Source organism: Rhodococcus koreensis (genome assembly GCF_900105905.1).
GTDB classification, from domain to species: Bacteria; Actinomycetota; Actinomycetes; order Mycobacteriales; family Mycobacteriaceae; genus Rhodococcus_F; species Rhodococcus_F koreensis.
In genome coordinates this window covers 1,826,855-1,940,780 of sequence record NZ_FNSV01000005.1, presented here as the reverse complement: position 1 = coordinate 1,940,780, position 113,926 = coordinate 1,826,855, and the positions used below count along the sequence as shown (strand labels likewise).

Here is a 113,926-nt window from a genome sequence, read left to right as displayed (position 1 = left end):
CTCCGCATCGGCGTGCGGGAACTGTTCGAGGCCCCGACGGTCGCGGGCCTGGCCGCCCGCATCGCCACCCCGGACGAGAACGTCCGGCCACGGCCCGTCCTCGCACCACGGGAGAGGTCTGCCTTCGTCCCGTTGTCGCTGGCGCAGTCCCGGATGTGGTTCATCAACCGCTTCGACCCGGACTCGCCCGCCTACAACATCCCGCTCGCAGTCCGGTTGACCGGCGCGCTGGATGTCGACGCACTGCAGTCCGCGGTGTTCGACGTGCTGGGGCGGCACGAGTCGCTGCGCACGATCTACCCGGATTCGGCCGACGGCCCGCACCAGGTGATCCTCCCGGCCGCGCAGGTGCCGATCGACGTCGCACCCGTTCCGGTCACCGAGACCGAACTGCGTGAGCAGCTGGTGGAGATGGTGTCCACCGGATTCGACGTCACCGCCGATGTGCCGCCGATCCGGGTGCGACTGTTCGAAGCCGGTCCGCAGGACTACGTGCTGGCACTCGTCGTGCACCACGTGTCGACCGACGGCGAATCGACCGCCCCCTTCGTGCGTGACGTCATGGTGGCGTACGCATCCCGGGCGGCGGGCCACGAACCCGGCTTCGCGCCGCTTCCGGTGCAGTACGCGGACTACGCGATCTGGCAGCGGGAACTCCTCGGCAGCGAGGACGACCCGGACAGCCTGATCGCCGCCCAGCTGGGCTTCTGGACGAAGACCCTCGCGGGCGTGCCCGACCTCCTCGAGCTGCCCGTGGACCGGCCGCGCCCGCCCGTGCAGTCGCTGCGCGGGTCGCGGATCGATTTCACCGTCGACGCCGAGGTGCACCGCGGACTGGCCGCACTGGCCCGCAGGCACAACGCCAGCGTCTTCATGGCCGTGCACGCCGCGTTCGCGGTGCTGCTCAGCCGGCTGTCCGGCACCGAGGACATCGCGGTCGGCACCCCGATCGCAGGCCGCGGCGAGCGCGAACTCGACGACGTCGTCGGCATGTTCGTCAACACCCTCGCGCTGCGGGTGCAGGTCGACGGGCGGCAGACGTTCGACGAGATCCTCGATCGCGCCCGGGAGGCCGACCTCGAGGCGTTCTCGCACGCGGACGTCCCGTTCGAGCGCCTCGTCGAGGTCCTGAACCCGGCACGCTCGATGGCCCACCACCCGATCTTCCAGGTGGGCTACTCGTTCCAGAACACGACGAAGGCCGAGCTGGAACTGCCCGACCTCACCGTCGCGCCGCTCGACGTCGAGGGCGACACCGCGCAGTTCGATCTGCATCTGATCCTGGGGGACAGCCCCGAGGGTGAGCAGATGTCGGGTGTGTTCACGTTCGCCACCGACCTGTTCGACGCCGCCACCGTCCAGCGCTTCGCGGACATGTTCCGCCGTGTGCTGGCCGCCGCGGTGGATTCGCCGCGGACAGCGGTCGGCGACCTGCCGCTCACCGGCAGCGACGAGCGCGCACTCGTGGTGTCCGGATGGAACGACACCGCGCAGGCACTGCCGGAGACGACGCTGGCGGACATGTTCGCGGCCGCCGCCGCGGAGAACCCGGGCGTCACCGCTCTCGTGTTTGACGGCGAATCTCTCACGTACGCCGAGTTCTCGGCGCGGGTGAACCGGTTGGCCCGGCATCTCGTGGGCCGCGGTGTCGGCCCCGAAACCGTGGTGGGCCTGGCCATTCCGCGTTCGGTGGAACTGCTGGTCGGCATGTACGCGATCGCCGCGGCAGGCGGCGCGTACCTGCCGATCGACCCGGACCATCCGGCCGAGCGCACCGCGTACGTGCTGGAGAGCGCGCAACCCGTCTGCGTCCTGGCGACCCGCGACGTCGTCGGGGGACTGCCCGGTGGTGTCGACTACCTCCTCCTCGACGAACTGGATCTCGGCGATATCGACCCGGCTCCGCTGACCGACTCGGAGCGGACCGCACCGCTGCGGCCGGAGAACGCCGCGTACGTGATCTACACGTCCGGCTCGACCGGACGGCCGAAGGGCGTGGCGATCGCGCACGGTGCGATCGCGAACCAGTTGCGGTGGAAGCAGTCGGAATACCCTCTCACCGCCGAGGATTCGGTGCTGCTCAAGACGGCGGCCACGTTCGACCTGTCGGTGTGGGAGTTCTGGTGGGCGCTGACCGCGGGCGCACGGCTCGTCGTCGCCGCACCGGACGGCCACCGCGACCCGTCCTACCTGGCCGCACTCGTCGCCGAGCAGCAGGTGTCGACGGTGCACTTCGTGCCTTCGCTGCTGTCCGCGTTCGTCGCGGTGGCGGAACCCGCGCAGCTGGCGTCGCTGCGCCGGGTGCTGTGCATCGGTGAGGCCCTGCCCGCCGACACGGTGCTCCGGTTCCGGGACGTCTGCGACGCGGACATCTTCAACCTGTACGGCCCCACCGAGGCCGCCGTCAGCGTCACCCACTACCGGTGCGGCGACGAGCGCGACGGTTCGGTCCCGATCGGCAGGCCCGAATGGAACACGCAGACCTACGTTCTCGATTCGCGTCTGCACCCCGTTCCCGCCGGCGTCACCGGTGAGCTCTATCTCGCGGGCGAGCAGTTGGCGCGCGGGTACTTCGGCCGCCACGACCTCACCGCGGAACGATTCGTCGCCGGCCCGTTCGGCGAGGCCGGAGCGCGGATGTACCGCACCGGCGACCTCGTGCGGTGGAACCGCGACGGCAACCTCGACTACGTCGGCCGCAGCGACTTCCAGGTGAAGGTCCGCGGTTTCCGCATCGAACTCGGCGAGATCGAGCGTGCCCTCGTCGCGCACCCGGCGATCGCGCAGGCCGTCGTCGTGGTGCACAGCGACCGGCACACCGGCGACCGCCTCGTCGGTTACGTCGTGCCGGAGGCACGCGGTCACTCCGTGCCGGAGCCGGGCGGTTCCGTGGCCGACGCCGACGTCCTCGCGTTCGCGGGTAGGTCGGTACCCGGCTACATGGTGCCGTCCGCGCTGATCGCGCTCGACGAGTTGCCGCTGAACATCAACGGCAAGCTCGACCGCAAGGCCCTTCCCGAGCCCGAGTTCGGCGGCGCCGCGGACCATTACCGGGCTCCGCGCACCCCGGTCGAGGAAATCGTCGCAGGGGTCTTCGCGGACGTCCTCGGCCACGAGCGGGTCAGTGCCGACACGAGCTTCTTCGACCTCGGCGGCAACTCGCTGGTCGCGACCCGCGTGGTCGCCCGGCTCAACGCAGCCCTCGACACGTCGATCGGTGTGCGCGAGTTGTTCGAGGCGCCGACGGTGATCGCGCTGTCGGCTCGCGCCGAGCAGTCCGATTCGGCGGGTGCGAACCGGCCGGCTCTGGTGCCGCAGTCGCGTCCCGCCCGGATTCCGCTGTCCCCGGCGCAGTCCCGCATGTGGTTCATCAACCAGTTCGACACCGCGTCGGCGGCGTACAACATTCCGCTGGCGATCAGGCTGACCGGCCACCTCGACGTCGCCGCGCTCGAGCAGGCACTCGGCGACGTCGTCGAGCGGCACGAGACGCTGCGCACCACCTACCCCGACACCGGTGACGGACCGGGCCAGGTCGTGCTGTCGCGGGCCCGGAGTTTCACGGCCCTGGACGTCGAGGACGTCGCCGACGAGACTGTGCTGCGCGAACGCGTGATCTCTCTCGTCACCGCCGGATTCGACGTCGCGACGGCGGTTCCGGTCCGCGCCCGGCTCCTGCGGATCGACGCCGACCAGCATGTGCTGGTCATCGTCGTCCACCACATCTCGTCCGACGGCGCCTCGACGGCACCGCTGGCACGCGACGTGGTGATCGCCTACAGCGCCCGCGCCGCCGGTTCGGAACCCGCCTGGGCTCCGCTCGACGTCCAGTACGCGGACTTCTCGCTGTGGCAGCACGAGTTGCTCGGTGACGAGAACGCTCCGGATTCGCTGGCCACCCAGCAGATCGACTACTGGCGGACCACGCTGAGCGGTCTGCCGGACGTGCTGCCGTTGCCGACGGACCGGCCGCGGCCGCCCGCACAGTCGATGCGCGGCGCCAACTTCGACTTCGAGATCGACGCGGCACTGCGCGACCGGCTCGGGGCACTGGCCCGCGAACACAACGCGTCGCTGTTCATGGTCGCGCACGCGGCGCTGTCGGTGCTGCTCGCACGGCTCAGCGCCACGGACGACATCGCGGTGGGTACCGCGATCGAGGGCCGCGGCGAGGCCGCACTCGACGACCTGGTCGGCATGTTCGTCAACACGCTGGTGCTGTGCGCGCAGGTCGACGTCGACGCGACGTTCGCCGACCTCCTCGCGCAGGTGCGTCAGCACGACCTCGGCGCGTTCACGCACACCGACGTGCCGTTCGAGCGGCTGGTCGAGATCCTGCAGCCGGAACGCTCGACCGCATTCTCGCCGCTGTTCCAGGTCGCTCTCGCGTTCCAGAACATCGAGCAGGCGCACCTCGAACTGCCCGGCCTGACGGTCGAGGGACTCGACGGTGGGATCAACGCCGCCAAGTTCGATCTGCAGCTCACGCTCGCCGACGCGGCAGGCGCGGACGGGGACGCGCCGATGCGCGGCGTGTTCACCTATGCGACGGATCTGTTCGACGAGCGCACCATCGCGTCGTTCGCGTTCCGCTTCCAGCGCATCCTCGAGGCGATCACCGCCGACGCGTCCGTGCTGATCGGCGACATCGACGTCCTCAGCGAGAACGAGCACGCCGTGCTGGCTCCGGTGCGCGGCGCGGACACCGCCGCACCCGAGCTGCTGGCGGGCATCCTCGCCGCTGCCGCGGCGGTGAACCCCGACGCTGTCGCCGTCGTGTGCGGCGACGACCAGGTCACCTACCGCGAACTCGACGAGCGCTCGAACCGTCTCGCCCGCGTTCTCATCGGCAGGGGCATCGGCGCCGACGACTTCGTGGCGCTGGCACTGACACGCTCCGTCGAATCGATCCTCTCCATCTGGGCGGTCGCGAAGACCGGGGCGGCGTTCGTCCCGGTCGATCCGAGCTACCCGTTCGACCGGATCCTGCACATGGTCACGGACTCCCGCGTGGAGATCGGTCTCACCACCGGCGCCCACGTCGCCGAACTCCCGGACACCGTGCGCTGGCTCGTGCTCGGCGCGGACGAGATGGACGAACTGTGCGCGTCCGTGTCGGACGAGGCCGTCACCGACGCGGACCGCATCCGTCCGACCCGGGTCGACGACGCGGCGTACGTGATCTACACGTCGGGATCGACGGGTCTGCCCAAGGGCGTCGTCGTCACCCACACGGGCCTGGCGAACGTCACGACCGAGCAGGTCGAGCGGCTCCGGCTCACCCCGCAGTCGCGGGTGCTGCACTTCGCCTCGCCCAGCTTCGACGCCTCCGTCTTCGAGTTGCTGCACGCCGTGGCCGCCGCGTCGACGATGGTCATCGCGTCCGGTGTCGTGTACGGCGGAGACGAACTCGCCCGGTTGCTGAAGAAGCAGAAGGTCACGCACGCCTTCATCACACCCGCCGCGCTCACCACGGTGGACCCGGCCGGGTTGGAAGGCATCGAGGTGCTGTCGGTGGCCGGTGAGGCCTGCCCGCCGGAGCTCATGCAGAAGTGGGCACCGGGCAGGCGCATGTTCAACCTGTACGGCCCGTCCGAGGCGACGATCTGGAGCACGTCGAGCAACCCGATGACGGCGGATCGGCCCGTCACCATCGGCGGTCCCACCCGGGGCGTCGACGTGGTCGTTCTCGATTCCCGGCTCACGCCCGTCCCGGTGGGTGTCGCGGGTGAGCTGTACGTCGCGGGTCCGAGTGTGGCCCGCGGCTACCACAACCGGTTCGCCCTGACGGCAGAGCGATTCGTCGCCAACCCGTTCGGCGGTCCCGGTGAGCGGCTCTACCGCACCGGCGACGTCGTCCGCTGGGTGCACGACGACGAGACGGGCGACCTCGTCCTCGACTACGTCGGCCGTTCCGACTTCCAGGTGAAGGTCCGCGGATTCCGCATCGAACTCGGAGAGATCGACGCCGAACTCGGCAGGCACCCGAGTGTCGACTTCGCGGTCACGCTCGGCCACCACCGCGAGCAGACCGGGCAGACCGTGCTCGTGTCGTACGTCATGCCTGCATCGGGCGCGTCGATCGACGTCGCCGAGCTGTCGGCGTTCGTCTCCGAGACCCTGCCCGGGTACATGGTGCCGTCGTCGATCATGGCCATCGACTCGGTTCCGCTGACACCCGCGGGCAAGCTCGACCGCAAGTCGCTTCCCGAGCCGCAGTTCGTGTCGGTCGCCAGTGAATACACCGCGCCGTCGACGCCGATGGAGAAGGCCATCGCCGACGTCTTCGCGCAGGTCCTCGGTGTCGACCGGGTCAGCGTCGACGATTCGTTCTTCGCTCTCGGCGGCGACAGCATCGTGTCCATCCAGCTGACAACCCGGGCGAAGAACGCCGGGGTGCTGTTCACCGCGCGCGACGTCTTCGAACGCAAGACCGTGGCGGCGCTGGCCGAGGTGGCCGCCTGGGCCACCGAGGTCGACTCGGTGAAGCTCGAGGAATTGCCGGGCGGCGGCGTCGGACCGATGCCGCTCACCCCGATCGCGCACTGGCTCGTGGAGACTGCAGGAACCTTCGAGAAGTTCTCGCAGGCCGTCCTGCTGACCACCCCGCCCGCCGTCACGCGAGATCAGCTGGCGGACACGGTGGACGCGATCCTGGCGCGCCACGACATTCTCCGCTCCCGGCTCACGCGGGTCGGGGACGACTGGTCGTTCGAGTCGCTGTCCGTTCGACGCGCGTTCGACGCGGACGAGCTGATCGAGCAGATCGAGTTCACCGACAAGCCGGGCACCGACGAGTTCGAGCGGCTGGCCCGCGCGGCTCTCAGTCGTGCCGCAGACCGCCTCGATCCGGCGGCGGGCCGGATGACGCAGTTCGTGTGGTTCGCCCCGGCGGAGTCGTTGCCGGGTCAGAGCGGACGCCTGCTGGTGCTCGCGCACCACCTCGTCGTCGACGGGGTGTCCTGGCGAGTGCTGTTGCCGGACTTCGCGACCGCGGGTTCGCAGATCATGGCGGGAGCGCCCGCGCAGCTCGAACCGGTCGGATCCTCCGTCCGGGCGTGGGCGCACGGACTCGCCGAGGAGGCGAAGTCTCCGCACCGCGTGGCCGAACTCGACTTCTGGCGCGGCATGCTCGCGGGAACCGATCCGCTGATCGGACGGCGCGCGTTCGATCCGGAACGCGACGTGATCGCCCGGACCGACCGCCTGAGCATGACGTTCTCGACGCAGGTGACGCAGGCGCTGCTGACCACGATCCCGCAGTCCGTGAACGGCGGCGTCAACGACGGCCTGCTCGCGGCGCTCGCCCTCGCGGTGTCGCGCTGGCGTGAACTCCGCGGCGGCACCACGGATCGTTCGGTGCTGATCAACCTGGAGGGACACGGCCGCGAAGAGTCGACCGTTCCCGGTGCCGACCTCGCCCGCACGGTGGGCTGGTTCACCAGCCTGTACCCGGTGCGGCTGGACGTGTCGCGGGCCGATCTCGCCGACGCGTTCGACGGCGGCATCTCGGCGGGTTCTGCGTTGAAGGCCGTCAAGGAACAGTTGCTGGCCGTGCCCGACAAGGGCATCGGCTACGGCCTCCTGCGCTACCTCAACGACGAGACCGCTCCGGCGCTGGCGTCGCTGCCGACTCCGCAGATCGGGTTCAACTACCTCGGCCGGGCGGGTTCGGTGGATCTGCCCGCCGAGATCCGGGATCTCGGCTGGATTCCGGACAGCGACTCGGGTGAGTTCGGCGGCGCCATGGACGACGAGATGGTGGCGCCTGCGGTGCTCAGCATCAACGCCGTGACGTCGGAGACGGCGTCCGGCCCGCAGATCGAGGCCAAGATCGCTTTCGCCACCGAGATTCTCGACGAGGCGGACGTGTGGGAGTTCGCGGAGCTGTGGCACGCCGCGGCGACCGCGCTCGCCGAGCACGCGTCCGGGCCGGGGAGCGGCGGTCTCACGCCGTCCGACGTCCCGCTCGTGACCGTGACGCAGGACGACCTCGAGGCGCTCGAACGGCGCTACCCCGCCGCGACCGACGTGTGGCCGCTCGCTCCGCTGCAGTCCGGAATGTTCTTCCATTCCGTTCTCGCCGAGGACGCGGTGGACGTCTACACCGCTCAGGTGGTGCTCGACTTCCGCGGCGTCGTCGACACCGGCCGCCTCCGCGGCGCGGCGGAAGCGTTGATCGCCCGGCACGCGAACCTGCGCACCGCCTTCGTCCCCGACGATTCGGGGACCGCGGTCCAGGTGGTCGTCGACCACGTTGCACTGCCGTGGGAAGAACTCGACCTGTCGGCGCTGTCCGAGGCCGACCGCGAGGAGCGGATCGGTTCCGTTCTGAGCGAACACCGTTCGGCGCGGTTCGACATGGGCCGTCCGCCCCTGATGCGGTTCCTGCTGATCCGCACGGGGGAGAGCAGCTACCGGTTCTCCATCAGCAACCACCACATCCTGCTCGACGGATGGTCGATGCCGTTGCTGATGAAGGATCTGCTGGTGCTGTACGCGACCCGCGGAGACGGCTCGGTGCTGCCGCGAGTCCGCGGCTACCGTGACTTCCTCAGCTGGCTGTCCGAACGCGACGCCAACGCCTCGCGCAGCGCCTGGGCGCACGCACTGGCCGGGCTGGACGGGCCGACCGTCCTGGCCCCGGCGCCTGCCGGCGAGGACCGTCCCGAGCCCGCCGAGATCGCACTGCATCTCGGTGAGGTGGTGAGCGAGAACCTGGCGCGCATCGCGCGGGATCGCGGCCTGACGATGAACACGATCGTCCAGGCGGCGTGGGGTCTGCTGCTGGCCCGGATGACCGCGTCCGACGACGTCGTCTTCGGCGCCACCGTGTCGGGCCGCCCACCGGAGGTCGCGGGCATCGAGTCGATGGTGGGTCTGTTCATCAACACCATCCCGATCCGGGTGCGCGTCGATCCCCGCGAGTCGATCCTCGGACTGCTCGAGCGGCTGCAGGCGGAACAGTCCGCTCTGTTCGACCACCACCACATCGGTCTCCCCGAGATCCAGCAGATCGCCGGAATCGGCGGGCTGTTCGACACGTTGACGGTGTTCGAGTCGTACCCCGTGGACCGGGCCGGACTCACCGAGGACAGCGACATCGACGGCCTGCGGGTCGCCGGGGTGCAGATCAGCGACGCCTCGCACTACCCGCTGAGCCTGCTGGCGCAGTCGGACAGCGAACTGCAGTTGGTCCTGAAGTACCTTCCGGACGTGTTCGGCGCCGACACCGTCGAGCGCCTCGGTGCCCGGCTGAACCGGATCCTCCAGACCATCGCGGCCGGAAGTTCCACTCTGGTGGGCGATCTGGACCTGCTCACGCAGGACGAGCGCGACCTCGTCCTGTCCGGATGGAACGATTCCCGCCGCGATGTCGCGGAAGAATCCGTGGTGTCGATGTTCGGTGCCCAGGTTGCGCGCACACCCGACCGGACCGCCGTGGTGGCGGACCACGTGCGGCTCACCTACGCCGAGTTCGACGCGCGGGTCAACCGCCTGGCGCGGCACCTGATGGCGATCGGGGTGGGACCGGACACGGTGGTGGGCATCGCGATGCGGCGCTCGCTCGACATGCTGACCAGCCTCTACGCCGTCCACGCGGCGGGCGGCGCGTACGTGCCTATCGACCCCGAGCATCCCGCCGACCGGACGTCGTACGTGGTGGACAGCGCCACGCCGGCCTGCGTGCTGAGTTCGGCCGACGACATCGCGAACCTCGACGTGGAGGTCCCGGTGTACCTGGTCGAGGACTTCGACCTGTCCGGGTATGGCGACGGTCCGATCGAGGACACCGAACGGCTCGCCGACCTGCGCCCGGACAACCTGGCGTACGCGCTGTACACGTCGGGTTCGACGGGACGTCCGAAGGGTGTGGCGATTCCGCACTCGGCGCTGGCCAATCAGCTGGCGTGGATGCGCGATGTCTACGGCATCGACGCGCAGGACGTGGTGCTGCAGAAGACGCCGTTCACGTTCGACGCCTCCGTATGGGAGCTGTTCCTGCCGTTGGTGGTCGGCGGAACCCTCGTGATCGCGTCACCGGACGGTCATCGCGATCCCGAGTACATGGCCGCGACGGTCGACACGGAATCGGTGACGGTGATCCAGTTCGTCCCGTCCGTGCTCACCATGTTCCTCGACGCCGCGACCGCCGACGGGTGCGGTTCGCTGCGGCTCGTGTTCGCGGGTGGTGAGCCGCTGCCGCAGTCGGCCGCCGAGCGGGTTGCAGGACTCGGCTCCGCGGAGCTGGTGAACCTGTACGGCCCGACCGAGGTGACCATCAACTCGACGGCCCACGTGGTGGACCGGTCGGGGACGGCGACGATTGCACCGATCGGTTCGCCGGCCTGGAACACGCGGGCCTACGTGCTCGACGCCCACCTGAACCCGGCGCCGATCGGTGTACCCGGCGAGCTGTACCTCGACGGCGCGCAACTCGCGCGCGGCTACGTCAACAGCGCTGCGCTGAGTGCGGAACGGTTCGTCGCCGACCCGTTCGGTGATCCGGGTGTGCGGATGTACCGCACCGGTGACCTCGTCCGGTGGAACGAGAGCGGTGCCCTCGAGTTCGTGGGCCGCACCGACTTCCAGGTGAAGGTGCGCGGACTGCGCATCGAGCTCGGCGAGGTCGAGGAGGCCTTCGTCCGGCACGGCGACGTGGCGCAGGCAGCCGTGATCGTGCACACCAGTGAGGTGGGCGCGCGGCTCGTCGCCTATCTCGTGCCGAGGCCTGACGCGGCCATCGACCAGGCGGCGCTGAATGCCTTCGTCGCGGAATCGTTGCCCGAGTACATGATCCCGGATTCCGTGATGGTTCTCGCGGAGCTTCCGCTGGGCACCAGCGGCAAGCTCGACCGGCGCGCGCTGCCGGTGCCGGACTTCGCGTCGGCGGCCGAGTTCCGCGCGCCGCGCACCGACACCGAACGGGCACTCGCCACCGTGTTCGGGGAGCTGCTCGGCCGGGAGCGCGTCGGCATCGACGACTCGTTCTTCGAACTCGGCGGCGACAGCATCGTGTCCATCCAGTTGGTGGCGCGGGCGCGTTCGGCCGGTATCCACTTCACGGCGCGCGATGTGTTCGAGCGGCGCACCGTTGCCGAGCTGGCAGCAGTGGCCGATTCGGGCGAGTCCGCGGCAGCGGTACTGGCCGAGTACGAGGAGGGCGGCGTCGGAACGGTGCCGCTGACCCCGGTCGCCCGCAAGATGGTCGAGCGCGGCGGCGACTTCGACCGATTCGTCATGCCGTTGTTGCTGACACTGCCCGCCGGGATCGAACGCGAGCAGGTGATCGCGACGATCACCGCGGTGGTCGACCGGCACGACGTGCTGCGGTCGACACTGGTCACGGACGGTGCCGGGGACGCGCTCGAGATCGCACCTGCGGGCAGCGTCGATCTCGACGCCACTGTGCAGCGGGTGGAGATCGCGGCCGGCGCCGAGCCCGGTTCGCCGGAGTTCGACGCGGTGGCGGGCGGGGCATTCGATGCGGCGCTGGATCGTCTCGATCCGCGCACCGGGTCGATGCTCCAGTTCGTCTGGTTCGACCCCGCCGAGGCGGATCGGCGCGGACGGCTCCTCGTCGTGCCGCACCACCTCGTCATCGACTCCGTGTCGTGGCGGATCCTGGTGCCGGACTTCGCGACCGCAGGCGCCCAGATCGCCGCAGGCACGACGCCGTCGCTGGAGCCGGTCGGAACGTCGCTGCGGCGGTGGACCGACGGTCTGCTCGAGGCGGCGGCGACACCGGAGCGGGTGGCCGAACTCGCGGTGTGGGAACGGATGCTGACCGCTCCGGATCCGCTGCTCGGATCGCGTGAGCTGGACCTGCGCACCGATCTGGTCAGCACGCTGGAACGGACCCGGGTGGACGTGCCCGCACCGGTCACCGAGGCGTTGCTGGGCGGCACGCCGGGTGCGCTCGACGGTGAGATCGGCGACGTCCTCGCGGCGGCCCTCGCGTTGGCGGTGGCCGCGTGGCGGCGCGACCGCGGAGTCGAGGCCTCGTCGACGGTGGTCACGCTCGAGGGTCACGGACGTGAAGAGTCCGCGGTGCCGGGTGCGGATCTGTCGCGGACGGTCGGCTGGTTCACCACGATGTACCCGGCACGGCTCGATCTCGCCGGGGTCGACATCGCCGACGCCCTGCGGGGCGGTGCGGGCGCCGCGGACGCGGTGCGCGCGGTGCGGGATCAGCTGCGTGCGATCCCGGACCGAGGAATCGGATACGGACTGCTGCGGTACCTCAACCCCGACACGACGTCGGTGATGAGGAACTGGCCGGAACCGCAGATCGTGTTCAACTACATCGGACGCGTCAGCGCCGCCGAGGTTCCCGAGGCGGTCCGCGGACTCGACTGGCTGCCCGACTTCGAATCTCCCGTCACGGGTGGGTTCGAGAAGAGTGCGATGCCCGCCCAGGCCGTTCTCGACATCCAGTCGGTGATCTCGGAAACTGCTGAGGGCCTGCAGTTGTCGGCGTTCATGTCGTTCCCGCCCGGCATCCTCTCGGCGCCGGACGTGGACCGGTTCGGGCAGTTCTGGGTGGCGGCGCTCACCGCGCTCGTGGCTCAGGCCGAGGAGCGGTCCGGGAACTGATCTCCGAGCGCCCGTGGTGGGAAGGCTCCGCGCCTTCCCACCATGGGCATCGTCAGTTCAGGGGTCCGCCTCAGCGGCTCACCGCGGTTTCCCGCTCGACCCGCGACAGTTTCTCGGGGTTGCGCACGATGTAGAGCCCGGTGATCTTGCCGTCGTCCATCCGCACCGCCACGACGTCGTCGATCTCCCCGTCGAGCCGGACGATCAGCGCGGGGGAGCCGTTCATCTGCACGGGCTCGACCGATACCTCGCCGCCGATCCGGGGCAGGCCGGCCGCGAGCAGGCGGCCCACCTTGTCGGCCCCGACGATGGGCCGCAGCACGGCCTGCTTGACTCCGCCGCCGTCACCGAGGAGGACGACGTCCGGTGCGAGCTGGTCGAGCAGGCTCTGCAGGTCGCCCGTCTCGAGCGCCCGTTTGAACGCGTCGAGCGCATCCCGTGACTCGGCCGGGGAGACGACGCCCCGCGGCCGGCGCGCAGCGACGTGGGTCCGCGCCCGGTGCGCGATCTGACGGACGGCGTCCGTGCTCTTGTCGACGGCGGCCGCGATCTCCCCGTACTCCAGAGCGAACACCTCACGGAGCACGAACACCGCCCGCTCGGTCGGTGCGAGCGTCTCCAGCACCAGCATCATCGCCATCGACACGCTGTCGGCCAACTCGACGTCCTCGGCCACGTCGGGGGCGGTCAACAGCGGCTCCGGTAGCCAGGGGCCGACGTAGGACTCCCTGCGCCTGCCGACCGTGCGCAGCCGGACCAGCGCCTGGCGGGTGGTGATCCGCACTAGGTACGCCCGCTGATTCCGCACCGTGCCCAGATCGACGCCCGCCCACCGCAGCCACGTCTCCTGCAGGATGTCCTCCGCGTCGGCGGCCGAGCCGAGCATCTCGTAGGCGACGGTGAACAGCAGATTGCGGTGGGCGACGAACGCCTCGGTGGCGGGATCGGAACGGGCATCCGTGCTCCCGCCGCGATCGTCGGGCGTGGTCTGCGACGTGCCGGCCATGGCTGGCTCCTCTTCGTTCTCGACGGTGTCACACACCAGACACCGGGCCCCGCCGTTCTGTGACAACCGGACGGGAGCGGCTGTCACGGAAATCGGGCGGCTTCCCCGCGACGTCAGGCCCACTCGTAGGACATCTCGCCCGCGACCCCGAGGTGCTTGCACAGTTTGTGGATGCCACCGAAATCCTGGACCAGCGCGGATCGCCGGGTGTCGTGTTCGGCGTCGTCGATCATCGCCTGACCGCCCTCGAGGTCCAGAATGTCGACGATGGTGTGCCAGGTCGAGTAGTCGTTGCTGCTGAAGGCGGTCATCGCGTCGACCAGCCGGTCGAGGAAGAGCCGCCGGTCGCCGGGGTTCAGGGTGTCGTAGACGACGCCCGCGATGTCGTCGGCGATCGAGGCGTGACAGTACTCGTCGCGATTGTGCAGCCGGACCGTCGCCCGGTTGACCGGCTGGATGACGTCGTTCTCGGAGATCAGGTCGAGGTAGGAGCTGATCGAGATCTCCGCCACGGTCATGAAGGCGAACGTCGTGATCGCCCGCTGCCTCGGGTCGGCGGCCTCGGTCGTCGCCGCGCGCTGGCGGCGCAACGTCAGGACGTCGGGCAGGGCGTTATTGGGCATCGCCCAACCGCGTTGACGGCGCGTGACCGCGCTCGCGTTCAGGTGCATGAGGGTGTGGTACTGCTCGTCCACCATCGCCTGGTGGACGGCCACGGCGAACGTGTCTCCGAGCCCGGTGTCGAGGGCGTCGTGCGCGACGAGGTCGAACCCGGGATTGACCACGTACTGCTCGATGTCCATGACGTTCTTGTTGAACGCGATCCAGGCCCACGCCCGCAGCTGGTTCCGTTGCTCGCCGCCCATGCGGAGGAACCGGTCGTGATCGGCGAACGGCAGCAACTCGTTCGGGTAGTCCTGCTTGCCGAGGTCGAACAGCGCGTCGAGGTCCGGTTCCGGCTTCTTCACGGTCGCCCGCTGCCCCCAGTTGCGGGCGAGCCGCGTCACGACGGCACTCTCCACCGGATCGGACGGGTCGTACTCCGGGAGCGAGGGAAAGTTCCGGGTCGTCATGACGTATCTCCGTTCCGCGGCTGTCGGTGAACGAGATCGGTGAAGAGGTCGGCGCACAGCCGGGCGAGGGGTTCGTTCCGGTCGCCGAGGGGGGACGTCGCGCGGGACATGAGCGCGGCGAAATCGTCTTCCGAACCCTGCTCGACGGTGTCGGTGAGCGTGGCGAGCGCGGCGGCGAGCGCGCGGCGGGCGTCGCCGGCGAAGGGATTGCCGGCCTGGATGTCGTGGTAGACCTCCGGGACGCCGCCGCCGACCCGTGCGAGGAGCGCGAGCGAGACGAGATGCGGAGGGGTGCCCACCGCGGTGAGTTCGGCGCCGTCGACACCGAGTTCCGCGAGAGCGAGGCCGAAAGCGAGGACGCCGGCGTGTGTCAGTGCCTGGGTCGCTGCCGTGAGCCGGTCGTGGTGTTCGGCGTCCAGGCGGACCACCGAGGATCCCCAGCCGGACAGTGCGGACAGGAACCATTCGACCCCGGCGCCGTCCCGGTAGGTCACGGCCGCGACGGGGCGGCCCTCCGGTCCGAGGGACGGCGCGAACATCGGGTTGATGCCCACCGCGCCGCCCCGCAGTGCGCTCTCCCGCAGGGCCGCATCGAATCGAGATTTCACGGACAGCGTGTCGACCAGCAGGGCCTGCTCGCGCAACTCCGCGACGACGAACGGAATCGACTCCAGCGCGACGCTTTCGGGTATCGCGAGGATCACCGCATCGGCGTTCTGCACCACCGCCCGCATTTCCGGCGTCGGGTCGGTGACGTCGCCCTCCATCTGATCCGAGTCGGACCGGTCGGTGAACCGGATATCAATGGTGCGCACCGTGTTTCCGTCGGTGCGGAGCCGGGTTGCGAGCATCCGGCCGACATCGCCCGAACCGCCGATCAGTGCGACGGTCCTGGCGGATGCGGCCGGGGCGTTCACTGCCCGATCTCGTTCGGCCGGTCTGCCGTCACGGACAGCGCCCGCAACATGGTGGCGGCCTTGACCATTGCCTCGTCGAACTCTTCCTCCGGGTCCGACAGCGCAGTGATCGCACCGCCGATGCCGAATGTCACCTCGGTGTCCGTGGCAACGATCGTCCGGATGACGATGGACAGGTCGGCCGTCCCCGTCAGCGAGAAGTAGCCGATCGAACCGGAATACACACCGCGCGGCCCGGACTCGAGCCGGTCGATGATCTCCATCGTCCGGATCTTCGGGGCGCCCGTCATCGATCCGCCGGGGAAGGCGGCCCGGACACACTCGACGACGGAGGCGTCGGCGCTGAGGGTTCCGCGCACGGTCGACACGAGTTGATGCACGGCCGCGTACGTTTCGACGTCGAACAGCTTCGGAACGTGCACCGAGCCGGGAACGCACACCCGGGCCAGATCGTTCCGCGTCAGATCGACGATCATCAGGTTCTCGGCGCGATCCTTCTCGCTGTCGAGCAGATCCTGCCGCAGCGCCGCGTCCTTGGCGGGGGTGGCACCGCGCGGACGGGTCCCCTTGATGGGTTTGGACTCCACCACCCGGTCCGCGCCGATCCGCAGGAACCGTTCGGGGGAGGCGCTGAGAACGGACAGTCCGGCGAACTGGAGGTACGCGCTGTACGGAGTGGGGCTGATGGAGCGCAGCAGTTCGAACGTGTGCAGGGGATCGATCGACTGGTCCACCGTCGCCATGTTGGTCAGGCACACCTCGTAGGACTCGCCGGTCCGGATCTCGCCGAGCGACGTCGCGATGTGGTCGAGGTACTTGTCGTGGTCGTGCCGCAGGGCGAGTTCGGCGGATTCCGGTTTCCGGATCGGCGGCACCGCGGTCGGCGGCTGGTCCGGCTCGGCCAGCCGGTGCAGCGCCGCCTCCATCTCGTCGAGCCAGCGGCGCAACTCCGGATCGTCCTGGTGATCGCTCAGGCACAGCGCGTACGTGCGCTCGTTCGAATGGTCGATGACCACGGCGCGGTCCGCGAACACCAGCGCGGCGTCCGGGGTGGGCGACTTGTGTGCCGCCGTTCCGCCGGTCTCGGCCTTCAACTCGTAGCCGAGGTATCCCACGTAGCCGAGGCCGAACGGCACACCCGGGAGTCCGGGCACCGACCGTGCCTGCAGTTGCCGTTCGAGGTAGTCGAAGAACGGTGCGTGCACCTGTTCGACCGGTAACCCCTCGCGCGTGATCCGGACGATCGCTTCGCTGACGTCGTACGTGATGTATTCGGCGCGCGGACCGGAACAGTTGCCCATGATCGTGAAACGCGAAGTCGGTTCCGACGCCGACGTCCCGTCGAGCCAGAACGCGTTGGGTCCGGACGCGAACAGATCCTCGAACGTGGTGCGGGGGTCGACTTCGTGGTCGACCCGCACCTGCTGGACCACGTACGGCGCGTGGGGGATCGGGATTCTGAGCAGGGAACCGTGCGTGGGTGTCCCGGAATGCGTCTGCGTGAGGTCGCGGAAGTTCGCGAGCAGTTCGTGGCCGAAGGCGGTGCTGATCGATTCGGGATGGAACTGGACTCCCCACAGCGGGCGGGTGCGGTGCCGCACGCCCATCAGGAGTCCGTCGGCCGTCCAGGCGGTGGCCTCGAGGTCGCCGGGGAGATCCTCGACGATCAGCGAGTGGTAGCGAACCGTCGGGAACGGCGACGGAATGCCGGCGAAGAGTTCGGAACCGTCGTGGTCGACGAGGGACACGCGGCCGTGCATCGGTTCGGGCGCGAGCACCACCTTGCCCCCGAACAGCTGGCACAGCCCCTGGTGGCCGAGGCACACGCCGAGCACGGGGAGTTCGGTTTCCCTGATGATGCGGGCACTGATCCCGAAGTCGCGTTTCCGGTCCGGCCGGCCGGGGCCGGGGGAGATGACGATGTTGTCGAAGTCGGACCAGGGGATCGAACCCCACTCCACGTCGTTGTGCACGACCGTCGGCGGTTCCCCGTTCACCTCGGCCAGCAGGGTGAACAGGTTGTAGGTGAAGGAGTCGTAATTGTCGACCAGCAGCGTCCGGGTACTCATCACGACTCGACATTCGCAGACGGCACGGAACTGTGGCGAACCTGGTGGTTGCCGGCGTGGCTGTGGCTGCCGTTGTGGTTGCCATTGTGGCGGGGAGCCTCGTCGACGGTCTCCGCGTTGATCACGAGGTCCTCGAGCCGGCACGTCTCGGCGATGAGGAGGTCGTAGAGCGAATCGAAGAACTCCGGGGAGAGGGAGTGGCTGTCGGCGTACTGGCGCGCCCGTTCGTGGACGATGTGGATCCGTCCCGGCTGCATCATGGCGATGTGCTCGCGGCGCTTCAGTTCGCCGATCCGCAGGCACACTTCCAACCGCTGCCGGACCGCCTCGAGCAGGGTCGCGTCGACGGCGTCGAGTTCCGCGCGCAGACTCTCGAGTGCGTGCTGCGCCGAGGCGTCAGTATGCTCTCCGGAATCGTCGCCGTTCCGCTGTTCTACGGAGAAGTACATAATCGCCCCACTCACTCGATCGGCAGTAGCTCTCTCATCCCGACTATCGTGTGTCGTTGGTGGTTCGTTTCCATGAGCCTTCCGGATGGCCGGGAGTGCCGTGGTCGATCGGCCGAAAACGAACCTGGTGGGTTATCACCCCCGGGAGTCTCGATCTCAGGTTGAGACTTTGATGGACGGTTGGCTAACGTAACCTGAAGTCTATTTCCGCACACTCAGGATACGAGGAATATGCGTATATCGTCGGCCACTAGGGCTCTGTTGTGCGTGCTGGCAGGCATCGTGATGCTGGGCAGTGCGGCACCGGCGGCAGCGGATCCCGTGGAAGCGGAACCCGCGCCCGTGGTCGATCCGTCCGCGCTTCCCGGGGCCAACGACTGGAGCTGTAAGCCGTCCGCGGCGCACCCCCGTCCCGTCGTGCTGGTGCACGGCACCTGGACCGGCATGGTGGGGACGTGGAAGGACCTCGCTCCGGAGCTCAGCGCGGACGGCTACTGCGTCTTCGCCCTCAACTACGGACAGGCGGCCGGTCTGACCAAGGGCAACATGATGCGCATGTTCGGCGGCGCCGACATCGAGGAGTCCGCTCGGCAGCTCGCCGGGTTCGTCGAGCTGGTCCGCACCGCCACCGGTGCTCCGCAGGTCGACATGATCGGGCATTCGCTCGGCGGCACGGTGTCCCGTCAGTACCTGCGGTTCGAAGGCGGTGCCGACCGGGCGAACCCCGCGCTGAACAAGGTGCACTCGCTCGTCACGCTCGGCGCCACCAACCACGGCACCAGCTTCGGGGACGTCCAGTCGCTCGGTGCGATCGCGCAGGCACTGGGTGTGCCGGTCACAACGCTCGCCGGTGTCGCGGTCGGGCCGTCCTACATCCAGCAGATGGTGGGCTCGCCCTTCCTGCAGCTCCTCAACGCGGCGGGCGACACCGACCCGGGCATCGACTACACGGTGGTCGCCAGTCGCAGCGACACCGTGTCCACCCCTCCCGAGAACACGTTCCTGACAGCCGGTCCCGGGGCCGCCGTGCACAACATCTGGCTCCAGGACGGCTGCGACACGAACACCGCGGACCACGGCCAGCTGACCACCGATCCGCGGGCCGTGTACATCATCCAGCGGGCACTGGACCCCGGTTACGGAGACCGCAACCCCGCACCGTGCTGACCCGGCACGGGTGATCGGCGGCGCCGGTCAGTCCCAGATGCCGACCTCGTCGAGATGTGCGACCAGTCGCTGGGCGCCGTCGATGAAGTGGGCCTTGTTCTCGGCGCCGACCACGTCGGCCTTCCCGTCGGCGAGCGCGGCGATGAGGCGCCGGTGGCTCTCGACCGCCGACTCGCCCCAGGCCGGATCGGACGAATAGAACTGCACCGGCGTGTACCGGGTGGCGCTGAGCAGGAACCACGACAGCTTGCTCGCGTCGGCGAGATGGTTGATGACCCGGTGGAAGGAGAACTCGAGATCCTCGATGCGGTCGGCCTCGCCGTCCTCGACGGCCCGCCGCAGCTTCTCATTGATCGCGGTCAGCTCCTCGACGACCTCCGGGGTGACGGACCGCGTCGCGCGGACCGCGAGTTCCTCGGCGATCTGGCCCTGTAGCCAGAAGAGGTCGTGAATGTCGTCCCGGCTGAGCGGGGCGACCACGTAGCCGCGGTGGGGAACCAGTTCGACGAGTCCCTCGCCGCGCAGGGTCAGGAGCGCCTCGCGGACGGGTGTGACGCTGACACCCAGGTCCGCCGCCGTCTCGTCGAGGCGGATGAAGTCACCCGGGCGAACGCCCCCGGACATGATCAGGTTGCGGACGTGCACGGCGACGTCGTCCGACAACTGGGGTCGGCGGCGCAGGGTGCGGCCCGCTGGGGATCGTGACACGGAGGGCGATGCCATGGAGAACTCCTTCGATGCGGCAAACCAGCATAAACCGCAGTGGATGTTTACAAGCCGTAGGTCTTGCCGATGATGTCGCGCTGAATCTCGTTGGTACCGCCGTAGATGCTCGAGACGATGGTGGCGCGGACGTGCTTCTCCATGTCGAACTCGGTGGCGTAGCCGTACCCGCCCATCATCTGTATGCCCTCGAGCGCGACCTTCTTCGCCGTCTCCGTGACCTTCAGCTTGGCCATCGACGCTTCGCGGGCCAGCATCTTGTCGGGGTTCGCGTCGACGTCCTTGGCGACGCTGTACACGAGCAGTTTGCAGCACTCGATCTCCGTCGCGAGATCGGCGATGCGGTGGCGTAGCGCCTGGAACGATCCGACGGGACGCCCGAACTGCTTGCGCTGGGTGACGAAATCGAGGGTGTCCGCGAACGCGCGCTGCGCGGTGCCGAGCATCATGGCGGCGAGGATCAGGCGTTCGAAGTTCAGTCCGGTCATCAGCTGGCGCCAGCCGTTGCCGACCTCGCCCACCACCGCGTCCTCGGGGAGGACGCAGTCGGTGAAGTAGAGGTCGTTGACCTCCTTGCCGCCCATCGTGTCGATGCCACTGATCTTCAGTCCCGCGGTATCCGCGGGGACGTGGAACATCGTGAGGCCTTCGTGTTTGCCGTCGCCGCGCCCGGTGCGGGCCACGAGCAGGATGTTGTCGGCGAAGTGCGCATTGGAGCACCACGTCTTCTGGCCGTTGATCACCCAGCCGTCGGCGGTCTTCTCCGCGCGGGTGCTGAGGTTGCCGACGTCGGAACCGGCCTCCGGCTCGGACATCGAGATGGACTGCGACCGGCCTGCCACGATGCCGCGCAGCACGACGTCCTTCTGTGCGTCGGTTCCGAACTTCGCGTACGCGCCGCCGGTGATCAGGGTGGGCCCGATTCCGCCGATGGGCGCCATGCCCTTGGCGGCTTCCTCGAGCAGGATGCACATGTCGACGTGGCTCGCGGCCGAGCCGTCGTACTCCTCGGGGATGGTGATGCCCAGCCAGCCCAGCTTCGCCATCTTCTCGTAGAGGTCCTGATTGTGGTTGTGCTCGCCGTGATTCGTCAGCCTGTCGCGTTGCTCGCGGGTGCCGCTCTCCCGCTTGCAGAAATCGGCGATCGCCGCCGCGAAGTCCTTCTGTTCACTGGTGAATTCGACGCTCATGTCCGGGGAGCTCCTCGTGGGTGATGCGGGCGGCGAACAGGCCGGCCGGGGGTGACTGTGTGGGGCTTGCCGCGATGGGGTCAGCCGCATACTGTGATGTCCACTACATTACATCACATCACATATATTTGATGTGATCTCGAGGGAGGATATCGACCATGCCACAGCAGGCGGAGACGACCGAGACGACGGCAGGCGCTCAGCCCACGGCTCCGACGGGGCCGGCGGAGCCGGCGCCGAAGACGTTCGCGTCCCTGGACCCGCGCGACGGCACCGTCCTGGCCGAGTACCCGATCGAGGGGGAGCGGGAGGTGCGCGCCGCCGTCGACGCGGCCCGGTCGGCCGCGCAGTGGTGGAACGCCCTCGGCTTCGACGGCCGCAAACAATGGCTCCTGGACTGGAAGAAGTCGATGGCACGGGACGGCGAGCAACTCGCCGCACTCGTCGCCGCCGAGACCGGCAAGCCCTACGACGACGCGCTGCTCGAGGTGATGCTCGCCATCGAGCATCTCGACTGGGCGGCGAAGAACGCGGGCAAGGTCCTGAAGCGGCGCAAGGTGCCCTCCGGTCTGGTCAGCGCGAACCAGGCCAGCAGCGTCGGGTACGAGCCGATGGGTGTGGTCGGTGTGATCGGGCCGTGGAACTACCCCGTCTACACGCCGATGGGCTCCATCTCCTACGCGCTGGCAGCGGGCAACACCGTCGTCTTCAAACCCAGTGAACTGACCCCCGGGGTCGCGGTGTGGCTCGCCGACAAGTGGAAGGCACTCATTCCCAATCAGCCTGTCCTGCAGGTGGTCACCGGCGACGGGTCGACAGGTTCCGCCCTCGTCTCCGCCGGCGTCGACAAGATCGCCTTCACCGGGTCCGCCGCCACCGGCAAGCGCGTCATGGCTGCCTGCGCCGAAACGCTCACGCCGCTGGTCGTCGAGGCGGGAGGCAAGGACGCCATGCTCGTCGACGCCGACGCGAACCTGGACGAGGCGGCCGGGTTCGCCGTGTTCGGGGCGATGGGCAACGCCGGACAGACGTGCGCGGGCGTCGAGCGCATCTACGTCGTCGACTCCGTCTACGACGAGTTCGTCCGGCTGGTCGCCGAGAAATCGAAGGTCCTGCGCCCGGGGCCACGGGACGCGGCGTACGGCCCCATGACGATGACCAGCCAGTCCGACGTGGTTCGCAGCCACGTCCAGGACGCACTCGACAAGGGTGGATCCGCGGTGGTCGGCGGACTCGACTCCATCGCGGACGGGTACGTCGGGCCCATCGTGCTGACCGGCGTTCCCGAGGACAGCACCGCGATCCGCGAGGAGACGTTCGGCCCCACGGTCGTCATCAACAAGGTCGCCAGCCTCGACGAGGCGGTCGCGTTGGCCAACGGCACCACGTTCGGTCTCGGCGCATCCATCTTCACCAAGGACGCGACGAAGGCGATGCAGGCTGCGGAAAAGCTCAGGGCCGGTGTCGTGACGATCGGTTCGGTGCTCGGGTTCGCCGGCGTGGCGGCGCTGCCGTTCGGCGGTGTCGGAGATTCGGGCTTCGGCCGCATCCACGGCGCGGACGGTCTGCGTGAATTCAGCCGGGTCAAATCCATCGCCCGGCAGAAGTTCGCGGCTCCGCTGAACCTGCTCACCATGCAGCGCAAGTCGCGGGACATGAAGATTTCCGCCTGGATGTTGAAGAACCGACACGGACGCTGATCGCGGGAGGGCATCCACATGCTGACGAAGACCATGCGCACCGGCACCGGTGCGCCGGGCGGGGTTCCACGGGGCAGGCACGGCTGGCAGCGCCGGATCGAGGAACTCGACCCGGTCAGGGACCACGAGGAGATCCACCGCATCACTGCCGGCTACGAGTTTCCGTGGGACTACCAGCGGTCCCTCGAGTTCGCACTGTTCCGAACGTATTGCGTCCCCACGATTTCGGAACTGCTGCAGCGCACCGGCGAGTTCGAGAAGCGGCCGCAGAAGCGATACGACGACACCGCGTTGCTGATGGCCGAACTCGTCGAACACGGCTACGACTCCGAACGCGGCGTCGAATCACTGCGCGTCGTGAACCGCATGCACGGCAAGTACGACATCGACAACGACGACATGCTGTACGTGCTGACCACCTTCATCTACGAGCCGATCGACTGGATCGACCGGTTCGGGTGGCGGCGGCTCACCCCGAACGAGCGTCTTGCGTGCTTCCACTTCTACCGTCAGGTGGGGGTTCGCATGGGGATCAGGAACATCCCCGAGACCTTCGAGGACTTCTACCGGTTCAAGGCCGAGTACGAGCGGACACACTTCCGGTACACCGACGATAACCATCGGGTCGGCACGTACACGCTGACGCTGTTCTGCTCCTGGTTTCCGGCGGCACTCCGGCCGCTCGTCGCAATGGGGGTCTACGCGCTCCTCGACCCGATGATGCTGGCGGCGTTCGGATTTCCCGCAGCCCCGCGCTGGCTGCAGAACGCGTCCCGACGTGCGCTGCGGATCCGGGCGCGTTTCGTGCGCCTCCTGCCACCGCGCCGCGAATCGAAGGCCGCACGCGATCCGCGCAACCGGACCTACCCCGGATACCCGGTGGGCTACCGCCCCCGTGACCTCGGCGCGGACAACGACAAGCAACGAGGAGCCCGCCGGCGGGCAGCATGAGAACTGTGTCCCTGGGCGATTCGCCCAGGGACACACGCTCAGTGACCCAGCAGCACGGCCGTCATCAGGGTGTGGAGCCGGGCACGCGACTCCTCGCGGGTGTCGAAGTGGACCAGTCGGCCGATGTCGAGAACCAGCCCCAGCGCCGCGTGCACCAGAAACCGTGCCTCCGGCGCCGAGAGTTCGGACCGCACGGCGGTCACCAGGTGGACCCATTCCTCGACGTGCAGGCGCTGCACGTTGCGGAGATTGGTGCGCTCGTTCTTCGGGAGGTTCCCGATCTCCGCGAAGTAGACCGACAGCACTTCCGGGTTCCCGAACGAGAGTTCCAGGTACGACTCGGCGAGTTTGCGGAGCGCATCTTCGGGGCCGGTGGCGGCGGACAAGGCCGCCGAGGTGGCTACGGCCAGCCGGTCGGACGCGCGGTAGAACACCGCTGCGAGAAGATCTGCCTTGCTGGGGAAGTGGCGGTACACGCTCGACGCGTTGATGCCGGCCGCGGCGCCGATCTCTTCGATGCTCGAGTCGTGGTAGCCGTGCCGGTCGAAGATCTTGACGGCCTCGTTGATGAGCAATTCACGCTTGGACGTCACGGCCAGGCCGCGCACCGCACCTGCGCCTGCGTTCTCTCCTTCGGTCGGGACGGCGGGAGGCAGTGTCGCGCGCAGGATCGATTCACAGGCAGACTTCAGAAGCGCGTCGAGTCGGCGCGTCGCGAGGGTGGTGCGATGTGCGCTGATGCTCGCCATCACGCTCAGTGTCGACGCCCCCAGCGTCGTCGCGTCGACGGCGGTGAGTTCGGGGCGAATCTCGCGCAGCGGCGCGGCCACGCACTGCGTGACGTGCACGAAGACGTCGCGGATGCGGGTGCGATCGTCGGCCTCGAGGTACCGGCCCTCCCAGCGGTAGAGCCCGGCGACCTTGCGGTTCTCGATGCTGATTGCGACGAGCGCGGAGATCAGATGGTCGAGTCGGTCTCCGGGCTCGAGGTCGGCGACGCCGCCCCGTGCGCCGTCCGCGGTTGCCTGGAGCGCGTCGGCCGTCGTCGTCGCCGCGTGGACGAACAGCGCGTACTTGTTGGGATAGTGCCGGTACAGGGCGGGACCGGAAATGCCGATGGTGGCAGCGATCTCGTCGACACCGACCGCATGGTAGCCGCGCTCGCTGAAGGCTTCGGCTGCGACGTTCGCGATCTGGGCCTTGCGATTCTTGGGGCGGCGGCGGATCGGCCGGTCGGTCGCGGCACCGGCCGCCGTGCTGGTCCGGGCCACGGTCACCTCCAGTAGTGGGCAGTCGTCTGCCAATTCCTCTGCCGGTCATCTTAACCGAGACTCCCGCACCGACGAGCCTCGGATGGTCACCCTGCGCTGGAGTGTTCGCCCGGCGTCTCGATGAATCGCCAGTAAGACAGTACGAAAAGTGTTCCGAGAGGTATTGACACGTACCGAACGACACTAATAAGTTAACAGCAATTCGCGTGCGACGATGGCTTCTTCCGTCGCCCGCCTTCCCCCGGCCTCGCAGGTCGATTCCCTCGGAGGTAGCTGGCGTCATGAGTGCACCACGGCAACTGTCGACCGTCCCCGCCGTCGCAGCCGACGGTCTCCGGGTGGTCGTGGACGGCGGGATCCTCCGGATCACGATCGATCGGCCCGACCGGATGAATGCACTCGATCTGGCACACATGACCGCACTCGGCGACGTGCTCGAAGGCGCGCCGGCGGATCCTGCCGTCCGCGTCGTCGTCCTCTCGGGTGCGGGCGCGGCATTCTGCACCGGCGCGGATCTCGCGGCGGCGGCCGCAGCGGGCGGCCGGGAGGCGCCGCCGCAGCGCGCTGATCGCCGCCTCGATCGGCAGGGCCAGGGCCAGGGCCATCGCGCTGACCAAGCAGGCTCTCACGGCGACCACGCTGACGGAACTGGACTCGGCGCTGGGCCGCGAGAAGGCCGGCCAGACCGAATTGCTCCAGTCGCCGGACTTCGCCGAGGGGGTCACGGCCATGCTCACGAAACGTGCTCCGAACTTCGGCAGCTGATGCGAATTGTGGTTAACAAGACCGTTCCGATAGACGTCGACATCTGTAATACTCGTCACAGCCTCCGTGTGGGGCCGAGGGGCGAACTCGAGTACAGCGAAGGGACCACCACCACATGTCATCACGTAGCGAGACGCTCACGCAGCCACTGCAATCCCGCCGCAACCACTGGAACAACTGGGTTGCCACCCACGCCCGGACGAAGCCCGGCCATCCCGCGTTCCGCCATCTCGGGCAGAGCACGTCCTGGCGCGAACTGCACGAGCGTTCGCAGGCCCTCGCGGCGGCGCTGTCCCGGCGCGGGGTGAACTTCGGCGACCGCGTCCTGCTGCTCACGCTCAACCGCACCGAATTCTTCGAGGCGGTGCTCGCGATCAACGCGCTGGGCGCGATCGCGGTCCCGGTCAACTTCCGGCTGACACCGCCCGAGGTCGCCTTCATCGCACGGGACTCGGGCGCACGAGCCGTCGTCACCGAGCCCGCGCTCGCGCCTCTCGTTTCCGCTGTGCGGCAAGATGTTCCCGATCTCGGCCTCGCGATCGTCATGGGCGCGGAGACCGAGGGCGACGTTCTCGGTTACGAGGACCTCGTCGCGGAAGACGGTCCCGCCTTCGCCCCCGTCGACCTGCCGGAGGACACGCCGTCGCTCATCCTCTACACCTCCGGCACGACCGGAACACCCAAGGGTGCGGTGCTGTCGCACTCGAACATGGTCGGGCAGTCCATCACCTGCATCCGGGCGATGCGCTACGACAGGGGCGACGACGTCGGGTTCCTCGCGTCCCCGGTGTTCCACGTCGCCGCCCTCGGTTCGGTGGCCCCGATGCTGATGCTCGGCGCGACGACCGTGATCAACCCCCTCAAGGCGTTCGACCCTGCCGAGATGCTCGACGTGTGGGAGCGCGAGCGCATCACCACGGCGTTCCTCGTTCCGGTGCAGTGGCAGGCCGTTTGCGCCGACCCCACTGCCGCGGGCCGCGACCTCGCCCTCCGCGTCATCAGCTGGGGTGCCGCACCCGCATCGGACACCGTCCTGCGCGCCATGGCGGAGACTTTCCCGAAGGCTCTCGTCGTGGCGGTGTTCGGGCAGACCGAGATGTCCCCGATCACGTGCGTGCTCGACGGCGACGACGCGATCCGCAAGCTGGGCTCGGTGGGCAAGCCCGTCCCGACCATCCAGACGCGGATCGTCGACGACGAGATGAACGACGTCGCCCCCGGCACCGTGGGCGAGATCGTGTACCGCGGCCCGACCATGATGCAGGGCTACTGGCAGAACCCGGCCGCGACGGCGGACGCGTTCGCCGGCGGGTGGTTCCACTCGGGCGACCTGGTGCGGCAGGACGAGGAAGGCTTCGTCTACGTGGTGGATCGCAAGAAGGACATGATTATCTCCGGCGGCGAGAACATCTACTGCGCCGAGGTGGAGAACGTCCTGTTCGGGCATCCGAGGATCCGGGAGGCCGCCGTGGTCGGCAGGCCCCACCCCAAGTGGACCGAGGTGCCCGTGGCGATCGTGGCGCTCGACGACGACGGCGACGATCTGACGGTCGACGAACTCGCCGCGTGGCTCGAAGACAAACTGGCCCGTTACAAGCATCCGAAAGACGTCGTCGTCGTCGACGCCCTCCCCCGGAATGCCAGCGGCAAGGTCGTCAAGGGTGAGCTTCGAAAAGCCCACGGCGCACACGACGTCGCGGTCGTCTGACCCCGATTCCCATACTGCTCGACGCCGGTCACCGATCGCAGGTGACCGGCACCGGGGGAGGACCGCGTGACATTCCAGCTGCCACCCGCCAAAGGGCCCGTCAGCCATTTCGCCAACGAAGTCGGTGCGCTCATCGGGTTCTCGATCGCGACCACGGTGGCCGCCGTCCGAGTTCTGGTGCGGCGCAAACTGGCCTGGCGGGAACTGCTGGACCAGGCCTGGCGGATCGCCTCGGTTACGTCGGCGCCGGCCCTGCTGCTGATGATCCCCATCGGAGTCCTCATCGCCGTCACGATCGGCAGCCTCGCCGGTCAGCTCGGCGCCGAGGGGTACACGGGGGCGGTCGTCGGGTTCGTGATCGTCGGGCAGGCGTCCGCGCTGGTCTGTGCGCTGATGCTGGCCGGGGTGGGCGGGTCCGCGATCTGCGCGGACCTCGGCTCGCGCACGATCCGCGAAGAGGTCGAGGCCATGGAGGTCCTCGGACTCGATGTGATCGAGCGGCTCGTGGTTCCGCGGGTGCTCGCCGCGGTGCTGGTCGGCGTCGCACTCTGCGCCATGGTCACCGCCGTCGGAGTGTCGGCGTGCTTCCTTTTCCAGGTGGTCGTCCAGAACAGTTCGGCGGGAAGTTTTCTCGCGGCACTGTCCCAGTACACGCGGCTGTCGGATTTCGTGGTCGCCCTCGTCAAGTCGATGGCGTTCGCGGTGACGTCGGCGCTCGTCGCCAGCTTCAAAGGGCTGCACGCCAAAGGCGGACCCAGCGGTGTCGCCGACGCCGTGAACGAGGCCGTCGTGCTCGCCTTCATCCTCGTGTTCATCGTCAACACCGTGCTCAGTCAGCTCTATTCCGTTCTCGTCGTCCCCGTAGGTGGTTACTGATGGTCGTGAGTACCCGATCGCCCGCAGCACACTGGGTGCGGTCCAGGGTCCGGCAGCCCCTCGAACTGATGACGGGACTGGGCCGGGAATTCACGTTCTACGGCAGCGTGGTCGCAGGCGTCCCCCTCGCGGTCGTAAAGTACTGGCGGCACATCATGCGGCAGATCGGCGACATCAGTTTCGGTGGTGCGACCCTGCTCGCCGGCGGCGGAGCGATCGGAGTCGTCTTCGCGATGTCCGCGGTCGCGGCGACGCAGGTGGGCATCGAGGGGTTGCGCGGACTGGACCTGCTCGGAATGGGGTCGCTGTCCGGGCTCCTGTCCGCGATCCTCAACACCCGCGAACTCGCGCCCGTCATCGCCAGCATCGCGCTCGCCGCGAAGGTCGGGACGGGGTTCACCGCACAGCTCGGCGCCATGCGCATCTCGGAGGAGATCAGCGCGCTGGACGCGATGGCGATCCCGTCGCTGCCGTTCCTCGCGAGCACCAGGCTGGTCTCGTGCCTGGTCTGTGTGGTGCCGCTGTACGTCGTCGGGCTGCTGTCGTCCTATTTGGCTTCGCGACTGGTGATCGTCACGTTCAGCGGGCAATCGGCCGGAACCTATGACTACTACTTCCACCTCATGCTCACGCCCACCGACGTCGCGTACTCGTTCGTGAAGGCGGTTGTGTTCGCGACGATCATCGCGCTCGTGCACTGCTCGTACGGGTATCACGCCTACGGCGGGCCCGAGGGCGTCGGCCGGGCGGCCGGGCGCGCGCTGCGTACCAGCATCCTCGCCATCGGCATCGTCGACCTGCTGCTGACGCTCACCCTGTGGGGTCTCGTCCCCTCCGCCCCCGCTCTGGGGTTGCCGTGATGCGCGGCCGCCCGGGAGGTCCGGGCAACGGTGCCCTCGCGGTGCGGGGTGTGATCGGAGTGGCGGTCCTGGCCGTCGGATCGGCGCTGCTGGTCGGTTTCGGCACCGGTGCGATCGTCACCGACCCCGTGGTGACGGCGACGCTTCCGGCGGACGCCGGTGCGGTGAAGGCGCACACCACGGTGTCGTACAACGGCGCGACCGTCGGCACCGTGTCGAGCGTCGACCCCGGACAGGACGAGACGGGCATGGACATCAGTCTCCGCCCGGAACAGATACAGCGCATCCCGGCGTCCGTCCAGGTGCGGGTGGTGCCCCGCACGTTGTTCGGCGACCAGACCGTCGAGCTGGTGTCCACCGCGGGAACCGGCGGTGCGCGGCTCGAGGCCGGTGCCCGGCTGCAACCCGACACGTCGGCCGAGACCGTCCAGATGTACGACCTGTACTCGAAGGTCTATGACCTGGTGTCCCGGGTGAAGCCCGAGCAGATGCAGGCCGCGCTCAGCGCCGTCGCCGACGCATTGCGCGGGCGCGGCGAACAATTGGGGCACACCATCGACAGCCTCCACACGGTGGCGCAGTCGACCGCGCCTCTCGTCGACTCCCTCGCGGAGCGCGCGCCGCAGATCGCACGGATCAGCGAACAGCTGGCGACGGCCGCACCCGACGTCCTCGCAAGCATGGACGCGGCGGTGTCGCTGTCGAACACCCTCGTCGAGAACACCGGCAGCTTCACCGGTTTCCTCGCCGCCTCCCTCGTCGTGACGAGGAACTCCGGCGACGTCCTGGAGCAGAACGCGGACAACATGATCGCGGTGGCACTGAATGTCTCACCGACCCTGGGCACCATGGCCGGCAAGTCCGACCTGCTGCGGGCGACGCTGGACGAGGCGGGTCCGTTCGGTGACGCCGGCGCCGCCGTCTTCTCCACCGGTACGTTCGCGGTGCGGGTCGCCGCCGACCTGTCGAACCCGCGGCCCTACAGCTCGTCCGACTGCCCGCGGTACCCCGGCCTGAACGGACCGAACTGCGGGGGCGGTGGCGGAGGATGAGCGTCCGGAACTCGGCAATCAAACTGGCGGTCTTCGCCGTCTTCGGAATTCTCTCCGCGGTCCTCGTGGTGAACACACTGCGGGTGCCGGTGGAGGGACCGACCGTCGCGTACAAGGCGTTGTTCACCGACGCCCAGGGGGTGACTGCCGGCAGCGACGTCACCATCGCCGGTGTGCGGGTGGGACGGGTGGCTTCGGTCGACATCGTCGACGGCGACGCCGGAAGCGCCACCGCCCTGGTAAATTTCGAGGTGCAGCGCGATCAGACTCTGCCTGCCGGCACGACAGTCGCGATCCGATACGGCGACCTGCTCGGGATCCGGTATCTCGATCTCGCGGCCGGTTCGTCGGGCGAGGAGGGCACCCTCGCGGAGGGCGACACGATTCCGCTCGACCGGACGTCGCCCGCACTCGATCTCACGAGTCTCTTCAACGGATTCAAGCCGCTGTTCGACGCGATCGACCCGAAGCAGGTCAACGAACTCGCCACCGAAGTCGTCGCCGTGTTCGACGGCCGGAAGACGAGCATGGAAACGCTGCTGCGCCGGGTCGCGGACGTCACCGGCACCCTCGCGAATCACGATCAGCTGATCGCTGATCTCATCGCGAACCTCGAGGTGGTGGTGGGAACGGCGGCGGCCCGCGGTCCGGAACTGTCCCACCTCGTCGACAGCCTCACCCAGTTCAGCGGGATGCTCGCCGAGAACAACGAGGTTCTCATGGACACCCTCGATCAGAGTGCGGCGGTGAGCCGCTCGGCGCTGCAGATCGTCGACGGGCGGGTTCCGGAACTCGGCCGCACGGTGAACCGACTCGAATCGCTGACGGGGGCGATGGTCGGTGCCGACCCGGAATTCGATCACCTGATGGTGGCCATGCCGCAATTCTTTGCTTCCGTCGACCGCTCGGGCTCCTATGGTTCCTGGCTCAACATCTACCTGTGCACGTTCATCGTCAACGTCGACGGTCGCGAAGGCGCCCTCGGTCCCGACCTGCATTCGAGGTACTGCCAATGAGTGTCACCGACACGGTGCGCGACGTCTGGGACGCGCTGGCCGGAAACCAGCGGGTGCGGCCCGTCAACCCGTTGATCGTCGGAATCGTGGGAATCATCGCCGCGACGCTGGCGCTGGCCCTGGTTCTCGTGATCCCGCGGGTGAGCTTCAGTGTGCGAACCGACGGTTACACCGCCGAACTCGCGAACGCCGCAGGCCTGACCGATTCCGACTACGTGTACGTGGCCGGGGTGCCCGCCGGCCGGGTGACCGCGGTGGACCTGGCGGGCGATCACGTGGTCGTCCACTTCCGGCTCGACGGCGCGCGTCACCTCGGGTCGACGACGTCCGCGGGCGTCAAACTGTCGACCATCCTCGGCAAGCGGTATCTTGACGTGTCACCGTCGGGGCCCGGCGACCTGGGCGACGACGGAGTGATTCCCCTGAGCCGCACCAGCGTTCCGTACTCGCTCGACGACATCGGCTCGTCCGCGCTCGAGACGGCGGACGACCTCGACCTCGGCGGACTGCAGAAGATGCTCACCGTCGTGACGGACACGGTGCCGCAGGACGCGACCCTCAACCGGGAGGCACTGTCCGGGGTGAGTGCGGCGTCCGCGATCCTGGCGAAGAACGCGGATCAGGTCACGCAACTGCTCGACAGCTCGCGAACCCTCACCGACGTGCTGGTCGGTCAGCAGGATCAGCTGACCACCCTGCTCGGCAACGCCGACGTCGTGATGAACACGCTCGCCACCCGGCGCGAGGCGATCCGCCGGATGGTCGACGATCTCCAGGCCCTGATCGCGCAGGCGTCCCAGTTCCTGGGGGAGAACACCGCCGAACTCGACTCACTGCTCGCGAACGCGCGGCAGGTGACGGAGCGACTCGACGCGAACCTCGCCAACCTCGACGCACTGCTCACCACGGGTGCACCGGCGGCGAGGGCGCTCGTCAACGCGACCGGAAACGGTGACTGGGCCGACGTGTCGGCGCCGTCGGCCGTGATCGCCGACAACCTGCTCTGCGTCGTCGGACTGATCACGGGATGCTCGTGAACGCGGGAACCGCACGCCGGGTCGTCGGGATCGGCGGCGTGCTCGTCCTCGTGGTGGCGATCGTCGTGGCCGGGTGGCTGCTGATCTTCCGCACCTCCTCCACCGTGATTCATTCCGAATTCGCCTACGTCAACGGCGTGTTCCCCGGCACCGAGGTGACCGTGCTCGGCGTGCCCGTCGGCACCGTCGGGTCCGTCGAACCGCGGGGCGGGGTGGTGACGGTCACGATGTCGATCGCGTCCGACGTCGTGGTGCCCGCCGATGCGCACGCGTACGTGCTGGTGTCCTCCGCGATCGGGGAGCGTTTCGTCGAACTCGGTCCCGCGTACACCGGCGGTCCGGTGCTGGAGAGCGGGCAGACCATTCCCCGCGAACGCAGTCATTCGCCCATCACCTGGGACCAGTTGATGGACAGCGTCGACACCGTCGTCAAGACCCTCGGCCCCGACGGCGGCGACGCCGGCGCCGCGATCTCGGCAGCCGCGGCGTCCACGGACGGGCTCGGTCCCGCGATGAACGACGCCATCCGCACACTGTCGCAGGCGAGTTCGGTGATCGCGGGAAACAGCGCGGACGTCGGAGCGCTCGTCGACAACCTCGAGATACTCGTCGACACGATCTCGGCGCGTCAGGCGCAGGTCGACTCCCTCGCCGGGTCGCTCACCGCCATCGGAGACGAATTCGCCGGGCAGCAGTTCGCGATCGGCGACACGGTGAACCAGCTGTCCGCCTTGCTGAATCAGATCGACCACCTCGTGTCCGCCCGGGGCGGCGACATCGCCGCCGGCATCGACGATCTGGCGGGGGTGAGCGAAGTGCTGCAGCGGCACGACACCGACCTCGCCGAGATCATGGACCTGGTGCCGTTGCTGATCGACAACATCCAGCGCGCGGTCACTCCCGACCAGCGTGCCCGCATCCGGTTGAACATCTCCACCAACCTGGCGCAGGCCGAGCCGACGTCCCCGCTCTGCGCGGTGGTGGATCCGATCCTCTGCCGGGGAGCGGGAATCACCAACCCGATTCAGTTTCCGCCCAGCATGTCCGACCCGTTCGGGCTGCGCGAACACATGGTCGGAGGACGATGACGATCCGCACCAGAACGACGTCGCTGACGGCGGCGCTGATCGTCGGCGCGACGCTGGCCGCCGCCGGTTGTTCGCTGAGCCTGCAGGAACTGTCGGTCGGCCGCTCACCGGACGGTCCGTCCTACGAAATCACCGCGCAGTTCGACGGCGTCGATCGTGTCGTGCCCGGCGCCGAGGTCCGGGTGGGACAGGAAGTGGTGGGCCGTGTCTCGGACGTGTCGACCCGGGATTTCACCGCGGAGGTCGAGATGCGGATCCGCGACGACGTCCCGATTCCGCGGGACGCGACGGCACGCATCGAATTGCCCACGGCCCTCGGCAATCCTTTCATCCGACTCGACGTCGCGGATGCGGCCGGCGCACCGATGAGCGAGGGCGACGTGCTCCCGCCGGCGCAGACGTCGCGCGGCCCCGACATCGAAAGCGGGCTGGCCGCCCTGGCCACGGTGCTCAACGGCAGCGGCATCGACCAGATACACGCCATCATGAACGAATTGACCGCCGCCTTCACCGGCCGCTCCGACAAAATCCGGGAACTTGCGGACATGCTGAACGACACGCTGGGCGTCGTCGACGACCACTGGGACGAACTCGACCGGGCGATGGTGGCGTCCCATGCGTTCGCGGCGGAACTCGCCGCCGGGCAGCCGGTCCTCGACCGCGCGATGACCGATCTGGCGCCGGTGCTGGATCTCCTGGTGTCGCAACGAGATCAGATCACGGCGCTGATGGGGGAGGCCTCCCGGCTCAGCCGTGAGGCGCAACGCGTCCTCGGCAGTGCCGGATCCGCACTGTCGACCGAGATCAGCGACGCCGGGACCGTGCTCGCCGCCCTCGACGGCTTCGAGTCGGAACTCGCCCCCACCCTGAACTCGGTGGCGACGTTCCTCGGCGGATTCGCCGCCGCCACACCCGGTGACTACACGACATTCGACGGAACGTTCGACGTCACCGCCGTCATCGCGAAGCTGCTCACCGGCTCGGCCCCGCTCGAGGTGCCCGAAGCCCGCACGTTGCCCGAGGTACTCGGCGGAGGCGTCCGATGATGACACGCCACGTCGTGGCGCAGCTGGTGTTGTTCCTCGTCATCTCGGTCGCCGCGATCCTGTTCGGGCTGCGGTACGTCACCGGGCCGGACACGTTCGGAAACCCCATTCACCTGACGGCCCGGCTCGACCACGCCGCCGGTCTCGCGCAGGGTGCATCCGTCAACTACCGCGGAGTCGGAGTGGGAAGGATCAGCTCCGTCGACGTGAACGAGGAGGGGACGGGCATCGTCCTCGGCATCGAACTGCACCCCGGCACACAGGTGTCCGCCGGGTCGACCGCGAAGATCACCACCGAGAACGCGATCGGTATCCAGGCGCTCGACATCATGCCGGGCAGCGCGGATCCGCCGTACCTCGCGGACGGGGCCCTCATCGACGTCCCGCAGGAGGGGATTCCGCGATCGCTCGACGTGACCCTCGTCCAGACGACGGACCTCGTGAACTCGATGGACGTCACCGCCCTGTCCTCGCTCGCGGACACGTTCGGCACCGCCTTCGGGGGCACGGGACCCGACCTGCAGAACATGCTCGACGGTTCCGCCGAGATCGCCCGGACCCTCGAAACCCGCACCGACGCACTGTCGACCATCGTGAACAAGGGCATTCCGCTCCTGGACACGGTGGACGGACTCACCGCGGCCCTCCCCGAGTCGGCGAGCACCGCCCGCAGCGTGCTCGAGCAGTTGCGGGCCCACGACTCCGCACTCGTCGACCTGCTCGGGCGCTCGCCGCAGACGATGGCCAGCCTGGACGCACTGCTGTCGGGAAACCGCGACTCCCTGGGCGCCCTGATGGCGAATCTGGTTCTCCCCACCGAGATCGTCGGCGACCGGACCCCCTCCCTCGAGTACGGCCTGACCATCATGCCCGGCGCACTATCGAAGATCGCGTCGATCGAGAAGGGCGGCCTCGCCGACCTTCTCCTCGTCGGAACGCAGGGGCCGATGTGCGTGTACGACGCCCCACGCCGTCTGGTGACCGAGGCGGAACCGAGCACGCCCGCGCTGGACTGGACCTGCCAGTCGCAGCAGTATCTCGAGCAGCGGGGCGCCGTGAACGTCCCTCGACCCGACGACCGCGGGCAGGAGAACGCGACCAGGAACGGCGGTGTCTACGGCCCACCCGCCGCGGACGATCCGCTGGTCATCGAACCCCCGCTGACGGGGCACACCCCGCGTTAGACCGGTTGCTACGCCGGGTTGCCCGCGGCCCGGCGGTAACCGCGCACCGCGGGGTAGGTGAAGATCAGCAGACCGCCGACCGACCACGCGATCGTCTTCAGCAGAGGTTCCGCGACGGGACCGCCCATCGACAGTCCCTTCATCGCGTCGATCGCGCAGGACATCGGCTGGTTCTCGACGAACGGCTGGAGCCAGGTGGGATAGGCGCCGGTGGGCACGAACCCGGAGTTGAAGAACAGCAGGAGGGTGCACAGCAGGGAGAGAATCTCGACGAGTGGCGCCTTCGCCGCGTTGACCGCGAGGGCCGTCACCATCGTCGCGAAACTCACCCCGAACAGCAGCGGCAGCAACATCAGGGCGATGCCGGCGAGAATGCCCTGGTTGAACCGGAACCCGATGGCGAAACCGACCGCGATGATCAGCACGGTGGTGAGCACGATCCGCACGGATTCGGCCATGAGACGGCTGAGCAGGCCCGACGCGCGGTGCACGGGCAGCACCCAGAAACGGCTCAGGAGCCCGTCCGCCCATTCCTTCTTCAATGACAGACCGCCCGCGATGGAACCGAACATCGCGCCGACGAGCGTGATCATCGGAACGGTCCCGAAGACACTGTTCACGCCGGTGGCCTTGGTGATCGAAATCCCGAGCACCGCCCAGAACATCAGCAACATCAACGCCGGGTACACGATCGCCTGCAGCATCGTGTACGGGTCCCGGGCCCAGCGAAGCAGAAGGCGCTTGGTCTGCAGCAGGCTGTGCGAGAACAGCGCGGTGAGAGAGTTCTCCGGGTGGGGTTCGATCACCTCCGGAAACGTCACCGTCGCCGGTGAGTCGGATCGGTACTCGGTGGTCATCCGCGCCTCACATTCGACCAGATCGACAACGGAATGAAGACCAGCGCCAGCCCGCCGCACCACAACAGGGTGGGTGTCAGCTGGTGGAACGTGATGGTGCCATCCGTCATGGCACGCATGGACGTGGAGAACTGCGAGATGGGCTGATTGCGCACGAAGCCCTGCGCCCACTCGGGGAACTGCGTCACCGGAACGAAACCGGAGGAGAACATGCCGAGGATCAGCTGGGGGAGCGTCAGCGCCTGACTGGTGACCTCGGGACTGCGGGTGAGGGTGCCGAGGGCGTCGGCGCCCGTCGTGAGGGTGAACCCGATCAGCATCGCCAGCCCGCAGAACGCCGCGGTCATCCCCAGTCCGCCGGAGAACCGGAAGCCGATCGCGTATCCGTAGCCGATCGCGGCGACGAGTGAGATCGTCGAGTGCACGAGGCACGCGGTCATGCGCGCCGTCAGGGGGACCGCCGCCTTGACCGGCATCGTCTGGAACCGGGAATTCATGCCGTTCGACGCCTCGGTGGCCGCGCGGTGTGCCGCCGAGATCGCGGTGAACGCCATCGCCTGCAGGACGATGATCGGCATGACGAACTGTGCGTAGTCGATGCCCTGGAACTTCATCACCAGACGCAGCGGCAGATAGAAGCCGATGGTGAAGATCAACGGCGCCAGCACTGCGATGAAGAACTGGCCGAACACCCACATCGTGTGCAGATTCCGCTGGGACAGCGCAATCCACTGCTGGACGCTCGACGGGTGCGGCCGCCGGTGCTTACCTTCGAGGGTGCGCTCGAATCCGAGCTGGGCGGGCGCCGTCACGACGGCAGGCTCTCGTCGACGCGGACGTGGCCGGTAAGTGAGAGGAACACGTCGTCGAGGGACGGGCGCCGCAGGGCGATGTCGGCGAGTGTGACCCCGGCGAGGTCGAGTCGGCGAAGAACCTCGGCAAGGGTCTGGGCGCCGTGCTCGGCGGGAATCGACAACCGGTCGGTGCCTTCCTCGATGACCCGGCCGGGTGGGCACAGGCTCGTGAGGATCTCCCGGACGCGTGGCAGGTCGTCGAGGCTGACCGGGACGACCTCGCAGTAGCTTCCGCCGGTCCGGGCCTTCAACTCGTCCGCCGTGCCCTCGGCGATCACGGTGCCCTTGTCGATCACGACGATGTTGTCGCTGAGGAGGTCGGCCTCCTCGAGGTACTGCGTCGTCAGCAGGATCGTGATGCCCTGCTCCTTCAGCGCGGACACCAGGGACCACACGCCCTGGCGGCTGCGAGGGTCGAGGCCGGTGGTCGGCTCGTCGAGGAACACGACCTCGGGACGGATCACGAGGCCGCAGGCGATGTCGACGCGCCGGCGCATACCGCCGGAATACCCGGACACCTTCCGGTCACCCGCGTCGAGCAGATCGAACTGCGTCAGCAGATCCTGCGCGCGCGATTTCGCGGACGCCTTGGGCAGGCCCATCAGCCGGCCGAACAGCACGAGATTCTCGCGCCCGGTCAGCGACTCGTCCAGTGCGGCGTACTGACCCGTCATCATGATGCTGCGACGGACGTCGGCCGACTCCTCGACCACGTCGTGCCCGGCGACGAATGCGCGGCCCGCATCGGGGCGCAGCAACGTCGACAGCACGTTGACGGTGGTGGTCTTCCCAGCGCCGTTGGGGCCCAGGATGCCCAGCACCGTGCCGCGGGGCACCTCGAAGCTGACACCCCGCAACGCTGCTACGTCTCCGAAGGATTTCTCGATTCCCTCGACAAGAACGGCGGTGTCAGGTGCTGGCATGTCCTCGAGTATGTCACGCGAAGAGGGCGATCAAAGCAGACCGGCGAAGACCTCCCCGCCCGCGGAACACGGACTGAAATCTTGTGTAACGGGTCGAGACAGGTCCGCGATAAATGCCGGACGTCTGTACCACTTCGGCCCCGGCGGCCGCGGTGGAATCGATCCCGTCCGGCCGGAAGATCGTGCTGTGCCGCGACGTTCCGGATCCGAGCAAGTGCCACAGGGCAATTCGGGTCGCCGCCGCGACCGCCGGACCGAATGTGAGCTTCGACATGCGCCTTTCGCGTCCCCGTCGGATGCGCGCCGACCCGTAGCCGGTCGCTCCTGCTACTTCTGTCCCTGTCTACTTCTGTCCTTACTACTCAGGGGTGACCCACGTCGTGATGTCGGCGTGGACCACCTCGGCTCCCCGGCGGTCGAGGATGCGCACGGGCACGACCACGTCGGTGCCCGCGGTGATCGCGCCGAAGTCCGGCAGTTCTGTCAGTTCCGCGACGGCGCGCAGCGGGCCGTTCGCCTTGGCGAGGTAGTCGACGGTCATCGACTTCGGGATCCACCGGTGGGTCGACGGCACGGTCGCCTCGGACAGCATGCCCATGGCGGCCTCGGCGAGGTTGCACGCGGCGATCGCATGGAACGTGCCCAGGTGGTTGCGGACGCCCCACCACTTGGGCGCCCGCACCTCGCAACGGCCCGGCCGCATCTCGACGACGCGGGGGAGCACCGAACCGAAGTAGGGGACGCGGATGCACATGCCGACGGAGAACAACGCGTGTCCGAGCGCGTTGTCGGGGAGCTTCTGCCAGGCGGCGTAAGTGGGGCTCGAGGGTGTCATGCCCAGATATTACTTGAAAGTAAGTTTCAGGCCCGGCGAGAGTGATCGAGCCCGGTTTGATCTCTTCTGCCCGGTACGGCATACTGGTCGGGTTGCCTTGTCTGGGACGCGATCGTTTGCGGCCCGAAACAGGTGGGGTGAAACGTCGCGGTGTAGATCGAATGACCTGCTCGCGGCCACATGCAAGACGGAAGCAGTACCTACTGGCACTCGAAACGAGTGCATCCGGTACGCGTTCCCGGCCCGAAGAGCTGAAAAGTTGCGGGTCGGAGAATGAGTGGGAGGGCGACACGCCCGACCGCGTGTACCGGAGAACCATGACAGATGAACAGCGGCAGCGGATCGGGTGTGTCCCGGTCGCCTAGCGTTCGGACAGTTGCGGCCCAGGTAAGGGACTGTGCAGACGAGGTAGTTCGGCCCGACTCGGGTGGGACTACGAAACGCGGCAAGAAAAGGACACTAAGCGTGGCGGGACAGAAGATCCGCATCAGGCTCAAGGCCTACGACCATGAGGCGATCGACGCGTCAGCGCGCAAGATCGTCGAGACGGTGACCCGTACCGGGGCCCGCGTCGTTGGACCCGTGCCGTTGCCGACCGAAAAGAACGTGTACTGCGTCATCCGCTCGCCGCACAAGTACAAGGACTCGCGCGAGCACTTCGAGATGCGTACTCACAAGCGGCTTATCGACATCCTCGACCCGACGCCCAAGACGGTTGACGCGCTCATGCGCATCGACCTTCCGGCCAGCGTCGACGTCAACATTCAGTGAGCGCGGCGGAGACAAAAACAATGACTGATACCAAGATCAAGGGAATCCTGGGCACCAAGCTCGGCATGACCCAGGTCTTCGACGAGAACAACCGGGTCGTTCCGGTCACCGTCGTGAAGGCCGGACCGAACGTCGTGACCCAGATTCGTACCGAAGAGCGTGACGGCTACAGCGCCGTGCAGCTCGCGTTCGGCGCCATCGACCCGCGCAAGGTGAACAAGCCGACTTCCGGCCAGTTCGCCAAGGCCGGCGTCACCCCGCGCCGCCACGTTGTGGAGCTCCGCGTTGCCGACACCTCGGAGTACGAGGTCGGCCAGGAACTTACCGCCGAGGTCTTCGAGGACGGCGCCTACGTCGACGTCACCGGAACCAGCAAGGGTAAGGGCTTCGCCGGAACCATGAAGCGCCACGGCTTCGCCGGTCAGGGTGCATCGCACGGTGCACAGGCCGTTCACCGTCGCCCCGGTTCCATCGGTGGTTGCGCCACTCCGGGCCGCGTGTTCAAGGGCATGCGCATGTCCGGCCGCATGGGTAGCGACCGCATCACGACGCAGAACCTCTCCGTTCACAAGGTGGACGCCGAGAACGGCCTGCTGCTGATCAAGGGTGCGATCCCCGGCCGCAAGGGTGGCCTCGTGATCGTCAAGAGTGCAGTGAAGGGTGGTGCACGAGCATGACCAGCACCGAGACATCGACGACCAAGCTGACGCTGGACGTCAAGGTCGCCGGCGGCAAGACCAACGGCACCGTCGATCTCCCCGCGGAGATCTTCGACGCGCCTGCCAACATCGCGCTTCTTCACCAGGTTGTCGTCGCGCAGCTCGCCGCTGCACGTCAGGGCACCCACTCCACCAAGACCCGCGGCGAGGTTCGCGGCGGTGGCAAGAAGCCGTACCGCCAGAAGGGCACCGGCCGCGCTCGTCAGGGCTCGACCCGTGCACCGCAGTTCGCCGGCGGTGGCACCGTTCACGGCCCGCAGCCGCGCGACTACAGCCAGCGGACCCCCAAGAAGATGAAGGCCGCCGCCCTGCGCGGAGCCCTCTCCGACCGGGCCCGCAACGAGCGCATCCACGTGATCACCGAACTGGTCGCCGGTCAGACTCCGTCCACGAAGTCCGCCCGCACCTTCCTCGGCGAGATCTCGGATCGCAAGAAGGTCCTGCTCGTCGTCGGACGCGCGGACATCGCGGCCTGGAAGAGCGTCCAGAATCTGGACGGCGTGCACCCCATCGCACCCGACCAGCTCAACACCTACGACGTGCTCAACAGCGATGACGTCGTGTTCAGCGTCGAGGCGCTCAACGCATTCATCCACGGGCCCGCCGAGACCGCCCAGGAAGAGAACAAGGAGGAGGGCAAGTGAGCACCATCGCCGATCCCCGCGACATCCTGCTCGCCCCGGTCATCTCCGAGAAGTCCTACGGACTGATCGAGGAAGGCACCTACACCTTCCTGGTGCACCCGGACTCGAACAAGACGCAGATCAAGATTGCCGTCGAGAAGATCTTCGGCGTCACCGTGACCAGCGTCAACACCGCCAACCGTCAGGGCAAGCGCAAGCGGACCCGGTTCGGTTACGGCAAGCGCAAGGACACCAAGCGCGCGCTCGTGACCCTCTCGGCCGACAGCAAGCCCATCGAGATCTTCGGAGGACCGGTCGCGTAAGCGCCGGGACTTGACGAGACATAGAGGACGAGAAGACTCATGGCAATCCGTAAGTACAAGCCGACTACCCCGGGCCGTCGTGGCTCGAGCGTCTCGGACTTCGCCGAGATCACTCGGTCGACCCCCGAGAAGTCGCTGGTTCGCCCGCTCCACGGACGCGGTGGACGTAACGCACACGGTCGTATCACCACCCGGCACAAGGGTGGCGGACACAAGCGCGCCTACCGGCTGATCGATTTCCGTCGCAACGACAAGGACGGCGTGCCGGCCAAGGTCGCTCACATCGAGTACGACCCCAACCGCACCGCGCGTATCGCCCTGCTGCACTACGCGGACGGCGAGAAGCGCTACATCATCGCCCCCAAGGGCCTGTTCCAGGGTGCACCGGTCGAGTCCGGTGCCGGCGCCGACATCAAGCCCGGCAACAACCTGCCCCTGCGCAACATCCCGACGGGTACGACCATCCACGCGGTGGAACTCCGCCCGGGTGGCGGCGCGAAGATGGCCCGCTCGGCCGGATCCAGCATCCAGCTGCTCGGTAAGGAAGGCACCTACGCCACGCTGCGTATGCCGTCCGGCGAAATCCGTCGAGTCGACGTTCGCTGCCGCGCCTCGATCGGTGAGGTCGGCAACGCCGAACAGTCGAACATCAACTGGGGCAAGGCCGGCCGTATGCGCTGGAAGGGCAAGCGCCCGACCGTCCGTGGTGTCGTGATGAACCCGGTCGACCACCCGCACGGTGGTGGTGAGGGTAAGACCTCCGGTGGTCGCCACCCGGTCAGCCCGTGGGGCAAGCCCGAGGGCCGCACCCGCAAGAACAAGGCGAGCGACAAGCTCATTGTCCGTCGTCGCCGTACCGGCAAGAACAAGCGCTAGGAGGGAGTGAAGGATGCCACGCAGCCTCAAGAAGGGCCCGTTCGTCGATGACCACCTCCTCGCGAAGGTGGACGTGCAGAACGAAAAGGGAACCAAGCAGGTCATCAAGACCTGGTCCCGTCGTTCCACGATCATCCCGGACTTCATCGGCCACACGTTTGCGGTTCACGACGGCCGCAAGCACGTCCCCGTGTTCGTTTCCGACTCGATGGTCGGACACAAGCTCGGAGAGTTTGCACCGACCCGCACGTTCAAGGGTCACATCAAGGATGATCGGAAGGCGAAGAGGCGATGAGCAACACCGAAACCGCCAACCCGACCGCCAAGGCAGTAGCGCGCCACGTGCGCGTCACGCCGATGAAGGCGCGTCGCGTTGTGGACCTGGTCCGCGGGCGTTCGGTTGAAGACGCCCTGAACATCCTGAAGTTCGCGCCGCAGGCAGCGAGCGAGCCGGTCGCCAAGGTGATCGCCTCCGCAGCGGCCAACGCCGAGAACAACCTCGACCTCGACCCGAGCACGCTTGTCGTCGCCACGGCGTTCGTGGACGAGGGCGCGACCCTCAAGCGGTTCCAGCCGCGTGCACAGGGACGTGCGTTCCGTATCCGCAAGCGCACCAGTCACATCACCGTGATCGTGGAGAGCCTGCCGAAGACCGGAACATCGACCCGTAATCGCCGGAAGGGAAGTGCTCAGTAGTGGGCCAGAAAATCAACCCGCACGGCTTCCGCCTCGGCATCACCACCGACTGGAAGTCTCGCTGGTACGCAGACAAGCAGTACGCGGAGTACGTCAAGGAAGACGTCGCGATCCGTAAGCTCCTCGCCACCGGCATGGAGCGCGCGGGCATCGCGAAGGTCGAGATCGAGCGCACGCGTGACCGTGTTCGTGTCGACATCCACACCGCCCGCCCGGGCATCGTCATCGGCCGCCGCGGCGCCGAAGCCGATCGCATCCGTTCCGAGCTCGAGAAGCTGACCGGCAAGCAGGTCCAGCTGAACATCCTCGAGGTCAAGAACGCCGAGGCCGAGGCTCAGCTCGTCGCACAGGGTGTGGCCGAGCAGCTCTCGAACCGTGTCGCCTTCCGTCGCGCGATGCGCAAGGCCATCCAGTCGGCCATGCGTCAGCCCAACGTCAAGGGAATCCGCGTTCAGTGCTCCGGTCGTCTCGGCGGCGCCGAGATGTCCCGGTCGGAGTTCTACCGCGAAGGCCGTGTGCCGCTGCACACGCTTCGCGCGGACATCGACTACGGCCTCTACGAGGCCAAGACCACCTTCGGCCGCATCGGCGTGAAGGTCTGGATCTACAAGGGCGACATCGTCGGTGGCAAGCGTGAGCTCGCCGCCAACGTGGCTGCTCCCGCAGGCGACCGCCCGCGGCGTGAGCGTCCGAGCCGTCCCCGTCGCTCCGGTGCCACCGGCACCACCGCGACCAGCACCGAGGCCGGCCGCGCAGCGACCGCCACCGCCGATGCACCCGCTACGACTGAACAGAAGGAGGGCTGACGCATGTTGATCCCACGGCGGGTCAAGCACCGCAAGCAGCACCATCCGAGCCGTTCGGGTGCCGCCAAGGGTGGAACCCAGGTGACCTTCGGTGACTACGGCATCCAGGCTCTCGAGCCCGCCTACATCACCAACCGGCAGATCGAGTCCGCTCGTATCGCCATGACCCGGCACATCAAGCGTGGCGGCAAGATCTGGATCAACATCTTCCCGGATCGCCCCCTCACCAAGAAGCCGGCCGAAACCCGCATGGGTTCCGGTAAGGGTTCGCCCGAGTGGTGGATCGCGAACGTCAAGCCCGGTCGCGTGATGTTCGAAATGAGCTACCCCAATGAGGAGATCGCTCGTGAGGCCCTGCGTCGCGCGATGCACAAGCTCCCGTGCAAGTGCCGGATCGTGACAAGGGAGGAGCAGTTCTGATGGCTACTGGAACCCCAGCCGCAGAGCTCCGCGAGCTCACCGAAGAAGAGCTGGTCACCCGGCTTCGTGAGTCGAAGGAAGAGCTGTTCAACCTTCGTTTCCAGATGGCCACGGGTCAGATGGACAACAACCGTCGACTGCGTACCGTCCGTCACGAGATCGCGCGCATCTACACCGTTCTGCGTGAGCGTGAGCTCGGGCTGGCCGTCGGTCCGGACGCAGGTGACGCGGCATGAGTGAGGAAAAAGCAGTGAGCACTGAAGAGCGCGGCAGCCGTAAGGTCCGCACCGGATACGTCGTCTCCGACAAGATGGAGAAGACGATCGTGGTCGAGCTCGAGGACCGGGTCAAGCACCCGCTCTACGGCAAGATCATCCGGCGCACCAGCAAGGTGAAGGCGCACGACGAGAACGGCGTCGCAGGCATCGGTGACCGCGTGCAGCTGATGGAGACCCGTCCGCTGTCCGCGACCAAGCACTGGCGTCTCGTCGAGGTCCTCGAGAAGGCCAAGTAAGAAACCGAATAATGCATCCAGTACGATGGTGGGGTTGCCTTGCGGCAGACGCACGGCAACCCCACCGTTGTGCCGCCCACCCGGGCGGCCCCTCTCGCAGGGCACGGGTGCAGACCGCGCACGTCGGGTCGGAAATCTGCCGTGCAACAGTCCAGGTCAAGGAGAAGTAAGTGATTCAGCAGGAGTCGCGGCTGCGCGTCGCCGACAACACGGGTGCCAAGGAGATTCTCTGCATCCGCGTTCTCGGTGGTTCGTCTCGCCGCTACGCCGGGATCGGTGACATCATCGTCGCCACCGTCAAGGACGCCATCCCGGGTGGAAACATCAAGAAGGGCGAGGTCGTCAAGGCCGTCATCGTCCGCACCACCAAGGAACGCCGCCGTCCGGACGGGTCGTACATCAAGTTCGACGAGAACGCCGCCGTCCTCATCAAGCCGGACAACGATCCCCGTGGCACCCGCATCTTCGGCCCCGTCGGCCGTGAGCTGCGTGAGAAGAAGTTCATGAAGATCGTCTCGCTCGCCCCGGAGGTGCTGTGATGAAGGTGCACAAGGGTGACACCGTGCTGGTCATCGCCGGCAAGGACAAGGGCGCGAAGGGCAAGGTCATCCAGGCCTACCCCGCGACCAACAAGGTCCTCGTCGAAGGCGTGAACCGCATCAAGAAGCACACCGCGGTTTCCGCGAACGAGCGCGGAGCTTCCTCCGGCGGCATCGTCACGCAGGAAGCCCCGATCCACGTTTCCAACGTCGCGGTCGTCGACTCGGACGGCAACCCCACTCGCGTGGGCTACCGGACCGACGAAGAGTCCGGCAAGCGCGTTCGGATTTCCCGGAAGAACGGGAAGGACATCTGACATGACCTCCACTGAGAACAAGATCCAGCCGCGCCTGAAGACTCGCTACCGCGAGGAGATCAAGGCTGCGCTGAACACCGAGTTCGACTACGCCAACGTGATGCAGATCCCCGGCGTCGTCAAGGTCGTCGTCAACATGGGTGTCGGTGACGCCGCGCGCGACGCCAAGCTGATCAACGGTGCCGTCAACGATCTCGCTCTGATCACCGGTCAGAAGCCCGAGATCCGCAAGGCACGCAAGTCCATCGCGCAGTTCAAGCTCCGCGAGGGAATGCCGATCGGTGCCCGCGTCACGCTGCGTGGCGACCGCATGTGGGAGTTCCTGGACCGTCTCGTGTCCGTCGCGCTTCCCCGCATCAGGGACTTCCGCGGCCTGTCGGGCAACCAGTTCGACGGCAACGGCAACTACACGTTCGGCCTGAACGAGCAGTCGATGTTCCACGAGATCGACGTGGACAAGATCGACCGCCCGCGCGGCATGGACATCACCGTGGTGACCACCGCGACCAACAACGAAGAAGGCCGTGCCCTGCTGAAGCACCTCGGCTTCCCGTTCAAGGAGAACTGAGCTAATGGCTAAGAAGGCATTGGTCAACAAGGCCAACAAGAAGCCCAAGTTCGCGGTGCGCGCCTACACCCGCTGCCAGCGCTGCGGCCGTCCGCACTCGGTGTTCCGCAAGTTCGGCCTGTGCCGAATCTGCGTCCGTGAGATGGCGCACGCCGGCGAGCTGCCCGGCGTTCACAAGAGCTCCTGGTGAGCCGGTGACGCCGTCGCCGCAACGGCGACGGCGTCACCCCCACAGACTTCCGGTTCGTAACCTCGGACCGGGAAACGTAAGACCTACTTCGCGATAGGCCTGCGCCGGAAACGGCAGAGGGAACCGTTGTGAGAAAGGTAGAGGTCAACCTCATGACCATGACCGACCCCATCGCAGACTTCTTGACACGTCTGCGCAACGCCAACACGGCGTACCACGATGAGGTGAAGTTGCCCCACTCGAAGATCAAGGCGAACATCGCCGAGATCCTCAAGCGCGAGGGTTACATCGCCGACTACCGCACCGAAGACGCCGAGGTGGGCAAGACCCTCATCGTCGACCTGAAGTACGGCCCGAGCCGTGAGCGCAGCCTTGCCGGCGTGCGCCGCGTCTCCAAGCCCGGTCTGCGTGTGTACGCGAAGTCCACCAACCTGCCCAAGGTTCTGGGCGGCCTCGGCGTGGCGATCATTTCCACGTCCACCGGCCTGCTCACCGATCGCCAGGCGGCCAATCAAGGAGTGGGCGGGGAAGTCCTCGCCTACGTCTGGTAAGGGAGGCCACCACAATGTCGCGTATTGGAAAGATTCCCGTCACCGTCCCCGGCGGCGTCGACGTCTCGATCGACGGCCAGGACGTCACGGTCAAGGGTCCCAAGGGCTCGCTGGCCCTCACGATCTCCGAGCCGATTGCCATTGCGAAGAACGACGACGGCACGCTCAGCGTGACCCGTCCGGACGACGAGCGTCGCAGCCGCGCGCTGCACGGTCTGTCTCGCACCCTGGTGCAGAACCTCATCACCGGTGTCACCGACGGTTACACCACCAAGATGGAGATTCACGGCGTCGGTTACCGCGTTGCTCTGAAGGGCAAGGACCTCGAGTTCGCACTCGGCTACAGCCACCCGGTCCCGATCGAGGCTCCGGAAGGCATCACCTTCGCGGTCGAGTCGCCCACCAAGTTCTCGGTGTCGGGCATCGACAAGCAGAAGGTCGGGCAGATCTCGGCCAACATCCGTCGTCTCCGTCGTCCGGACCCGTACAAGGGCAAGGGCGTGCGTTACGAGGGTGAGCAGATCCGCCGCAAGGTCGGAAAGACGGGTAAGTGATATGAGCCAGACTGCAAACCAGAAAGCCAAGCGGGTTCCGCTCGGCAAGGATGCGTCCACGAAGCGTCGCCTGTCGAAGGTGCGTCGTCACTTCCGTCTCCGCAAGAAGGTCTCCGGCACGCCCGAGCGTCCCCGCTTGGTCGTCAACCGGTCCTCGCGCCACATCCACGTCCAGCTCGTGGACGACCTCGCAGGCCACACCCTGGCCGCGGCGTCGACCACCGAGGCCGACGTGCGTGCAGCGGACGGCGACAAGAAGGCCCTCAGTGCGAAGGTCGGTCAGCTGATCGCCGAGCGCGCGAAGGCAGCCGGTGTCGAGACCGTCGTGTTCGACCACGGCGGACACGGCTACCACGGTCGCATCGCGGCCCTTGCGGACGCAGCTCGCGAAGGCGGGTTGAAGTTCTGATGACCAAGACCGAGTACATGAACGGAAGGACAGCCTGATGCCGGGACGTCAGAGGCGTGACGGCGGAAGCGGACCCGCCGGACAGAATGGCCCCAACACCGGGGACAACCGCGGCGGCGGCGACCGTCGTGGTGGCGGTCGCGACGATCGTCGCGGCGGACAGTCGGCCGAGAAGTCGAACCACATCGAGCGCGTCGTCACGATCAACCGCGTGTCGAAGGTCGTCAAGGGTGGTCGTCGCTTCAGCTTCACCGCTCTGGTGATCGTGGGCGACGGCAACGGACTGGTCGGCGTCGGCTACGGCAAGGCCAAGGAAGTTCCTGCGGCCATCCAGAAGGGCGTCGAGGAGGCTCGCAAGAGCTTCTTCCGCGTGCCGATGATCGGCAGCACCATCACGCACCCGATTCAGGGTGAGGCCGCAGCGGGCGTCGTCATGCTGCGTCCGGCAAGCCCCGGTACCGGTGTCATCGCCGGTGGCGCGGTGCGTGCCGTGCTGGAATGCGCCGGCATCCACGACATTCTGTCGAAGTCGCTCGGTAGCGACAACGCCATCAATGTTGTGCATGCGACCGTCGCTGCGCTCAAGGGCCTGCAGCGCCCCGAGGAAGTTGCCGCTCGCCGCGGTCTCGCCCTCGAGGACGTTGCCCCCGCCGGCATGCTGCGTGCGCGCGCACAGGCTGGGAGCGTGAAGTAATGGCCGAACTCAAGGTCACTCAGATCAAGAGCACCATCGGTACCAAGCAGAACCAGCGGAACTCGCTGCGCACCCTCGGCTTGAAGGGCATCCGTCAGACGGTTGTCCGCGAGGACAATGCCCAGAACCGCGGTCTGATCAACGTGGTGCGCCACCTCGTCACAGTTGAGGAGGTCTAACCATGACCATCAAACTGCATCACCTGCGCCCCGCGCCGGGAGCCAAGTCGGACAAGATTCGCGTCGGTCGTGGTGAAGGCGGCAAGCGCGGCAAGACCGCAGGTCGCGGCACGAAGGGCACCAAGGCCCGCAAGAACGTGCCCGCCGCCTTCGAGGGTGGACAGATGCCGCTGCACATGCGTCTGCCCAAGCTCAAGGGTTTCACCAACCCGTTCCGCACCGAGTACCAGGTCGTCAACGTCGGCGACATCGCCCGTCTGTTCCCCGAAGGTGGACAGGTCACGGTCGAGGACCTCGTTGCCAAGGGTGCCGTTCGCAAGAACCAGCTCGTCAAGGTTCTCGGCGACGGCGACCTGACTGTCGCCGTCCAGGTGACGGTCGACAAGTTCACCGGCTCCGCCAAGGAGAAGATCGCTGCTGCCGGTGGTACCGCCACCGAGCTGTGAGCTATCACCGCTAGCCAGTAGATGGCCGCAGTACAGCCTCGCGCTGTACTGCGGCCATTTGCGGCTGTACGGGAAGCACTGCCGCAGGTCTCCCAACTGTGCGTTCAGTTGCCACTGTTAGAGTTCTAGAGTTCATTCACGGACAAGTCGGTTACGACTTCGTCTCCCCACCGTCGTGCCAGGAGGATCTTTGCTTTCCGCCTTCGTCTCGGCCCTCAGGACCCCGGACCTGAGGCGGAAGATCCTCATCGCGCTCGGTCTCGTTGCGCTGTATCGCATCGGCGCGGTGATCCCGTCGCCGGGTGTCGACTACGGCAACGTCCGATCGTGCGTCGATCAGCTGTCGGGCGGCGACTCCGCGGGCATCTACTCGCTGATCAACCTGTTCTCCGGCGGTGCACTGCTGCAGCTGTCCATCTTCGCGATCGGCATCATGCCGTACATCACGGCCAGCATCATCGTCCAGCTGTTGACGGTCGTCATTCCGAAGTTCGAGGAACTCCGGAAGGAAGGCCAGTCCGGCCAGGCGAAGATGACGCAGTACACGCGCTATCTGTCGATCGCCCTGGCGATCCTGCAGGCCACCGGCATCGTGGCGCTCGCGTCGCGCGGCCAGCTGCTGCAGGGATGCCAGGAAGAGATCATCGCCGACAAGAGCATCTTCGGCCTCGTGATCATCGTGCTGGTCATGACCGCGGGCGCTGCCCTCGTCATGTGGTTCGGCGAGGTCATCACCGAGCGCGGCGTCGGCAACGGCATGTCGCTGCTGATCTTCTCGGGTATCGCGTCCCGCCTGCCGTCCGAGGGCAAGGCCATCCTGGACAGCCGCGGGGGACTGATCTTCGCGATCATCTGCGTCGCGGCGCTCGCCATCATCGCCGGCGTGGTCTTCGTCGAGCAGGGCCAGCGGCGCATCCCGGTGCAGTACGCCAAGCGCATGGTCGGCCGCAAGATGTACGGCGGTTCGTCGACGTACCTGCCGCTGAAGGTCAACCAGGCCGGCATCATCCCGGTCATCTTCGCGTCCTCGCTGCTGTACCTGCCGAACCTCATCGCGCAGCTCACCGGTGCCACGTCGTCCGCCGACCCCAGCTGGTGGCAGCGGATCATCAACGAGTACCTGGTGAATCCGAACAACCCGGTGTACATCGTGATCTACTTCGCGCTGATCGTGTTCTTCGTGTTCTTCTACGTCGCGATCACGTTCAATCCGGAAGAGCGCGCGGACGAGATGAAGAAGTTCGGCGGCTTCATCCCCGGTATCCGCCCGGGTCGCCCCACCGCGGACTACCTGAATTACGTGCTCAACCGCATCACCGTTCCCGGCTCGATCTACCTCGGCCTGATCGCGGTGCTGCCCCACTTCTTCCTGTCCGGAAGCCAGACCTCCAGCAGCATCTTCGGTGGTGCGGCCGTGCTGATTCTCGTCAGCGTCGCCCTGGACACGGTCAAGCAGATCGAAAGTCAATTGATGCAACGTAACTACGAAGGGTTCCTCAAGTGAGACTTGTCCTCCTTGGTCCTCCCGGTGCAGGCAAGGGCACCCAGGCCGCGATTCTGTCCGAGAAGCTCGGCGTCCCGCACATCTCCACGGGCGACCTGTTCCGCGCGAACATCGGCCAGGCCACCCCTCTCGGCCTCGAGGCGAAGAAGTACCTGGATGCCGGGGACCTGGTTCCCAGCGAGATCACCAACAACATGGTGAAGGCCCGCGTCGGCGAGCCCGATGCGGCCAACGGTTTCCTCCTGGATGGCTTTCCCCGGACCGTCGACCAGGCCCAGGCGCTCGAGGCGATCCTGGCCGAGCTGAACACCAAGCTCGACGCAGTGCTGTCGTTCATCGTCGACGAAGACGTCGTGGTCGAGCGGATGCTGGCCCGTGGCCGCGCCGACGACAAGGAGGACGTCATCCGCAACCGGCTCCGGGTGTACCGCGAGGAGACCGCGCCGCTGCTCGATTACTACAAGGAGCAGCTGGTGACCGTCGACGCCCTCGGTGAGGTCGATGAGGTCAACGCTCGCGCACTGGCAGCGCTGGGCAAGTAATGGGCTTCGGGCGTAAACGCAAGGTCGTTCCGTTCCGGACCGCGGGCGAGCTGGACGCGATGGCGGCCGCCGGTGCCATCGTCGGTGCGGCTCTCGTCGCGGTCCGCGAAGCGGCGAAGCCGGGTGTGAGCACGCTCGAACTCGACGAGGTGGCCGAGTCGGTCATCCGCGGCGCAGGCGCCGTGCCGTCGTTCAAGGGCTACCACGGGTTCAGCGGGTCGATCTGTTCGTCCGTGAACGATCGCGTGGTGCACGGGATTCCCTCGGCAGAAGACATTCTCGCCGAGGGAGACCTCGTCTCCATCGACTGCGGCGCCATTCTCGACGGCTGGCACGGCGATTCTGCGTGGACCTTCGGTGTCGGCGACATCATCGAAGCGGACCAGCAACTCAGCGAGGCCACCCGGCTGTCGATGGAGGCGGGCATCGCGGCCATGCTGGCCGGCAACCGGCTCACCGACATCTCGCATGCCATCGAACTCGGTACCCGCGCCGCCGAGGTCGCGCACGACCGCAAGTACGGCATCGTCGACGGCTACGGCGGTCACGGCATCGGCCGCGAAATGCACATGGAGCCGTTCCTCGCCAACGAGGGAGCCCCGGGCAAGGGACCCCAGCTGGTGGTCGGATCCGTTCTAGCGATCGAACCGATGCTGACCCTCGGGACCACGGATACCGTTGTCCTCGAGGATGATTGGACTGTCGTCACCACGGACGGCACTCGTGCCGCGCATTGGGAGCACACCGTCGCTGTCACCGAGGACGGACCGCGCATCCTCACCCTGCGTCCGGAGTAGCGAGCGCCCGCGGGCGCGGGCCTACACGTCGATCAGCAGCGTCACCGGACCGTCGTTGACGAGGCTGATCTCCATGTGTTCGCCGAACACACCCGTCTCGACGGTGGCGCCCAGCTCGCGCAGGGCGCCGGTGAATTCGTCCACCAGTGGTTCCGCCACGGGCCTCGGCGCCGCGGCGGACCAGGACGGGCGCCTGCCCCGGCGGGTGTCCGCCATCAGCGTGAACTGACTGGCGACGAGCACGGGGGCGTCGAGGTCGGCGGCGGACTGCTCGTTCTCCAGGATGCGCATGGTCCACACCTTCTTCGCGAGCAGAGCCGCCTTTGCCGCGTCGTCCGTGTGGGTGACGCCGACCAGGACGAGCAGCCCGTGGCCGCCGGCCGGGGGAGTGATCCGTCCCACCTCGTCGCCGTCGACCCGGACCGACGCGGACGTCACTCGCTGTACCAGGGCGCGCACGCACACCATCCTTCGAGTCGTGACCGGTGGGGTTCGGAAGCGGAATTCTCGCCGGGCGGGCGGGTCCGCCGGGGACCGCATTTGGCCTGGTGAGCAATTTCCCGTAACATGGATCAACGGTGCGCTATGCGTGCCGGTTGTCTGCGTGCCCAGTGCCGGATTCGATCCGGATTGTTCATGTTTCGGCCGGTGAAGATCCCATTGGGCGCCACGGTAACGGAAACAGATGCAATAAGCACGCCAAACCACATGGATCGCGGAGGATATGGCTAAGAAAGACGGGGCCATCGAGGTCGAGGGACGAGTAGTCGAGCCGCTGCCCAATGCGATGTTCCGCATTGAGCTCGAGAACGGCCACAAGGTTCTCGCCCACATCAGCGGAAAGATGCGTCAGCACTACATTCGCATCCTCCCGGAAGATCGCGTTGTCGTGGAGCTGTCGCCCTACGACTTGTCGCGCGGACGCATCGTTTACCGGTACAAGTAAAAGCTTCCCCGCCCGACCAGGTCGGGGAGAAGTACGTCCGCTGCGGATCTGCGTAGTGGGCTGCCACAAAACAGGAGATCAGAAGACGTGAAGGTTCAGCCGAGCGTCAAGAAGATCTGCGAAAAGTGCAAGGTGATCCGTCGTAACGGCCGGGTCATGGTGATCTGCGAGAACCTGCGCCACAAGCAGCGTCAGGGCTAGATCTCCGCTTTTCGAGGATCTGCTTGGCAACAAGCAAAGATGACCTCCCAGCACCAGCCAGTACCCACGGCTCTCGAGCAGGTACTGGTTCACCCCCGGCACGGAGGCCGGGGCCCCACTGAGTTAGTTGAAGCATCGCCGGTCGCGAGACCGCCGACGTTTGAAGAGGCACAGGGGATGGACTGGGAGCAGACCTCCGCACACCGATAGGAATGCCGACATGGCACGTCTCGCAGGTGTCGATCTTCCCCGTGAAAAGCGGATGGAGATCGCACTTACTTACATCTACGGCATCGGCCGTACCCGCTCCAAGGAGATCCTGGACGCCACCGGCGTCAGCCCGGATCTGCGGAGCAAGGATCTCTCGGACGAGGATCTGGCCAAGCTCCGCGAGTACATCGAGGAGTCGCTGAAGGTCGAGGGTGACCTTCGCCGCGAGGTCCAGGCCGACATCCGACGCAAGATCGAGATCGGCTGCTACCAGGGCTTGCGCCACCGTCGTGGTCTGCCCGTGCGTGGTCAGCGCACCAAGACCAACGCCCGCACCCGTAAGGGTCCGAAGCGCACCATTGCAGGCAAGAAGAAGGCGAAGTAATGCCCCCCAAGTCACGTGGCACCGGTCCGAAGAAGACCCAGAAGGCGCGTCGCAGGGACAAGAAGAACGTCCCGCACGGCGCCGCTCACATCAAGAGCACGTTCAACAACACCATCGTGTCCATCACGGACCCCGCCGGAAACGTGATTTCCTGGGCGTCCTCGGGACACGTCGGCTTCAAGGGTTCGCGTAAGTCGACCCCGTTCGCCGCCCAGCTGGCCGCAGAGAACGCAGCCCGCAAGGCGCAGGAGCACGGCGTCAAGAAGGTCGACGTCTTCGTCAAGGGCCCCGGCTCCGGCCGTGAGACCGCGATCCGCTCGCTTCAGGCCGCAGGCCTCGAGGTCGGCACCATCTCCGATGTCACCCCCCAGCCGCACAACGGCTGCCGTCCGCCCAAGCGGCGTCGGGTCTAGCGGGAAGGATAGGTAGAAAAAAATGGCACGTTATACCGGACCCATCACCCGCAAGTCGCGTCGTCTGCGCGTCGACCTCGTTGGAGGCGACCAGGCGTTCGAGCGTCGTCCCTACCCGCCGGGCCAGCACGGCCGCGCGCGGATCAAGGAGAGCGAGTACCTGCTCCAGCTGCAGGAGAAGCAGAAGGCTCGCTTCACCTACGGCGTCATGGAGAAGCAGTTCCGCCTGTACTACAAGGAGGCGAACAACCGCCCCGGTAAGACCGGTGAGAACCTGCTCCGCATCCTGGAGTCGCGTCTCGACAACGTCGTGTACCGCGCCGGACTGGCTCGCACCCGCCGCCAGGCCCGTCAGCTGGTCACGCACGGTCACCTTCTCGTGAACAACAAGAAGGTCGACATCCCCAGCTACCGCGTCTCGCAGTACGACATCATCGATGTCAAGGACAAGTCGCTGTCGACGCTTCCCTTCCAGGTTGCGCGCGAGACCCAGGGCGATCGCCCGATCCCGGGTTGGCTGCAGGTTGTCGGTGGACGTCTCCGGGTTCTGGTTCACCAGCTTCCCGAGCGTGCGCAGATCGACGTTCCTCTGCAGGAACAGCTCATCGTCGAGTACTACTCGAAGTAGGCCTGACGGCTCGTGCGCCTTTCCGGTAGTTCCGACTACCGGAAAGGCGCACGGGCACGAAGTGCCTTTCCCATCGTGGGCGTCAAATAGCGGACGCCCGTACAGGAGGAAATCCAATGCTCATTTCTCAGCGACCCACGCTGACCGAAGAGGTCATCGCTGACAACCGCTCGAAGTTCGTCATCGAGCCCCTCGAGCCAGGCTTCGGGTACACACTCGGCAATTCGCTCCGCCGTACGCTGCTCTCGTCGATTCCCGGCGCTGCTGTCACCAGCATCCGCATCGACGGCGTTCTGCACGAGTTCACCACAGTTCCCGGTGTGAAGGAAGATGTCACCGACATCATCCTGAACCTCAAGGGTCTCGTCGTGAGCTCCGAAGAGGACGAGCCGGTCACCATGTACGTCCGCAAGCAGGGCCCCGGCGCTGTGACCGCAGGCGACATCGTGCCCCCGGCCGGCGTCACCGTGAACAACCCGGATCTGCACATCGCCACCCTGAACGACAAGGGAAAGCTGGAGATCGAGCTCGTCGTCGAGCGCGGTCGCGGCTACGTCCCCGCCGTCCAGAACAAGGCGTCCGGCGCCGAGATCGGCCGTATCCCGGTCGACTCGATCTACTCGCCGGTGCTCAAGGTCACCTACAAGGTGGAGGCCACCCGCGTCGAGCAGCGCACCGACTTCGATCGGCTCGTGCTCGATGTGGAAACCAAGAACTCCATCACCGCTCGGGACGCGCTCGCTTCGGCGGGCAAGACCCTGGTTGAGCTCTTCGGCCTGGCCCGTGAGCTGAACGTCGAAGCAGAAGGCATCGAGATCGGACCCTCGCCCGCCGAGGCCGATCACATCGCTTCGTTCGGACTGCCCATCGAGGACCTGGACCTGACGGTCCGTTCCTACAACTGCCTCAAGCGCGAAGGTGTTCACACCGTCGGTGAGCTTGTCGGCCGTACCGAGTCCGATCTGCTCGACATCCGCAACTTCGGACAGAAGTCCATCGACGAGGTGAAGGTCAAGCTGCATTCGCTCGGCCTGGCCCTCAAGGACAGCCCCGCGTCCTTCGATCCCACCACCGTTGCCGGCTACGACGCCGCCACCGGAACGTGGAGCGACACGGACGCCGGTTCCTTCGGTGATGCCGAGGGCACCGAGGACTACGCCGAGACCGAACAGCTGTAGCTCACGGTCCTTTACTAGGAGATCATCATGCCCAAGCCCAAGAAGGGTGCTCGCTTCGGCGGGTCGGCTTCGCACCAGAAGGCGATCTTCGCCAATCTGGCTACCGCGCTCTTCGAGCACGGCCGCATCACCACCACGGAGTCCAAGGCCAAGGCCCTGCGCCCGTACGCCGAGAAGCTCGTCACGCACGCCAAGGCCGGAACCCTGGCTCACCGTCGCGAGGTTCTGAAGGTCATCCGCAACAAGGATGTCGTGCACACCCTGTTCGCGGAGATCGGCCCGTTCTACGCCGATCGTGACGGCGGCTACACCCGCATCATCAAGACGGTCCCCCGCAAGGGTGACAACGCGCCGATGGCGATCATCGAGCTCGTCAAGGAGAAGACCGTCACCTCCGAGGCCGACCGTGCTCGTCGCGTGAAGGCATCGCAGGATGCGCCGGCTGCTGCTCCCGCCGAGGAGAACGTCGTCGAGGCCGTCGAGGCCGAGGCAACCGACGCCGAGGTCGAGAACGCTGACGCCGTCGTCGAGGCCATCGAGGACGAGACCGCCACCGCGGCCGACGCTCCCGAGGCCGAAGAGGCCAAGAAGGACTAGTCCACTTGGTTTCGGCACACGCTGAATCGAACGAGCCCGTCGTCCCCCCGGGGGACGGCGGGCCCGTTTCGTATGAGACCCGTCGCTTGCGCCTGGACATCGCGTACGACGGAACCGATTTCTCCGGGTGGGCCCGCCAGAACGGCCTGCGCACGGTGTGCGGGGAGATCGAGGAGAAGCTCGGCGCCGTCCTGCGCACGCCGTTGCAGCTCACGGTGGCGGGGCGGACCGACGCCGGCGTCCACGCCACCGGTCAGGTCGCGCACGTCGACGTTCCGATCGACGCCCTGCCGGAAGACCCGTCCCGGCTGGTCCGCAGGCTCGCGCGCTTTCTGCCGAAGGATGTGCGGATCAAGCGGATCTCCTTCGCGCCCGAACACTTCGATGCACGGTTCTCCGCGATGCGGAGGCACTACGAGTACCGCCTGACATCGGCGGTCTACGGTGCCGACCCGCTCCGAGCGAGGGACACCGTGTCGTATCCGAAGGTCCTGGACCTCGAACTCATGCGCTCGGCGTCCGCGATGCTGCTGGGACTGCACGACTTTGCGGCGTTCTGCAAACGCCGGGAAGGGGCCACCACGGTCCGCGATCTCCAGCGTTTCGATTGGGAACGCGACGGCGACGTGTTCACCGCCTTCGTCAGCGCCGACGCGTTCTGCTGGTCGATGGTGCGCAGTCTCGTCGGTGCGGTTCTCGCCGTGGGGGAGGGCAGGCGCGATCTCGGCTGGATCGAGGGTCTCCTCCGCGAGAAGTCGCGGTCGAGTTCGATTCTGGTGGCCCCCGCGCACGGACTGTCCCTGGTGCGGGTCGACTACCCCGAAGACGCGGATCTGGCGGCACGCAACCAGATCACCCGGGACGTTCGGACCGTGCCCGGCGGCTGCTGCGGCGACTGAAGCCGGATCGTCGACCTCCAGGATTGCCCCGGAAAGAAGGAGTGTGTTCATGACCGCAGTCGAGCCCGTCCGACTCGAGATCATCATCGGGTCCGTCAGAGTGGGCCGGATCGCTCCCGTCGTCGCCGGCTGGTTCGCCGAACGTGCGCGCGCCTACCCGGGACTGGACGTGGGGGTCATCGACCTCGCCGACACGCCGTTGCCGCAGGATCTCGGCGATTCCCCGGTGACGGACGAATTCCGCGAGCGGGTGGGCCGAGCCGACGGATTCGTGGCCGTCACCTCCGAATACAACCACGGCTACCCTGCGGCGCTGAAGACCGCGTTCGACAGTCTCAAACACGAATGGCGTTCGAAGCCCATCGGTTTCGTGTCGTACGGTGGGCTGGCCGGCGGGCTCCGGGCCACCGAACAGCTACGCCAGGTGGTGGCGGAACTGCACATGGTGTCGGTCCGGCAGAGTGTGAGCTTCCACCGGGTGCGCAAGAGATTCGACGACCAGGGGCAGACCACCGACGGCGCCGCCATCGACTCGGCGGACCGCATGCTGGCCCAGTTGGTGTGGTGGGCCGACGCGGTCCGGGTTCAGCGCGAGACCGCGCCGTACCCCGGCTAGTACTGGTAGGCGGGCGGGTACTCCTCCACCGCGCGCGGGCGGCCGATGAACGCAGTCTCGGACGAGATCGTGACCAGCATCAGTTCGATGCTCGTCCCTCCCGTCGACAGAAGAATCCGGTCGCCGAGAGCATTCGGCTGGACGATGGACAGGTCCGGTTCGGCGCCGGGCCACTGACTCGGCTCCCCGTACAGGTAGATCGCTGTGACCCCGGCGCGGTGCGGCAGCGCGTTGACGCCGTCGAACACCACCGTGTTGAACCTATTGTCGGACTGCGGGTTGTGACCCGCGATGCGCAACCGGTCAGGCGTGGCGATGGAGTCGATCAACGACGACCACGCGTCGGGCCGATCGGTGTGGATGAGCACCCGGGCACCTGTTGCAACGGCGCGGAACACCAGTTGCTGGGCGAGGTACAGCTCGCCCGCCACATAGACCATGCCGACGCCGGGACCTGCGATGCGGGCGGTGATTCCGTGGCCGTAGTCGTCGGAACCGATGAGCTGGCCGCACCCCGCCGGTGGCAACTGCAAGGCGCGCAGTTCCTCGACGGACATGTCGGTCAACGGCATCACGTCGTCGAGGTCCGACATCGCGAGGGGGAGATTGGACAGCAGCCCGTCCTTGTGCCTGCCCTGCATCGAGACGAGCCCGGGAATCGCGAGCGGCGCGGGCATCGTCCGGGTGGTCACCCGGCAGGCCGCACCGATCTTCACCTGGCCGTCGTACCCGCTGGGGCGGAGACGGATCGTCACCGTCGTGCCGAGGCTCGACGGAACCCACAGCTTCGCGAGCAGATCTCTCGTCAGGTACCGCGGGTCGACGCCGTAGCCGGTGTTGCACACTCCGGGCAGCGGCGCCTGCTTCCACGTCTGCGTGAAGGTTTTCGGGTCGACGCCGCGACTGATCTGCAGCGCGGCGGAGTCGATCTCGGGGGCGGTGAGAATCCGCGCGCGGCAGCCGGAATCGGCGAGGGCGCGCACGACCCGGCCGGCCGCGATCGTGATCGCGCGGGAAGCGCCTTCCTCGCCGCCGCCTCGCCGGGCCACAGCCGCGACGCTCTCGGTGGCGTCGAATCGCAGGGCGAGCCAGACCATCCGGGTCGCCGTCGCCGGGAGCGGTCCGACCAGTCTGTCGTACACATCGGTCGCGGGTGTGCCTGCCGCGGCGCGATAGCCGTGGCTGACGATGTCGATTCCGGTCAGCGAGATGTCGTGCTGCACGAGGCACGCGGCGAGCGCGTCGGTGGGGAGTTCGTGCGTCGTCTGGAAGCCGTCACGGGTGATCTGGGTGAGACTGCCCGCGGGAGGAAGGACCTCGACGACGGCGACCACGTTCCCCCCGTCCCAGCGGAGCCCGACGGACTGGCCGGTCGGCGCCTGGAAACCGACGGTGCGGGACTCCGTCCGGCCGGGTTCGGTGCAGTACCGCCAGTACGTCCGGGCCCAGTCCAGGCTCGACCAGCCGCCTACCCGGACGAGCGCGGCGACGACGAGAAGGACGGCAAGTGCGACGGCGCCCCACCAGACCAGCCCGCACAGCGAGGCCACGACGCCGCCGGTCACCCCCAGAAGTTGTGCGATGATCACCTCGGTCGCCGAGAACCGAAGAGACGACGGCCGACGTGTGACGCGTGAGCGGTCCATGGTTCCTCCCCCGAATACCTGAACCCAGCAGACCCGTACCCGTCCGCCGTGAAGATTGTCGATGGAACTGTACTGTGTCACCCCGAGCGCTGTGCAGCACGGGGGAGGAACAATGGCTGTAACACCCACCACCCGGTGGCAGGTCAACGGGTATCGCTTTCTGGTCAGAAGGATGGAGCACGCCCTGGTGCGTCGCGACGTCCGAATGTTGCACGACCCCATGCGGTCGCAGTCACGCGCGCTCGCGGTGGGGGTTGTGATCGCGTCACTCGGCCTCGCCGGGTGCGCAGCGCTGGCGCTGTTCCGTCCGCAGGACAAGATCGGTGACGCGTCGATCGTCGTCGGCAAGGACTCGGGCGCAATGTTCGTCGTCATGGGCGACACTCTCCGTCCCGTTTTGAATCTCGCGTCCGCCCGGCTCATCGTCGGAAAGTCCGAGAATCCGGTGATCGTCAAGGAATCCGAACTCGACACCCGCGCGCGCGGTGCCCTCGTCGGGATCCCCGGCGCGCCGTCGGCGCTGCCTGCCGGAGACCCCGGGGCGAAGACCCCGTGGACCGTGTGCGATTCGATCGCGGCCGACGGAAATCATTCCGTCACAACATCGGTCATCGTCGGGAAGACGGAGGGTTCCGACGGCGGCGGGTCCCTCACGGGAGATCAGGCACTGCTTGCGTCGACCTCCGACGCGTCGTACCTGATCTACGGCGGCAAGCGGGCCAGGGTCGACCTGGACGACCCTGCTGTCACCCGTGCGCTGGGCCTCGAAGGCGCCCGGCCGCGTCCGGTGAGCAAGGGCCTCGTCAACGCCATCCCCGAGGTGCCGCCACTCGCGGCTCCCGTCATTCCGGGGGCCGGAAGCAGCCCTCGGTATCCGTTGCAGGACAAGGTCGTGGGATCGGTGTTCACGGCGCTGATCGGCTCCGAGGCCACCCACTACGTGGTCCTTCGCGACGGAATCCAGAAGATCAGCTCGGCCGTCGCGAACCTGATCTTCCTGTCGGACTCGCACGGCGACACCGAGATGTCGAGCGTCCCGCCGGACGCCACCAAGCGAATCCCCTCCGTGGAACAGATTGAGGTGGACAGCTTTCCCGAGTCGGCGCCCACGATCGTCGATGCCTCCGACAGTCCCGTGAGCTGCCTGACGTGGAAGCCTCTCCGTGCACCGGACGAGACCGGCTCGAGTGGTCCGGCGGCCGAACTGTCGCTGGTCGCGGGCCGCGCCCTCCCGATCCCGGGCGACGCCCGCGCGGTCGAACTGGCCCAGGCGGACGGCGCGGGCGACAACGCCGACACGGTCTATGTACAACCGGGAACCAGCGGTTTCGTGCAGTCCACCGGCATCGAGCCCACGAGCACGCGACGTGACAGCTGGTTCTTCGTCGCGGACACGGGAGTTCGGTTCGGTATCCCGGACAGGGACGCGGACAAAGACTCTGCCAAGGCATTGGGGCTCGACGGCGCCCAGCCTCTCGCGCCCTGGCAGATACTCGCCCTCCTGGCGCAGGGCCCCTCGCTCGGAAAGTCGTCGGCGCTCGTTGCACACGACGGTGTCGCACCGGACCTCGACCCTGCCGCTGTCGCGTCAGGATCCAGATAGGAGTTCGCGGGGGAGGACGCGGTCTCGTTCAGGCGTCCGCATCCTCCCCGTCGGGCGGAGGGTCAGTTCCGGTCGGTCGCCGAGCGGAACCGGCGGCGGAGCGGGAACGACGCCAGGACGCCGAGCACGAGCAGTGCGCTCAGCGTTCCGGTGGCCGCCACTGCGACGTTGCGCGGCCGATGGTCCGGGGGAGCAGCGGCCGGAAGCTCCTCGATCGCGACGGAATTCGACTGATCGACGATGGCATCGTCGAGGGGAACGTCGGCGGTGACTGCCGCCAGCGGATCGATGATCCCGTGCCCGACCGACGGATTCCACCCCTCTGCCGGAGCATGCGCCGTGGCCTCGATGCGGGCCATGACCTGCTGTGCGGACAGTTGCGGGAACCGCGAACGAACCAGGGCGACGGTCGCCGAGACGTACGGGGCGGCGAAACTCGTTCCCTGCACCGGCTCCGCGTTGCCCTCTGGGGCGTACACCGTGTTCGTCAGGTCGCCGGTGGTCGGGTGCAGTGACGTGAGACCGGTTCCCGGGGCTGCGACGTCGACCCACGGACCGGCCAGGCTGAAGTCGCTCGCCGAACCGTTTGGCTCGACGGAGCCGACGGTGAGCACGTAGTCGTCGTACCAGGCGGGACTCGCGATGGTGCTGACGGAGTCCCACAGATCGGCGCCGGGCCGGAGGGGGTCGACCGGTGGATTCTGAATCTTGCAGTCTCCGGAACCGAAGTTGCCTGCTGCCGCGACCACCACGGCGTTGTGCACCGTGACGGCGTACTTCACGGCAGCTCCCACGTACCGGTCGCCGCTGCCGATCCCCTCCGTAGCGGTCTTGCACGCGACCTCGGAGATGTTGATGACGGTCGCACCCTGGTCGGCCGCACGCCGGATCGCCGTCGCCATCGTCACAACGTTTCCGTATCCGCCGACCGAGTTGCCGGCGTTGTCGACCTCGTCGGCCTGGCCGGCGGGGTTGTACGCATTGCTCGACTGCCGGATCGACAGGATCCGCGAATCCGGTGCGCCACCGGAGAAACCGGAGCCGGGCACCTGCGAGGCGCCGATCAACCCGGCGACGAGAGTGCCGTGCGCGTCGCAGTCGACCGTTCCGGTCTGCGTCCCCACGAGGTCGCCGCCGTCCACGAGTCCGGGGAGACGGGGGTGCCGCGAGACGCCGGTGTCGATCACCGCGACGATCTGACCGGCGCCCCTCGTGATCGGCCAGACCGACTGGAAGTCGAGGTCGCGCTGGGCCGCCGGGACGTCGGGGCCGTCGGGCACGCGCACGGCATCTTTGCAATTGCGGCGTAGCTCGGCCTTCTGGCGGTCCGTCGGTGGAACAAGTCCGACGTCCACGGGAGCGGGCACCACAGCCGAGGCGCCGCCCTGACCCACGGCGGCGGTGACCGCCACGATCGCGGTGGCCAGGACGACGCGGGTGAGCCGGCGCCTCACAGTCCACGCATCAGCGAGTAGAGACCGGTCACCCAGCACACCAGCGGGACGATCGACGCGATCACCGCCAGATCGATGAGCTCGGCCACCCGCCGCATCACGGGCGAGAACGTCCGGCGGGGGGCGAGGATTCCCAGCACCAGCCCGCCGACGGCGAACAGGATCGCGACCGCGAACGATGCGATCGCGAAGTCGGGTACGGCGACAGCCGCGGCGGTGAGCAGCAGAACCAGTATCGTCACCCCGCCCGCGATCAGCGGAACGGCCTGCTCGGCGCTGCTGTATGTGCGTCCCCGGAACATCAGGACGGTGGCGGTGGCGACGGCGAGAGCGAGTCCGGGCCAGAAGATTCCGTCGTGCACGCCCGGGTGCGCCGCGACGAGGGCGCCGGTCACGGCGAGTGCCGTCATCGCGCCGACCAGGCCCGTGAGGTACTTGCGGGCACGTGCCGCTCGCTGTGCGAGGGAGTCGAACGAGGGCATCGTCACCTCGTCGTCCGGGTCGTCCTCGGACGGATCGACCGACGTGCCCGGAGCGGGGACCGGGGGCAGCGGAAGCTTCGCCAGCAGTATCGACACCCGGGCCGAGAAGGCGAGTCCGATCAGCGCCGCCGCCACGAGGCCCGCGCCGACCGCGGCGGTCGGGTTGCCGAACAGCGTGGCCACGAGCGCGGCGATCGATCCTAACAGGGACGTCACCGACAGTGCCGTGAACAGTCGCAGCCCGACCCCGCCCAGTCGTAACGCCAGAACGGCGGTGGTACCGGCCAGCGCGAGCCCGAGGAGCAGGTGCGCAGCGCCGAGATCGCCCGGCACGAACAGAATTCCCGCGGCGAACGAGAGGGGAACGGCGCATCCGCTGAGGACCACGGAACTGGGCGCGTCGCCGTAGACGCGGCCGGTGACCGCGCCGGCGATCAGGAACAGCAGGGCCGTCGCGACGGCACAACCCGCCCCCAGGAATCCTTCCGTCCCCGCCCCGGACCACAACAGTGCGAACGAACCGACGACGGTGCCGAGCACGGCGGCGACGGAGCCCACGACCCGTGCGGAACCCCGGGTCCACTCGCGGTCGCCCTCGGCGTCGGCGATCGCCACGTTGTACATGATGTCGTCGAACAGCGGCGGCGGTGCGCCGGCGTGCACACTCTGCAGCACGAGGAGATCCCCGTCGCGGATTCCGTGCTCGTGCAACGTCAACGTGGTCGAGAGCGGCGAGTGCCCGATCTTCGCGAGAACCCACTCGCTCGGTTCGTACTGTTCGAGGGAGTCGTCGAAATCGTTGGTACTGCGATGGGTGCGAATGGTGTCGACGATCCCCGGAACGAGGATGGCAAGCGGCACACCGAACGGCACGGCCATGTCGACCTGCGAATGCGTCGACAGGACGGTGATGCGGCACAGATCGGCCGCGGCACCGGGACGGGTGGACGAAGCGGATCCCCGCGATTCGTCATGGGTGACGGACACTGCGATTCCCCCAACTCTTCCGACGCACAACCCCATCTGCGCCGTTACGACACCGATCGACGACAGATCACGGATCGTCGTCCGGTTTGATCACGGGTGACCTTACGACACTGCGGGCGGTGCCTCCAGTGTCCACCAGGGCACGACCTCCTATATGCCCGATCGCCCTCCATGGGTTAGTGTCTGACTTCGCGGATCGAGCCCAGGGGGGCGGACCCGGAGTTTCGGGATCGGATCGGCTGCACGGTTTTTTCGGGGCGGTTGTAGTCATGGGGGGCGAGTAGTGAGCACTATTCGATTCGTGCGCAAAGCGCGACGGGAAGTACCACGCATTCCGGGCGGCGAAGTGAGCTTGCAGGCTCCGCCCGAGATTCCACGTCTGGTTCCCGGAAACCTTCTGACCAAGCTCCTTCCCGTGGTCATGGTCGTCGCCATGGTCGGGATGATGGCCCTGATGTTCTCGTCGGGCATGGCCCGCAATCCGATGTCGATGCTCTTTCCCGTCATGATGATGGTGTCGATGCTCGGCATGCTGGCAGGCGGCGGCCGTGGTGGCCCGAAAGCGGCGGAGGCCAACGAGGACCGCAAGGACTACCTGCGCTACCTCGATCAGCTGCGGCGCGACGTCAACGAGACCGGCGGGCAGCAGCGAAAAGCGCTCGACTGGAGTCACCCCGAACCCGGTCTGCTGTGGACCCTCGCAGGCACGGCTCGCATGTGGGAGCGCCGTATCACCGACCCCGACTACTGCCACGTGCGCGTCGGCCGGGGAAGCCAGCGCCTCGCGACCCGCCTGATCGCGCCGGAGACCGGACCGGTGGAGGATCTGGAACCGGTTGCAGCGGTGTCGCTTCGTCGCTTCGTCCGCGCGCACTCCGTCGTTCAGAACCTGCCCACCGCGGTGTCGCTGCGCGGCTTCGCGGCCATCTCCGTCGAAGGGGACCGCGGTACCGCACGGTCCCTGGTGCGGTCGATGCTCATGCAGTTGTGCGCATTCCACGGCCCGGACAATCTCCTGGTCGCCGTCGTGTGCGGTCCCGACACGGAGCACGAGTGGGACTGGGCGAAGTGGCTGCCGCACGCGCAGCATCCGGATTCGTCCGACGGTGTCGGTTCGTCCCGCATGATCTACGGCTCGATCCTCGAACTCGAATCCGCGCTCGGCCCCCAGCTGTCGATGCGAAACCGGTTCTCGCGCAACGCGCCCGCCGCGCCCGGTGTTCCGCAATTCGTCATCGTCGTCGACGGAGGGATTCTCGAGGGCGAATCGGGGATGATCACCGACGGCGGCGTCGACTCGGTCTCCGTTCTCGACATCAGCGGTTTCTGCCCGCGACTGACGGCCACGCGTGGCCTCCAACTCGTCGCGCAGGACGGATCCCTCGGCGCCCGCAGCGGAGTCGGAGTGGAGATGTTCGCGACAGCGGACCTCGTCAGCGCTCACCAGGCGGAAACACTGGCCCGGCGACTCGCGCCGTATCGGACGGCGTCGCATACGGCAGTGGACGCCGGCGACGACGATCAGCCGGTCCAGACGTGGAGCCAGATGCTGGGAATCGGCGACGTCGGCCGTCTCAACCCGGATCACGCGTGGCTGCCCCGCCAGGGCCGCGACCGGCTGCGGGTCCCGATCGGTGTGGGAGTGGACGGTCACCCGGTCGAGATCGACCTGAAGGAGTCGGCCGAGAACGGAATGGGGCCCCACGGACTGTGTATCGGAGCCACCGGTTCCGGTAAATCGGAGTTCCTGCGGACGTTGGTGCTCGGGCTGATCTCGACGCATTCGCCCGAGGCGCTCAACCTCGTCCTCGTCGACTTCAAGGGCGGCGCCACGTTCCTCGGCCTCGAGGACGCGCCGCACGTCGCCGCGGTGATCACCAACCTCGCCGAGGAACTCGCGATGGTCGACCGGATGCGGGACGCCCTCGCCGGTGAGATGAACCGACGCCAGGAACTTCTGCGCTCCTCCGGGAACTTCGCGAACGTCACCGAATACGAGAAGGCCCGCCAGGCCGGCGCCGACCTCGACCCGCTGCCCGCGCTGTTCATCGTCGTCGACGAATTCTCCGAACTGCTCAGCCAGCAGCCCGAGTTCGCGGACCTCTTCGTCGCCATCGGCCGACTCGGCCGGTCGCTGCACATCCACCTGCTCCTGGCGAGTCAGCGGCTGGAAGAGGGCAAACTGCGAGGCCTCGACAGCCACCTGTCGTACCGGATCGGCCTCAAGACGTTCTCGGCCAACGAATCGCGCACCGTGCTCGGTGTACCGGACGCCTACCACCTGCCCGCGACCCCGGGCGCCGGATACCTCAAATGCGATTCCGCGGAGATCGTCCGCTTCCAGGCCTCGTACGTGTCCGGCACCTACGAGGGCGGTCGCGTCGACAACGTGCGGCGCCCCGGTGAGGCGGCGGTCGACCTGCGGCCGAAGATCTTCACGGCCGCACCCGTCGCCGTCGACGTCGTCGAGATCCACGACGAACCACAGTCACTCCACCTGACCGAGGTGGCGGCGGAAACCCGCACCACCATCGACGTCGTGGTCGAACGGATCAAGGACCGCGGACCGCGCGCCCACGAGGTGTGGCTGCGGCCCCTCGACGCCGCGCCGACCCTCGACCAGATGCTGCCGAGGTCCGTTCTCACCGAACCGGTTCCCGCACTGAGTTCGCTGCGTGCACCGATCGGGATCATCGACAGACCCTACGACCAGCGGCGCGACCCGCTCGTCGTGGATCTGTCCGGGTCCACCGGCAACATGGCCGTGGTGGGTGGACCACAGTCGGGCAAGTCCACTGCGATCCGCACGCTCATCACGTCGCTGGCCGCCACCCATTCCGCGGAGCAGGTGCAGTTCTACTGCCTCGACTTCGGTGGCGGCACGCTCGCCGGACTGTCGGGACTACCGCACGTCGGATCGGTCGCCAACCGCCTCGACGTGGACCGGGTGCGACGCACCGTCGCCGAGATGAACACCATCGTGCGTCAACGCGAGGAGCGTTTCCGCGAACTCGGGGTCGAGTCGATGGCGGAGTTCCGCCGTCTACGTGCCTCCGACCCCGGCAGCGGCGGCCCGGCTGCGGGGGTCGCGCAGGACCCGTTCGGCGACGTGTTCCTGGTGATCGACGGGTTCGGCAGCATCCGTCAGGATTTCGAGGCTCTCGAACAGCAGATCACCAACCTTGCGTCCCAGGGGTTGTCGTACGGCGTGCACGTGGTCCTCACGGCGTCACGGTGGGGCGAGGTCCGGCCCGCGCTCAAGGATCAGCTCGGCACGCGCATCGAGCTGCGGCTCGGTGACCCGTCGGACTCGGACCTCGGTCGCAAGACCGCGGCACTCGTTCCCGAAGGCAGGCCCGGACGCGGCATGACCCGCGACAGCCTGCATCTGCTCATCGGGTTGCCGAGGTTCGACGGGAGCTCGGATCCGACCGCCCTGGCAACCGGGGTGGCGCACGCGGTGTCCGCCGTCGCCGCCGCGACCCACGGCAGGCCCGCTCCAAAGGTGCGAATGCTGCCGGCACAGATCGCCCGCGAAGACCTGCTCCACGCTGCCGGGGGGTGGCCGTCCTACCTGGACCCTGCGCAGGCATGTCTGCAGATTCCGATCGGCCTCGACGAGGCCGAGTTGGCCCCGATGTTCCTGAACTTCGCCGAGCAGCCCCACTTCCTGGTTTTCGGCGACACCGAATGCGGTAAGACGACGCTCCTGCGGAACATCTGCGAGGGCATCATGGCGTCGAACACGAGCAAACAGGCGAAGATCATTCTCGGCGACTATCGGCGCACGATGCTCGGTGTCGTCGAAACGGAGCACCTCGCCTCGTACGCACCGTCCGAGGACTTGCTGGGGACGAACATGAGGGATCTCGCGTTCCTGCTGAAGGAGCGCATGCCGGGTCCCGGGTTCAGCCGCCAGCAGCAGCGCGACCGGTCCTGGTGGTCGGGCCCCGAAATCTTCGTCGTCATCGACGACTACGACCTCGTCGTGACCTCGAGCGGGAACCCCGTCTCCGCGATCGTCGAATTCCTGCCGCACGCCCGCGACATCGGATTCCACCTGATCATCGCGCGACGCTCCGGCGGTGCGGCACGGGCGATGTACGAGCCGGTCATCGCACGCCTGCGTGATCTGCAATCCACGGGCCTCGTGATGAGCGGCAACCGGGAGGAGGGCAACCTCATCGGCACCGTCCGTCCGAGCGCGATGCCTCCCGGGCGCGGAACGCTGGTCAACCGTGCGGGTACCGGCCTGATCCAGCTCGCGTGGATGCCCCCGCTGTGATGTCGTCGGTCGCGATTCACCTCACTGAATCCGGCATGTGGTCCTGCGTGCAGGGCGTGACGAGGGCGGTACGCGAGACGACGCCGCTGTGCTTCGTCGACGACGAGTACGTCGACGTCGACGGTGGTGTTCTCGCGGTGTCCGACGCACTGACCGCGGTGTACCGGTCTGTGATCGGCGGTGCGGGGGAGGCGTTGCCGATCGCGACGGCGGTACTGTCGCACCCGACGGAGTGGGGTTCCGCGCGGCAGAATGTGCTCGCCGCCGCGGGTTCACGGGTTGCCGCCGACACCGTGCTGGTTCCGGTCGCGGTGGCGGCGGCCGAGGGTGCTGTTTCTTCCGGCGGTCGATGGCTGGTGCTCGAAAGCCGGACGATGGGCGCGACGGCCAGTTACGTGGTCGGTGAGGTCGGCGGATACCGGGTCGTCGCATGCGAGCACGACCCGTCGCTCTGCGCGGACGAGGGGATCGACGAGTGGGCTGCGGCGATCGCGGAACTCGGTGCGCGGGCCCGCGGTGATCGCCCGGTCGACGGAATCCTCCTGACGGGGGCCGGAGATTCGCAGGAGCGCGCATCGATGCGGGACGCCGTGGTCGCGGTCGCGCCCGCGAACACCGATGTCCGGATCGTCACCGGAGAAGAGATTGCCCGGGCACTCGTCGTCGGCGTGGTCGACGCCGACGAAGCGCCGACGACGATGGCTGTCCTGCAGTCGAACTGGCTCGAACCGGCACTGCAGGGGTCGGATCGCGGGGGCCGGCGGAACGTGCGGCCCACTTTTCTCGCGGTGGCTGCGGTGCTGGCAGTGGTCGTCGGGGCCGTTCTCGTCTTCACACTTCGCGACCCCGACCCCGGCACCGAAACGGTCCGCGCACTCGACGCGAGTGCGGCACCGGCGGCCCCGGCCCCGACGCTCACGCGGTCCGCGGTGCCGACGACCACCACGACCGACGCCAGCCTCGAGGTGGGCGGCATTCGTGTAACGCTGCCGAGCGGATGGAAGGAGCGGGCACCCGCGTCGAACTCCGCCGTGCCCCGGCTGGAATTGGTGCCGGCAGGTGGGGCCGACAGGCGAATCATCATCACGCAGAACGCGGTTCGAGAGGGTTCCGGATACGACGAGGTGGCGGCGACGCTCGCGTCGAAGATCGCGCAGCGCGGCCGGCCCGAACTGTTCGGCGAACTCGAGCGCGACGTCGTGTTCGGAGGCAGACCCGGCATCGCGTACAGCGAGTTCCCCGACGAGAGTTCCGCGGTGCGATGGCACGTACTCGTCGAACGCGACCTCCAGGTGAGCGTCGGCTGCCAGTTCCTGGCCGAGGAGTGGGAGTCGATCGAGAGCGTGTGCGAGGACGTCGTGCGGTCGCTGGTGATCGTCCGGTGATCCCGTTCTCTTCGCCGAGAAATCTTCCACGGAGGTGGAACCGATTGGGCGGATGACGCGTCCAATCTTGTGTAGGGGTGAATTCGGGCAGTCCAGTGGGGGCCGCCGCACCGAGAGCAGAAGGAGTCACACATGGCGGGAGTTGTTACCGATGTCGGCCAGATGGAGGTCGCGGCCAATCACGTGCAGACGGTGAACAGCCAGCTGCAGGGCACGATCAACAGCCTCAAGGGTCGTTGCGAGGAGTCGTCTTCGGCGTGGCAGGGTGGAGCGCAGACGGCGTTCATGAACCTGATGGCACGGTACGGAGATGCCTCGCGCCGTATGCAGGAGTCGCTGGACGAGATTGCGGTGAAGATCCGCGAGAACGGCAAGGGTTACGACGCCGCCGAGCAGGCCAACCAGGATGCGATCCATTCGGCTGGAGCCTCGGGATCGCTCGACATCTAGCGCCGGCACCGAGAACAGTTACGAAGCTCGAGGGGAGCACCGAATGTTGAAGTACGGATTTGCCGAGTTGCAGGCGCTGGCGGCCGACATCAAGTCGAACGAAGCGAAGCTGCGCGAGACGCACGACGAGCTCAAGGGCTACGTCAACGGCCTCGTGGCGCAGTGGGAGAGCGGTGCGCGGGACAACTACCAGGCTGTGCAGGCCAAGTGGGACAGCTCTCACGAGGATCTGCTCCAGGTCCTGCAGACGATCTCGAAGGTCGTCCAGGACGGCGCCATCGACATGCAGTCCGCGGAAGACCGGAACGCCACGGCCTGGCTCTGATCTTCGCGTGACACACCCGAGTGCCCCAGCAATCCACGGTTGCTGGGGCACTGTCGTCGCCGCCGTGTACGACGAGGGGATCAGTCGGCGGGCGGTATCAGTCGGCTGAGGACGACGCTGCTCTTGGTCTGGAGGACGGCCGGCTCCGACCGCAGGTTCTCCAGCGTTCGTTCGAGGTGTGCGGTGTCGGTGGTGCGGACGCGGAGCAGGGCGTTGGCGTCGCCGGTGACCGTGTACGCCTCCTGAACCTCGGTGTGGCGGGACACGATCCGCGCGATCTCCACGGCCGACGTGCGACCGCTGCAGTACAACTCGACGAACACCTCGACGCCCGGGCCGAGGGCGCGGGGATCGAGCGCCGCATGGAATCCGGTGATCGCTCCGGACTCGACCAGTCGATCGACCCGGCGCTTCACGGCCGGTGCGGACAGCCCGACCTCGGCGCCGATGGTGGCGAAGCTGGACCGTGCATTGCGCTCCAGTCGCGCAACGATCCGCCGATCGAGCCCGTCCAGACGCAACGAATCATCCATGTGATGGAACGCTAGCGCATTGATCAGGCCTTTTGGTGGGTGGATACTGATGTCACCGACACCGATCGAGGGGGAGTGGAGATGGCGCCCACTGCTGGTATCGAGTCCGAGAGCCCCTATGAGGAGCCGGCGGTCGCGCCGGGCGACGCCGTCCGCCACGCCCACCCGCGGACCTACCTGATGTGCCCGCCCACGTATTTCGACGTCGTCTACGCCATCAACGACTGGATGCGCCCCGGTGAACCCGTGGACCGGGACCGTGCGATGTCGCAGTGGTCCGCGCTCGCGGACACCTACCGGCGGCTCGGCCACGAGGTGCTGACGATCGACCCCGTCGAGGGGCTCCCGGACATGGTGTTCGTCACCGACAGCGGACTCGTCGTCGACGGCGTCGCTCTCGGCGCCCGGTACCGGACCGCCGAGCGACGCGCCGAGGCCGAACACGTGTTCCGGTGGTTTCGGGACAACGGGCTGATCAGGCCCACCCTGCCGCGGTACGTCAACGAGGGGGAGGGCGACTTCCTCGTCGTCGGCGACGTGATCCTCGCTGGAACCGGGTTCCGGTCCGACCCACGGTCGCACGCCGAGGCGTCGGCGCACCTCGGTCGTCCGGTGATCACCCTGAACCTGGTGAACCCGCGCTACTACCACCTCAACACCGCGCTGGGCGTGCTCGACGACAGCACCATCGCGTACCTGCCCTCCGCGTTTTCGCCCGACAGTCGCGACGTGCTGGGGCGAATGTTCCCCGATGCGGTGATCGCCGCCGGGACGGACACCGACTGGCTCGGACTCAACCTGGTCAGCGACGGCGCCAATGTGGTGTTGCCCGTGCAGGCTTCACACCTCGCCGACCAGCTGTCGGACCGCGGGTACGAACCCGTTCCGGTCGACTACTCGGAATTCCTCAAATCCGGTGGCGGAATCAAGTGCAGCACTTTGGAGCTCCGCGGCTTCCGCGGGATCCGGGACGAAAGTCAGGGGTGACCAGCAATGTCGGACGGTGTCGTTTCCGTGTCGGATGCCACGCGTGAGCAGCTGAAGAGGGCCGAGGAGCACAGCGCCCACAACTACTCCCCGCTGCCGGTCGTGATCGAATCGGGTGCCGGCGCATGGGTGAAGGGAATCGACGGCGTCGACTACCTGGATGTGCTCGCCGGTTACTCGGCACTCAACTTCGGCCACGCACACCCCGCGCTCGTCCGGGTGGCGCGCGAACAACTCGGCCGGCTCACCCTGACCAGCCGCGCGTTCCAGCACGACCGTTTCGCTACCTTCTGCGAGGACCTGAGCCGGCTGTGCCGGAAGGACGCGGTGCTGCCCATGAACACGGGCGCCGAGGCCGTCGAGACCGCGCTGAAACTGGCCCGTAAGTGGGGGTACGACGTCAAGGGTGTGCCGCCGGGGCGCGCCGAGGTAATCACGTGCGCCGGGAACTTCCACGGCCGCACCATCACGATCGTCGGGTTCTCGTCCGATCCGGACGCGTACGCCGGGTTCGGTCCGTACCCGGCAGGGTTCTCGTCCGTCGAATACGGGAACGCGGCGGCGCTCGAGGCCGCGATCACCGAGAACACGGTGGCCGTGCTCCTCGAACCGATCCAGGGTGAGGCCGGAGTCCTGGTGCCGCCCCCGGGCTACCTCGCGGCGGTCCGGGACATCTGTACCCGGCGCGGAATCCTGATGATCGCCGACGAGATCCAGAGCGGGCTCGGACGGACCGGCGACACGTTCGCGTGCGACCACGAGAACGTGACCCCCGACGTGTACGTGCTGGGCAAGGCGCTCGGCGGCGGCCTGATGCCGGTCTCCGCCGTCGTCGCCGACTGGCCGGTGATGGCGGTGATAGGCCCCGGGCAGCACGGCAGCACGTTCGGGGGTAACCCGCTCGCCTGCGCGGTGGGCAGTGCGGTGGTGGACCTGCTCGAGACCGGCGAATATCAGGAGCGAAGCCGTGAACTGGGCGCCTACCTGCACGACATGCTGTCGCAGTTGCCTCCCGAACACGTGTCGGAGGTGCGCGGGCGCGGACTGTGGGCCGGTGTGCAGCTCGCCGACGGTATGCCGGCCGCCCGGACGATCTGTGAAAGACTCCTGGCGCGCCGGGTCCTCGCGAAGGACGCGCACGAGGGCACGATCCGCATCGCCCCGCCGCTGGTGATCGAACGCGACGAGCTGACGTGGGCCGTCGAACAGCTCGCCGATGCGCTCGCCGAGTGAGTTTTGACCCTGGGGCGCCCTGACCGGTATTGTTCTCCGTTGGCGTGCCGTGCGCCGCTGCGTCTCCGTGTCGCAGTGGCTGGCGGTTCTCGGGTCTCAACTGGCCGCCGGGAATCGCTCGACGATACGCAATGGCCAGCAGCGGATTGAACAAGACGAGGAAGTTCTGTGTCTACGTACACCCCGAAGGCCGGAGATGTGACCCGCACGTGGCACGTCATCGACGCCACTGACGTGGTGCTCGGCCGCCTTGCCGTCCAGGCAGCCAACTTGCTGCGCGGCAAGCACAAGCCCACCTTTGCACCGCACGTTGACGGCGGCGACTTCGTCGTCATCATCAACGCCGAGAAGGTCGCGATCAGCGGCAACAAGCGCGAGGGCAAGTTCCTCTACCACCACTCCGGACACCCCGGTGGTCTGAAGTCCCGCTCCGTCGGTGAGGTTCTCGACAAGAACCCCGACCGCCTCGTGGAGAAGGCCATCGTCGGCATGCTCCCCAAGAACAAGCTGGGTCGCGCCATCAGCAGCAAGCTGAAGGTCTACGCGGGCCCGAACCACCCCCACGCCGCGCAGCAGCCGGTGCCATTCGAGATCAAGCAGGTGGCCCAGTGACGGCGCCGGAGGAGCAGAACGTGTCCAACCCCGAAGAGATCACCGAGGTTGTCGAGGTCGCGGCGGACGAGTACGTGTCCGTCGAGGAGCCCGAGGTCGCCGAGGACATCGAGGCCGCTGCTGCGCCGCAGGCCCCGATCGTGATCGATCGCCCCATCCAGACCGTCGGTCGTCGTAAGGAAGCGGTTGTCCGCGTCCGTCTGACCCCCGGTTCGGGCGACTTCAAGCTCAACGGCCGCACCATCGAGGACTACTTCCCGAACAAGGTGCACCAGCAGCTGATCAAGGCTCCGCTGGTCACGGTCGAGCGTGCCGAGTCCTTCGACATCGTGGCGCTGCTGCACGGTGGCGGACCGTCCGGACAGGCCGGCGCCCTGCGTCTCGCCATCGCCCGCGCGCTCATCGAGGTCACCCCCGAGGACCGTCCGGCTCTCAAGAGCGCCGGCTTCCTCACGCGTGACGCCCGCGCCGTCGAGCGCAAGAAGTACGGCCTGAAGAAGGCCCGCAAGGCATCTCAGTACTCGAAGCGCTGATGTGTCGCCGAAGCCGCCCTCCGGGGTCGGCTTCGGCACCTGTTCTTCCCGAGAGCAGGCGTCCATCGTTACCGGACGCCTGCTCTCGTGCTTTATCCGAGATGTAATGGGTTTTCTAGGTGCGAGGGGTCTGGTCTATGGGTCGATTGTTCGGGACGGATGGGGTTCGTGGTCTCGCGAATACCGAGCTGACCGCCGAGCTGGCGTTGCAGGTGGCCTCCGCCGCAGCGACGGTGCTGGCGTCGCCGGGTTCGGGCGGACGCAAGACGGCCGTGGTCGGCCGTGACCCGAGAGCCAGCGGCGAAATGCTCGAGGCGGCGGTCGTCGCGGGCCTGACGTCTGCCGGCGTCGACGTCCTGAACGTCGGGGTGCTGCCGACGCCTGCGGTGGCGTTCCTGACCGCGGAACTGGACGCGGCTCTCGGTGTCATGATCTCCGCCTCGCACAATCCTATGCCAGACAACGGCATCAAGATCTTCGCGGCAGGCGGACACAAACTCGACGACGAGGTGGAAGACCGGATCGAGTCCGTCGCCACCGGCACCGCGACACGGCGGGCGCCGACCGGGGCCGGGATCGGACGTGTCCGCACGGTGCCGGACGCCGCGGACCGGTACCTGCAGCACCTGACCACCGCACTCCCGAACAGCCTCGACGGACTGACCGTGGTGGTCGACTGCGCGCACGGCGCGGCCTCGGATGTCGCCCCCGCCGCCTACCGGGCCGCCGGCGCCACGGTCGTCGCGATCAACGCCGAACCCGACGGACTCAACATCAACGAGAACTGCGGATCGACGCACCTCGAGGGTCTGCAGAAGGCCGTCGTCCGGCACGGCGCCGACCTCGGGCTCGCGCACGACGGGGATGCGGATCGATGCCTCGCCGTCGACGCAGCCGGTTCCCTCATCGACGGCGACGCCATCATGACCGTGCTCGCCCTCGGCATGCGTGATGCGGGCGAACTGGTGGACGACACCCTCGTCGCGACCGTCATGAGCAATCTCGGTCTGCACATCGCCATGCGCGAGGCCGGAATCTCGCTGGTCACCACGGCGGTCGGTGATCGCTACGTCCTCGAGGGACTCCGATCCGGCGGGTTCAGCCTGGGCGGCGAACAGTCCGGTCACGTCGTGTTCCCCGCCTTCGGCACCACCGGTGACGGAGTGCTGACGGGACTGCGGCTGATGGGCCGGATGGCGGAAACCGGGCAGCCGATCGCGGAACTGGCGTCGGCGATGACGACGCTCCCGCAGGTCCTGATCAACGTGAAGGTCGCCGACAAGCGTGCCGTCGCCGCGTCCCCGGTCGTGCTCGACGCAGTGCTGGCCGCGGAGCGCAGCCTCGGTGAGAACGGGCGGGTGCTCCTGCGGCCGTCCGGCACCGAGCAACTCGTGCGGGTGATGGTCGAGGCTTCCGATCTCGAAGTGGCTCGTAAGCTCGCCGACGAACTGGCGGGTACCGTCGCCTCCGTGTGATGCGAGCGGACACAGCGCACCGATCGGCCGGGAACCGATCGGTGCGCTGTCGCGTCTAATGCAGTAGGTCGCGAAGAGAGGGTGGGGCAATGGGCGAGGGACTCGAGGTGGACGTCGCGGTGGTGACGGACGCGGGCACCAGGCTGCTGCGGTCGGCGGAGGTTCTGAGACAGCGGGCCGCCGAGACCGCCCGGCTGGAATTCGCCGGAGCGCAGGCGGGCCGCGACTACACCGCGAAGGGCGACGCGGTGCGGGACGCCCTCGGCGTCGTCGGGGGCGCGCTCGAGCAGTGGGCCGCGGACGCGGAATCGTTCGGTCACGCGTTCCGGGAGGCCGCGGCGCGCTACTCCGGAACGGACGCGAGCGTGGCCGCCGACGTGGACGGGGTGCAGTGGTGACCACGGATCCCAGAACGCTGATCGAAGACCCGAACCTGAGCCGCGAGTTCAAGGAGCAACTCCTCCAGGCGTGGGCCGCCTCCCGAGAGGAAGACGAGTCATCGTGGCAGCCGTACTTCGACGAGTACGGACTCGGCAAACGTGACCGGACGCCGTCCGCCGACCAGCGGTACGCGGCACTGCTCGAGCACGGCAGCGACGCCCAGACCGCCAACACATCCCGCATCGCGCTGGGAGAGCACCTGCGCCCGGATGCCCTCAACGATCCCGAGGACATGCTCGATCTCGGCGCTCACGGGCTCGAATTCTTCGAGTTGTTCCTCCCCGCCGCGAAAAAACTGGGATACGAATCCCTCGAACTCACCGACTACTACGCTCGGTTCGACGCCGAGCGGGGGATGCGCCTGCACGCGCTCGCCCGCGACATCGACACCCTCGGACGCAGCGTCGACACGGCCCGCACGGAACTCGACGACAACGAGAAATGCGTCACCGCGGTGCGAACCGGGTGGAGCGGAATCGCGGCCGCGGCAGCGATCGACGCCGCCGACCGCCGGAACGCTCAGGTCGCCGCCACCGTCGATCGGCTCGGCGACCTCGCCGAGGTGCTGTTCGAAGCGAACCTCACCCTGAGCGCCGCCGTGACGAACAAGGCGTACAAGGTGGTGTCGCTGCACCAGCCGACGGTCGGGGGATACAGCGCCGCGCAGATCGACGTCCTCGCGCAGATCTACGCCGAGGGCAAGGACGGCGAGAATTCCGTCGCGAAGGATTGCATGGAAGACGCGTCCTACTGGTTCCCCGAACTCGCCGACGACGACTACCGGCACGTGAACGGCCTGTACAAGGACGGGGGCGCCGGTGCGCTCCGCCGCCTCGACCGCGACGACGTGGTGCGGCGGGCCGCCGGAATCGCCAAGGACTGGCTCGACGCGAACTTCCGGCGCGTGTACGAGGAGAAGCAGCAGGAGTTCACCGCTGCCTGTGCGGACTGCGCCGATGCGGTGCACGCCGCCTACGACGCCGTCGTCGCCGAGGCGCGGTCGATCGAGGTGCAGCCCGGGTTCCGTCCCGAGGACACCCCCGAACCGGCGCCCGCGCCGAGTGCACCCGAGGTCCAGAACGCCGGCACCGTCCCGGCTGCGGCACCGGGACCTGCTCCCGCACCTGCTGCGCCGGCCGGACCGGCCGCGGCACCCGCGAACGACGGCCCCGCGTACGTCCCGCCTCGATCCGGTGGCGGCGACGCGACCACCGGTCCGGCGGCCGCCGCGCCCCCGATCGCTGCGGCTTCTCCGATCGGGGCTGCACAGCCGGCGCCCGTGGCCCCTCCGACGGCCACGGCGCCCATGACGACTGCCCCGGTCGCACCGGTCCCGCCCGCAATGCCCGGGCTTGCCGGGATTCCCGGGTCACTCGTGCCGGCACCGGGCGCCGTCCAGAGCACGGGAAACGTCCCCGGCCTGGGCGATCTGGTGCGGCAGGGCCTTTCGGGCGGTCTGGTCGATCTCGGTTCCATCCTGCGCCCGTTGATCGAGGACACCCTCTCGGGCCTCACCGACAGGGCCGACGAGGACGGGAACCCCGACGACCTCCGTGAAGAACTCGACGATCCGCCTGCGGACGAAGGCGAGCCGGCTCACGGCAAGAGTCTCGAACTGGACCTCGACGGACAGTCGTGGACGCTCGCCGTCGCTGCGGACGGTCAGGGGATTCATCTCGAGATGAGCGACGGACAGGGCGGGACGGCCAGATTCGGAGTCGAGATCGGCCCGGACGGTCTGCCGCAGATCCTCGCCGAAACCGCTGCCGCCGACGGAGACCCCGACGGTGCCGACTGCGCACCCGCCGAGCCCGACCCGGAATCGCGGGTCGACGCTGGAGCAGACGCGCCGCCGACGACGGCTGAAGACGGGCCGCCGCCGGACGGAGATGCCGGGGACGACGTGCCGGACCAGGAGGACGCACCGGCACCCGTGCCTGCCGGGGACGCCGCAACCGTCCCGCCACCGCAGGTGGTGACGATGCAGGAGGAGCCCGCCCCCGCGGCGCCCGACGCACCGGCCCCGCCGCAGGAACCGCGGTCTGCACCCGAACTCGCGACCGGTCCGGTCGCCGGACTCGACAGCGGCGCCGAGCTGGCCGAGGCCGGTCCACTGTGAGCCACCGAGCCGCCCAGTTGCGGGCACAACGGGCACAGATGCGCGCCGACCTGGAACTGTTCCGGGAGCGGATCGACGAAGCCAGAGCCAGAGACGAGGCAGCCGCAGCGAACCGCGGCCGTGCCGAGCCCGCGGCCGCAGTGCCGCCGGTGTTGCCGCCGCGACAGGGAACACTCGACGACGACGAGTTCTATCGCCCCCGCAGCTGGCTGGTGTGACCGGACCTCAGATGTGCGGGAGCACACCCTTGAAGCCCGCATCGGTGTGCTCCTCGTGCGGATCGACGAGGGTGGTGTGGGGAAGTTCGGCGTCCGCCTTCGCGAACACCTCATATTTCTTGTCCTCGGTGAGGTGGTAGAGCAGGAAGCCGGTCAGCAGCGCGCGGGTGATCTGCTGGGTCTTGCGTTCCGAACCGCCGATGCCGAGTGCGCCCAGCAGGCGGCGACCTTCGGTGAGCCCGGACTCCGAGGCGCCGTTGACGGCGCGCAGGACATACTCCCCGCCCCACGCCTCGGCCAGCGCCTTGGCGTTGCTGTTCATGGTGTCGATGTCGGCCCCGGCCACGATGAGCCCCGGCGCTGTGATCTTGGACGCATACCTCTCGGCCTTCGGCGCGGTCGGCGCCGGGAACAACGCGGCCACCGCCGCCACGTCCCGCTGGGCGGCGGCGAGCACGGCCGCCCCTGCACCCATCCCGTGACCTGCGAAAGCGACGCGGTCGGGCCGCACGCTGATCTGCCCCGGACCGAGACGCACACCCACACAGATGTCGAGGGTGGCCCGCAGGTCGGTGGCGAGGCCGAGGTGGGAGGGCACGGGACCACGCTCGCTGTTGGGGGCGGCCACGACGATTCCCCATGACGCCAGATGCTCGAGTGTCTTCCGATAGTGGTCCACACCTGCCATCCAGCTGTGCGCGAACGCGACGGCGGGCAGGTTGAAGCCTGATTCGGGCGTGTACACGACGCCCGGCTGTCCGGCGAGGGCGAGGTCACCGCGCAGCACGCGGTGCGGTCCCCGCTTGGACAGTTCACGGGCCAGGGTCTTCGGTTTCGGCGCCACGGGGAGAACGTTATCCGATTCGCGGGCCGGCGAGAGAGCCGATGCGGCCCACACTCCGACTTCGCGGCGTCGCCCGGTCCAAGTACCCTGATGAACCATGTGCGGAATCGTGGGATACGTCGGCCACCGGCAGGCTCTGACTGTTGTGGTGGAGGCTTTGCGGCGAATGGAATACCGCGGATACGACTCTGCCGGCATCGCCGTGCTCGACGGGCAGGGTGGGATGGCGGTCGAGCGGAAGGCGGGGCGCCTCGCGAATCTGGAGGCCGAACTCGACGAGGTCGGGGCCGAGCACTTCACCGGGAGCACGGGGATCGGTCACACCCGGTGGGCCACGCACGGCAGGCCCACCGACCGCAACGCGCACCCGCACCGCGACGCGGGCAACACGGTCGCCGTCGTCCACAACGGCATCATCGAGAACTTCGCCCCGTTGCGGGCCGAACTCGAGCACGACGGAATCGACTTCGCCAGCGACACCGACACCGAGGTCGCGGTGCACCTCGTCGCGCGGGCGTACGCCTCCGGTGAGACGGCAGGCGACTTCGTCGCGAGCGCGCTGAGCGTGCTGCGCCGGCTGGAGGGTGCGTTCACCCTCGTCTTCACGCACTCCGACCACCCGGACACCATCGTCGCGGCGCGTCGCTCGACGCCCCTCGTCATCGGTGTCGGCGAGGGCGAGACGTTCCTCGGGTCCGATGTCGCGGCGTTCATCGAGCACACCCGCGACGCGGTCGAGCTGGGGCAGGACCAGGTCGTGGTGATCACCGCGGACGGGTACTCGATTCTGAACTTCGACGGGTCCGAGGCGCAGGGCCGCCCGTTCCGCATCGACTGGGACCTCGCCGCCGCCGAGAAGGGCGGCCACGACTACTTCATGCTCAAGGAGATCGAGGAGCAGCCGGCCGCGGTCGCGGACACCCTGCTCGGTCACTTCGCGGACGGGAAGATCGTTCTCGACGAGCAGCGACTGTCGGATCAGGAGCTGCGCGACGTCGACAAGGTCTTCGTCGTCGCCTGCGGCAGTGCCTACCACTCGGGGCTCCTCGCGAAGTACGCCATCGAGCACTGGACCCGGTTGCCCGTCGAGGTCGAGCTGGCCAGTGAGTTCCGCTACCGCGACCCGGTCCTGGACCGGTCGACGCTGGTGGTCGCCATCTCGCAGTCCGGTGAGACGGCCGACACCCTCGAGGCGGTGCGCCACGCCAAGGATCAGAAGGCGCGGGTGCTCGCGGTCTGCAACACGAACGGTGCCCAGATTCCCCGCGAGGCCGACGCTGTCCTATACACCCGGGCCGGTCCGGAGATCGGTGTCGCGTCGACCAAGGCGTTCCTCGCGCAGGTCACGGCGAACTACCTGGTCGGCCTGGCTCTCGCGCAGGCCCGCGGCACCAAGTACCCGGACGAGGTGGCACGCGAGTACGCCGATCTCGAGGCCATGCCCGATCTGGTGAGCCGGGTGCTCGAGACGGTGGAACCGGTGCGGGCGCTGGCACGGGAACTGGCGTCGTCGTCGACGGTGCTGTTCCTGGGCCGCCACGTGGGTTACCCCGTGGCGCTCGAGGGTGCGCTCAAGCTCAAGGAGCTGGCGTACATGCATGCCGAGGGCTTCGCGGCCGGCGAACTCAAGCACGGGCCGATCGCGTTGATCGAGGACGGGTTGCCGGTGATCGTGGTGATGCCGTCGCCGAAGGGGCGCGCGGTGCTGCACTCGAAGCTGCTCAGCAACATCCGGGAGATCCAGGCCCGCGGTGCGCGGACCGTCGTGATCGCGGAGGAAGGCGACGAGGCCGTGCGGCCGTTCGCCGACCACCTGATCGAGATCCCGTCGGCGCCGACGCTGCTGCAGCCGCTGCTGTCGACGGTGCCGTTGCAGGTCTTCGCGGCGGAGGTCGCGCAGACACGGGGCTACGACGTCGACAAGCCGCGTAACCTCGCCAAGTCCGTCACTGTCGAATAGGCGCGACGTGGGGGGCGCGGCCGGGCCGCGCCCCTACGGAGTGACGACGACGGTGCCCGTCATGTCCGGATGCAGCGAACACGTGTACTCGTAGGTGCCCGGTTCGGTGAACGTGTACGTGAACGTGCCGGTCTGCATCAGCCGGCTCCGCAGCACGCTCTTCGCGGCCCCGACACCCACCACGTCGTGGGTGACGCCCCGGTCGTCGAAATTCCAGGTGACGGTGTCTCCGGCCCGGACGGTGATCGTCGAGGGCGCATACGCCATGTTCGCGACCTGCACGACGGGTCCGGTCGTCGCCTCGGGTGCCTCCTCGGCGGGCGAACTGCACCCGGAGACGACGGCTGTCATCGAAATGCTCGCGGCGAGAGCCACTCCGGCGATCCACGACGTTCCACGTACACGCATGGCGTCGAGCGTAGTCTGACCCGGTACCGACCCTTCACTGCACAGCGGCCGGCCGTGGGGCCGGCTCGACGAGGAGTTCCCATGCGGGGCTACTACACCGCTGACGAGGTTCGAGCCGCGGAGGCGCCGTTGCTGGCGTCCCTTCCGGGCGGCGCACTGATGCGACGCGCCGCACACGGACTGGCCACGGTGGTGGCGGCGGAACTGCGGGCGCGGACCGGGGGTGTCGCCGGCCGCACGATCACGGTGCTGGTGGGGTCCGGCGACAACGGCGGGGACGCGCTGTGGGCGGGGTCGATGCTGCGCAGGCGCGGTGTCGCTACCACAGCGGTCCTGCTGAAACCGGAGAAGGCGCACGCGGCCGGGCTGGCGGCGTTCACCGCGGCCGGCGGGCGGGTGGCCGCCCCGTCCGACGACTTGGGCCTGCCCGACCTGGTGATCGACGGGATCGTCGGAATCTCCGGCCGCGGACCGCTACGACCCGATGCTGCTGCGCTGGTCGACCGGATCGAGGCGCCGATCGTGTCGGCGGACCTGCCGAGTGGGGTGGACCCGGACACTGGCGCCGTCGACGGGCCCGCCGTGCGCGCCGCGGTCACCGTGGCGTTCGGTGCCCTCAAACCGGTTCACGCGCTGGGCGCGGCGCAGTGTGGCCGAGTCGAGCTGGTCGACATCGGACTGTCGCTCGGTGATGCCGAAATCACCGCTCTGGACGCCGCCGACGTGGGCGCGGCGTGGCCGGTGCCGGGAGCGGACGACGACAAGTACTCGCAGGGTGTGGTGGGGGTCGTCGCGGGCAGCGACGGTTACCCCGGAGCCGGGGTCCTGTGCACGGGCGCGGCGGTCACGGCTACGTCGGGGCTCGTCCGCTATGCCGGGGCGTCCACGGGCGAGGTGCTCGCGCATGCGCCGGAGGTGATCGCGACCACCGATCTCGCGAAGGCCGGACGCGTCCAGTCGTGGGTGGTCGGGCCGGGCATGGGCACCGACGACGCCGCCCGCCGGACGTTGCGGACGGTGCTCGACGCGGATGTGCCCGTACTGGTCGACGCGGACGGACTGACCCTGCTCGCCGAGGACCCGGACCTGGTGCGCTCGCGGACGGCTGCGACGCTGCTGACACCGCATGCCGGGGAGTTTGCCCGGCTGACGGGAAAGGGACCGGGCCCGGACCGGGTGGCGTCGGTGCGCGCGCTCGCGGCCGACTGGAACGCGCACGTGCTGCTCAAGGGGCGGGCCACGGTGATCGCCGAGCCCGGCGGCCGGGTGTTCGTCAACGAGGCGGGCGGTTCGTGGTCCGCCACGGCGGGGGCGGGCGACGTGCTCGCCGGGATCATCGGCGCACTCATGGCCGCCGGTCTCGCCCCGGACCGGGCCGCCGCGGTGGGTGCGCGCGCTCACTCGCTGGCCGCGAACCTGGCGGCCCGAGGCGGCGGCGCCGACCTCTCCGCGGGGCGCGGAACAGCACCGATCTCCGCGGGAACGCTGCTCGCGCACCTCAGGGAGTCGATCAGAGTTCTCCGTGCGGGGGTGTCACCCGACGAAATGCCGGCCACCGCGTGAATGGCAGGATCGAACATATGACGCTTGCTGAAGCAGTACCGGCCGACGACCACGGACACAGCGAACCCGCAGCGCCCGCGCAGGCGGCGCCGGCACCGCAGGCCGAGGCAGTGGTGGATCTGGACGCGATCGCGCACAACGTCCGGATCCTGCGCGACAGCGCTCGGGGCGCGGCGATGATGGCCGTCGTGAAGGCGGACGGCTACAACCACGGCGCGGTAGCCGTGGCCCGCGCGGCGCTGGCTGCGGGAGCGTCGGAACTGGGTGTGACGACCGTGTCGGAGGCCCTGACGCTGCGTCGTGCCGGGATCGACGCACCCGTCCTCGCGTGGCTGCACACCGTCGACGCCGATTTCGCCCCCGCGATCGCGGCCGGTGTCGAACTCGGCGTCTCCTCACCCCGCCACCTCGCCTCGGTGGTAGCTGCGGCGCGGACCGTCGGCACCACGGCGATCGTCACTCTGAAGGTCGACACCGGCTTGAACCGCAACGGGGTGGCACCCGACGAACTGGAGCAGACCCTCGTCGACCTGGCCCGCGCGCAGGCCGAGGGTTCGGTGCGGCTGCGCGGCGTCTTCTCGCATCTGGCCCATGCCGACGAGCCGCACCACGCCTGGATCGATTCCCAGCGGGATCGACTGGTCGCTGCGATCGCGGATGCCAAGCGTCACGGACTGGTCCCCGAAGTGGTGCACCTGTCCAATTCCGCGGCCACCCTGACCCGCCCCGATCTGCGGTTTGACATGGTTCGCCCGGGAATCGCGATATACGGGTTGTCGCCCGTTCCCGAACTCGGTCAGTTCGGGTTGCGCCCGGCGATGACACTGCGATCGAGGGTGGCTCTGGTGAAGAAGGTGGCGGCAGGTGAAGGCGTGTCCTACGGGCACCAGTGGGTGGCCCCGAGGGACACGACAGTGGCGTTGCTGCCGTTCGGGTACGCCGACGGGCTCCCGCGTTCGCTGAGCGGCCGATTCGAGGTCCAACTGGGTGCGGAGCGACGTCCGGGGATCGGACGTGTCTGCATGGACCAGGTGGTCGTCGATCTCGGACCGGACGGCGGGGGAGTCCGGGAGGGGGACACCGCGGTGTTCTTCGGCAACGGGGACCTCGGCGAGCCGATCGCACAGGAGTGGGCCGACAAACTCGACACCATCCACTACGAGGTCGTGACGGGGGTGCGCGGACGCACGGTGCGCAGCTACGTCGGTGGGACGGGCACCTAGGCATGGGTGTGTCGAAGCGGTTGGGACTCGTCGGCGGTGTGCTCAGCGCGCTGGCGCTCGGCTCGGTGGCCGGAGTCAACGCAGTGCGCAGCGCGACCCGGCCCGGCCGCGAGATCTACGGCGACGAGGACTTCACCCTGATGACGCGGGACCGGCGCAGCGTGGTGGTCGCCGAGGACGGCGTGGCGCTCGCCGTCCGCGAGGTGGGCCCGGAGAACGCCCCGGTGACGGCGGTGTTCGTGCACGGGTACTGCCTGGACATGACGTCGTGGCACTTCCAGCGCCGTCAGCTCGCCGAGCGGTGGGGCGACGACGTGCGGATGGTGTTCTACGACCAACGCGGGCACGGCGATTCGGGTGTGCCGTCCGCGGCGAGCTGCACCATCGCTCAGCTGGGCGCCGATCTCGCGACCGTCGTCGAGGCGAAGGCCCCCACCGGACCGATTGTGCTGGTGGGGCATTCGATGGGTGGGATGACGGTGCTCGCCTTCGCCGGGCAGCGGCCCGAGCTGGTTTCGGAGCGGGTGATCGGTGCGGGCCTGGTGGCCACGGCCGCGGCCGGGCTCAGCGAGACCGGATTGACGCGGAACCTGCAGAACCCGGTCATCGACGGCTTCCGGCTCGCGGTCCGGACCTCGCCCGAACTCGTCCAGCACGCGCGCGGCGCGGCCCGCGTCCTGATCACCCCCATCCTGCGGGCGGCGTCGTACGGCACGGACGTGAGTCCGCGGCTGCACAAGTTCTCCGACTCCATGCTGGACCGGACGTCGGTGGTCACCATCGTGAACTTCCTGCGCACGCTCGAACTGCACGACGAGTCCGCGTCACTCGCGGCGCTCGGACACACCCCGTCGGTCGTGGTGTGCGGCGACAGCGACATGACCATCCCGTTCGGCAGTTCCCGGAAACTGGCGGCGGACCTACCGGAGTCCGAACTGGTGCGGGTGCGCGGCGCCGGTCACCTGGTGCAGCTCGAGTTCCCGTCCGTGGTGTCGGACGCGGTCGACCGGTTGTTGCATCGTGGCCTGGCCACATTCCAATCGGGTGAGCAGTCCGATGTCGGCTGAGGAAGGAGTACTGCCCGTGAGCGGGACCGTGGTGCTGGCGACGGCGGAAGACACGGAGGAGTTCGGGCGGAACCTTGCCCGGGGACTCGTCGCCGGTGATCTCGTGGTGCTCGACGGCCCTCTCGGTGCGGGGAAGACCGCACTGACGAAGGGAATCGGGGCCGGGCTCGGTGTGCAGGGGCGAGTGACTTCACCCACATTCGTGATCGCGCGGGAGCACCGGGCGGGCACCCGGCCGGGTGGGGGTGCGCCGGTCGGAATGGTGCACGTGGACGCGTACCGACTGGGCGGCAGCGGCCCGCACGCGCTGGACGAACTCGACGCGCTCGACCTCGACACCGACCTGGCCGCAGCCGTTGTCGTCGTCGAATGGGGCGAGGGCATCGTCGAGCAGCTGGCCGATCGTCACCTGCGGGTACGCCTGCGCCGCGAACCGGAGTCGGATGTCCGCACGGCCCACTGGGAGTGGATTTCCTGACGGGTCGGGTGTCGGGAGCGTATCTGACGTGCGAGTACCCTCAGTTACCGTGCTTGTTCTCGCCATCGACACGTCCACGCCTGCCGTGACCGCCGGAGTCGTCCGGGTTTCGGCCGGCTCCGCATCGGTAGAGGCGGTCCACACGCTCGCGGTGCGGGTGACGGTCAACCCGCGCGCGCACGCGGAAGTGCTCACCCCGCACATCCTGGAGTGCCTCGCCGAGGCGCGGCACGTCCCCGCGGACCTCGATGCGGTGGTCGTCGGGGCCGGGCCGGGTCCGTTCACGGGACTGCGCGTGGGGATGGCCACCGCCGCCGCGTTCGCCGACGCCCTCGGCATCCCGGTTCACGGGGTGTGCAGCCTCGACGCCATCGCGGCGCAGGTGGACGGTGACCGGAATCTGCTCGTCGTCACGGACGCACGCCGGCGCGAGGTGTACTGGGCACGCTATTCGGCGGGAGTTCGGGTGGAGGGTCCCGCGGTGGTGAAGCCGCGCGAGCTCGAGCCCATGCCGTCCGAGGTGGTGGCGGGATCGCCGTCACACGTCGACTTCTTCGATCTGCCGGTCGAACCGGTGGAAACCCCCTCGCCCGCAGGGCTGGTCGCGGTGGCCGCGGATGCGCTGTTCGGTAGTGCGGCCCCGGCGGCGCTCGTCCCGCTCTACCTGCGACGCCCGGACGCGGTGGAACTGGCGGACCGGAAGAAATGACTTTCCGCATCGAACCGATGGCGGTCGCCGACGCCGAACGGTGCGCGGAGCTCGAGACCCTCCTCTTCGCCGGTGACGGACCCTGGAGCGCACACGCGTTCAGGGCGGAACTCGCCGCTCCGCACGTGCACTACGCCGTGGCGCGGGACGACACCGGCCACGTCGTCGGGTACGCCGGAATCGCCCTGCTGGGCAACGGTTCGCACCCCGAATCCGAGATACACACGATCGGAACCGACCCGGCGTGCCAGCGGCGGGGGATCGGCGGGGCCCTCCTCGACGAGCTGCTGCGCGTGGCCGACACGAGGGGCGGCCCCGTGTTTCTCGAGGTGCGCACCGACAACGACGCGGCGATCGCCCTGTACCGACGTGAAGGATTCGAGATCGTGGGAACCCGTAAGAAGTACTACCAACCGAGCGGTGCGGACGCGTTCACGATGCGTCGCCCCGGAACGGGTGAGGAGCCGGTGCAATGATCGTCATGGGGATCGAAAGCTCTTGTGACGAGACCGGAGTCGGCATCGTCCGGTGGAACGGCGACGGGACCTGCGAGCTGCTCGCGGACGAGGTCGCATCCAGCGTCGACCAGCACGCACGCTACGGCGGGGTGGTGCCGGAGGTAGCGTCCCGCGCACACCTCGAGGCGATCGTGCCGACGATGCGGCGGGCCCTCTCTGCCGCCGGGATCGTCAAACCGGACGCACTCGCCGTCACCATCGGCCCCGGTCTGGCCGGAGCCCTGCTCGTCGGCGTCGCGGCCGCGAAAGCCTATGCGGCGGCGTGGGACGTCCCGTTCTACGCGGTGAACCACCTCGGCGGGCACGTGTCGGTGGACACCCTCGAGCACGGACCGATGCCGCCCTGCGTGGCGCTGCTCGTGTCCGGTGGGCACACCCACCTCCTGCACGTCGAGGACCTCGCGAAGCCCATCGTCGAACTGGGCACGACCGTGGACGACGCCGCAGGCGAAGCGTTCGACAAGGTGGCCCGCCTCCTCGGACTCGGATTCCCCGGTGGCCCCGCCCTCGACGCCGCGGCGCAGGACGGCGACCGGAACGCGATTGCCTTCCCGCGCGGCATGACCGGACCGCGGGACGCACGGCACGACTTCTCGTTCTCCGGACTGAAGACGGCCGTCGCGCGGTACGTGGAATCGAAGGAACGGGCCGACGAGTCGTACTCGGTGCCCGACATCGCCGCGAGCTTCCAGGAGGCCGTGGCCGACGTGCTGACGATGAAAGCGGTACGCGCGGCTCGTGACGCCGGCGTGGACACTCTGGTGCTCGGTGGCGGCGCGACGGCCAACTCGCGTATCCGCGCGCTCGCCGAGGAACGCTGCGCCGAAGCCGGTCTGACCCTGCGAGTCCCGAAACCTCGCCTGTGCACCGACAACGGAGTGATGATCGCCTCGCTCGGCGCGCATCTGATCGCCGGCGGCGCCGCGCCCTCCCTGCTCACCGTGGCCAGCGACCCCGGGCTGTCGGTGGCGACCAGTCAGGTGTTCAGCTGACCGGAATGGTGACGGTCTGCGTGGCCGGGGGAGTCAGCGCCTCACCGGGTTGAGAGCCGCTCGGCTGCGCCCCGGCGGGAGCGCTCGGAGCGACCGTGCCCGGCGCCGGGACCATCGGGAAGAGCCCTTCGGGTGCGGCGGGCACCGATTCCGCGGGCGCAGTCGGTGCCGCGGGCGCCGCAGGCGCGGTGGATTCGGCGGGTGCACCGGGTGCACCGGTGGGCGGAGGTGCCACTTCGGGACCACCGGGTGCGGGCGCGACGGGGCGCGGTTCGTTCGGCGTCGATTCGCCGGGAACCTGCGGCCACAGCGGCGGAATCGCGGGCCACTCGATGTGCGGCCACGAGGGCTGCGGCGGCTCCGTTCCGGGCAGCGTCGGACGCGCAGGAGTCGTGGGGGTCGGCAGGGGGGTGGTGGTGCGCGGGGGCGTCGTCTCGGTCGTCGAATCGGGCGCCTGCGCAGGAATCTGGTCGGTGCGCGGTTCGGACGTGGGCGGGGCAACCTGATTCGGGTAGTACTCCGAGGTCGGCGTCGGATCGTACGACGGAATCCGCGTGGCGGGAGGCTCGTCGGTCGTCGTGGTCGCGACCTGCTCGGTGGTCTGGAAACTGTCGGTCCCCGCAGGGGAGACGTTGGGATCGGGTGCGGGCGCGAGTTCCTTCACGCCGTAACCCAGAACGAGGCCGCCGACCACCAGCGCGCCGACGAGAGCCCCCGACACCTTCGCGGCCGAACCGGGGCGGTTCGACTCGGTGGCCGGGTAGTCGCGGATGGCCGAGGACACGGCGAGCAGCGCCGCACCCTTCGCGGTCGCCGTGTCGGGTTCGGGCACCGCGATGACCCGGGCGGTGACGGCGTCGGTGACGGCGGCGGCGATCGCGGGAATGTTCGCGCCGCCGCCGACCAAGGCCAGGGCCTCGGGCTGGCGCGGAGAGTCGGCGATCGTGGCACGGATGAACTCCACCGCGACGCGGACGGTCGGTGCGACGATCTCGTCGAACCCGGTGCGGCTGATCTCGATCGGGCGGACGCCCTGCAGATCGATGTCGACGTGCGACTTCGGCTCCGAGGACAACTGCTCCTTGGCGACGCGGCACCGCGCCGAGAGCAGATCCCGGTCCAGGTGCCGCAGGGGATGCGGAGTGGTGAGGCTGCCGACGACGTGGTGGAAGATCAGGTCGTCGATGCCGGTGCCGCTCACGTGGCTCGTGCGGTCGGCGTGCAGGACGGTGCCGTCCACCTGATCGACGACGGCGACGGACAACCCGGACTCGCCGAAGTCGACGATCGCGACGGTGGCATGCTGTGCGACCTCGCCGGTGTGCCGCAGGTAGGTGAGGGTGGCCGCGGTCTCGGGCACGAGGTGCACACGATGGCGCTGCCTGCTGACGGCGCTGCGGATCGAGTGGGCCTGCTCCTGCGTCCGGTACGCGACGGCGAACGCGTCGGGGGTGGTGGGATCGGCGGGAACCTGGGTGGTCATCAGCGAGATCGACGAGCGGACCAGATCGCCGAGGTCGGTGTGGGCCTGATCGGCGGACAGGTAACGGAACTCGACGTTCTGCGCGCCGTTGGAGGCGGTGGTGACGAGCGCGGAACTCACACCTGCCGCGCCGGTCGACATCCCCAGGGACATACCCATCACACACCCCCTCACGTTTTCGACGCGTGACCTGCTGTCTCTGCCGGAACGCCCTGTTCAGCGGGTATTCCCTGCCCGTTGAATCGGCGACTGTTATCTGAACGTTACAGAAAACAAACGGATTTCGCTCCCGACTTCCGGCCCCCGAAGACGAAGATGGCGCTCGATATCCGGTCTCACCTGCACAGTTGTCCAAAGGAATCTCATGGGACGCGCCAGCGATTTTCGCAACCTCACGAGACGCGAGCGCCGACGGCTTCTGGTGCGCGCATTCGTGCGCCCGCTGGGCACCGTCGTCCTGTGCGCGGTGGTCTACTTCGCCCTGCCATGGACCTCGATCGGGAACATGTCCGCTCTGCTCTTCCTGGCGGGGGGCCTGCTGGTCGTCGGCTCGGCGGCGGTCTGGCAGATCCGCCGGATCTTCCGGTCCGACGTGCCTGCGCTCCAGGCCATCGAGGCACTCTCCCTGATCCTGCCGCTCTACCTGCTGGGGTTCGCGACAGGATATTGCCTGATGTCCGAAAGCGATCCGCGTTTCTTCACCGAACCGCTCACTCGGATGGGTGCGCTGTACTTCTCGCTCACCGTGTTCTCCACCGTCGGGTTCGGCGACATCGCCGCGACGACCGATGCGTCGCGAGCCGTCGTGAGTGTGCAGATCATCGGAAATCTGATCCTTCTCGGCGTCGGCATCCGCGCGGTCGTCGCGGCCGTCGACTGGGCCCGCAAGCGCCGGAACTAGCGACCCGACACCAGCACCAGTTCGACGTTCCGGTCGGCCGTCCCGCCGCCCAGGTCGGGGTCGGCGTGAATGTCGTTGAACGACAACTCCCGGTACAGCGACGCCAGCCCGAGCGGTGAGAGGTCGGTGTGGTCCACGGCGTACGGGCTGTCGGCCTCGAACAGCGTGGTGAGCAGCGACACGGTTCCGTCGACGTTGTCGACCACCTCGATGATCCGCCCGTGCTGGGGGAAGTCGATGTGCGAGGCCGTGTTGATCTCCCAGAACGACTGCTCCGGAGTGGATCCGGGCCACGGGGTGATCCGGTTCTCGTGGGTGTGTCCGTTGACCCAGGCGAGGACGTTCGGGAATCGGTGCAGCAGGTACACCAGTCGCGAACCACGGATCCGGGGTTCCGCCGGGGCGGCGGGGTCGGGGACGACGTTGTCCATGCTGCCGCTGGTGTGGTGGCTGAACAGGACGAACCAGGTGTCGCTGCGTGCCTGCGACACAGGGTTGCCCGCGGTGTCGTAGTACCGGCTGCTGCCTGCCGCCAGGGTGTCCTCGATCCACCGGAACTGCGCGGCGCCGAGCGAGCCGTCGACGAACCCCGCCCGGTTGGTGGAATCCATGCTGATTCCGACGACACCGGGTGCGATCTCGAACGAGTAGTAGCCGATTCCGGTCTCGCCGGCGTCGGGTGCGAAGCCGTGACCGGCCGGTCCGGGGCCGGTGTTGGCCGGGTCCAGGTGTGCGGCGATGAACTGGCGGGGAGTGAACGGTGCCCGCGTGGGGTCGGGGGTGACGACCCGCGGGGGTGTGGTGAACGCGGACAGCGCAGCGGGAATGGCGCCGGGGTCGAACTTGGTGGCGATGTCGACGGCCTTCGCCTGCTCCGGCGACCCGGGGACCTCGAACTTCAGCGAACCGGTGTACATGGCTTCGAGCGGGGGGATGCCGCTCGGGACGGTGCCCTCCACCGAGTCGTCGTGGTTGCCGAAGACGCAGTACCAGGGGGTGTTCAGGCCGGGGCTGGTGACGGGGGCGATCGCCGCGCCGAGCAGGCCGGGGATCTCGGGGAACCCGGCCTTCTTGTACATGTCCTGGACGGAGGACTCCGGGTTCCAGTACAGGTCGGCCCCGGAGTTCTGCACGCCTTCGTAGCGGTCGGGGGCGCCCGTGTTGGGGACGATGGTGCCGCCGTTGAGCGCGGTGAGGAACCACCCGAGTTCGGCGAATTCCTTGTTGTCGGTGTTGTCGCCGGTACTTACGACCGCATCGAACGCGCGCTGGGTGTGCGGGCCGGACGCGAGGGCGTTGACGCGGGCGACCACGGCGACGAGACCCTGCGCGGTGAGCGTCTCGTGCGGGCGGAACGCGGAACCGGTGAAGGGGTGGACGTATTCGAAGCGCATCGGGGACTGGGCGTCGACCAGGTGGACGTCGGTGAGCTGGACGAGGGAGGCGAGTGCGGTGCGCCGGTCCTCGCGCCCGCTGCGGGCCTCGGCGAGTTCGGTGCGGACGATCGTCGGCCACCCCGGTCCCGCGCCGAGTCTGCGGTAGCCGGAGCTTCCGAGGGGGACGGCCACCGCTTCTAGGGTGGTGCCTGCCCCGGAGGTCGGGAGCGGGGCCGCGCCCGCGTACTGCAACCCCCACGGGCGTGCTCCGAACCCCACCGTCCCGATCGCCCCGAGCCCGGCAAACGTCAGGAATTTACGCCTATTGATGTCAGACACCAGAGGAACCTTAGGTGACGACCCCTGAGACAGGACGATATTCGGCGCGGCGCGATCTACCACCCCCTTCTCCTTGAGGGTTGGCACTCTCACGTATAGAGTGCCAAGTGGCGCCGATCGAGCTCCGGCACCCGCGACGACGGGGCTGTGTGAAGTGCCGTAAACGGAACACTCAAACAGGAGTCCGGAGAAGTCTCCGGATCCGCATACCCCAAAGTGGAGGGCTCATCGTGGCGAGCGTCAACATCAAGCCGCTCGAGGACAAGATCCTCGTCCAGGCCAACGAGGCTGAGACGACGACTGCCTCCGGCCTGGTCATTCCCGACACGGCCAAGGAGAAGCCCCAGGAGGGCACTGTCGTCGCAGTCGGCGAAGGCCGCGTCAACGAGCAGGGCAACCGCATCCCGGTCGACGTCAAGGAGGGTGACACGGTCATCTACTCCAAGTACGGCGGAACCGAGATCAAGTACGCCGGCCAGGAGTACCTGATCCTGTCGGCACGCGACGTGCTGGCTGTCGTCTCCAAGTAAGCCATACGTGATCCGCCCCGGAGTCCCCACAGGATCCCGGGGCGGAGTGCGTTCACGCGCGTAACCCTGAGATCCAGGAGAAGACAGAACACATGTCCAAGCAGATTGAGTTCAACGAGATCGCACGCCGGTCTCTCGAGCGTGGAGTCGACAAGCTTGCCGACGCGGTCAAGGTGACCTTGGGTCCGCGTGGCCGCCACGTAGTGCTGGCGAAGGCCTTCGGCGGCCCGACCGTCACCAACGACGGTGTCAGCATCGCCCGGGAAATCGAGCTCGAGGACCCGTTCGAGAACCTCGGAGCGCAGCTCGTCAAGAGCGTCGCCACCAAGACCAACGACGTCGCAGGCGACGGCACCACCACCGCGACCGTGCTGGCTCAGGCCATCGTGCGGGGCGGTCTGAAGAACATCGCCGCGGGTGCGAACCCGATGGCGCTCGGCATCGGCATCAACGCCGCGGCCGACAAGGTCGTCGAGGCACTGCTCGCCGCCGCGAAGCCGGTCGAGGGCAAGACGTCCATCGCCCAGGTCGCGACCGTGTCCTCGCGTGACGAGGAGATCGGCGAGATGGTCGGCGAGGCGCTCACCCGCGTCGGCACCGACGGCGTCGTGACGGTGGAGGAATCCTCGACCCTGGCGACCGAGCTCGTGATCACCGAGGGCGTCCAGTTCGACAAGGGCTACCTGTCGCCGTACTTCGTCACGGACCTCGACGCACAGAAGGCCGTGTACGAGGACGCACTCGTGCTGCTGTTCCGCGAGAAGATCACGTCCCTGCCCGACTTCCTGCCGCTGCTGGAGAAGGTTGCCGAGAGCGGCAAACCCCTCCTCATCATCGCGGAGGACGTCGAGGGCGAGGTTCTCTCGACGCTCGTGGTCAACTCCATCCGGAAGACCATCAAGGCCGTCGCCGTCAAGGCGCCGTTCTTCGGTGACCGCCGGAAGGCGTTCCTCGACGACCTCGCCGTCGTCACCGGCGGCACGGTCATCAACTCCGACGTCGGCCTCACGTTGAAGGACGCCGGACTGGACCTGCTCGGCAGCGCCCGCCGCGTCGTGGTCAGCAAGGACGAGACCACGATCGTCGACGGCGCCGGAACCGACGACGACATCAAGGGCCGCGTCGCGCAGCTGCGCCGCGAGATCGAGAACACCGACTCCGACTGGGATCGCGAGAAGCTCGAAGAGCGTCTGGCGAAGCTGGCCGGTGGCGTCGCCGTCATCCGGGTCGGCGCGGCCACGGAGACGGACCTCAAGGAGCGCAAGTTCCGCGTCGAGGACGCCGTCAACGCCGCGAAGGCTGCAGTCGCCGAGGGCATCGTCCCCGGTGGCGGTTCCGCCCTCGTCCAGGCGAGCACCGAGCTGGCCGACAACCTCGGTCTGACCGGGGACGAGGCCACGGGCGTCAAGGTGGTGCGCGAAGCACTGCAGGCGCCGCTGTTCTGGATCGCCAGCAATGCCGGTCTCGACGGTGCCGTCGTCACCAGCAAGGTTGCCGAGCAGCCCAAGGGCCACGGTTTCAACGCCGCGACCCTCACCTACGGCGACCTGCTCGCCGACGGTGTCGTCGACCCCGTCAAGGTCACCCGCTCCGCGGTCGTCAACGCGGCCTCGGTCGCGCGGATGATCCTCACCACGGAGAGTGCCGTGGTCGAGAAGCCCGCGGAAGCGGAAGAGCAGCAGACCGGCCACGGGCACAGCCACTAGGCTCTGCCGTCGCGGCCGATCGGGCTCCGATCGTTCGAACGAGAAACCCCCGTGCGGATCACCGCGCGGGGGTTTCTCTGTGTCCGGCGGCGGCCGGATCAGCTCAGTTGCAGCACCGCGAACGGTTCCGACGTCGGCTGGGGTGACCCTCCGGGCGGTTCGACGGTGACGGCCAGCTTCGACATCGACCCCACGTCGTCGAGGACGACCGTCGTGGTCGGCTGCATGTCGCCGGCCGACATGGTTCCGGCGGGCACCGGGTCGTCCCCGGACTCGGGCATCAACCACAGCTGATACACGGTGTCCGCGCTGGGCGGGGCGACACCGTCCATCACGAACACCACGGCGTCCTGCGACTTCGAGTAGCTGGCGGTCGCGGACCCGCCTGCCGCGATCGGACTCGTCGACGAGTGCATGTCGGCGGCGTCGAGCACCTGTTCCGAGACTGTGGGCGCCGGGCCTTCCGTGAGCTGCCGGACGATCACCGTTCCGCCGGCGAGCACCCCGACGGCCGCGGCGGCGGCGGCGGCGATCTGCCAGCGCCGCCTGCGGGAGCGACGCTCGGCGAGCGACGTCGGCGCGGGCGCGGGACGCCTGATCTCATCGAGGACCCGGATCCGCACCCGTGGCGGCGGTTCGACGGCGCCCACCGCGCTCACCACCGCGAACGCTTCGCGGATCCGCCGGACCTCGTCGGTGAACGTGGAGCGGGTGTCCCCGTCGGTGCCTGCGAGATCGGTGTCGAGTTCGCGGCGCTCGGTGTCGTCGAGTGCGTCGAGTGCATACGGGTAGGCCATGCCCACGAGTTCGTCGTTCATGTCACAGACCTCCCAGGCAGCCGCGAAGACGCGTCAATCCGTCACGGATGCGCGTCTTCACCGTCGACAGCGCGACCCCCAGCTGGGAGGCGACCTCCCGGTAGGTGCGGCCGTCGTAATACGCCATCGCAACGGACTCACGCTGCATGTCCGTGAGCGAGTCGAGGCAGACGAGCACCGATTGATGCTCGAGCCGGCGAGTCACCTCCTCGGTGACGTGGTCGAACGGCCCCGCGATGTTGGTGGTCTCGTAGAGGGATTCGCGGTCGGTGCCTGCCTGCTCCGAGCGCACGCGGTCGACGGCCCGGCGGTGCGCGAGTGTCATCAGCCACGACATGACGGAACCCTTTGCCGGGTCGAAGTTCGACGCGGTGCGCCAGGCCTGGAGGAAGACTTCCTGCGTCGTCTCCTCCGCGTACCCGGGGTCGCGCAGCACCCGCAGGACCATGCCGTGGACTCGGGCGCTCGTCCGGTCGTAGAGTTCGGCGAATGCGTCGGCGTCCCCGTTCGCCACGCGGGCCATGGTGTCGTGGAGCTCCGCGGATTCGGTGGCCCGGGCGCTGTGTGCCCCGGCCGCGTCCGCCGAGCACACGTCGTCTGCCGGGGTTTTGCCCTCGTGGTTCGTCACCAGCGCTCGTCTCGCTTCATCGAGAACCACGGTAGCGTGCATGTCCGCTCATCTCCTCCAGCCGGTAGGCATTCGGAGACCGAGTCGCCGTGGATGGGTGGCGAGGGGATCGAAGTGACGCGAGGAACCCTCGCACGGCGGCGAGGGTCCCTCGGTGAGTGTGGGCGAGCGGTCAAACGGCGATCCGGCCGCGTCTGTGCCGGGCGTGCATCTCGCGTTCCGTTTCGGACATTCCACCCCAGATCCCGTACGGCTCGGACACGCTCAGCGCGTGATTGCGGCACTGGGCGAGGACCGGGCAGCGTCTGCACATTTCCTTCGCACGGGTTTCCCGCTGTGCGCGGGCACGGCCGCGCTCCCCGTCGGGATGGAAGAACATCGAGGAGTCGACTCCGCGGCACAGTCCGTGCATCTGCCAATCCCAGATATCCGCGTTCGGGCCGGGAAGGTGGTTGGGTGCAGGCATGTGGACTCCTTAGCTGCAAGCTCGCCTCGGGCGGCGAGCGGACCGTGGGCTCGACGTTCAAGCCGCTGAATCATTCACGTTGCTAACCGTAGAGTCGGTTCGGAAATCGCGTCAATAGTTGTTCACAGTGGGGATTTACATATCCCACGAGCTGAAAGTTAACCTGGAAAATATTTACTTTCCCGCGTTTCCGTGTTTCCGTTTCGGGTTGAAAGACCTTGGGGGTACGGGTAACGATGTGCGGGTGCCCCAGCCCGCGGAGCCTGAAACGCAGACCCCCTCCGGATCTCCGGACGAGGGACCCACGATGTCGGTATCCGCGCTGGCCAGAAGGCTCGGGGTGGCACCGTCGACGCTTCGCACGTGGGACCGCCGCTACGGCATCGGCCCCTCCGTCCACCCGCAGGGAAGTCACCGGCGATACACGTCGCGCGACGTCGCCCGGCTCGAATGCATGCAACAGGCTCTGGACGGTGGTGCAAACTCCGCGGAGGCCGCGAGATATGCGATTAACGCAATGGCTACATATTCGTCAGAAAGCGGCCGCCGGCCGGGCGGCGAAAATCTGGATGACAACTCGGTGAACGGGACGAAAACAGGCTCGTCGAACCTTTTGTCGTCCTTTTCCGGCCTCGCCGACGCGGAGGCCGCCGTCCGCAATTTGTCGGGTGCGTTGCTGGCGCGAGACGTCGTGACCATCCGCCGGATCGTCGTGCGGGCGGTCGCGGAGCGAGGATTCAGCTCCATGTGGACGACGGTGGTCGCTCCGGTGCTCGAATGGGCGGACGACGGCAGGAACTCCGACGCTGCCGCTGTGAGCGTCCGTGTCTTCGCCGAATGTGTCGCGGGGATTCTGTCCACGATGACCCTGGATGCACCGATCGGCGGCGGTGGCCGGGTCCTGCTCGTGCAGGTGCCCGCGGACCCGCCGGACGCGGTCCCCGCGGACCCGTACGGTCTCGAATTCCGGGCCCTGGGCGCCGCCCTGGCCACGGCGTCGGTGGACACGCGGATCGCGCTGCCACTGTGCCGGTCGGCGTTGCTCGCCGCCGTGACCAACGCCGAACCGGACGTGATCGTCCTCTGGTTGCCCGCCGCCGGATGCGACGTACCCTCCCTGCTGCGGGCGATCCGCCGCAGGCGCACCGGGCTGACGGTGCTGGCGGGCGGTCCCGGCTGCCGGACACAGTCGCTACCGCGGACGATCACGGTGCTGGGAGCGCTGGATGCGGCCGTGGGCGCCGTCGCTGCGGTCACCTGACCGGTGCGAGGGCGGGCGATGCGATGATCTCGGCGTGCCCGACTCCTCTCTCCGTTCCGCAGTCACGAATCCACTGATCCGCGCGGCGTTCGGCGCCGATCCGGGCGTGAGCCCCCTGCCGGAGTCGGACGTTCCCGTCGAACGCTGGATGCGGGCGGTGGCCTGGGGTGCCCGCGGGTACTACAGCCGATCCCGCGCCGAACTGGACGCCCTGACGCGCGGCGGGGTTGCCGAACCCGCGGTCGTCTCGCTCGCCTGGAGCACGCAGGCGTCGCTGCTGAGACAGCTCGGCTGGCACGCCGTGTCGTCCGGATTCGACGGCCGGGCCCTGGCCGTCGTCGGGACGGGTCCCGGAGCGTCGGACGGTGTTCTCGCCGTGGAGGCGCGGTGCGACGCAATGACGGGACTCGCCGCCGACGCGCTGGGGTGCGGCCGGCTCGCACTGGGCAGGCGGCTGCTCGATCGGTGCGCCGAGCACCTGGACGTGCACGCCCACGGCGAACTGTGGCGGCAGCACGTCCGGAGGCACTGGGTGAGCGCGGAGTTGTTCCTCGCGGACGGGGACTTCACCGCGGCGCGCCGCCACGCCGAGGCCGCGGCAGAAATTTCGGAGGCCGCCGGATCGGTGCGGCACCACGTCAAATCGGACCTGCTGCGGAGTGCGTCGATGACGGGGGAGTCCGATTCCGGTCCGGCGGCGCGGCTCGCCGCGGATGTGCTCGACCGCTGCGATCGGTACGGCCTGATACCCCTGAAGTGGGCGGCTGCGATGTTGCTGAGTGGTGTGACGTCCGACTCACGTGCGGAGGCGGTGTCCGAGGAGTGCGAAGCGCTCATCAGGGCGCGAGGTGGGCGCTTCCGAATCTGACACCGCTGATCGGGCCCCGTGGGCCCGGGCTGTTCACGAATCGGTGCGAATCCGGGCGAATACCGTTCGGTCCGCACCGTTACTCTTGGAGTGTTCCGCTGAGAGCGGGAGCACACCCATCGGGGGAGGTGCCACTGTAACGCCAGGATATTCAGCAACGATGACTAACACGAGCGAGGAGTTGGACTCCGCCGTCGCCGCTGCAACGCAGGGTGACCGGGCCGCTTTAGCTCTGGTCCTGGAAAACATTCGGCCCTTGGTTGTGCGTTACTGCAGAGCCAGGGTCGGTGCTGCGGAGAGGGGACAACTCTCTGCGGACGACGTGGCACAAGAAGTGTGCCTCGCCGTGATGACGGCCCTACCTCGCTACGAGGATCAGGGCCGGCCGTTCATGGCATTCGTCTACGGGATCGCCGCGCACAAGGTCGCCGACGCGCATCGGAACTCCGCACGTAACAAGTCGGAGCCCGTCGCCGAAGTACCTGATGTCGTCGCCAACGATGACGGACCCGAACAGCGGGCGCTGGACTCGGAAGCGAGCAGGCAGATGAACGAACTGCTGAGCACGCTGCCGGAGAAGCACCGGGAGATCTTGATCCTCCGGCTCGTGGTCGGTATGTCAGCCGAGGAGACGGCCGCGGCCGTGGGTAGTACCGCGGGAGCTGTCCGCGTGGCTCAACACCGAGCCATCGCGAAACTGAAAAAAGAAGTGACAAAGGCAGGTGAGAGGTTTGGCTAGGGGCATCAAGCGCAACGGCAATCCCGATGCCGATCTCCCAGGAGACGACGCACCGGTGGACGTCGCGGCAGTGCGCCGCGACGACGCATTGATCGACGCGATCGCCGGTGGCGGTCCCGTCGCAACGGATTCGCCGGAGCAATACGAGCTCGCGCTTCTGCTGACCAATTGGCGTGCCGACATCGTGTCGACGCCGATGCCGACCGGGCCGCTGCTCGACGACGTGATCGCGGCGATCGACGCCTCGGACAACGCCCGTTCCGCACGCAGCGCCGCCCGCGGCAAGCTCCGGCTGTTGCGACCCATCGCAGGCGCTGCCGCCGCGATCGCGGTCGTCATGGGCGGCGCCACCATCTTCTCGTACAACGCCGCACCCGGCGATCCGCTGTGGAGCGTCAAGTCGGTCGTGTTCAGCCAGCAGGCCGATTCGACCGTCGCGCAGATCGACACCACGTCCCAGCTGCAGGAGGCCGAACGGCTGATCGCCGCGGGCGACGCGGAGTCGGCGAAGAACCTGCTCGACGGCGCCGCCGACCGTGCCGGCGGGGTACGCGACGCCGACATGCGCAACGAACTCGACGTGTGGCGGGCGAAGCTGGCCGCGGAGGTCGAGAGGATCGCCCCCACCACGCCGCCGGCGACGACGGCGCCGGGAACCACCACAACCGGCGCGCCGACGCAGGCCACCGAGTTGCCTGCCACCGTGCCGGGGACATCCGGTTCCACGACGGTGCCGGGAGTCGGGCAGTTGCCGGGAACCCTGCCGACGGATCTGCAGATTCCGGGACTGCCGCCCATTCCGCTGCCGCAGCTGCCCACCTTGCCGCCGCCGCCGCCGCAGCTTCCGCTTCCGCCTGAGACGATGCCGTCCACGAGCCCGGATCCGACAATCATGCAGTTGCCGATACTGCCGCCGGACAATCCGACCACGCAGCCGCCCACTCAGCAGCAGCCGTCTCAGCAGCCCTCGACGGTGCCGCTGCCCACCACGACGACCCCGGTCCCGGTGCTGCCGCCCACCAGCTAGCGGTTAGGCGGCCCACCCGCACAGACGACTGTGGCCCGACACTTCGCGTGTCGGGCCACAGTCGTCTGTCAGTACAGGGTTTGGATCGGGTTGTGCCGGATCAGGCGTCGAAGCCGTCTCCGTGCAGAGCGTCGTTCATCGAGGCGTCCGCGTAGCCGCGGCAGTAGTCCCATGTGACGTATGCCTCGGGTGTCGGGTCGTAGGCGGGCTCGTGCGGGCGCACGGTGCCGTCGACCAGGAGCTGGAGGAGGTTGGCACGGAGCATGTCCCAATCGTGGTAGTGATCTTGCTGGCAGTCTTCGCAGCAGACGACGAGACCGCGGATCCCACGATGCGCCAGCAGCGCCTCGTACACGGCGAGGTCGGCCAGATCTTCCTCCACGGCGAGACGCTCGTGGGGGTCGAGTGGCTGGCCCGGTTCGATCGCATCGAGAGCTGCGGACGGGTCGGCGGGGTCGCCGGCGAAGGGGTCCGGGGGCAGACCTGGAGGCAGTTGATCGCGCACAGCACCACGGTACGCAGGTCAGCCCGGTCTGCGCCAGCCGTTCGGCGTACGCCCAGCGTGGGTGGGCTCCGTGGCGATCGCGTCGAGCCGATATCATGGTGTGCGGAGCTGGGAATATCGATCGTCGCTCCGGCCTTTTCCCTGTATCCGTGTTCGCGCAAGTTTCACCAGATCGAAGATCTGAATGTCCGCAGACGGCGCCACCGGCGCTGCACCTATGTTCCATGGAGGGCCCGAACCGCATGACAAGTTCAGCAGGGCATGTACACACCGGCGGTGACGACCCGAACAAGGTCGCGATGCTGGGTCTCACGTACGACGACGTCCTGCTCTTGCCGGCGGCGTCGAATGTCATCCCCGGCCAGGTCGACACGTCCAGCCAGCTGACCAGGGACATCCGGCTGCGGGTGCCGCTCGTCAGCTCCGCGATGGACACCGTCACCGAGGCGCGGATGGCCATCGCCATGGCCCGTGCAGGCGGCATGGGCGTGCTGCACCGCAACCTGTCCGTCGAGGCGCAGGCCGGGCAGGTGGAGACGGTCAAGCGGTCCGAGGCCGGAATGGTCACCGACCCGGTCACCTGCAAGCCGTCCGACACCCTCGCCGAGGTCGACGCCAAGTGCGCCCGGTTCCGGATCTCCGGACTCCCGGTCACCGACGCGGCCGGACAGCTCGTCGGCATCATCACCAACCGCGACATGCGTTTCGAGGTCGACCAGAACCGCGCCGTGTCCGAGGTCATGACGAAGGCGCCGCTGATCACCGCCCAGGAGGGTGTCACCGCCGAGGTGGCGCTGGGACTGCTGCGCCGCCACAAGATCGAGAAGCTGCCGATCGTGGACGGCCAGGGCAAGCTCACCGGGCTCATCACGGTCAAGGACTTCGTGAAGACCGAGCAGCACCCGGACGCCACCAAGGACCGCGACGGCCGGCTCCTGGTCGGTGCCGCCGTGGGTGTGGGCGACGAGGCGTGGAGCCGCGCAATGGCTCTCACCGACGCCGGGGTCGACGTGCTCGTCGTCGACAGCGCCCACGGTCATTCGGCCGGTGTGCTGGACATGATCTCCAAGCTCAAGGCCGAGGTCGACGAGCGCGTGCAGATCATCGGCGGCAACGTCGCCACCCGCAGTGGTGCGGCCGCCCTCATCGAGGCCGGTGTGGACGCGGTCAAGGTCGGTGTCGGCCCCGGCTCCATCTGCACCACCCGCGTCATCGCCGGTGTCGGCGCCCCGCAGATCACCGCGATCCTCGAAGCGGTCGCCGCGGCCAAGCCGCACGGTGTGCCGGTGATCGCCGACGGTGGGCTGCAGTTCTCCGGCGACATCGCGAAGGCCCTCGCGGCTGGCGCGTCGACGGCGATGCTCGGTTCGCTGCTCGCAGGCACCGCGGAGTCGCCCGGTGAGCTGATCCTGGTGAACGGCAAGCAGTACAAGAGCTACCGCGGCATGGGGTCGCTCGGCGCGATGCAGAGTCGTGGGGCCGCCAAGTCGTATTCGAAGGACCGCTACTTCCAGGACGACGTGCTGTCCGAGGACAAGCTGGTCCCGGAGGGCATCGAGGGCCGGGTCGCGTTCCGCGGTCCGCTGTCCCAGGTCACACATCAGCTCACCGGTGGTCTGCGGGCCGCCATGGGCTACACGGGAGCGTCGTCGATCGAGGAACTGCAGAACGCGCAGTTCGTGCAGATCACCGCTGCGGGTCTGAAGGAGAGCCACCCGCACGACATCACGATGACGGTCGAAGCTCCCAACTACACCGCTCGCTAGCAACCAGTCACGATTCACGAGAAAGGGGCGCGCGTGCGCGACCTCGTTGAGATCGGCATGGGCCGAACAGCCCGACGAACCTATGAGCTGGACGACATCGACATCGTCCCCTCCCGCCGGACCCGCTCCTCCAAGGAGGTGTCGACGTCCTGGCAGCTCGACGCGTACCGGTTCGACATCCCGGTGCTGGCGCATCCGACCGACGCGCTCGTGTCGCCGTCGTTCGCGATCGAACTCGGCAAGCGCGGTGGCCTCGGCGTCATCAACGGTGAGGGGCTGTGGGGCCGGCACGCGGACGTCGAGGCGAAGCTCGCCGAACTCGTCGCGCTGGCGGAGTCGGACGTCGACGTCGAGGCGCCGATCAAGAAGCTGCAGGAACTGCACGCGGCACCGTTGCAGCCGGGGCTCCTGGCCGCTGCCGTGGCGCAGGTCCGCGACGCGGGTGTCACGACCGCGGTGCGGGTGAGTCCGCAGAACGCGCGGGCGCTGACCCCGCAACTGCTGGAGGCGGGCATCGACCTGCTGGTCGTGCACGGCACGATCATCTCCGCCGAGCACGTCGCCCACGGCGACAGCGAACCGCTGAACCTGAAGACGTTCATCTCCGAACTGGACGTCCCCGTCGTGGCCGGTGGGGTGAGCGATCACCGCACCGCTCTGCACCTGATGCGCACGGGCGCGGCCGGGGTGATCGTCGGGTACGGCTCCACCGAGGGCGCCACGACCACCGGTGAGGTGCTGGGCATCGGTCTCCCGATGGCGACGGCCATCGCGGACGCCGCGGCCGCCCGCCGCGACTACCTCGACGAGACGGGTGGACGCTACGTCCACGTCATCGCGGACGGCGACATCACGTCTTCGGGCGACCTCGCGAAGGCGATCGCCTGTGGCGCGGACGCCGCGGTCCTGGGCGCACCGCTGGCCGTTGCCGCGGAGGCTCCCGGCGGCGGCTGGTACTGGCCGTCGGCCGCCGCGCACCCGTCGGTGCCGCGCGGCACGATGCTGCCGGTTTCGTTCGGTGACCGGCCGTCGCTGGACCGGGTCCTCACCGGCCCGTCGGACGACCCGTTCGGTTCCCTGAACCTGGTCGGTGGACTGCGCCGCTCGATGGCGAAGGCGGGGTACTCCGATCTGAAGGAATTCCAGAAAGTAGGCCTGACGGTCCGCGCCTGAGGCGTACGTCCGTCACTGCTTCTCTCGTCGCCCGATGTCGCATCGGTGCAGTTCAACTGCGCCGGTGCGGCATCGGGCGACGTGCGTTTGCGGGTATCGCGACCGTTCCTGATACCTCTCGTTACAGTTAAGGTAACCCTTGTGGCAGCTGTCACAACTGCCGGGTGCATACTGGCGAGTAATAAACTCAGGTTCGTTGGAGGTCGAGTGATGAGCAAGCAGCGCACAACGGATTACGACGTCCTCATCGTCGGTTCCGGATTCGGTGGCAGTGTCACCGCGCTCCGGTTGGTCGAGAAGGGGTACAAGGTCGGCATCCTCGAGGCGGGCCGTCGCTACGCCGACGCGGACTTCGCGAAGACCAGCTGGGATCTCAGGAAGTTCCTCTGGGCGCCCGCCCTCGGGTTCTTCGGCATCCAGCGCGTCCACTTGCTCCGCGACTGCCTCATCCTCGCCGGCGCCGGCGTCGGCGGTGGGTCACTCAACTACGCGAACACCCTCTACAAGCCGCCTGCCTCCTTCTTCCAGGACAAGCAGTGGTCGCACATCACCGACTGGCACGACGAGCTCACGCCGCACTACGAGCAGGCCCGCAAGATGCTCGGTGTCGTCCAGAATCCGCACATGACCCCCGCGGACGAGATCATCAAGTCGGTCGCCGAGGACATGGGCGTGGGCGACACGTTCATCCAGACCCCGGTCGGCGTGTTCTTCGGCGAAGCGGGCAAGACCGTGCCGGACCCGTACTTCGGCGGCGTCGGCCCCGACCGCACCGGATGCATCGAATGCGGCGAATGCATGACCGGATGCCGGCACGGCGCCAAGAACACCCTGCTCAAGAACTACCTGGGCCTCGCGGAGAAGGCCGGCGCGGAGATCATCCCGATGACAACGGTCAAGGGGCTGCGCGAGGCGTCCGACGGCACCTGGGACGTCTTCACCCGGCGCAGCGGGCCGCGGAAGAACCGGAACCGCAAGACGTACACCGCGGCGAACGTCGTCCTGGCCGCCGGCACGTGGGGCACGCAGCATCTGCTGTTCGACCAGAAGGAGTCGGGCGCGCTGCCGAAGATCTCCGACCGGCTGGGTGTGCTCACCCGCACCAACTCGGAGTCGATCCTCGGCGCCGCCAAGAACAAGGTGGACCCCGCGCTCGAGCTCACGAAGGGCGTCGCGATCACGTCGTCGTTCCACCCGACGCCCGACACCCACGTGGAGCCGGTGCGTTACGGCAAGGGGTCGAACTCGATGGCGATGCTGCAGACGCTGCTGACCGACGGCGGCGGCAGGCGGTGGATGACATTCCTGAGGGAACTCGCGAAGGATCCGACGGCATTGAAGGTCCTCACCCCGTACAAGTGGAGCGAGCGCACCATCATCGCGCTGGTGATGCAGAACCTCGACAACTCCATCACCACGTACACGAAGAAGGGCCTGTTCGGCCGGCGCAAGGTCACCAGCAAGCAGGGCCACGGTCAGCCGAACCCCAGCTGGATCCCGGCCGGCAACGAGGCGACCCGGCGGATCGCGGAGAAGATCGACGGTCGCGCAGGCGGCACCTGGGGCGACGTGTTCAACATCCCGCTCACTGCGCACTTCCTCGGCGGCTGCACGATCGCGTCGGAACCGTCGAACGGCGTCATCGACCCCTACCACCGGGTATGGGGTTACCCGACGCTGAGCGTGGTCGACGGTTCGGCCGTCTCCGCGAACCTGGGCGTCAACCCGTCGCTGACGATCTCGGCGCAGGCCGAGCGTGCGGCGTCGCTGTGGCCGAACAAGGGTGAAGTGGATCTGCGTCCGGCGCAGGGCGAGGGATACCGGCGCCTGAACCCGGTCGCGCCGATCAAGCCGGTCGTCCCGGAAGGCGCGCCCGCCGCGCTGGTGCTGCCGATCGTCGAGATCCGAAACGGCTCGGTGCTGCCCGACACCCGGAAGCACGGCGTTGCATAGCGCCGGCGAGGGCCGGGTCGTGGGGTCGCGCAGACCACAGAGCTGCGCCGATTAGACTGATCCGGTGGCAGATATCGAGCAACAGAGACCGGTCCTCGTCGTCGACTTCGGCGCGCAGTACGCGCAGCTGATCGCCCGGCGGGTGCGTGAGGCCAAGGTCTATTCCGAGGTGGTCCCGCACACCGCGACCGTCGAGGAGATCGCGGCCAAGAATCCGCTCGCCGTGGTGCTGTCCGGCGGGCCGTCGAGCGTCTACGCCGACGGGGCGCCCCAGCTCGATCCGGCCCTGTTCGATCTGGACGTCCCGGTGTTCGGCATCTGCTACGGATTCCAGGCCATGGCCGGCGCACTGGGCGGGACGGTCGCCCACACCGGCACCCGTGAGTACGGCCGCACCGACCTGAAGGTGCAGGGCGGTCTGCTGCACGAGGGGCTGCCGTCCAGTCAGCCCGTGTGGATGAGTCACGGCGACGCGGTCACCGAGGCCCCCGAAGGCTTCGAGGTGACGGCCACCAGCGAGGGCGCACCCGTCGCCGCATTCGAGGACCGGGCCCGCAAGCTGGCCGGTGTGCAGTACCACCCGGAGGTTCTGCACTCGCCGCACGGCCAGCAGGTGCTCAGCCGGTTCCTCCACGAGATCGCCGGCATCCCCCCCGCCTGGACGGCCGCGAACATCGCCGACGCCCTCGTCGAGCAGGTCCGCGAGCAGGTCGGCGACGGCAAAGCGATCTGCGGACTCTCGGGCGGTGTGGACTCCGCTGTCGCGGCGGCGCTCGTGCAGCGCGCGATCGGCGACAACCTGACGTGTGTGTTCGTCGACCACGGTCTGATGCGGGCCGGGGAGCGTGCGCAGGTCGAGCAGGATTTCGTCGCCGCCACCGGCGCCCGGCTCATCACGGTCGACGCGGCCGACACCTTCATCGGTGAACTGGCCGGGGTGTCCGACCCGGAGACCAAACGCAAGATCATCGGCCGCGAGTTCATCCGCAGCTTCGAGGGTGCCGTCAGCGACGTGCTCGGTGAGAACGCCGCGCACGGCGACACGGTCGAATTCCTCGTGCAGGGCACGCTGTACCCCGACGTCGTGGAATCCGGCGGCGGCACCGGCACGGCCAACATCAAGAGCCACCACAACGTCGGCGGCCTGCCCGAAGACCTGCAGTTCACGCTCGTGGAACCGTTGCGCCTGCTGTTCAAGGACGAGGTTCGGGCGGTGGGGCGCGAGCTGGGCCTGCCCGAGGAGATCGTGGGACGCCAGCCGTTCCCCGGCCCCGGGCTCGGCATCCGCATCATCGGCGAGGTCACCCAGGAGCGGCTCGACCTGCTGCGTCACGCGGATTCCATTGCGCGCGAAGAGTTGACGGCCGCCGGGCTCGACGGCCAGATCTGGCAGTGCCCGGTGGTGCTGCTCGCCGACGTCCGCAGCGTCGGCGTCCAGGGCGACGGACGCACCTACGGGCACCCGATCGTGCTCCGCCCCGTGTCCAGCGAGGACGCGATGACCGCGGACTGGACGCGACTGCCCTACGACGTTCTCGAGCGGATCTCCACCCGGATCACCAACGAGGTTCACGACGTCAACCGGGTCGTGCTGGACATCACGAGCAAGCCGCCGGGCACCATCGAGTGGGAGTGACGCACAGTGCGCGGTAAGCGAGTCGCTTGACTCGCTCACCGCGCACGTGCGCGTCAGCGCCTATCGTCGCCGGTTGGGTGCGAACACGAGTACCACGCCGACCAGCACCGCGACCACCACGAACAGCCAGCGGAATTCGACGTTCGCGAGCGGCTCCAGCGAGAACGGCCCCGCGAGCGCCCATCCACTCACCAGCAGTGCTGCCACCCCCGCGAGGAGCAGGAGCGGTGACGGGCGCTTGCGCGTCCGGGTCTGCTCGCCGTCCTGAGTGTCGTCGACGTCATCCACGGCGCACCTCCATACTTCCGAACCGGACATCTGCATTGAGGGTCAGGACGTGACCGTCCGTTCCGTCGGCACCGCCGTCGAGACCGTCTGGGAGACACTGTGCGTCGCCGAACTGGGCGGTGCAGTGGTTCTCGACGTTCATGCCGGGCGGCAGGAGCACCACGACCTCACCGAACTGACCGCTGACGTCGACCGTCTTGTCCTCGGTGAGCGTGACGTTCCGGAGGTCGAGCGTGAAGCTGCCGAACCCGCCGGAGTAGGCGGGTTCGATGTCGGCGGCCGTCAGGGGCACCCAGGTCCGGTCGCCCATGTTCTCGCTGTTCAGGTCGAGCGACCCGACGAGCGAGGCGAGGATCACGAAACCGATCAGCGGGCCTGCGACGACGAGAAGCCCGTAGCCCTTGCGCAGGAAGCCGCCGATCAGCAGCCCCACTCCGAGGACGGCGAGCGCGACCGCGCCGATGCGACCGGGGTTCAGCCAGTCGGATCCGGTGGCGACCGCCAGCGCCGTCGCTGCCGCGGCTGCGAGGATGGCCAGTCCGATCACCATGGTGGTCAGGCGGGAATGCGTGCGCTCCGGTTGTACTGCGGGAGTGGTGGTTCTGGCCGGCTCGGGCAGGTCCCATGCGAACGGGGCGACACCGAGCGGGTCCCATGCCGGTGGTCGCGGTTCGAGCGGCGCGAACGGCGCCGACGGTGCGTCGACCCGCGGACCGGCGGTCGGGGACTTCTCGAACGACACCGGATCGGTCTGGGCGGCAGCGGTTTCGGGTTTCAGTGCCTCGGTGGGGGTCTCGCCGGTCGCGTCCGCCGGCTGCCCAGTGGTGGGAGGTGTGCTCGGCGTGTAGGAGTCGGGAAGCTTCGTGTACGGACCGTACGCACCCGAACCGTATGTGCCCGGGCCGAACGGGTTGGCGCCGAACTGTCCGGGCGAGAAACTCGTCCCGGGATAGCCGGTGCCGACACCGGGGGCGACGGCTCCGACGGGCGACGGCGGGGGGATCGGCTGCCGCTGGTACAGCAGCCACAGGCCGCCGAGCATCAGCGCCATGCTGATCAGCCCGGAGCCGCCGAGGCCGACGCCGAAGGGGCCGACGGTGCTCACCGCGATCGCCAGTGCGACGAGGAGGACGATGGTCTTGGTGCCCGAGTCGGAGCTGTGACCGCGTCCCATCAACGACTCCGCGGGGGAGGCCGGGTCGCCCGACTTCGTGAGGGCGAGCCAGCACGCCAGGTAGAGGAGCACACCGGCGCCGCCGAAAATGGTGGACACGACGAACGCGACTCGTATCAGTACGGGATCGACGCCGTAGCGGTAGCCGATTCCCGCACAGACACCGGCGACGTGGCCACGGCCGGGCAACCGCACCGGTCGGGTCCGCCACAGATCCTGTATCTGCTCTTGGAAGCTCCCATTGCTCATACGACCATCGTTCCGGCCGCCGCATCGCGCGTACATCGGGAAGTACCCTGATCTTTCCGGTCGGGGTGGGCCGGAACGCGGCTCGAAGTCAGGGTCGGACCCTGATGCCGCGGCCCGGGGATCGTGCCAGTATCGAAGGTGTGCAACCTGTGAACACGTCCGCGGGCGGCGCCCAGTACGCGGGCGCCGTGACCGCGCCGGTACCCCCCGGCGGTCTCCCCATGCCGCGGCTCGAACGCCGGACCGGTGGCCGCATCGTCGGCGGCGTCGCAGGTGGTATCGCCGACCAGCTGGATGTCGACGTGATGAAGGTGCGGGTCGCGTTCGCCTGTCTCGCCGCGCTCGCCGGCGCGGGCATCGTCGGCTACGGGCTGTTGTGGATCTTCACGGCCGCGGGTTCGGACACGGAGAAGCCCAGTGCGTCCGAGCGGCGCAGAGCGTACGGGCTGATCGCGATCGGTCTGGCCGGTGCGTCCGCGTTGTCGTGGTTGTTCAGCGGCCGCGTCGGTTCGGTGATCGCACCGATCATCGTGGTGGCGGTCGGCGCGGCCCTGGTGTGGCGCGAATTCGATTCGGAGGGGCCGCGCACCGTCATCGGGCTGCCGCAGCGCCCCACCGTCCTCACCTGGGCGCGGGTCCTCGGTGGCGTGACGCTCATCGTGTCCGGTCTCGGCGTGGTGATCCTCGCGCAGGTCGACTTCGCCGCACTGCGTTCGTCGTTGCTGGCCGTCGTGGTCACCCTGGTCGGCGCCGGACTGCTGACCGTGCCCCTGTGGTTGCGGTTGTGGCGGGCACTGGGGGCGGAGCGCGCCGCGAGGATCCGCAACGACGAGCGTGAGGAGATCGCGTCACACCTGCACGACTCCGTCCTGCAGACCCTGGCGCTGATCCAGAAACAGGCCGACCATCCCCAGGAGGTCGCGCGGCTCGCCCGGGGGCAGGAACGGGAACTGCGCAAGTGGTTGTTCGGTGGGGGAGACACCGACCATTCGAGCCTGGCGGAGGCGTTGCGCATCATCGCGGGCGAGGTGGAGGACCACCACGGCGTCACCGTGCGGCCGGTGACGGTCGGCGACGTGGCCCTCGATGTCGACGGCACCGGCGAGGGACTGTCGAAGGAGAGTTTCACGGCGGTGCTCGGCGCGACGCGGGAGGCTCTGGTCAACGCGGCCAAGCATTCCGGGGAGACCGACATCAATCTGTTCGCCGAGTCCGAGCGCGAGCAGGTCAGCGTGTTCGTCCGGGACCGCGGCGTCGGATTCGACGTCGACGAGGTGTCGCCGGACCGTCAGGGGCTGGCGAAGTCGATTCGCGGGCGGATCGAACGGCGAGGCGGGCACGTCGACGTGCGGTCCACGCCAGGCAAGGGCACCGAGGTGCGAATCCACATGCCGCGGAACGGCCGGACGCGCGCGGGAGCGGGGGCCGCCGACAGCGCGGACACCGGCGTCGAGGACGTGCCGTTCAGTCAGGGCGCGTGAGCACTACTTTCGTCGTGTCGGTTCCCCTCGTGCGCAGCGCCTGCTCGCTGCTGTCCTCGTGACGGGGTAGTGTTCGCCCGCGACGCGACTGTGGGGGTCGTGCGGTCTCACCGTGCTGCGGCGGGGTGCGACGCGAGACGTCAAGGGGGGATTCATGTTCGACCGTGAACGCCTGCGGGTGCGTGAGCAGGAATTGCAGGGTCAGATCGATTCGATGCTGGACACGCTCGACCGGCAGACGCAGGATCTGCATGCCGCTCAGCATCAGGTGGCACAGCTGCGCGTTACGGGTGAGTCCGTCGGCGGGCTGGTGCAGGTGGTGGTGAACTCGGTCGGCGGGGTGGTCGAGGTGCACCTGGCACCGGACGCGTTCCGGCGCTCCAGCCCCGAATCGCTGGGTCGCGCGATGACCGACGCCGCCCGCCGCGCCGGCGAGGCCGCGCAGGCCGAGTCGATGCGCATCATGGGATCGATCGTGTCCGCGACCGAGACCCTGCCGGATCTGCCGGACCTCGTTCCCGACCCCGACGACGGGTCGTGGAATCGGCCGCTGCTGCGGGACGGCTGGCAGTGAGCGCGCAGCTGTGGGTGGACCCGGCGCATCTGCGCGGCGTCGCACCCCGATTCGATGCCCTGTCGCAGCGGATGGCCGAGGTCGCCGCCACCCTGACCGCGACCCTCGACGGTGAGGGCGAGTGCTGGGGCTCCGACGAGACCGGAACGACGTTCGCGAACGGGTATCTGCCGTCCGCGGACGCGGCCGAACACTCGCTGGGGTTCGCCGTCGCGGCGCTGGCTGCGGTCGGGTCGAAGCTCCGGAGTACCGCCGACTCGTTCGACGACACCGACCACGGCACCGCGTCCAGCCTCGCCGGGCTGTTCTGATGGGCCATCGACGAGGCCGATGCCGCGATCCGGTCGGCGTTGTCCGGTGTCAGTGGTGACGTCGAGACCGCGATGGCGAAGGAGTGGATCGGCGCGGACGGTGCGTTGCGTGAGTTGTCGGGGTTGTTCCACGAACTCGGTGACACCCTGGACTGGTCGGCCGACGACCCGAGTGCACTGAACGGCACTCAGCATGAACGGCATGCTCGGCTCCTACGTGCAGGAGGAGACCGTGGGCACACCGAGGTTCGGCGACGCCGTCGTCGAGTGTGGCCGGGGGGACTGCGGGGCTCGCCGCGGTACCGGCGTGGATCGTCGTCTCTTTCGCCCACCGGACCGTATTCCAGGCGCGATTCCATGCGACGTTCGGCAAGTGGATGACGGGTCTGTGCGTCGTGCGGCCGGAGGACGGAACGTGGCCGAGCTTCGGATATCTGGTGAAGGCCTGGTTCCGAAGTGTCTTTGCCATCGTCGAATCGGATATCGCCACGGACGGCGAAGACGGGATGCCCGCGGTGGTGCGGCGATCTGGTGAATCGTGCGACACGCTCTACAGTGGGGTGACACTACCGCCCACGCCGAGGAACAGCCGCAGTGACCTTGCCTGAAACACCCCCGTACCGTGTCTTTCTCGTCGACGATCATGCCGTGTTCCGCTCCGGTGTCCGCGCCGAGCTCGGTAGGGAAGCGGACATGGAGGTGGTGGGCGAGGCGGGCGGTGTCGCGGAGGCGGTGTCCGGGATCAACGCCACCTCGCCGCACGTCGTCCTACTCGACGTCCACATGCCCGACGGCGGCGGTGTCGCGGTGCTGCGGGGCATCGAGTCGGGTCCGGTGTGCCTGGCGCTGAGTGTGTCCGACGCCGCCGAGGACGTGATCGCCGTGATTCGCGCGGGCGCCCGCGGGTACGTCACCAAGACGATCTCGGGAGCCGAGCTGGCCGACGGCGTCCGCAGGGTCGCCGGCGGTGACGCCGTGTTCAGTCCGCGGCTCGCGGGTTTCGTGCTGGACTCCTTCACCGGACGTTCCAATGCTCCTGAGCCGCAGCTGGATCCGGAGCTGGATTCGCTGACGCCGCGGGAGCTGGAAGTGCTGCGCCTCCTCGCCCGCGGTTACACGTACCGCGAGATCGCCGAGGAACTGGTGATCTCGGTGAAGACGGTCGAAACGCATGCGTCGAACGTGCTGCGGAAGACGCAGCAGTCCAACCGGAATGCGCTCACGAGGTGGGCGCACCGCAGGCGGATCGACTGACGTCCCCGGGGGTCAGGGCTGCGCGAGCAGGACGATCACGGCCACGAGCACGGCCAGGATCAGGATCGCGACCATGACACCCATGGCGATCGGCGCCCACGCGACCACCTGGTCGCGGACGGTGGGGGCCGGCGAACCCGGAGCGGGTTTCGCCGGGCGCGGAGGCCACTGCAACCGGCCGAGCGGACGCGGCACGTTTTTGAGCGGGGTGCTCTGATGCACGGCGGGCAGACCGGCCTGCGTGGAACCGACCAGTTTGCCGCGGCGCCGTGAGTCGGGCAACGGTGTCGAACGGTGAGCCCACGCCGGGATGGTGCCGTCCGCGGAATAGACGGGCGAGCCGACGAGGTGCGCGACGTTGCCGTCCCCGGCCATGGCCACCCGGGCCAGGGCGTCGCGGGCCTCGGCCATCGTCGGACGACGCGCCGGGTCGGGTTCGAGAAGATGCAGCAGCGTGTCGGTGAGGGGTCCGGCCTTGCTCGGTCGGTAGATCTCGGCCTTCGCGACCCGGTGCAGGAGTGCGATGGAATCGGAGTCGATCCCGAACGGCGGCTGCCCTTCGACG

111 protein-coding genes and 1 pseudogene (2 of these 112 cut by a window edge) are annotated in these 113,926 nt (G+C 68.1%); 84 read left to right on the top strand and 28 right to left on the bottom strand.

The window, feature by feature from the left end:
• Positions 1-12,597 carry the 3' end of a non-ribosomal peptide synthase/polyketide synthase gene (locus BLV94_RS13865; RefSeq protein WP_371851570.1) on the top strand. It extends 21,162 nt beyond the left edge of the window, so only the last 12,597 of its 33,759 coding nucleotides appear in the window; its start codon lies off the left edge, out of view; its stop codon occupies positions 12,595-12,597.
• A gap of 70 nt (positions 12,598-12,667) precedes the next feature.
• On the opposite strand, the gene BLV94_RS13860 is transcribed toward BLV94_RS13865, so the two are convergent.
• The 5 genes from BLV94_RS13860 to BLV94_RS13840 form a co-directional block, all read right to left on the bottom strand.
• Entirely contained in the window at positions 12,668-13,603 is a 936-nt protein-coding gene (locus BLV94_RS13860) for an RNA polymerase sigma-70 factor (RefSeq protein WP_072945650.1), read from the bottom strand.
• A gap of 113 nt (positions 13,604-13,716) precedes the next feature.
• The gene (locus tag BLV94_RS13855; protein WP_072945652.1) at positions 13,717-14,676 is read right to left on the bottom strand and encodes a diiron oxygenase; all 960 of its coding nucleotides are present in this window, start codon (positions 14,674-14,676) and stop codon (positions 13,717-13,719) included.
• A complete protein-coding gene (locus BLV94_RS13850; protein WP_072945655.1) occupies positions 14,673-15,593 on the bottom strand; it encodes a prephenate dehydrogenase/arogenate dehydrogenase family protein in 921 nt (306 codons plus the stop codon). The genes BLV94_RS13855 and BLV94_RS13850 overlap by 4 nt, the downstream gene beginning before the upstream one ends.
• Positions 15,590-17,662, bottom strand: coding sequence for an aminodeoxychorismate synthase component I (pabB, locus tag BLV94_RS13845; RefSeq protein WP_072945658.1), 2,073 nt, complete (start codon positions 17,660-17,662; stop codon positions 15,590-15,592). Before pabB ends, BLV94_RS13850 begins: the two co-directional genes overlap by 4 nt.
• Positions 17,662-18,111: a chorismate mutase family protein gene (locus tag BLV94_RS13840; protein ID WP_072945660.1), complete on the bottom strand. Its 450-nt coding sequence runs from the start codon at positions 18,109-18,111 to the stop codon at positions 17,662-17,664. Before BLV94_RS13840 ends, pabB begins: the two co-directional genes overlap by 1 nt.
• A 231-nt stretch (positions 18,112-18,342) precedes the next feature.
• Between BLV94_RS13840 and BLV94_RS13835 the strand changes: the two genes are divergently transcribed.
• Complete coding sequence (locus tag BLV94_RS13835) at positions 18,343-19,278, top strand: esterase/lipase family protein (protein WP_072945663.1); 936 nt, start codon at positions 18,343-18,345, stop codon at positions 19,276-19,278.
• 27 nt (positions 19,279-19,305) lie between these two features.
• On the opposite strand, the gene BLV94_RS13830 is transcribed toward BLV94_RS13835, so the two are convergent.
• Both BLV94_RS13830 and BLV94_RS13825 read right to left on the bottom strand, forming a co-directional pair.
• Positions 19,306-20,001 (bottom strand): GntR family transcriptional regulator, encoded by a 696-nt coding sequence (locus tag BLV94_RS13830; protein WP_072945665.1) that lies wholly within the window; start codon positions 19,999-20,001, stop codon positions 19,306-19,308.
• A gap of 47 nt (positions 20,002-20,048) precedes the next feature.
• The gene (locus BLV94_RS13825; protein WP_072945667.1) at positions 20,049-21,191 is read right to left on the bottom strand and encodes an acyl-CoA dehydrogenase family protein; all 1,143 of its coding nucleotides are present in this window, start codon (positions 21,189-21,191) and stop codon (positions 20,049-20,051) included.
• Between the two features lie 158 nt (positions 21,192-21,349).
• Here BLV94_RS13825 and BLV94_RS13820 point away from each other — a divergent pair, with 158 nt between their 5' ends.
• Both BLV94_RS13820 and BLV94_RS13815 read left to right on the top strand, forming a co-directional pair.
• Positions 21,350-22,891: an aldehyde dehydrogenase family protein gene (locus BLV94_RS13820; RefSeq protein ID WP_072945669.1), complete on the top strand. Its 1,542-nt coding sequence runs from the start codon at positions 21,350-21,352 to the stop codon at positions 22,889-22,891.
• Positions 22,892-22,909: 18 nt separating this feature from the next.
• Positions 22,910-23,842, top strand: a complete 933-nt coding sequence (locus BLV94_RS13815; RefSeq protein WP_072945671.1) for an oxygenase MpaB family protein — start codon at positions 22,910-22,912, stop codon at positions 23,840-23,842.
• Between the two features lie 38 nt (positions 23,843-23,880).
• Here BLV94_RS13815 and BLV94_RS13810 read toward each other — a convergent pair whose 3' ends face one another.
• A complete protein-coding gene (locus tag BLV94_RS13810) occupies positions 23,881-25,119 on the bottom strand; it encodes a TetR/AcrR family transcriptional regulator (protein WP_072945672.1) in 1,239 nt (412 codons plus the stop codon).
• A 275-nt stretch (positions 25,120-25,394) separates the two neighbouring features.
• Here BLV94_RS13810 and BLV94_RS13805 point away from each other — a divergent pair.
• The 10 genes and pseudogenes from BLV94_RS13805 to BLV94_RS13760 all read left to right on the top strand — a co-directional run bounded on the left by BLV94_RS13805 (position 25,395) and on the right by BLV94_RS13760 (position 35,745).
• Positions 25,395-25,878, top strand: a pseudogene (locus tag BLV94_RS13805) (enoyl-CoA hydratase-related protein).
• A 115-nt stretch (positions 25,879-25,993) separates the two neighbouring features.
• Positions 25,994-27,586 (top strand): fatty-acid--CoA ligase FadD5, encoded by a 1,593-nt coding sequence (gene fadD5, locus BLV94_RS13800; RefSeq protein ID WP_072945673.1) that lies wholly within the window; start codon positions 25,994-25,996, stop codon positions 27,584-27,586.
• A gap of 66 nt (positions 27,587-27,652) precedes the next feature.
• Entirely contained in the window at positions 27,653-28,462 is an 810-nt protein-coding gene (locus BLV94_RS13795) for an MlaE family ABC transporter permease (protein ID WP_072945674.1), read from the top strand.
• The gene (locus BLV94_RS13790) at positions 28,462-29,322 is read left to right on the top strand and encodes an MlaE family ABC transporter permease (protein ID WP_072945675.1); all 861 of its coding nucleotides are present in this window, start codon (positions 28,462-28,464) and stop codon (positions 29,320-29,322) included. The genes BLV94_RS13795 and BLV94_RS13790 overlap by 1 nt, the downstream gene beginning before the upstream one ends.
• Complete coding sequence (locus tag BLV94_RS13785) at positions 29,322-30,374, top strand: MCE family protein (protein WP_072945676.1); 1,053 nt, start codon at positions 29,322-29,324, stop codon at positions 30,372-30,374. Before BLV94_RS13790 ends, BLV94_RS13785 begins: the two co-directional genes overlap by 1 nt.
• The gene (locus BLV94_RS13780) at positions 30,371-31,390 is read left to right on the top strand and encodes an MCE family protein (RefSeq protein ID WP_072945677.1); all 1,020 of its coding nucleotides are present in this window, start codon (positions 30,371-30,373) and stop codon (positions 31,388-31,390) included. The genes BLV94_RS13785 and BLV94_RS13780 overlap by 4 nt, the downstream gene beginning before the upstream one ends.
• The gene (locus BLV94_RS13775) at positions 31,387-32,427 is read left to right on the top strand and encodes an MCE family protein (protein WP_072945679.1); all 1,041 of its coding nucleotides are present in this window, start codon (positions 31,387-31,389) and stop codon (positions 32,425-32,427) included. The genes BLV94_RS13780 and BLV94_RS13775 overlap by 4 nt, the downstream gene beginning before the upstream one ends.
• Positions 32,418-33,515, top strand: a complete 1,098-nt coding sequence (locus BLV94_RS13770) for an MCE family protein (protein ID WP_072945681.1) — start codon at positions 32,418-32,420, stop codon at positions 33,513-33,515. The genes BLV94_RS13775 and BLV94_RS13770 overlap by 10 nt, the downstream gene beginning before the upstream one ends.
• Complete coding sequence (locus BLV94_RS13765) at positions 33,512-34,561, top strand: MCE family protein (RefSeq protein ID WP_072945684.1); 1,050 nt, start codon at positions 33,512-33,514, stop codon at positions 34,559-34,561. The genes BLV94_RS13770 and BLV94_RS13765 overlap by 4 nt, the downstream gene beginning before the upstream one ends.
• Positions 34,558-35,745, top strand: coding sequence for an MlaD family protein (locus tag BLV94_RS13760; protein ID WP_072945686.1), 1,188 nt, complete (start codon positions 34,558-34,560; stop codon positions 35,743-35,745). The genes BLV94_RS13765 and BLV94_RS13760 overlap by 4 nt, the downstream gene beginning before the upstream one ends.
• Positions 35,746-35,753: 8 nt before the next feature.
• Here the strand turns inward: BLV94_RS13760 and BLV94_RS13755 are convergent, their stop codons facing one another.
• The 4 genes from BLV94_RS13755 to BLV94_RS13735 form a co-directional block, all read right to left on the bottom strand.
• Positions 35,754-36,602: an ABC transporter permease gene (locus BLV94_RS13755; protein WP_072945688.1), complete on the bottom strand. Its 849-nt coding sequence runs from the start codon at positions 36,600-36,602 to the stop codon at positions 35,754-35,756.
• Positions 36,599-37,414 carry an ABC transporter permease gene (locus BLV94_RS13750; protein WP_072945690.1) on the bottom strand — a complete coding sequence of 272 codons (816 nt, stop codon included), beginning with the start codon at positions 37,412-37,414 and terminating at the stop codon, positions 36,599-36,601. Before BLV94_RS13750 ends, BLV94_RS13755 begins: the two co-directional genes overlap by 4 nt.
• Entirely contained in the window at positions 37,411-38,379 is a 969-nt protein-coding gene (locus BLV94_RS13745; protein ID WP_072945692.1) for an ATP-binding cassette domain-containing protein, read from the bottom strand. Before BLV94_RS13745 ends, BLV94_RS13750 begins: the two co-directional genes overlap by 4 nt.
• A gap of 358 nt (positions 38,380-38,737) precedes the next feature.
• Entirely contained in the window at positions 38,738-39,214 is a 477-nt protein-coding gene (locus tag BLV94_RS13735; protein ID WP_072945697.1) for a hotdog fold domain-containing protein, read from the bottom strand.
• Between the two features lie 465 nt (positions 39,215-39,679).
• Between BLV94_RS13735 and rpsJ the strand changes: the two genes are divergently transcribed.
• The 24 genes from rpsJ (at position 39,680) to map (ending at position 52,252) form a co-directional block, all read left to right on the top strand.
• Positions 39,680-39,985: a 30S ribosomal protein S10 gene (gene rpsJ, locus BLV94_RS13730; protein WP_003938093.1), complete on the top strand. Its 306-nt coding sequence runs from the start codon at positions 39,680-39,682 to the stop codon at positions 39,983-39,985.
• Positions 39,986-40,005: 20 nt separating this feature from the next.
• Positions 40,006-40,662 (top strand): 50S ribosomal protein L3, encoded by a 657-nt coding sequence (gene rplC / locus BLV94_RS13725; protein WP_009479366.1) that lies wholly within the window; start codon positions 40,006-40,008, stop codon positions 40,660-40,662.
• Positions 40,659-41,348 (top strand): 50S ribosomal protein L4, encoded by a 690-nt coding sequence (gene rplD / locus BLV94_RS13720; protein ID WP_072945699.1) that lies wholly within the window; start codon positions 40,659-40,661, stop codon positions 41,346-41,348. Before rplC ends, rplD begins: the two co-directional genes overlap by 4 nt.
• The gene (gene rplW / locus BLV94_RS13715; RefSeq protein WP_005239632.1) at positions 41,345-41,650 is read left to right on the top strand and encodes a 50S ribosomal protein L23; all 306 of its coding nucleotides are present in this window, start codon (positions 41,345-41,347) and stop codon (positions 41,648-41,650) included. The genes rplD and rplW overlap by 4 nt, the downstream gene beginning before the upstream one ends.
• Positions 41,651-41,689: 39 nt before the next feature.
• Positions 41,690-42,526, top strand: coding sequence for a 50S ribosomal protein L2 (gene rplB / locus BLV94_RS13710; protein ID WP_015889918.1), 837 nt, complete (start codon positions 41,690-41,692; stop codon positions 42,524-42,526).
• Positions 42,527-42,539: 13 nt separating this feature from the next.
• Positions 42,540-42,821 carry a 30S ribosomal protein S19 gene (gene rpsS / locus BLV94_RS13705; RefSeq protein WP_003940820.1) on the top strand — a complete coding sequence of 94 codons (282 nt, stop codon included), beginning with the start codon at positions 42,540-42,542 and terminating at the stop codon, positions 42,819-42,821.
• Positions 42,818-43,222 carry a 50S ribosomal protein L22 gene (gene rplV, locus BLV94_RS13700; RefSeq protein WP_005239634.1) on the top strand — a complete coding sequence of 135 codons (405 nt, stop codon included), beginning with the start codon at positions 42,818-42,820 and terminating at the stop codon, positions 43,220-43,222. Before rpsS ends, rplV begins: the two co-directional genes overlap by 4 nt.
• Entirely contained in the window at positions 43,222-44,028 is an 807-nt protein-coding gene (rpsC, locus tag BLV94_RS13695) for a 30S ribosomal protein S3 (protein WP_005239635.1), read from the top strand. The genes rplV and rpsC overlap by 1 nt, the downstream gene beginning before the upstream one ends.
• A 3-nt stretch (positions 44,029-44,031) precedes the next feature.
• Positions 44,032-44,448 carry a 50S ribosomal protein L16 gene (gene rplP, locus BLV94_RS13690; RefSeq protein ID WP_005239636.1) on the top strand — a complete coding sequence of 139 codons (417 nt, stop codon included), beginning with the start codon at positions 44,032-44,034 and terminating at the stop codon, positions 44,446-44,448.
• Entirely contained in the window at positions 44,448-44,684 is a 237-nt protein-coding gene (gene rpmC / locus BLV94_RS13685) for a 50S ribosomal protein L29 (RefSeq protein ID WP_005239637.1), read from the top strand. Before rplP ends, rpmC begins: the two co-directional genes overlap by 1 nt.
• Positions 44,681-44,962 carry a 30S ribosomal protein S17 gene (gene rpsQ / locus BLV94_RS13680; RefSeq protein ID WP_005239638.1) on the top strand — a complete coding sequence of 94 codons (282 nt, stop codon included), beginning with the start codon at positions 44,681-44,683 and terminating at the stop codon, positions 44,960-44,962. Before rpmC ends, rpsQ begins: the two co-directional genes overlap by 4 nt.
• A gap of 170 nt (positions 44,963-45,132) precedes the next feature.
• Positions 45,133-45,501 (top strand): 50S ribosomal protein L14, encoded by a 369-nt coding sequence (gene rplN, locus BLV94_RS13675; protein WP_005239639.1) that lies wholly within the window; start codon positions 45,133-45,135, stop codon positions 45,499-45,501.
• Entirely contained in the window at positions 45,501-45,818 is a 318-nt protein-coding gene (gene rplX / locus BLV94_RS13670; RefSeq protein WP_005239640.1) for a 50S ribosomal protein L24, read from the top strand. The genes rplN and rplX overlap by 1 nt, the downstream gene beginning before the upstream one ends.
• Position 45,819: 1 nt before the next feature.
• Positions 45,820-46,386, top strand: a complete 567-nt coding sequence (gene rplE, locus BLV94_RS13665; protein ID WP_005239642.1) for a 50S ribosomal protein L5 — start codon at positions 45,820-45,822, stop codon at positions 46,384-46,386.
• A 4-nt stretch (positions 46,387-46,390) separates the two neighbouring features.
• Positions 46,391-46,576, top strand: a complete 186-nt coding sequence (locus BLV94_RS13660) for a type Z 30S ribosomal protein S14 (RefSeq protein ID WP_005239644.1) — start codon at positions 46,391-46,393, stop codon at positions 46,574-46,576.
• Positions 46,577-46,728: 152 nt separating this feature from the next.
• Positions 46,729-47,127 (top strand): 30S ribosomal protein S8, encoded by a 399-nt coding sequence (gene rpsH, locus BLV94_RS13655; RefSeq protein WP_005239657.1) that lies wholly within the window; start codon positions 46,729-46,731, stop codon positions 47,125-47,127.
• 14 nt (positions 47,128-47,141) lie between these two features.
• Complete coding sequence (rplF, locus tag BLV94_RS13650; RefSeq protein ID WP_009479371.1) at positions 47,142-47,681, top strand: 50S ribosomal protein L6; 540 nt, start codon at positions 47,142-47,144, stop codon at positions 47,679-47,681.
• A gap of 1 nt (position 47,682) precedes the next feature.
• Positions 47,683-48,090, top strand: a complete 408-nt coding sequence (rplR, locus tag BLV94_RS13645) for a 50S ribosomal protein L18 (protein ID WP_072945701.1) — start codon at positions 47,683-47,685, stop codon at positions 48,088-48,090.
• A gap of 37 nt (positions 48,091-48,127) precedes the next feature.
• Positions 48,128-48,784, top strand: coding sequence for a 30S ribosomal protein S5 (gene rpsE / locus BLV94_RS13640; protein WP_072945703.1), 657 nt, complete (start codon positions 48,128-48,130; stop codon positions 48,782-48,784).
• Complete coding sequence (gene rpmD / locus BLV94_RS13635; protein ID WP_005253859.1) at positions 48,784-48,963, top strand: 50S ribosomal protein L30; 180 nt, start codon at positions 48,784-48,786, stop codon at positions 48,961-48,963. Before rpsE ends, rpmD begins: the two co-directional genes overlap by 1 nt.
• Before the next feature lie 2 nt (positions 48,964-48,965).
• Positions 48,966-49,409: a 50S ribosomal protein L15 gene (gene rplO / locus BLV94_RS13630; RefSeq protein ID WP_005239667.1), complete on the top strand. Its 444-nt coding sequence runs from the start codon at positions 48,966-48,968 to the stop codon at positions 49,407-49,409.
• 190 nt (positions 49,410-49,599) lie between these two features.
• Positions 49,600-50,913: a preprotein translocase subunit SecY gene (gene secY / locus BLV94_RS13625; RefSeq protein ID WP_072945705.1), complete on the top strand. Its 1,314-nt coding sequence runs from the start codon at positions 49,600-49,602 to the stop codon at positions 50,911-50,913.
• Positions 50,910-51,455, top strand: a complete 546-nt coding sequence (locus BLV94_RS13620) for an adenylate kinase (RefSeq protein ID WP_072945707.1) — start codon at positions 50,910-50,912, stop codon at positions 51,453-51,455. The genes secY and BLV94_RS13620 overlap by 4 nt, the downstream gene beginning before the upstream one ends.
• On the top strand, positions 51,455-52,252 hold the full coding sequence (gene map / locus BLV94_RS13615) for a type I methionyl aminopeptidase (protein ID WP_072945709.1): 798 nt from the start codon (positions 51,455-51,457) through the stop codon (positions 52,250-52,252). The genes BLV94_RS13620 and map overlap by 1 nt, the downstream gene beginning before the upstream one ends.
• 21 nt (positions 52,253-52,273) lie before the next feature.
• Here the strand turns inward: map and dtd are convergent, their stop codons facing one another.
• Positions 52,274-52,711, bottom strand: coding sequence for a D-aminoacyl-tRNA deacylase (gene dtd / locus BLV94_RS13610; protein WP_072945822.1), 438 nt, complete (start codon positions 52,709-52,711; stop codon positions 52,274-52,276).
• Positions 52,712-52,976: 265 nt separating this feature from the next.
• On the opposite strand from dtd, the gene infA reads away from it, so the two are divergent.
• The 9 genes from infA (at position 52,977) to BLV94_RS13565 (ending at position 58,325) form a co-directional block, all read left to right on the top strand.
• Complete coding sequence (gene infA, locus BLV94_RS13605) at positions 52,977-53,198, top strand: translation initiation factor IF-1 (RefSeq protein WP_003418601.1); 222 nt, start codon at positions 52,977-52,979, stop codon at positions 53,196-53,198.
• 87 nt (positions 53,199-53,285) lie between these two features.
• Positions 53,286-53,399: a 50S ribosomal protein L36 gene (rpmJ, locus tag BLV94_RS13600; protein ID WP_003938068.1), complete on the top strand. Its 114-nt coding sequence runs from the start codon at positions 53,286-53,288 to the stop codon at positions 53,397-53,399.
• 220 nt (positions 53,400-53,619) lie between these two features.
• Positions 53,620-53,994 carry a 30S ribosomal protein S13 gene (gene rpsM / locus BLV94_RS13595; protein WP_005239677.1) on the top strand — a complete coding sequence of 125 codons (375 nt, stop codon included), beginning with the start codon at positions 53,620-53,622 and terminating at the stop codon, positions 53,992-53,994.
• Complete coding sequence (gene rpsK, locus BLV94_RS13590) at positions 53,994-54,407, top strand: 30S ribosomal protein S11 (protein WP_009479376.1); 414 nt, start codon at positions 53,994-53,996, stop codon at positions 54,405-54,407. Before rpsM ends, rpsK begins: the two co-directional genes overlap by 1 nt.
• A gap of 22 nt (positions 54,408-54,429) precedes the next feature.
• Entirely contained in the window at positions 54,430-55,035 is a 606-nt protein-coding gene (gene rpsD / locus BLV94_RS13585; RefSeq protein WP_005239683.1) for a 30S ribosomal protein S4, read from the top strand.
• A 116-nt stretch (positions 55,036-55,151) separates the two neighbouring features.
• Entirely contained in the window at positions 55,152-56,213 is a 1,062-nt protein-coding gene (locus BLV94_RS13580) for a DNA-directed RNA polymerase subunit alpha (protein ID WP_005239684.1), read from the top strand.
• 27 nt (positions 56,214-56,240) lie between these two features.
• Positions 56,241-56,810 carry a 50S ribosomal protein L17 gene (gene rplQ / locus BLV94_RS13575; protein ID WP_011598158.1) on the top strand — a complete coding sequence of 190 codons (570 nt, stop codon included), beginning with the start codon at positions 56,241-56,243 and terminating at the stop codon, positions 56,808-56,810.
• 5 nt (positions 56,811-56,815) lie between these two features.
• The gene (gene truA / locus BLV94_RS13570) at positions 56,816-57,709 is read left to right on the top strand and encodes a tRNA pseudouridine(38-40) synthase TruA (protein WP_174705528.1); all 894 of its coding nucleotides are present in this window, start codon (positions 56,816-56,818) and stop codon (positions 57,707-57,709) included.
• 49 nt (positions 57,710-57,758) lie between these two features.
• Entirely contained in the window at positions 57,759-58,325 is a 567-nt protein-coding gene (locus tag BLV94_RS13565) for an NADPH-dependent FMN reductase (RefSeq protein WP_072945714.1), read from the top strand.
• Here BLV94_RS13565 and eccE read toward each other — a convergent pair.
• Entirely contained in the window at positions 58,322-59,971 is a 1,650-nt protein-coding gene (gene eccE / locus BLV94_RS13560; RefSeq protein ID WP_072945716.1) for a type VII secretion protein EccE, read from the bottom strand. The genes BLV94_RS13565 and eccE overlap by 4 nt on opposite strands.
• A gap of 112 nt (positions 59,972-60,083) precedes the next feature.
• Here eccE and eccB point away from each other — a divergent pair, with 112 nt between their 5' ends.
• Positions 60,084-61,574 carry a type VII secretion protein EccB gene (gene eccB, locus BLV94_RS13555; protein WP_072945718.1) on the top strand — a complete coding sequence of 497 codons (1,491 nt, stop codon included), beginning with the start codon at positions 60,084-60,086 and terminating at the stop codon, positions 61,572-61,574.
• A gap of 62 nt (positions 61,575-61,636) precedes the next feature.
• On the opposite strand, the gene mycP is transcribed toward eccB, so the two are convergent.
• Together mycP and eccD are read right to left on the bottom strand one after the other, a co-directional pair.
• Entirely contained in the window at positions 61,637-63,028 is a 1,392-nt protein-coding gene (gene mycP / locus BLV94_RS13550; RefSeq protein ID WP_072945721.1) for a type VII secretion-associated serine protease mycosin, read from the bottom strand.
• Complete coding sequence (gene eccD, locus BLV94_RS13545) at positions 63,025-64,497, bottom strand: type VII secretion integral membrane protein EccD (protein WP_072945723.1); 1,473 nt, start codon at positions 64,495-64,497, stop codon at positions 63,025-63,027. Before eccD ends, mycP begins: the two co-directional genes overlap by 4 nt.
• 283 nt (positions 64,498-64,780) lie before the next feature.
• On the opposite strand from eccD, the gene eccCa reads away from it, so the two are divergent.
• The 4 genes from eccCa (at position 64,781) to BLV94_RS13525 (ending at position 70,942) form a co-directional block, all read left to right on the top strand.
• Complete coding sequence (gene eccCa, locus BLV94_RS13540) at positions 64,781-68,782, top strand: type VII secretion protein EccCa (protein ID WP_072945726.1); 4,002 nt, start codon at positions 64,781-64,783, stop codon at positions 68,780-68,782.
• Positions 68,764-70,167: a type VII secretion-associated protein gene (locus BLV94_RS13535; protein WP_244163590.1), complete on the top strand. Its 1,404-nt coding sequence runs from the start codon at positions 68,764-68,766 to the stop codon at positions 70,165-70,167. The genes eccCa and BLV94_RS13535 overlap by 19 nt, the downstream gene beginning before the upstream one ends.
• Before the next feature lie 132 nt (positions 70,168-70,299).
• Complete coding sequence (locus tag BLV94_RS13530; protein ID WP_015889935.1) at positions 70,300-70,617, top strand: WXG100 family type VII secretion target; 318 nt, start codon at positions 70,300-70,302, stop codon at positions 70,615-70,617.
• Positions 70,618-70,660: 43 nt separating this feature from the next.
• Positions 70,661-70,942 (top strand): WXG100 family type VII secretion target, encoded by a 282-nt coding sequence (locus tag BLV94_RS13525; protein ID WP_072945730.1) that lies wholly within the window; start codon positions 70,661-70,663, stop codon positions 70,940-70,942.
• Between the two features lie 80 nt (positions 70,943-71,022).
• On the opposite strand, the gene BLV94_RS13520 is transcribed toward BLV94_RS13525, so the two are convergent.
• On the bottom strand, positions 71,023-71,475 hold the full coding sequence (locus BLV94_RS13520) for an Lrp/AsnC family transcriptional regulator (protein ID WP_072945733.1): 453 nt from the start codon (positions 71,473-71,475) through the stop codon (positions 71,023-71,025).
• 81 nt (positions 71,476-71,556) lie between these two features.
• Here BLV94_RS13520 and ddaH point away from each other — a divergent pair, with 81 nt between their 5' ends.
• From ddaH to BLV94_RS13475, 8 genes are all read left to right on the top strand, one after another.
• Positions 71,557-72,462, top strand: coding sequence for a dimethylargininase (gene ddaH, locus BLV94_RS50870; protein ID WP_072945824.1), 906 nt, complete (start codon positions 71,557-71,559; stop codon positions 72,460-72,462).
• Between the two features lie 6 nt (positions 72,463-72,468).
• Positions 72,469-73,695 carry an ornithine--oxo-acid transaminase gene (gene rocD / locus BLV94_RS50865; RefSeq protein WP_072945735.1) on the top strand — a complete coding sequence of 409 codons (1,227 nt, stop codon included), beginning with the start codon at positions 72,469-72,471 and terminating at the stop codon, positions 73,693-73,695.
• Between the two features lie 168 nt (positions 73,696-73,863).
• Positions 73,864-74,307 (top strand): 50S ribosomal protein L13, encoded by a 444-nt coding sequence (rplM, locus tag BLV94_RS13505; RefSeq protein WP_005239728.1) that lies wholly within the window; start codon positions 73,864-73,866, stop codon positions 74,305-74,307.
• Entirely contained in the window at positions 74,304-74,840 is a 537-nt protein-coding gene (gene rpsI / locus BLV94_RS13500) for a 30S ribosomal protein S9 (RefSeq protein WP_043825651.1), read from the top strand. The genes rplM and rpsI overlap by 4 nt, the downstream gene beginning before the upstream one ends.
• A gap of 137 nt (positions 74,841-74,977) precedes the next feature.
• A complete protein-coding gene (glmM, locus tag BLV94_RS13490; protein ID WP_072945738.1) occupies positions 74,978-76,315 on the top strand; it encodes a phosphoglucosamine mutase in 1,338 nt (445 codons plus the stop codon).
• 89 nt (positions 76,316-76,404) lie between these two features.
• Entirely contained in the window at positions 76,405-76,713 is a 309-nt protein-coding gene (locus BLV94_RS13485) for a type VII secretion target (RefSeq protein ID WP_072945740.1), read from the top strand.
• Positions 76,710-78,875 carry a hypothetical protein gene (locus BLV94_RS13480; RefSeq protein ID WP_244163589.1) on the top strand — a complete coding sequence of 722 codons (2,166 nt, stop codon included), beginning with the start codon at positions 76,710-76,712 and terminating at the stop codon, positions 78,873-78,875. The genes BLV94_RS13485 and BLV94_RS13480 overlap by 4 nt, the downstream gene beginning before the upstream one ends.
• Positions 78,872-79,093, top strand: coding sequence for a hypothetical protein (locus BLV94_RS13475; RefSeq protein WP_244163588.1), 222 nt, complete (start codon positions 78,872-78,874; stop codon positions 79,091-79,093). The genes BLV94_RS13480 and BLV94_RS13475 overlap by 4 nt, the downstream gene beginning before the upstream one ends.
• A 7-nt stretch (positions 79,094-79,100) precedes the next feature.
• Here the strand turns inward: BLV94_RS13475 and BLV94_RS13470 are convergent, their stop codons facing one another.
• A complete protein-coding gene (locus tag BLV94_RS13470; RefSeq protein ID WP_072945747.1) occupies positions 79,101-79,937 on the bottom strand; it encodes a dienelactone hydrolase family protein in 837 nt (278 codons plus the stop codon).
• Positions 79,938-80,034: 97 nt separating this feature from the next.
• Between BLV94_RS13470 and glmS the strand changes: the two genes are divergently transcribed.
• A complete protein-coding gene (gene glmS / locus BLV94_RS13465; protein WP_072945749.1) occupies positions 80,035-81,897 on the top strand; it encodes a glutamine--fructose-6-phosphate transaminase (isomerizing) in 1,863 nt (620 codons plus the stop codon).
• A gap of 33 nt (positions 81,898-81,930) precedes the next feature.
• Here the strand turns inward: glmS and BLV94_RS13460 are convergent, their stop codons facing one another.
• Positions 81,931-82,305 carry a cupredoxin domain-containing protein gene (locus tag BLV94_RS13460; protein ID WP_072945752.1) on the bottom strand — a complete coding sequence of 125 codons (375 nt, stop codon included), beginning with the start codon at positions 82,303-82,305 and terminating at the stop codon, positions 81,931-81,933.
• A gap of 81 nt (positions 82,306-82,386) precedes the next feature.
• Here BLV94_RS13460 and BLV94_RS13455 point away from each other — a divergent pair, with 81 nt between their 5' ends.
• The 7 genes from BLV94_RS13455 to tsaD are packed head-to-tail and all read left to right on the top strand — an operon-like array spanning position 82,387 to position 88,855.
• Positions 82,387-83,868 (top strand): NAD(P)H-hydrate dehydratase, encoded by a 1,482-nt coding sequence (locus BLV94_RS13455; RefSeq protein WP_072945754.1) that lies wholly within the window; start codon positions 82,387-82,389, stop codon positions 83,866-83,868.
• 17 nt (positions 83,869-83,885) lie between these two features.
• Complete coding sequence (alr, locus tag BLV94_RS13450; protein ID WP_072945756.1) at positions 83,886-85,091, top strand: alanine racemase; 1,206 nt, start codon at positions 83,886-83,888, stop codon at positions 85,089-85,091.
• Between the two features lie 2 nt (positions 85,092-85,093).
• The gene (locus BLV94_RS13445; protein WP_072945758.1) at positions 85,094-86,158 is read left to right on the top strand and encodes an alpha/beta fold hydrolase; all 1,065 of its coding nucleotides are present in this window, start codon (positions 85,094-85,096) and stop codon (positions 86,156-86,158) included.
• Complete coding sequence (gene tsaE / locus BLV94_RS13440; protein ID WP_072945759.1) at positions 86,148-86,636, top strand: tRNA (adenosine(37)-N6)-threonylcarbamoyltransferase complex ATPase subunit type 1 TsaE; 489 nt, start codon at positions 86,148-86,150, stop codon at positions 86,634-86,636. Before BLV94_RS13445 ends, tsaE begins: the two co-directional genes overlap by 11 nt.
• A 49-nt stretch (positions 86,637-86,685) precedes the next feature.
• The gene (gene tsaB / locus BLV94_RS13435; RefSeq protein ID WP_072945761.1) at positions 86,686-87,345 is read left to right on the top strand and encodes a tRNA (adenosine(37)-N6)-threonylcarbamoyltransferase complex dimerization subunit type 1 TsaB; all 660 of its coding nucleotides are present in this window, start codon (positions 86,686-86,688) and stop codon (positions 87,343-87,345) included.
• Complete coding sequence (gene rimI, locus BLV94_RS13430) at positions 87,342-87,821, top strand: ribosomal protein S18-alanine N-acetyltransferase (protein ID WP_072945762.1); 480 nt, start codon at positions 87,342-87,344, stop codon at positions 87,819-87,821. Before tsaB ends, rimI begins: the two co-directional genes overlap by 4 nt.
• On the top strand, positions 87,818-88,855 hold the full coding sequence (gene tsaD, locus BLV94_RS13425; RefSeq protein WP_072945764.1) for a tRNA (adenosine(37)-N6)-threonylcarbamoyltransferase complex transferase subunit TsaD: 1,038 nt from the start codon (positions 87,818-87,820) through the stop codon (positions 88,853-88,855). Before rimI ends, tsaD begins: the two co-directional genes overlap by 4 nt.
• Here the strand turns inward: tsaD and BLV94_RS13420 are convergent.
• Complete coding sequence (locus tag BLV94_RS13420) at positions 88,848-90,497, bottom strand: DUF7159 family protein (protein ID WP_072945767.1); 1,650 nt, start codon at positions 90,495-90,497, stop codon at positions 88,848-88,850. The genes tsaD and BLV94_RS13420 overlap by 8 nt on opposite strands.
• 205 nt (positions 90,498-90,702) lie before the next feature.
• On the opposite strand from BLV94_RS13420, the gene BLV94_RS13415 reads away from it, so the two are divergent.
• Positions 90,703-91,239, top strand: coding sequence for a potassium channel family protein (locus BLV94_RS13415; protein ID WP_072945769.1), 537 nt, complete (start codon positions 90,703-90,705; stop codon positions 91,237-91,239).
• Here the strand turns inward: BLV94_RS13415 and BLV94_RS13410 are convergent.
• On the bottom strand, positions 91,236-92,954 hold the full coding sequence (locus tag BLV94_RS13410) for a TIGR03767 family metallophosphoesterase (protein WP_072945771.1): 1,719 nt from the start codon (positions 92,952-92,954) through the stop codon (positions 91,236-91,238). The genes BLV94_RS13415 and BLV94_RS13410 overlap by 4 nt on opposite strands.
• A gap of 230 nt (positions 92,955-93,184) precedes the next feature.
• Between BLV94_RS13410 and groES the strand changes: the two genes are divergently transcribed.
• Both groES and groL read left to right on the top strand, forming a co-directional pair.
• On the top strand, positions 93,185-93,484 hold the full coding sequence (gene groES / locus BLV94_RS13405) for a co-chaperone GroES (protein WP_003940763.1): 300 nt from the start codon (positions 93,185-93,187) through the stop codon (positions 93,482-93,484).
• Positions 93,485-93,576: 92 nt separating this feature from the next.
• Positions 93,577-95,190, top strand: a complete 1,614-nt coding sequence (gene groL, locus BLV94_RS13400) for a chaperonin GroEL (protein ID WP_072945774.1) — start codon at positions 93,577-93,579, stop codon at positions 95,188-95,190.
• A 98-nt stretch (positions 95,191-95,288) separates the two neighbouring features.
• Here the strand turns inward: groL and BLV94_RS13395 are convergent, their stop codons facing one another.
• The 3 genes from BLV94_RS13395 to BLV94_RS13385 form a co-directional block, all read right to left on the bottom strand.
• Positions 95,289-96,008, bottom strand: a complete 720-nt coding sequence (locus BLV94_RS13395; RefSeq protein WP_072945775.1) for an anti-sigma factor — start codon at positions 96,006-96,008, stop codon at positions 95,289-95,291.
• A 1-nt stretch (position 96,009) separates the two neighbouring features.
• Positions 96,010-96,678, bottom strand: a complete 669-nt coding sequence (locus BLV94_RS13390; protein WP_072945776.1) for a sigma-70 family RNA polymerase sigma factor — start codon at positions 96,676-96,678, stop codon at positions 96,010-96,012.
• Positions 96,679-96,808: 130 nt separating this feature from the next.
• Positions 96,809-97,102: a WhiB family transcriptional regulator gene (locus tag BLV94_RS13385; protein WP_005239766.1), complete on the bottom strand. Its 294-nt coding sequence runs from the start codon at positions 97,100-97,102 to the stop codon at positions 96,809-96,811.
• Between the two features lie 307 nt (positions 97,103-97,409).
• Between BLV94_RS13385 and BLV94_RS13380 the strand changes: the two genes are divergently transcribed.
• The 4 genes from BLV94_RS13380 (at position 97,410) to BLV94_RS13365 (ending at position 100,997) form a co-directional block, all read left to right on the top strand.
• Positions 97,410-98,363 (top strand): MerR family transcriptional regulator, encoded by a 954-nt coding sequence (locus BLV94_RS13380; protein WP_244163587.1) that lies wholly within the window; start codon positions 97,410-97,412, stop codon positions 98,361-98,363.
• A 34-nt stretch (positions 98,364-98,397) separates the two neighbouring features.
• Positions 98,398-99,231 (top strand): hypothetical protein, encoded by an 834-nt coding sequence (locus BLV94_RS13375; protein WP_072945827.1) that lies wholly within the window; start codon positions 98,398-98,400, stop codon positions 99,229-99,231.
• Positions 99,232-99,391: 160 nt separating this feature from the next.
• The gene (locus tag BLV94_RS13370; protein WP_072945778.1) at positions 99,392-99,970 is read left to right on the top strand and encodes a sigma-70 family RNA polymerase sigma factor; all 579 of its coding nucleotides are present in this window, start codon (positions 99,392-99,394) and stop codon (positions 99,968-99,970) included.
• Complete coding sequence (locus BLV94_RS13365; RefSeq protein WP_072945779.1) at positions 99,954-100,997, top strand: anti-sigma-D factor RsdA; 1,044 nt, start codon at positions 99,954-99,956, stop codon at positions 100,995-100,997. The genes BLV94_RS13370 and BLV94_RS13365 overlap by 17 nt, the downstream gene beginning before the upstream one ends.
• A 100-nt stretch (positions 100,998-101,097) precedes the next feature.
• Here the strand turns inward: BLV94_RS13365 and BLV94_RS13360 are convergent, their stop codons facing one another.
• Entirely contained in the window at positions 101,098-101,502 is a 405-nt protein-coding gene (locus BLV94_RS13360) for a DUF5319 domain-containing protein (RefSeq protein ID WP_005239778.1), read from the bottom strand.
• Positions 101,503-101,744: 242 nt separating this feature from the next.
• Between BLV94_RS13360 and guaB the strand changes: the two genes are divergently transcribed.
• The 4 genes from guaB (at position 101,745) to guaA (ending at position 108,030) form a co-directional block, all read left to right on the top strand.
• Positions 101,745-103,268, top strand: coding sequence for an IMP dehydrogenase (gene guaB / locus BLV94_RS13355; RefSeq protein WP_005239781.1), 1,524 nt, complete (start codon positions 101,745-101,747; stop codon positions 103,266-103,268).
• 33 nt (positions 103,269-103,301) lie between these two features.
• Positions 103,302-104,441: a GuaB3 family IMP dehydrogenase-related protein gene (locus BLV94_RS13350; RefSeq protein WP_072945780.1), complete on the top strand. Its 1,140-nt coding sequence runs from the start codon at positions 103,302-103,304 to the stop codon at positions 104,439-104,441.
• Positions 104,442-104,651: 210 nt separating this feature from the next.
• Complete coding sequence (locus BLV94_RS13345; RefSeq protein WP_072945781.1) at positions 104,652-106,394, top strand: GMC family oxidoreductase N-terminal domain-containing protein; 1,743 nt, start codon at positions 104,652-104,654, stop codon at positions 106,392-106,394.
• Between the two features lie 64 nt (positions 106,395-106,458).
• Entirely contained in the window at positions 106,459-108,030 is a 1,572-nt protein-coding gene (gene guaA / locus BLV94_RS13340; RefSeq protein WP_072945783.1) for a glutamine-hydrolyzing GMP synthase, read from the top strand.
• 60 nt (positions 108,031-108,090) lie between these two features.
• Here guaA and BLV94_RS13335 read toward each other — a convergent pair whose 3' ends face one another.
• Both BLV94_RS13335 and BLV94_RS13330 read right to left on the bottom strand, forming a co-directional pair.
• Positions 108,091-108,318, bottom strand: coding sequence for a hypothetical protein (locus tag BLV94_RS13335; protein ID WP_072945785.1), 228 nt, complete (start codon positions 108,316-108,318; stop codon positions 108,091-108,093).
• Positions 108,311-109,777 carry a PspC domain-containing protein gene (locus BLV94_RS13330; protein ID WP_083395566.1) on the bottom strand — a complete coding sequence of 489 codons (1,467 nt, stop codon included), beginning with the start codon at positions 109,775-109,777 and terminating at the stop codon, positions 108,311-108,313. The genes BLV94_RS13335 and BLV94_RS13330 overlap by 8 nt, the downstream gene beginning before the upstream one ends.
• 68 nt (positions 109,778-109,845) lie before the next feature.
• Between BLV94_RS13330 and BLV94_RS13325 the strand changes: the two genes are divergently transcribed.
• The 5 genes from BLV94_RS13325 to BLV94_RS13300 all read left to right on the top strand — a co-directional run bounded on the left by BLV94_RS13325 (position 109,846) and on the right by BLV94_RS13300 (position 113,361).
• Positions 109,846-111,222, top strand: coding sequence for an ATP-binding protein (locus BLV94_RS13325; protein WP_072945790.1), 1,377 nt, complete (start codon positions 109,846-109,848; stop codon positions 111,220-111,222).
• 154 nt (positions 111,223-111,376) lie between these two features.
• Positions 111,377-111,796: a YbaB/EbfC family nucleoid-associated protein gene (locus BLV94_RS13320; RefSeq protein WP_072945829.1), complete on the top strand. Its 420-nt coding sequence runs from the start codon at positions 111,377-111,379 to the stop codon at positions 111,794-111,796.
• Positions 111,793-112,107 carry a WXG100 family type VII secretion target gene (locus BLV94_RS13315; protein WP_072945792.1) on the top strand — a complete coding sequence of 105 codons (315 nt, stop codon included), beginning with the start codon at positions 111,793-111,795 and terminating at the stop codon, positions 112,105-112,107. Before BLV94_RS13320 ends, BLV94_RS13315 begins: the two co-directional genes overlap by 4 nt.
• Before the next feature lie 269 nt (positions 112,108-112,376).
• The gene (locus tag BLV94_RS13305) at positions 112,377-112,715 is read left to right on the top strand and encodes an RDD family protein (protein ID WP_244163586.1); all 339 of its coding nucleotides are present in this window, start codon (positions 112,377-112,379) and stop codon (positions 112,713-112,715) included.
• Positions 112,702-113,361, top strand: coding sequence for a response regulator (locus BLV94_RS13300; protein ID WP_015889975.1), 660 nt, complete (start codon positions 112,702-112,704; stop codon positions 113,359-113,361). The genes BLV94_RS13305 and BLV94_RS13300 overlap by 14 nt, the downstream gene beginning before the upstream one ends.
• A gap of 12 nt (positions 113,362-113,373) precedes the next feature.
• On the opposite strand, the gene BLV94_RS13295 is transcribed toward BLV94_RS13300, so the two are convergent.
• Positions 113,374-113,926: the 3' end of a serine/threonine-protein kinase gene (locus BLV94_RS13295; protein WP_072945797.1), read on the bottom strand. Its footprint extends 659 nt past the window's final position; 553 of the gene's 1,212 nt are visible here — the last part of the coding sequence; its start codon lies off the right edge, out of view — the gene reads right to left on this strand; it ends in the stop codon at positions 113,374-113,376.

What these genes read in the sequence shown, in the direction of transcription:
- BLV94_RS13860 (WP_072945650.1), bottom strand. Translation starts at nt 13,603, where the DNA reads ATGGCCGGCACGTCGCAGACCACGCCCGACGATCGCGGCGGGAGCACG.
- BLV94_RS13855 (WP_072945652.1), bottom strand. Translation starts at nt 14,676, where the DNA reads ATGACGACCCGGAACTTTCCCTCGCTCCCGGAGTACGACCCGTCCGAT.
- pabB (WP_072945658.1), bottom strand. Translation starts at nt 17,662, where the DNA reads ATGAGTACCCGGACGCTGCTGGTCGACAATTACGACTCCTTCACCTAC.
- BLV94_RS13840 (WP_072945660.1), bottom strand. Translation starts at nt 18,111, where the DNA reads ATGTACTTCTCCGTAGAACAGCGGAACGGCGACGATTCCGGAGAGCAT.
- BLV94_RS13835 (WP_072945663.1), top strand. Translation starts at nt 18,343, where the DNA reads ATGCGTATATCGTCGGCCACTAGGGCTCTGTTGTGCGTGCTGGCAGGC.
- BLV94_RS13830 (WP_072945665.1), bottom strand. Translation starts at nt 20,001, where the DNA reads ATGGCATCGCCCTCCGTGTCACGATCCCCAGCGGGCCGCACCCTGCGC.
- BLV94_RS13825 (WP_072945667.1), bottom strand. Translation starts at nt 21,191, where the DNA reads ATGAGCGTCGAATTCACCAGTGAACAGAAGGACTTCGCGGCGGCGATC.
- BLV94_RS13820 (WP_072945669.1), top strand. Translation starts at nt 21,350, where the DNA reads ATGCCACAGCAGGCGGAGACGACCGAGACGACGGCAGGCGCTCAGCCC.
- BLV94_RS13815 (WP_072945671.1), top strand. Translation starts at nt 22,910, where the DNA reads ATGCTGACGAAGACCATGCGCACCGGCACCGGTGCGCCGGGCGGGGTT.
- fadD5 (WP_072945673.1), top strand. Translation starts at nt 25,994, where the DNA reads ATGTCATCACGTAGCGAGACGCTCACGCAGCCACTGCAATCCCGCCGC.
- BLV94_RS13790 (WP_072945675.1), top strand. Translation starts at nt 28,462, where the DNA reads ATGGTCGTGAGTACCCGATCGCCCGCAGCACACTGGGTGCGGTCCAGG.
- BLV94_RS13785 (WP_072945676.1), top strand. Translation starts at nt 29,322, where the DNA reads ATGCGCGGCCGCCCGGGAGGTCCGGGCAACGGTGCCCTCGCGGTGCGG.
- BLV94_RS13780 (WP_072945677.1), top strand. Translation starts at nt 30,371, where the DNA reads ATGAGCGTCCGGAACTCGGCAATCAAACTGGCGGTCTTCGCCGTCTTC.
- BLV94_RS13775 (WP_072945679.1), top strand. Translation starts at nt 31,387, where the DNA reads ATGAGTGTCACCGACACGGTGCGCGACGTCTGGGACGCGCTGGCCGGA.
- BLV94_RS13770 (WP_072945681.1), top strand. Translation starts at nt 32,418, where the DNA reads ATGCTCGTGAACGCGGGAACCGCACGCCGGGTCGTCGGGATCGGCGGC.
- BLV94_RS13765 (WP_072945684.1), top strand. Translation starts at nt 33,512, where the DNA reads ATGACGATCCGCACCAGAACGACGTCGCTGACGGCGGCGCTGATCGTC.
- BLV94_RS13760 (WP_072945686.1), top strand. Translation starts at nt 34,558, where the DNA reads ATGATGACACGCCACGTCGTGGCGCAGCTGGTGTTGTTCCTCGTCATC.
- BLV94_RS13755 (WP_072945688.1), bottom strand. Translation starts at nt 36,602, where the DNA reads ATGACCACCGAGTACCGATCCGACTCACCGGCGACGGTGACGTTTCCG.
- BLV94_RS13745 (WP_072945692.1), bottom strand. Translation starts at nt 38,379, where the DNA reads ATGCCAGCACCTGACACCGCCGTTCTTGTCGAGGGAATCGAGAAATCC.
- BLV94_RS13735 (WP_072945697.1), bottom strand. Translation starts at nt 39,214, where the DNA reads ATGACACCCTCGAGCCCCACTTACGCCGCCTGGCAGAAGCTCCCCGAC.
- rplC (WP_009479366.1), top strand. Translation starts at nt 40,006, where the DNA reads ATGACTGATACCAAGATCAAGGGAATCCTGGGCACCAAGCTCGGCATG.
- rplD (WP_072945699.1), top strand. Translation starts at nt 40,659, where the DNA reads ATGACCAGCACCGAGACATCGACGACCAAGCTGACGCTGGACGTCAAG.
- rplB (WP_015889918.1), top strand. Translation starts at nt 41,690, where the DNA reads ATGGCAATCCGTAAGTACAAGCCGACTACCCCGGGCCGTCGTGGCTCG.
- rpsS (WP_003940820.1), top strand. Translation starts at nt 42,540, where the DNA reads ATGCCACGCAGCCTCAAGAAGGGCCCGTTCGTCGATGACCACCTCCTC.
- rplV (WP_005239634.1), top strand. Translation starts at nt 42,818, where the DNA reads ATGAGCAACACCGAAACCGCCAACCCGACCGCCAAGGCAGTAGCGCGC.
- rplP (WP_005239636.1), top strand. Translation starts at nt 44,032, where the DNA reads ATGTTGATCCCACGGCGGGTCAAGCACCGCAAGCAGCACCATCCGAGC.
- rpmC (WP_005239637.1), top strand. Translation starts at nt 44,448, where the DNA reads ATGGCTACTGGAACCCCAGCCGCAGAGCTCCGCGAGCTCACCGAAGAA.
- rpsQ (WP_005239638.1), top strand. Translation starts at nt 44,681, where the DNA reads ATGAGTGAGGAAAAAGCAGTGAGCACTGAAGAGCGCGGCAGCCGTAAG.
- rplX (WP_005239640.1), top strand. Translation starts at nt 45,501, where the DNA reads ATGAAGGTGCACAAGGGTGACACCGTGCTGGTCATCGCCGGCAAGGAC.
- rplE (WP_005239642.1), top strand. Translation starts at nt 45,820, where the DNA reads ATGACCTCCACTGAGAACAAGATCCAGCCGCGCCTGAAGACTCGCTAC.
- BLV94_RS13660 (WP_005239644.1), top strand. Translation starts at nt 46,391, where the DNA reads ATGGCTAAGAAGGCATTGGTCAACAAGGCCAACAAGAAGCCCAAGTTC.
- rpsH (WP_005239657.1), top strand. Translation starts at nt 46,729, where the DNA reads ATGACCATGACCGACCCCATCGCAGACTTCTTGACACGTCTGCGCAAC.
- rplF (WP_009479371.1), top strand. Translation starts at nt 47,142, where the DNA reads ATGTCGCGTATTGGAAAGATTCCCGTCACCGTCCCCGGCGGCGTCGAC.
- rplR (WP_072945701.1), top strand. Translation starts at nt 47,683, where the DNA reads ATGAGCCAGACTGCAAACCAGAAAGCCAAGCGGGTTCCGCTCGGCAAG.
- rpsE (WP_072945703.1), top strand. Translation starts at nt 48,128, where the DNA reads ATGCCGGGACGTCAGAGGCGTGACGGCGGAAGCGGACCCGCCGGACAG.
- rpmD (WP_005253859.1), top strand. Translation starts at nt 48,784, where the DNA reads ATGGCCGAACTCAAGGTCACTCAGATCAAGAGCACCATCGGTACCAAG.
- rplO (WP_005239667.1), top strand. Translation starts at nt 48,966, where the DNA reads ATGACCATCAAACTGCATCACCTGCGCCCCGCGCCGGGAGCCAAGTCG.
- map (WP_072945709.1), top strand. Translation starts at nt 51,455, where the DNA reads ATGGGCTTCGGGCGTAAACGCAAGGTCGTTCCGTTCCGGACCGCGGGC.
- infA (WP_003418601.1), top strand. Translation starts at nt 52,977, where the DNA reads ATGGCTAAGAAAGACGGGGCCATCGAGGTCGAGGGACGAGTAGTCGAG.
- rpsM (WP_005239677.1), top strand. Translation starts at nt 53,620, where the DNA reads ATGGCACGTCTCGCAGGTGTCGATCTTCCCCGTGAAAAGCGGATGGAG.
- rpsK (WP_009479376.1), top strand. Translation starts at nt 53,994, where the DNA reads ATGCCCCCCAAGTCACGTGGCACCGGTCCGAAGAAGACCCAGAAGGCG.
- rpsD (WP_005239683.1), top strand. Translation starts at nt 54,430, where the DNA reads ATGGCACGTTATACCGGACCCATCACCCGCAAGTCGCGTCGTCTGCGC.
- BLV94_RS13580 (WP_005239684.1), top strand. Translation starts at nt 55,152, where the DNA reads ATGCTCATTTCTCAGCGACCCACGCTGACCGAAGAGGTCATCGCTGAC.
- rplQ (WP_011598158.1), top strand. Translation starts at nt 56,241, where the DNA reads ATGCCCAAGCCCAAGAAGGGTGCTCGCTTCGGCGGGTCGGCTTCGCAC.
- BLV94_RS13565 (WP_072945714.1), top strand. Translation starts at nt 57,759, where the DNA reads ATGACCGCAGTCGAGCCCGTCCGACTCGAGATCATCATCGGGTCCGTC.
- eccE (WP_072945716.1), bottom strand. Translation starts at nt 59,971, where the DNA reads ATGGACCGCTCACGCGTCACACGTCGGCCGTCGTCTCTTCGGTTCTCG.
- eccB (WP_072945718.1), top strand. Translation starts at nt 60,084, where the DNA reads ATGGCTGTAACACCCACCACCCGGTGGCAGGTCAACGGGTATCGCTTT.
- BLV94_RS13530 (WP_015889935.1), top strand. Translation starts at nt 70,300, where the DNA reads ATGGCGGGAGTTGTTACCGATGTCGGCCAGATGGAGGTCGCGGCCAAT.
- BLV94_RS13525 (WP_072945730.1), top strand. Translation starts at nt 70,661, where the DNA reads ATGTTGAAGTACGGATTTGCCGAGTTGCAGGCGCTGGCGGCCGACATC.
- BLV94_RS13520 (WP_072945733.1), bottom strand. Translation starts at nt 71,475, where the DNA reads ATGGATGATTCGTTGCGTCTGGACGGGCTCGATCGGCGGATCGTTGCG.
- ddaH (WP_072945824.1), top strand. Translation starts at nt 71,557, where the DNA reads ATGGCGCCCACTGCTGGTATCGAGTCCGAGAGCCCCTATGAGGAGCCG.
- rocD (WP_072945735.1), top strand. Translation starts at nt 72,469, where the DNA reads ATGTCGGACGGTGTCGTTTCCGTGTCGGATGCCACGCGTGAGCAGCTG.
- glmM (WP_072945738.1), top strand. Translation starts at nt 74,978, where the DNA reads ATGGGTCGATTGTTCGGGACGGATGGGGTTCGTGGTCTCGCGAATACC.
- BLV94_RS13485 (WP_072945740.1), top strand. Translation starts at nt 76,405, where the DNA reads ATGGGCGAGGGACTCGAGGTGGACGTCGCGGTGGTGACGGACGCGGGC.
- glmS (WP_072945749.1), top strand. Translation starts at nt 80,035, where the DNA reads ATGTGCGGAATCGTGGGATACGTCGGCCACCGGCAGGCTCTGACTGTT.
- BLV94_RS13460 (WP_072945752.1), bottom strand. Translation starts at nt 82,305, where the DNA reads ATGCGTGTACGTGGAACGTCGTGGATCGCCGGAGTGGCTCTCGCCGCG.
- BLV94_RS13455 (WP_072945754.1), top strand. Translation starts at nt 82,387, where the DNA reads ATGCGGGGCTACTACACCGCTGACGAGGTTCGAGCCGCGGAGGCGCCG.
- alr (WP_072945756.1), top strand. Translation starts at nt 83,886, where the DNA reads ATGACGCTTGCTGAAGCAGTACCGGCCGACGACCACGGACACAGCGAA.
- BLV94_RS13445 (WP_072945758.1), top strand. Translation starts at nt 85,094, where the DNA reads ATGGGTGTGTCGAAGCGGTTGGGACTCGTCGGCGGTGTGCTCAGCGCG.
- tsaE (WP_072945759.1), top strand. Translation starts at nt 86,148, where the DNA reads ATGTCGGCTGAGGAAGGAGTACTGCCCGTGAGCGGGACCGTGGTGCTG.
- rimI (WP_072945762.1), top strand. Translation starts at nt 87,342, where the DNA reads ATGACTTTCCGCATCGAACCGATGGCGGTCGCCGACGCCGAACGGTGC.
- tsaD (WP_072945764.1), top strand. Translation starts at nt 87,818, where the DNA reads ATGATCGTCATGGGGATCGAAAGCTCTTGTGACGAGACCGGAGTCGGC.
- BLV94_RS13420 (WP_072945767.1), bottom strand. Translation starts at nt 90,497, where the DNA reads ATGGGTATGTCCCTGGGGATGTCGACCGGCGCGGCAGGTGTGAGTTCC.
- BLV94_RS13415 (WP_072945769.1), top strand. Translation starts at nt 90,703, where the DNA reads ATGGGACGCGCCAGCGATTTTCGCAACCTCACGAGACGCGAGCGCCGA.
- groL (WP_072945774.1), top strand. Translation starts at nt 93,577, where the DNA reads ATGTCCAAGCAGATTGAGTTCAACGAGATCGCACGCCGGTCTCTCGAG.
- BLV94_RS13395 (WP_072945775.1), bottom strand. Translation starts at nt 96,008, where the DNA reads ATGAACGACGAACTCGTGGGCATGGCCTACCCGTATGCACTCGACGCA.
- BLV94_RS13390 (WP_072945776.1), bottom strand. Translation starts at nt 96,678, where the DNA reads ATGCACGCTACCGTGGTTCTCGATGAAGCGAGACGAGCGCTGGTGACG.
- BLV94_RS13385 (WP_005239766.1), bottom strand. Translation starts at nt 97,102, where the DNA reads ATGCCTGCACCCAACCACCTTCCCGGCCCGAACGCGGATATCTGGGAT.
- BLV94_RS13380 (WP_244163587.1), top strand. Translation starts at nt 97,410, where the DNA reads ATGTCGGTATCCGCGCTGGCCAGAAGGCTCGGGGTGGCACCGTCGACG.
- BLV94_RS13370 (WP_072945778.1), top strand. Translation starts at nt 99,392, where the DNA reads ATGACTAACACGAGCGAGGAGTTGGACTCCGCCGTCGCCGCTGCAACG.
- guaB (WP_005239781.1), top strand. Translation starts at nt 101,745, where the DNA reads ATGACAAGTTCAGCAGGGCATGTACACACCGGCGGTGACGACCCGAAC.
- BLV94_RS13345 (WP_072945781.1), top strand. Translation starts at nt 104,652, where the DNA reads ATGAGCAAGCAGCGCACAACGGATTACGACGTCCTCATCGTCGGTTCC.
- BLV94_RS13330 (WP_083395566.1), bottom strand. Translation starts at nt 109,777, where the DNA reads ATGTACGCGCGATGCGGCGGCCGGAACGATGGTCGTATGAGCAATGGG.
- BLV94_RS13325 (WP_072945790.1), top strand. Translation starts at nt 109,846, where the DNA reads ATGCCGCGGCCCGGGGATCGTGCCAGTATCGAAGGTGTGCAACCTGTG.
- BLV94_RS13320 (WP_072945829.1), top strand. Translation starts at nt 111,377, where the DNA reads ATGTTCGACCGTGAACGCCTGCGGGTGCGTGAGCAGGAATTGCAGGGT.